This is a genomic window from Pseudomonas pisciculturae (assembly GCF_015461805.1).
Classification (GTDB): domain Bacteria; phylum Pseudomonadota; class Gammaproteobacteria; order Pseudomonadales; family Pseudomonadaceae; genus Aquipseudomonas; species Aquipseudomonas pisciculturae.
This window is the reverse complement of record NZ_JACVZE010000004.1, coordinates 341457-454742: the sequence shown is the minus strand read 5'-3', so window position 1 is coordinate 454742 and position 113286 is coordinate 341457. Positions and strand designations below refer to the sequence as shown.

General features: G+C 60.1%; 106 protein-coding genes and 1 riboswitch (1 of these 107 cut by a window edge). Of the genes, 53 read left to right on the top strand and 53 right to left on the bottom strand.

Annotated features, from left to right (window positions below):
• Positions 1–289, top strand: the end of a protein-coding gene (locus ICY20_RS14005) for an NADP-dependent oxidoreductase (RefSeq protein ID WP_194937742.1). 746 nt of this gene lie to the left of the window's left edge; the window shows 289 of its 1035 coding nt (coding positions 747–1035); the start codon falls outside the window, past its left edge; the stop codon is at positions 287–289.
• A gap of 66 nt (positions 290–355) precedes the next feature.
• A complete protein-coding gene (recR, locus tag ICY20_RS14000; protein ID WP_032887656.1) occupies positions 356–958 on the top strand; it encodes a recombination mediator RecR in 603 nt (200 codons plus the stop codon).
• 151 nt (positions 959–1109) lie between these two features.
• Here recR and ICY20_RS13995 read toward each other — a convergent pair whose 3' ends face one another.
• Entirely contained in the window at positions 1110–1658 is a 549-nt protein-coding gene (locus ICY20_RS13995; protein WP_194937741.1) for an adenine phosphoribosyltransferase, read from the bottom strand.
• 78 nt (positions 1659–1736) lie between these two features.
• Positions 1737–2471, bottom strand: a complete 735-nt coding sequence (fnr, locus tag ICY20_RS13990; RefSeq protein WP_159958398.1) for a fumarate/nitrate reduction transcriptional regulator Fnr — start codon at positions 2469–2471, stop codon at positions 1737–1739.
• 154 nt (positions 2472–2625) lie between these two features.
• Here fnr and ICY20_RS13985 point away from each other — a divergent pair, with 154 nt between their 5' ends.
• The gene (locus ICY20_RS13985; RefSeq protein WP_194937740.1) at positions 2626–3090 is read left to right on the top strand and encodes a hypothetical protein; all 465 of its coding nucleotides are present in this window, start codon (positions 2626–2628) and stop codon (positions 3088–3090) included.
• A gap of 6 nt (positions 3091–3096) precedes the next feature.
• On the opposite strand, the gene hemN is transcribed toward ICY20_RS13985, so the two are convergent.
• The 16 genes from hemN to ccoN (ICY20_RS13905) all read right to left on the bottom strand — a co-directional run bounded on the left by hemN (position 3097) and on the right by ccoN (ICY20_RS13905) (position 17892).
• Complete coding sequence (gene hemN, locus ICY20_RS13980) at positions 3097–4479, bottom strand: oxygen-independent coproporphyrinogen III oxidase (protein WP_159958394.1); 1383 nt, start codon at positions 4477–4479, stop codon at positions 3097–3099.
• A 103-nt stretch (positions 4480–4582) separates the two neighbouring features.
• Positions 4583–5266, bottom strand: a complete 684-nt coding sequence (locus ICY20_RS13975) for a sulfite exporter TauE/SafE family protein (protein ID WP_194937739.1) — start codon at positions 5264–5266, stop codon at positions 4583–4585.
• Positions 5259–5483 (bottom strand): cbb3-type cytochrome oxidase assembly protein CcoS, encoded by a 225-nt coding sequence (ccoS, locus tag ICY20_RS13970; RefSeq protein ID WP_159958390.1) that lies wholly within the window; start codon positions 5481–5483, stop codon positions 5259–5261. The genes ICY20_RS13975 and ccoS overlap by 8 nt, the downstream gene beginning before the upstream one ends.
• 22 nt (positions 5484–5505) lie before the next feature.
• On the bottom strand, positions 5506–7950 hold the full coding sequence (locus tag ICY20_RS13965; RefSeq protein ID WP_194937738.1) for a heavy metal translocating P-type ATPase: 2445 nt from the start codon (positions 7948–7950) through the stop codon (positions 5506–5508).
• A 130-nt stretch (positions 7951–8080) separates the two neighbouring features.
• Positions 8081–8620: a FixH family protein gene (locus ICY20_RS13960; RefSeq protein WP_159958386.1), complete on the bottom strand. Its 540-nt coding sequence runs from the start codon at positions 8618–8620 to the stop codon at positions 8081–8083.
• A gap of 16 nt (positions 8621–8636) precedes the next feature.
• Entirely contained in the window at positions 8637–10040 is a 1404-nt protein-coding gene (gene ccoG / locus ICY20_RS13955; RefSeq protein WP_159958384.1) for a cytochrome c oxidase accessory protein CcoG, read from the bottom strand.
• A 318-nt stretch (positions 10041–10358) separates the two neighbouring features.
• Complete coding sequence (ccoP, locus tag ICY20_RS13950; RefSeq protein WP_159958382.1) at positions 10359–11336, bottom strand: cytochrome-c oxidase, cbb3-type subunit III; 978 nt, start codon at positions 11334–11336, stop codon at positions 10359–10361.
• The gene (locus ICY20_RS13945) at positions 11333–11518 is read right to left on the bottom strand and encodes a CcoQ/FixQ family Cbb3-type cytochrome c oxidase assembly chaperone (protein ID WP_003193169.1); all 186 of its coding nucleotides are present in this window, start codon (positions 11516–11518) and stop codon (positions 11333–11335) included. Before ICY20_RS13945 ends, ccoP (ICY20_RS13950) begins: the two co-directional genes overlap by 4 nt.
• 5 nt (positions 11519–11523) lie before the next feature.
• Complete coding sequence (gene ccoO / locus ICY20_RS13940) at positions 11524–12132, bottom strand: cytochrome-c oxidase, cbb3-type subunit II (RefSeq protein ID WP_025854274.1); 609 nt, start codon at positions 12130–12132, stop codon at positions 11524–11526.
• Complete coding sequence (gene ccoN / locus ICY20_RS13935; protein ID WP_159958380.1) at positions 12132–13574, bottom strand: cytochrome-c oxidase, cbb3-type subunit I; 1443 nt, start codon at positions 13572–13574, stop codon at positions 12132–12134. The genes ccoO (ICY20_RS13940) and ccoN (ICY20_RS13935) overlap by 1 nt, the downstream gene beginning before the upstream one ends.
• Positions 13575–13924: 350 nt before the next feature.
• The gene (locus ICY20_RS13930; RefSeq protein ID WP_159958378.1) at positions 13925–14335 is read right to left on the bottom strand and encodes a type II toxin-antitoxin system VapC family toxin; all 411 of its coding nucleotides are present in this window, start codon (positions 14333–14335) and stop codon (positions 13925–13927) included.
• The gene (locus tag ICY20_RS13925) at positions 14335–14589 is read right to left on the bottom strand and encodes a type II toxin-antitoxin system Phd/YefM family antitoxin (RefSeq protein ID WP_122485769.1); all 255 of its coding nucleotides are present in this window, start codon (positions 14587–14589) and stop codon (positions 14335–14337) included. The genes ICY20_RS13930 and ICY20_RS13925 overlap by 1 nt, the downstream gene beginning before the upstream one ends.
• Positions 14590–14715: 126 nt before the next feature.
• Positions 14716–15648, bottom strand: a complete 933-nt coding sequence (ccoP, locus tag ICY20_RS13920) for a cytochrome-c oxidase, cbb3-type subunit III (RefSeq protein ID WP_194937737.1) — start codon at positions 15646–15648, stop codon at positions 14716–14718.
• On the bottom strand, positions 15645–15845 hold the full coding sequence (locus ICY20_RS13915; protein ID WP_122485771.1) for a cbb3-type cytochrome oxidase subunit 3: 201 nt from the start codon (positions 15843–15845) through the stop codon (positions 15645–15647). The genes ccoP (ICY20_RS13920) and ICY20_RS13915 overlap by 4 nt, the downstream gene beginning before the upstream one ends.
• Before the next feature lie 3 nt (positions 15846–15848).
• Complete coding sequence (gene ccoO / locus ICY20_RS13910) at positions 15849–16457, bottom strand: cytochrome-c oxidase, cbb3-type subunit II (RefSeq protein ID WP_034108140.1); 609 nt, start codon at positions 16455–16457, stop codon at positions 15849–15851.
• 10 nt (positions 16458–16467) lie between these two features.
• Positions 16468–17892: a cytochrome-c oxidase, cbb3-type subunit I gene (gene ccoN / locus ICY20_RS13905; protein ID WP_122485772.1), complete on the bottom strand. Its 1425-nt coding sequence runs from the start codon at positions 17890–17892 to the stop codon at positions 16468–16470.
• A gap of 79 nt (positions 17893–17971) precedes the next feature.
• Here ccoN (ICY20_RS13905) and ICY20_RS13900 point away from each other — a divergent pair, with 79 nt between their 5' ends.
• Entirely contained in the window at positions 17972–18664 is a 693-nt protein-coding gene (locus ICY20_RS13900; protein WP_159958374.1) for an alpha/beta family hydrolase, read from the top strand.
• Positions 18665–18773: 109 nt separating this feature from the next.
• Here ICY20_RS13900 and ICY20_RS13895 read toward each other — a convergent pair whose 3' ends face one another.
• The 4 genes from ICY20_RS13895 to ICY20_RS13880 all read right to left on the bottom strand — a co-directional run bounded on the left by ICY20_RS13895 (position 18774) and on the right by ICY20_RS13880 (position 23870).
• Complete coding sequence (locus tag ICY20_RS13895; protein WP_159958372.1) at positions 18774–20339, bottom strand: methyl-accepting chemotaxis protein; 1566 nt, start codon at positions 20337–20339, stop codon at positions 18774–18776.
• A 73-nt stretch (positions 20340–20412) separates the two neighbouring features.
• Positions 20413–21204, bottom strand: coding sequence for a CPBP family intramembrane glutamic endopeptidase (locus ICY20_RS13890; RefSeq protein WP_194937736.1), 792 nt, complete (start codon positions 21202–21204; stop codon positions 20413–20415).
• Between the two features lie 106 nt (positions 21205–21310).
• The gene (locus ICY20_RS13885) at positions 21311–22207 is read right to left on the bottom strand and encodes a DMT family transporter (protein ID WP_159958368.1); all 897 of its coding nucleotides are present in this window, start codon (positions 22205–22207) and stop codon (positions 21311–21313) included.
• Between the two features lie 52 nt (positions 22208–22259).
• Positions 22260–23870 (bottom strand): methyl-accepting chemotaxis protein, encoded by a 1611-nt coding sequence (locus tag ICY20_RS13880; protein ID WP_407692623.1) that lies wholly within the window; start codon positions 23868–23870, stop codon positions 22260–22262.
• A gap of 406 nt (positions 23871–24276) precedes the next feature.
• On the opposite strand from ICY20_RS13880, the gene aceK reads away from it, so the two are divergent.
• Positions 24277–25992, top strand: a complete 1716-nt coding sequence (aceK, locus tag ICY20_RS13875; RefSeq protein WP_194937735.1) for a bifunctional isocitrate dehydrogenase kinase/phosphatase — start codon at positions 24277–24279, stop codon at positions 25990–25992.
• Between the two features lie 18 nt (positions 25993–26010).
• Here the strand turns inward: aceK and ICY20_RS13870 are convergent, their stop codons facing one another.
• Together ICY20_RS13870 and ICY20_RS13865 are read right to left on the bottom strand one after the other, a co-directional pair.
• On the bottom strand, positions 26011–27252 hold the full coding sequence (locus ICY20_RS13870; protein ID WP_194937734.1) for a hypothetical protein: 1242 nt from the start codon (positions 27250–27252) through the stop codon (positions 26011–26013).
• A gap of 39 nt (positions 27253–27291) precedes the next feature.
• On the bottom strand, positions 27292–28119 hold the full coding sequence (locus ICY20_RS13865; RefSeq protein WP_194937733.1) for a hypothetical protein: 828 nt from the start codon (positions 28117–28119) through the stop codon (positions 27292–27294).
• 289 nt (positions 28120–28408) lie between these two features.
• Between ICY20_RS13865 and hrpA the strand changes: the two genes are divergently transcribed.
• From hrpA to ICY20_RS13845, 4 genes are all read left to right on the top strand, one after another.
• On the top strand, positions 28409–32320 hold the full coding sequence (gene hrpA, locus ICY20_RS13860) for an ATP-dependent RNA helicase HrpA (protein WP_194937732.1): 3912 nt from the start codon (positions 28409–28411) through the stop codon (positions 32318–32320).
• A 364-nt stretch (positions 32321–32684) separates the two neighbouring features.
• Positions 32685–33806, top strand: coding sequence for a beta-ketoacyl-ACP synthase III (locus tag ICY20_RS13855; RefSeq protein ID WP_159963428.1), 1122 nt, complete (start codon positions 32685–32687; stop codon positions 33804–33806).
• 87 nt (positions 33807–33893) lie between these two features.
• Positions 33894–34508, top strand: coding sequence for an RNA polymerase sigma factor (locus ICY20_RS13850; protein ID WP_159963427.1), 615 nt, complete (start codon positions 33894–33896; stop codon positions 34506–34508).
• Entirely contained in the window at positions 34502–34747 is a 246-nt protein-coding gene (locus ICY20_RS13845; protein ID WP_159963426.1) for an anti-sigma factor family protein, read from the top strand. Before ICY20_RS13850 ends, ICY20_RS13845 begins: the two co-directional genes overlap by 7 nt.
• A gap of 107 nt (positions 34748–34854) precedes the next feature.
• On the opposite strand, the gene ICY20_RS13840 is transcribed toward ICY20_RS13845, so the two are convergent.
• Positions 34855–36180 (bottom strand): putative porin, encoded by a 1326-nt coding sequence (locus ICY20_RS13840; RefSeq protein WP_159963425.1) that lies wholly within the window; start codon positions 36178–36180, stop codon positions 34855–34857.
• Between the two features lie 283 nt (positions 36181–36463).
• On the opposite strand from ICY20_RS13840, the gene ICY20_RS13835 reads away from it, so the two are divergent.
• The 3 genes from ICY20_RS13835 to ICY20_RS13825 all read left to right on the top strand — a co-directional run bounded on the left by ICY20_RS13835 (position 36464) and on the right by ICY20_RS13825 (position 38170).
• Entirely contained in the window at positions 36464–37588 is a 1125-nt protein-coding gene (locus ICY20_RS13835) for a GNAT family N-acetyltransferase (RefSeq protein WP_194937731.1), read from the top strand.
• Between the two features lie 77 nt (positions 37589–37665).
• Positions 37666–37944: a BrnT family toxin gene (locus tag ICY20_RS13830; protein WP_159963423.1), complete on the top strand. Its 279-nt coding sequence runs from the start codon at positions 37666–37668 to the stop codon at positions 37942–37944.
• Positions 37922–38170 (top strand): BrnA antitoxin family protein, encoded by a 249-nt coding sequence (locus tag ICY20_RS13825; RefSeq protein WP_065940629.1) that lies wholly within the window; start codon positions 37922–37924, stop codon positions 38168–38170. Before ICY20_RS13830 ends, ICY20_RS13825 begins: the two co-directional genes overlap by 23 nt.
• A 56-nt stretch (positions 38171–38226) precedes the next feature.
• Here ICY20_RS13825 and aqpZ read toward each other — a convergent pair whose 3' ends face one another.
• The 5 genes from aqpZ to ICY20_RS13800 all read right to left on the bottom strand — a co-directional run bounded on the left by aqpZ (position 38227) and on the right by ICY20_RS13800 (position 43434).
• Complete coding sequence (aqpZ, locus tag ICY20_RS13820) at positions 38227–38928, bottom strand: aquaporin Z (RefSeq protein ID WP_194937730.1); 702 nt, start codon at positions 38926–38928, stop codon at positions 38227–38229.
• Between the two features lie 282 nt (positions 38929–39210).
• The gene (locus tag ICY20_RS13815; RefSeq protein ID WP_159961827.1) at positions 39211–41043 is read right to left on the bottom strand and encodes an ABC transporter ATP-binding protein; all 1833 of its coding nucleotides are present in this window, start codon (positions 41041–41043) and stop codon (positions 39211–39213) included.
• An 82-nt stretch (positions 41044–41125) separates the two neighbouring features.
• Positions 41126–41689: a peptidylprolyl isomerase gene (locus ICY20_RS13810; protein ID WP_159961825.1), complete on the bottom strand. Its 564-nt coding sequence runs from the start codon at positions 41687–41689 to the stop codon at positions 41126–41128.
• Positions 41690–41692: 3 nt separating this feature from the next.
• Positions 41693–42496 carry an alpha/beta fold hydrolase gene (locus ICY20_RS13805; protein WP_159961823.1) on the bottom strand — a complete coding sequence of 268 codons (804 nt, stop codon included), beginning with the start codon at positions 42494–42496 and terminating at the stop codon, positions 41693–41695.
• Between the two features lie 14 nt (positions 42497–42510).
• Entirely contained in the window at positions 42511–43434 is a 924-nt protein-coding gene (locus ICY20_RS13800) for a LysR family transcriptional regulator (RefSeq protein WP_159961822.1), read from the bottom strand.
• A gap of 49 nt (positions 43435–43483) precedes the next feature.
• On the opposite strand from ICY20_RS13800, the gene ICY20_RS13795 reads away from it, so the two are divergent.
• From ICY20_RS13795 to ICY20_RS13785, 3 genes are all read left to right on the top strand, one after another.
• Positions 43484–43798, top strand: coding sequence for a 3-phosphoglycerate kinase (locus tag ICY20_RS13795; protein WP_159961820.1), 315 nt, complete (start codon positions 43484–43486; stop codon positions 43796–43798).
• A 138-nt stretch (positions 43799–43936) separates the two neighbouring features.
• Complete coding sequence (locus ICY20_RS13790; protein ID WP_159961818.1) at positions 43937–44536, top strand: FMN-dependent NADH-azoreductase; 600 nt, start codon at positions 43937–43939, stop codon at positions 44534–44536.
• 205 nt (positions 44537–44741) lie between these two features.
• On the top strand, positions 44742–45593 hold the full coding sequence (locus ICY20_RS13785) for a carboxylate/amino acid/amine transporter (protein ID WP_159961816.1): 852 nt from the start codon (positions 44742–44744) through the stop codon (positions 45591–45593).
• Between the two features lie 123 nt (positions 45594–45716).
• Here the strand turns inward: ICY20_RS13785 and ICY20_RS13780 are convergent, their stop codons facing one another.
• Positions 45717–46607: a LysR family transcriptional regulator gene (locus ICY20_RS13780; RefSeq protein ID WP_159961814.1), complete on the bottom strand. Its 891-nt coding sequence runs from the start codon at positions 46605–46607 to the stop codon at positions 45717–45719.
• Between the two features lie 136 nt (positions 46608–46743).
• Between ICY20_RS13780 and ICY20_RS13775 the strand changes: the two genes are divergently transcribed.
• Both ICY20_RS13775 and ICY20_RS13770 read left to right on the top strand, forming a co-directional pair.
• Complete coding sequence (locus ICY20_RS13775) at positions 46744–47388, top strand: hydrolase (RefSeq protein ID WP_159961813.1); 645 nt, start codon at positions 46744–46746, stop codon at positions 47386–47388.
• A 66-nt stretch (positions 47389–47454) separates the two neighbouring features.
• On the top strand, positions 47455–49035 hold the full coding sequence (locus ICY20_RS13770) for an MFS transporter (RefSeq protein ID WP_194937729.1): 1581 nt from the start codon (positions 47455–47457) through the stop codon (positions 49033–49035).
• Here the strand turns inward: ICY20_RS13770 and ICY20_RS13765 are convergent.
• Both ICY20_RS13765 and ICY20_RS13760 read right to left on the bottom strand, forming a co-directional pair.
• Positions 49032–50282 carry an OprD family porin gene (locus tag ICY20_RS13765; protein ID WP_194937728.1) on the bottom strand — a complete coding sequence of 417 codons (1251 nt, stop codon included), beginning with the start codon at positions 50280–50282 and terminating at the stop codon, positions 49032–49034. The two genes, ICY20_RS13770 and ICY20_RS13765, sit on opposite strands and share 4 nt — an antisense overlap.
• Before the next feature lie 82 nt (positions 50283–50364).
• Positions 50365–51663, bottom strand: coding sequence for a mechanosensitive ion channel family protein (locus ICY20_RS13760; RefSeq protein ID WP_159961807.1), 1299 nt, complete (start codon positions 51661–51663; stop codon positions 50365–50367).
• A gap of 193 nt (positions 51664–51856) precedes the next feature.
• Between ICY20_RS13760 and ICY20_RS13755 the strand changes: the two genes are divergently transcribed.
• The gene (locus tag ICY20_RS13755) at positions 51857–53203 is read left to right on the top strand and encodes a DEAD/DEAH box helicase (RefSeq protein ID WP_016979359.1); all 1347 of its coding nucleotides are present in this window, start codon (positions 51857–51859) and stop codon (positions 53201–53203) included.
• A gap of 47 nt (positions 53204–53250) precedes the next feature.
• On the opposite strand, the gene ICY20_RS13750 is transcribed toward ICY20_RS13755, so the two are convergent.
• Positions 53251–53526 carry a hypothetical protein gene (locus ICY20_RS13750; protein ID WP_159961805.1) on the bottom strand — a complete coding sequence of 92 codons (276 nt, stop codon included), beginning with the start codon at positions 53524–53526 and terminating at the stop codon, positions 53251–53253.
• A gap of 154 nt (positions 53527–53680) precedes the next feature.
• On the opposite strand from ICY20_RS13750, the gene ICY20_RS13745 reads away from it, so the two are divergent.
• The gene (locus tag ICY20_RS13745; RefSeq protein WP_122485799.1) at positions 53681–54070 is read left to right on the top strand and encodes a transcriptional regulator; all 390 of its coding nucleotides are present in this window, start codon (positions 53681–53683) and stop codon (positions 54068–54070) included.
• 128 nt (positions 54071–54198) lie between these two features.
• On the opposite strand, the gene ICY20_RS13740 is transcribed toward ICY20_RS13745, so the two are convergent.
• From ICY20_RS13740 to ICY20_RS13730, 3 genes are all read right to left on the bottom strand, one after another.
• A complete protein-coding gene (locus ICY20_RS13740) occupies positions 54199–55065 on the bottom strand; it encodes a DUF6279 family lipoprotein (protein WP_194937727.1) in 867 nt (288 codons plus the stop codon).
• Positions 55066–55131: 66 nt separating this feature from the next.
• Positions 55132–55854, bottom strand: a complete 723-nt coding sequence (locus ICY20_RS13735; RefSeq protein WP_159961802.1) for a TorF family putative porin — start codon at positions 55852–55854, stop codon at positions 55132–55134.
• A 206-nt stretch (positions 55855–56060) separates the two neighbouring features.
• Positions 56061–56240 carry a hypothetical protein gene (locus ICY20_RS13730; protein WP_003193095.1) on the bottom strand — a complete coding sequence of 60 codons (180 nt, stop codon included), beginning with the start codon at positions 56238–56240 and terminating at the stop codon, positions 56061–56063.
• A gap of 322 nt (positions 56241–56562) precedes the next feature.
• Between ICY20_RS13730 and ICY20_RS13725 the strand changes: the two genes are divergently transcribed.
• The 3 genes from ICY20_RS13725 to ICY20_RS13715 all read left to right on the top strand — a co-directional run bounded on the left by ICY20_RS13725 (position 56563) and on the right by ICY20_RS13715 (position 59527).
• Complete coding sequence (locus ICY20_RS13725; RefSeq protein ID WP_017845295.1) at positions 56563–57399, top strand: CvfB family protein; 837 nt, start codon at positions 56563–56565, stop codon at positions 57397–57399.
• Between the two features lie 87 nt (positions 57400–57486).
• On the top strand, positions 57487–57885 hold the full coding sequence (locus tag ICY20_RS13720; RefSeq protein ID WP_159961800.1) for a DUF2177 family protein: 399 nt from the start codon (positions 57487–57489) through the stop codon (positions 57883–57885).
• A gap of 199 nt (positions 57886–58084) precedes the next feature.
• Positions 58085–59527 (top strand): NCS1 family nucleobase:cation symporter-1, encoded by a 1443-nt coding sequence (locus ICY20_RS13715; RefSeq protein WP_194937726.1) that lies wholly within the window; start codon positions 58085–58087, stop codon positions 59525–59527.
• Here ICY20_RS13715 and ICY20_RS13710 read toward each other — a convergent pair.
• Positions 59439–60638, bottom strand: coding sequence for an MFS transporter (locus ICY20_RS13710; RefSeq protein ID WP_194937725.1), 1200 nt, complete (start codon positions 60636–60638; stop codon positions 59439–59441). The two genes, ICY20_RS13715 and ICY20_RS13710, sit on opposite strands and share 89 nt — an antisense overlap.
• A 103-nt stretch (positions 60639–60741) precedes the next feature.
• Here ICY20_RS13710 and ptrR point away from each other — a divergent pair, with 103 nt between their 5' ends.
• The 3 genes from ptrR to ICY20_RS13700 all read left to right on the top strand — a co-directional run bounded on the left by ptrR (position 60742) and on the right by ICY20_RS13700 (position 64360).
• On the top strand, positions 60742–61635 hold the full coding sequence (ptrR, locus tag ICY20_RS13705; protein WP_159961794.1) for a putrescine utilization regulator PtrR: 894 nt from the start codon (positions 60742–60744) through the stop codon (positions 61633–61635).
• A gap of 143 nt (positions 61636–61778) precedes the next feature.
• Positions 61779–61901 (top strand): PA1414 family protein, encoded by a 123-nt coding sequence (locus tag ICY20_RS28260; RefSeq protein ID WP_267464003.1) that lies wholly within the window; start codon positions 61779–61781, stop codon positions 61899–61901.
• Between the two features lie 404 nt (positions 61902–62305).
• Entirely contained in the window at positions 62306–64360 is a 2055-nt protein-coding gene (locus tag ICY20_RS13700; protein ID WP_194937724.1) for an FAD-dependent oxidoreductase, read from the top strand.
• A gap of 80 nt (positions 64361–64440) precedes the next feature.
• Here the strand turns inward: ICY20_RS13700 and ICY20_RS13695 are convergent, their stop codons facing one another.
• The 4 genes from ICY20_RS13695 to speB are packed head-to-tail and all read right to left on the bottom strand — an operon-like array spanning position 64441 to position 68757.
• Positions 64441–65823 carry a sodium:solute symporter gene (locus ICY20_RS13695; protein WP_194937723.1) on the bottom strand — a complete coding sequence of 461 codons (1383 nt, stop codon included), beginning with the start codon at positions 65821–65823 and terminating at the stop codon, positions 64441–64443.
• 25 nt (positions 65824–65848) lie between these two features.
• Complete coding sequence (locus ICY20_RS13690) at positions 65849–67363, bottom strand: purine-cytosine permease family protein (protein ID WP_194937722.1); 1515 nt, start codon at positions 67361–67363, stop codon at positions 65849–65851.
• Between the two features lie 21 nt (positions 67364–67384).
• On the bottom strand, positions 67385–67807 hold the full coding sequence (locus ICY20_RS13685; protein ID WP_159961777.1) for a YybH family protein: 423 nt from the start codon (positions 67805–67807) through the stop codon (positions 67385–67387).
• Complete coding sequence (speB, locus tag ICY20_RS13680) at positions 67807–68757, bottom strand: agmatinase (RefSeq protein WP_017134866.1); 951 nt, start codon at positions 68755–68757, stop codon at positions 67807–67809. The genes ICY20_RS13685 and speB overlap by 1 nt, the downstream gene beginning before the upstream one ends.
• 246 nt (positions 68758–69003) lie before the next feature.
• Here speB and ICY20_RS13675 point away from each other — a divergent pair, with 246 nt between their 5' ends.
• The 8 genes from ICY20_RS13675 to ICY20_RS13640 all read left to right on the top strand — a co-directional run bounded on the left by ICY20_RS13675 (position 69004) and on the right by ICY20_RS13640 (position 82754).
• Positions 69004–69897, top strand: coding sequence for a LysR family transcriptional regulator (locus tag ICY20_RS13675; RefSeq protein ID WP_194937721.1), 894 nt, complete (start codon positions 69004–69006; stop codon positions 69895–69897).
• 5 nt (positions 69898–69902) lie between these two features.
• Entirely contained in the window at positions 69903–70493 is a 591-nt protein-coding gene (locus tag ICY20_RS13670) for a tRNA-uridine aminocarboxypropyltransferase (RefSeq protein WP_159961775.1), read from the top strand.
• 73 nt (positions 70494–70566) lie between these two features.
• Positions 70567–76467, top strand: a complete 5901-nt coding sequence (locus tag ICY20_RS13665) for an NEL-type E3 ubiquitin ligase domain-containing protein (protein WP_194937720.1) — start codon at positions 70567–70569, stop codon at positions 76465–76467.
• 106 nt (positions 76468–76573) lie between these two features.
• Positions 76574–77476, top strand: a complete 903-nt coding sequence (gene cysM / locus ICY20_RS13660; protein WP_122485811.1) for a cysteine synthase CysM — start codon at positions 76574–76576, stop codon at positions 77474–77476.
• On the top strand, positions 77476–78828 hold the full coding sequence (gene rlmD, locus ICY20_RS13655) for a 23S rRNA (uracil(1939)-C(5))-methyltransferase RlmD (RefSeq protein ID WP_194937719.1): 1353 nt from the start codon (positions 77476–77478) through the stop codon (positions 78826–78828). Before cysM ends, rlmD begins: the two co-directional genes overlap by 1 nt.
• A gap of 137 nt (positions 78829–78965) precedes the next feature.
• Positions 78966–81209 (top strand): GTP diphosphokinase, encoded by a 2244-nt coding sequence (gene relA / locus ICY20_RS13650; protein WP_122513452.1) that lies wholly within the window; start codon positions 78966–78968, stop codon positions 81207–81209.
• A gap of 140 nt (positions 81210–81349) precedes the next feature.
• Entirely contained in the window at positions 81350–82183 is an 834-nt protein-coding gene (gene mazG, locus ICY20_RS13645) for a nucleoside triphosphate pyrophosphohydrolase (RefSeq protein ID WP_159961769.1), read from the top strand.
• Between the two features lie 25 nt (positions 82184–82208).
• Entirely contained in the window at positions 82209–82754 is a 546-nt protein-coding gene (locus ICY20_RS13640; protein ID WP_159961767.1) for a DUF2058 domain-containing protein, read from the top strand.
• 97 nt (positions 82755–82851) lie between these two features.
• On the opposite strand, the gene ICY20_RS13635 is transcribed toward ICY20_RS13640, so the two are convergent.
• The 4 genes from ICY20_RS13635 to purM all read right to left on the bottom strand — a co-directional run bounded on the left by ICY20_RS13635 (position 82852) and on the right by purM (position 85847).
• Positions 82852–83040 (bottom strand): hypothetical protein, encoded by a 189-nt coding sequence (locus ICY20_RS13635; protein WP_003175379.1) that lies wholly within the window; start codon positions 83038–83040, stop codon positions 82852–82854.
• Positions 83041–83416: 376 nt separating this feature from the next.
• The gene (locus tag ICY20_RS13630) at positions 83417–84130 is read right to left on the bottom strand and encodes a DUF3108 domain-containing protein (RefSeq protein ID WP_194937718.1); all 714 of its coding nucleotides are present in this window, start codon (positions 84128–84130) and stop codon (positions 83417–83419) included.
• 8 nt (positions 84131–84138) lie between these two features.
• Positions 84139–84789, bottom strand: a complete 651-nt coding sequence (purN, locus tag ICY20_RS13625) for a phosphoribosylglycinamide formyltransferase (protein WP_159961763.1) — start codon at positions 84787–84789, stop codon at positions 84139–84141.
• Positions 84789–85847 (bottom strand): phosphoribosylformylglycinamidine cyclo-ligase, encoded by a 1059-nt coding sequence (gene purM / locus ICY20_RS13620; protein ID WP_014719398.1) that lies wholly within the window; start codon positions 85845–85847, stop codon positions 84789–84791. The genes purN and purM overlap by 1 nt, the downstream gene beginning before the upstream one ends.
• Before the next feature lie 344 nt (positions 85848–86191).
• Between purM and ICY20_RS13615 the strand changes: the two genes are divergently transcribed.
• The 18 genes from ICY20_RS13615 to ICY20_RS13530 all read left to right on the top strand — a co-directional run bounded on the left by ICY20_RS13615 (position 86192) and on the right by ICY20_RS13530 (position 102562).
• Complete coding sequence (locus tag ICY20_RS13615) at positions 86192–87223, top strand: DUF2066 domain-containing protein (protein WP_194937717.1); 1032 nt, start codon at positions 86192–86194, stop codon at positions 87221–87223.
• Positions 87224–87257: 34 nt separating this feature from the next.
• Positions 87258–88331 (top strand): AI-2E family transporter, encoded by a 1074-nt coding sequence (locus ICY20_RS13610; protein ID WP_159961759.1) that lies wholly within the window; start codon positions 87258–87260, stop codon positions 88329–88331.
• A gap of 195 nt (positions 88332–88526) precedes the next feature.
• Positions 88527–89231 carry a DnaA regulatory inactivator Hda gene (gene hda, locus ICY20_RS13605; RefSeq protein WP_126570612.1) on the top strand — a complete coding sequence of 235 codons (705 nt, stop codon included), beginning with the start codon at positions 88527–88529 and terminating at the stop codon, positions 89229–89231.
• A gap of 213 nt (positions 89232–89444) precedes the next feature.
• Positions 89445–90074, top strand: coding sequence for an NlpC/P60 family protein (locus tag ICY20_RS13600; RefSeq protein ID WP_159961757.1), 630 nt, complete (start codon positions 89445–89447; stop codon positions 90072–90074).
• A gap of 144 nt (positions 90075–90218) precedes the next feature.
• The gene (locus ICY20_RS13595) at positions 90219–90755 is read left to right on the top strand and encodes a C40 family peptidase (RefSeq protein ID WP_194937716.1); all 537 of its coding nucleotides are present in this window, start codon (positions 90219–90221) and stop codon (positions 90753–90755) included.
• A gap of 137 nt (positions 90756–90892) precedes the next feature.
• Positions 90893–91142: riboswitch (cobalamin riboswitch) on the top strand.
• 80 nt (positions 91143–91222) lie between these two features.
• On the top strand, positions 91223–91834 hold the full coding sequence (cobO, locus tag ICY20_RS13590; protein ID WP_194937715.1) for a cob(I)yrinic acid a,c-diamide adenosyltransferase: 612 nt from the start codon (positions 91223–91225) through the stop codon (positions 91832–91834).
• Positions 91831–93219, top strand: coding sequence for a cobyrinate a,c-diamide synthase (locus ICY20_RS13585; RefSeq protein WP_194937714.1), 1389 nt, complete (start codon positions 91831–91833; stop codon positions 93217–93219). Before cobO ends, ICY20_RS13585 begins: the two co-directional genes overlap by 4 nt.
• Positions 93216–93866 carry a 5,6-dimethylbenzimidazole synthase gene (bluB, locus tag ICY20_RS13580; RefSeq protein WP_159961751.1) on the top strand — a complete coding sequence of 217 codons (651 nt, stop codon included), beginning with the start codon at positions 93216–93218 and terminating at the stop codon, positions 93864–93866. Before ICY20_RS13585 ends, bluB begins: the two co-directional genes overlap by 4 nt.
• Positions 93863–94771, top strand: coding sequence for an adenosylcobinamide-phosphate synthase CbiB (gene cbiB, locus ICY20_RS13575; RefSeq protein WP_194937713.1), 909 nt, complete (start codon positions 93863–93865; stop codon positions 94769–94771). Before bluB ends, cbiB begins: the two co-directional genes overlap by 4 nt.
• Positions 94764–95753: a threonine-phosphate decarboxylase CobD gene (cobD, locus tag ICY20_RS13570; RefSeq protein ID WP_194937712.1), complete on the top strand. Its 990-nt coding sequence runs from the start codon at positions 94764–94766 to the stop codon at positions 95751–95753. The genes cbiB and cobD overlap by 8 nt, the downstream gene beginning before the upstream one ends.
• Positions 95750–97201 (top strand): cobyric acid synthase, encoded by a 1452-nt coding sequence (locus ICY20_RS13565; protein ID WP_159961745.1) that lies wholly within the window; start codon positions 95750–95752, stop codon positions 97199–97201. The genes cobD and ICY20_RS13565 overlap by 4 nt, the downstream gene beginning before the upstream one ends.
• Before the next feature lie 62 nt (positions 97202–97263).
• On the top strand, positions 97264–97785 hold the full coding sequence (cobU, locus tag ICY20_RS13560; RefSeq protein ID WP_194937711.1) for a bifunctional adenosylcobinamide kinase/adenosylcobinamide-phosphate guanylyltransferase: 522 nt from the start codon (positions 97264–97266) through the stop codon (positions 97783–97785).
• Complete coding sequence (gene cobT / locus ICY20_RS13555; protein ID WP_194937710.1) at positions 97782–98837, top strand: nicotinate-nucleotide--dimethylbenzimidazole phosphoribosyltransferase; 1056 nt, start codon at positions 97782–97784, stop codon at positions 98835–98837. The genes cobU and cobT overlap by 4 nt, the downstream gene beginning before the upstream one ends.
• Positions 98834–99409: an alpha-ribazole phosphatase family protein gene (cobC, locus tag ICY20_RS13550; RefSeq protein ID WP_159961740.1), complete on the top strand. Its 576-nt coding sequence runs from the start codon at positions 98834–98836 to the stop codon at positions 99407–99409. Before cobT ends, cobC begins: the two co-directional genes overlap by 4 nt.
• A 2-nt stretch (positions 99410–99411) precedes the next feature.
• Positions 99412–100140, top strand: a complete 729-nt coding sequence (locus ICY20_RS13545) for an adenosylcobinamide-GDP ribazoletransferase (protein ID WP_159961737.1) — start codon at positions 99412–99414, stop codon at positions 100138–100140.
• 42 nt (positions 100141–100182) lie between these two features.
• Positions 100183–100587: a MarR family winged helix-turn-helix transcriptional regulator gene (locus ICY20_RS13540; protein WP_122485833.1), complete on the top strand. Its 405-nt coding sequence runs from the start codon at positions 100183–100185 to the stop codon at positions 100585–100587.
• Between the two features lie 63 nt (positions 100588–100650).
• A complete protein-coding gene (locus tag ICY20_RS13535; RefSeq protein WP_194937808.1) occupies positions 100651–101850 on the top strand; it encodes an MFS transporter in 1200 nt (399 codons plus the stop codon).
• A gap of 163 nt (positions 101851–102013) precedes the next feature.
• Complete coding sequence (locus ICY20_RS13530; RefSeq protein ID WP_159961731.1) at positions 102014–102562, top strand: glutathione peroxidase; 549 nt, start codon at positions 102014–102016, stop codon at positions 102560–102562.
• Positions 102563–102627: 65 nt separating this feature from the next.
• Here ICY20_RS13530 and ICY20_RS13525 read toward each other — a convergent pair whose 3' ends face one another.
• The 4 genes from ICY20_RS13525 to ICY20_RS13510 form a co-directional block, all read right to left on the bottom strand.
• A complete protein-coding gene (locus ICY20_RS13525; RefSeq protein ID WP_159961729.1) occupies positions 102628–103887 on the bottom strand; it encodes an OmpP1/FadL family transporter in 1260 nt (419 codons plus the stop codon).
• A gap of 146 nt (positions 103888–104033) precedes the next feature.
• Complete coding sequence (locus ICY20_RS13520) at positions 104034–104516, bottom strand: hypothetical protein (RefSeq protein ID WP_159961727.1); 483 nt, start codon at positions 104514–104516, stop codon at positions 104034–104036.
• 280 nt (positions 104517–104796) lie between these two features.
• Entirely contained in the window at positions 104797–105021 is a 225-nt protein-coding gene (locus tag ICY20_RS13515; protein ID WP_005790139.1) for a hypothetical protein, read from the bottom strand.
• 444 nt (positions 105022–105465) lie between these two features.
• Positions 105466–105771, bottom strand: a complete 306-nt coding sequence (locus ICY20_RS13510) for a hypothetical protein (protein WP_159961725.1) — start codon at positions 105769–105771, stop codon at positions 105466–105468.
• Positions 105772–106228: 457 nt separating this feature from the next.
• Here ICY20_RS13510 and ICY20_RS13505 point away from each other — a divergent pair, with 457 nt between their 5' ends.
• Entirely contained in the window at positions 106229–106552 is a 324-nt protein-coding gene (locus ICY20_RS13505) for an SEL1-like repeat protein (RefSeq protein ID WP_122485839.1), read from the top strand.
• A 175-nt stretch (positions 106553–106727) separates the two neighbouring features.
• Entirely contained in the window at positions 106728–108092 is a 1365-nt protein-coding gene (gene rmuC, locus ICY20_RS13500) for a DNA recombination protein RmuC (RefSeq protein ID WP_194937807.1), read from the top strand.
• 534 nt (positions 108093–108626) lie between these two features.
• Here the strand turns inward: rmuC and ICY20_RS13495 are convergent.
• From ICY20_RS13495 to ICY20_RS13485, 3 genes are all read right to left on the bottom strand, one after another.
• Positions 108627–112097, bottom strand: a complete 3471-nt coding sequence (locus ICY20_RS13495) for a hybrid sensor histidine kinase/response regulator (protein ID WP_159961723.1) — start codon at positions 112095–112097, stop codon at positions 108627–108629.
• Between the two features lie 120 nt (positions 112098–112217).
• On the bottom strand, positions 112218–112601 hold the full coding sequence (locus tag ICY20_RS13490; RefSeq protein WP_159961721.1) for a YbaN family protein: 384 nt from the start codon (positions 112599–112601) through the stop codon (positions 112218–112220).
• Positions 112602–112621: 20 nt separating this feature from the next.
• Positions 112622–113209 (bottom strand): UPF0149 family protein, encoded by a 588-nt coding sequence (locus ICY20_RS13485; RefSeq protein ID WP_159961719.1) that lies wholly within the window; start codon positions 113207–113209, stop codon positions 112622–112624.
• Positions 113210–113286 lie beyond the last annotated feature (77 nt).

Here is a 113286-nt window from a genome sequence, read left to right as displayed (position 1 = left end):
GATCGCCGGCTACAACGCCCACCAGCCGCCCAGCGGTCCGGACCGCTTGCCGGCACTGCAACGCACCTTGTTGACCAAACGCGTGCGCATCCAGGGCTTTATCGTGTTTGACGACTACGGCGACCGTCAGCCGGAGTTCATCAGTGCCATGGCGCCGTGGGTGCGTGAAGGCAAGGTGAAATTCCGTGAAGACGTGGTGGACGGCCTTGAACAGGCGCCCGAAGCCTTTATCGGTTTGCTTGAGGGGCGCAACTTCGGCAAGTTAGTGGTGCGGGTCGCGCAGGATTGAGCATTTGACGCTAATCCGAGGCGCGGGTATAAACCGCGTCTCGTTGTTTTGTCGGACCCTTCGCCCATGAGCTTCAGCCCCCTGATTCGCCAACTGATCGACGCCCTGCGCACCTTGCCGGGCGTGGGCCAGAAAACCGCCCAGCGCATGGCGCTGCAACTGCTGGAGCGTGACCGCAGCGGTGGCACCCGGTTGGCCCAGGCCCTGAGCCAGGCCATGACCGGCGTTGGCCACTGCCGCCAGTGCCGCACCCTCACCGAGGAAGACCTCTGCCCGCAATGCGCCGACCCGCGCCGCGACGACACCTTGCTGTGCGTGGTGGAAGGCCCTATGGACGTGTACGCGGTGGAGCAGACCGGCTACCGCGGGCGCTATTTTGTGCTCAAGGGCCACCTGTCACCGCTGGACGGCCTGGGCCCGGAAGCTATCGGTATTCCGCAGTTGGTGGCGCGTATTGAAGAGCAGGGCACCTTTACCGAAGTGATCCTGGCCACCAACCCCACGGTGGAAGGTGAGGCCACGGCCCATTACATCGCCCAACTGTTGAGCAACAAAGGCCTGATCACTTCGCGTATCGCCCACGGCGTGCCGTTGGGTGGGGAGCTGGAGTTGGTGGATGGCGGCACGCTGGCGCATTCCTTCGCGGGTCGCAAACCCATCGCGCTGTAAAGTCAAAAGATTCAGTGGCTGACCCACCGCCATCGGGGGCAAGCTCCCTCCCACATTCGACCTCATTCCAAAAGATGTATGCGGTCAAGTGTGGGAGGGGCGGTGCGACGATTCGACTTGCCCCCGATGAGGCCAGCAAAGGCAAAAAAAATTATTGCTCAGTCAAACCAAACTGCGTCAGGCAAAACGTCGGAATCCCCATATCTTCCAAGCGCTGCGATCCACCCAGCTCCGGCAAATCAATAATCGCCGCCGCTTCAAAAATCCTCGCCCCCATGCGCCTCACCAGGTTCGCCGCCGCAATCAACGTTCCGCCGGTGGCGATCAGGTCATCAAACATCAGCACCGAATCACCTTCGCACAGGCTGTCGGCGTGCACTTCCAGGAAGGCCTCGCCGTACTCGGTCTGGTAGCCCTCGGCCAGCACGTCAGCCGGCAACTTGCCCTGTTTGCGGAACAGGATCAGCGGCTTATTGAGTTGGTAGGCGATGATCGAGCCGATCAAAAAGCCTCGCGCATCCATCGCGCCGATATGGCTGAAATCGGCCTCGACATAACGTTGGGCAAAGCTGTCTGCCACCAGTCGCAGGGCGCGGGGCGATTGGAACAGGGGCGTGATGTCACGAAAAATCACCCCAGGCTTGGGGAAGTCGATGACGGGGCGAATCAGGGATTTGATGTCGAACGAATCGAAGGTCATCGTCGAAGAGTCCTGGGCTGGAAACGGACTCGAAGTATACCTGCGGCCTCGCCGATTGGCGCGGCCGCAGTGTCTGTATCAGCCCTCCAGCGAGCCACCGGCCAGCGCACACAGCTGGATCGGGTCGAGAATATGCACTTCTTTGCCCTCGGCGGCGATCAGCTCGTTCTGCTGAAAACGGGTGAAGACGCGGGACACGGTTTCTACCGCCAGGCCCAGGTAATTGCCGATTTCATTGCGCGACATGCTCAGGCGGAACTGGTTGGCCGAGAAACCTCGTGCACGAAAACGTGCCGACAGGTTGACCAGAAACGTGGCGATGCGCTCGTCGGCGGTCTTTTTCGACAGCAGTAGCATCATCTGCTGGTCGTCACGGATCTCGCGGCTCATCACCCGCATCAGTTGGCGGCGCAGTTGTGGCAGTTGCAGGGCCAGTTCATCCAGGCGTTCGAAGGGGATTTCGCACACAGACGTGGTCTCCAGCGCCTGGGCCGACACCGGGTGCATCTCGGTGTCCATGCCCGACAGCCCGACCAGCTCGCTGGGCAGGTGAAAACCGGTGATCTGCTCTTCGCCGCTGTCGCTCAGGCTGAAGGTCTTCAATGCGCCCGAACGCACTGCATAGACGGCGTCGAACTTGTCGCCCTGACGGAACAGGAATTCACCTTTTTTCAGCGGGCGGCCACGTTTAACGATGTCGTCCAGCGCATCCATGTCTTCCAAATTCAACGAAAGTGGCAAGCAGAGGGGGGCCAGGCTGCAATCCTTGCAATGAGCCTGGCTGTGAGCGCGCAGTTTAACTGGCTCGGACATTTCTTAAATCCTTGTGGGAAAACACACATAAGACGTAAGGGTAACGCACTGGGGGAGGCTGAGGCCAGCCTGTACAAAAAACCGGCAGGGGTATAAAGAATTTTCACGCTGTGCCGATGGCCTGTTGTCAATCCATAACCCGCAGGTTTGCAAAATGGCTTCCTTAACGCTCGACTTGGCGTTACGCACCCAGGTCGCGACAACGCCAGAAACCAAAAAGACGACTGCCCAAGGCGCGACCGCCGACGCGCCCTCGGTCGATGAAACCAAACCCGGTGTCTCAGTGGTTATTTCCGGTGCGGCGATGAAAGCGTCTGCGGCCGAGAAAGCCTCCAGCAGTGATATCGATGACAGTGGCCTGGCCGAAAACGTCCAGCAACTGCTGAAAATGATCCGCGAGATCAAGAAGCAGATCGCCGAGAAACAGGCCGAAATGATGGCGGTGATGGCTGACAAAACCCTCAGCCCCGAGCAGGCGCAAGCCAAGGTCTCGGCCCTGCAATCGGCGTTAGGCGCGTTGCAGGCCAGTTTGACCAGCGCCCAGGCCTCCCTCACCAAGGCCATGAAAGACATGACCGCTGAGCAAGCGATAAAGGCTGCCAGCCTGGCCATGAAGTAATCGCACTTAGATCACCTTCGAAAACCGCTGCCGGTTCTGATGTTCCAAGTGGGCGTCGAACACCATGCACACCGACCTCACCAGCAACCGCCCGGCCGGTAGTACCTGAATGCCATCGGCGTCGAGGTCGATCAGACCGTCGGCGGCCATGGCTTCAAGCTGTGGCCAGACGTCGTCAAAGTACCCGCGAAAATCAATGTTGAATGCCTGTTCGACCTTCTCGAATTCCAGGCTGAAATTACAGATCAACTGCTGGATTACTTCCCGGCGCAACCGGTCGTCCGAGGTGCACACCAGGCCACGGCTGGTGGCCAATTGCGCACCGGCCAGGGTGTTCTGATAGCCGTTGAGGTCGCTGTTGTTCTGGCAGTACAGGTCACCGATCTGGCTGATGGCCGACACGCCCAGGCCGATCAGGTCGCAATGGCCGTGGGTGGTATAGCCCTGGAAATTGCGTTGCAGGGTGCCTTCCTCCTGGGCGATGGCCAGTTCGTCATCCGGCAGGGCAAAGTGGTCCATGCCGATGTAGCGGTAGCCGGCCTGGGTCAGTTGCTCGATGGTGGTTTGCAGCATCAGCAGTTTTTCGGCCGGGGAGGGCAGGTCGTCGGTGTTGATGCGCCGCTGGGGCATGAATCGCTCCGGCAGGTGCGCATAGTTGAACACCGACAGGCGGTCCGGTTGCAGGCGAATCACCTCTTCAACGGTGCGCGCAAAATTCAACGGGGTCTGCTTGGGCAGGCCGTAGATCAGGTCGATATTGATCGAGCGAAATTGCAGGGTGCGTGCGGCGTCGATCACGGCGCGGGTTTCTTCCAGGCTTTGCAGGCGATTGACCGCCCGTTGCACGTCGGGGTCGAGGTCTTGCAGGCCGATGCTCACGCGGTTGAAGCCCAGCTCGCGCAGCAGGCCCATGGTGGCCCAGTCGGCTTCGCGGGGGTCGATCTCGATGCCGTAGTCGCCGGAGTCGTCGTCCAGCAAGTTGAAGTGCTGGCGCAGGCGGCCCATGACCTGGCGCAGTTCGTCGTGGCTGAGGAATGTCGGGGTGCCACCGCCGAAGTGCAGTTGCTCCACCGGCTGTTTGGGGTCGAGATGGCAGGCCACCAACTGGATTTCTTGCTCCAGGCGTTGCAGGTAGGCATGGGCGCGGCCACGGTCTTTGGTAATGACTTTGTTACACGCGCAGTAGTAGCAAATGTTGGCGCAAAACGGCACGTGCACATACAGCGACAATGGCCGCACGGCCTTGCGGCTCTCGCGCAGGGCGTGGAGCAGGTCGAAGGTGCCGACCTGGCTGGCGAATTGGACGGCGGTGGGGTAGGACGTGTAGCGCGGTCCCGCCAGGTCGTAGCGATGAATCAGATCGGTGTCCCAACGAATGGCGTCGAGCATGCGGGCGGTCCCCCGGATTGGCTAGTGGGCCGAGTCTAGGGGCCTGGCAGGGGTGGCATCTTGATTTGCATCAACGGGGAGCGGCGCTATGCCACATGGCCTTTTAATGGCCCATTAGCCAATGCTGGTGTGGCCCCGGCAACGTCCAGATCCCGAACAGAATAACCAGCAAGCCGCCGGCCATACGCACGCTGCGTTTGCACAGTAGCGCCGTGACCCGTTCTGCCGCCAAACCGGTCGCCAGCAGCACCGGCCAGGTACCCAGGCCGAACGCCAGCATCAACAAGCCGCTGTCGATCGCATTGCCCTGGCTCGCAGCCCACAGCAGGGTGCTGTAGACCAAACCGCACGGCAGCCAGCCCCACAACGCGCCCAGCAGCAACGCGCGAGGCAGGCTGGACACCGGCAGCAAACGGCTGGCAACCGGCTGTATATGCCGCCACAGGCCGCGCCCGAGGGCTTCGATACGGGTTAGGCCGCTCCACCAACCGGCCAGGTACAAGCCCATGCTGATCAGCAACAACCCGGCGAGCACGCGCATGAACATCGCCGCAGGGCTGTTTGCCACGGCCCAGCCCGCCAGGCCGATCAATACGCCGGCGGTGCTGTAGCTGAGGATGCGCCCCACGTTGTACGCCAACAGCAGGCGAAAGCGGCGGCTGCGTTGTTCTTTGGGGATGGCCAGCGTCAGCGCGCCCATCAGCCCGCCGCACATGCCCAGGCAGTGACCGCCCCCTAGCAGGCCGAGGATCAATGCCGAAACCAACAGCGGCGCCAGCTCAAGCATGGGGCGGGTCTTTGGGCGGTTGGTCGGGCGATTGTCCGGAGTGGTTGGCTTCTTCGACGCCGGCCAGGTGGTTAGGGTCCTGGTCGTCGAACAACACGCTGTGGGCCGGGCCGTCGAGGTCGTCGTACTGGCCGCTGTCCACCGCCCAGAAGAAGATGTAGATCGCAACGCCGACTAACAGCAGCGCCGCCGGAATCATCACGTATAGAGCTGGCATCTGCACTCCATGCCCACGCGGCTCAAGCCGGCAGCGGGCGGGTTAATGTGGGGGCGCTGGCGGCCGGCGCGTTCGGCTGGCGAGTCAGGCGCAGGGCGTTGAGCACCACGATCAATGAGCTGAGGGACATGCCCACCGCGGCCCAAATTGGCGTGATCCAACCCAGGGCGGCAAACGGCAGCATAAGGCCATTGTACAGCCCGGCCCACAGCAGGTTTTCAAGGATGACCCGGCGGGTGCGTCGCGCCAGGCTGAAGGCTTGCACCAGGGCGTCGAGGCGGTTAGACAGCAACACCGCATCGGCACTGGTCTTGGCCAGGTCGGTGGCCGAACCCATGGCGACGCTGATATCCGCAGCGGCGAGCACGGGCACATCGTTCACGCCATCGCCGAGCATCAGCACTGTGCGGCCTTCGCGGTGCAGCTGTTGCAGCACGTGCAGCTTGTCGTCGGGGCGCAGCCCGCCATGGGCTTCGTCGATGCCCAGTTCGGCAGCGACACTGGCCACCATCGGCGAGGTGTCCCCCGACAGCAGCAGCGTGCGCCAGCCACGGGCCTTGCAGGCGGCCAGCAGGGCGGGGGCATCGCTGCGCAGGCGGTCGTCGAGTACGAACCAGGCGAGGGCGCCGTGGGTATCGCCCAATAGCAGCCACTGCCCGGCTTCGTCCGGCGAGGGTGGGATCTGGCAGCCGCTCAATGCGCAGACAAAGCCCGGTTGGCCAATGCGCAACTGGCGCTCGCCCACGCAACCTTCCAGGCCGAGGCCAGGTGCACTGAGCACTTCTTCAGCGGCCAGTGGCGCGCGGCCAAAGGCACGGGCAATTGGGTGTTCGGAGCGGTTTTCGAGGGCGGCGGCCAGGCTCAGGCAGTCGTCGCTGCCCAGCGCGCCCAAGGGGCGGATTGCCCGCAGTGCCAGGCGGCCTTCGGTGAGGGTGCCGGTCTTGTCGAAAATCACCGTGTCTATCTGGTTCAGGCCTTCGAGCACATGGCCGCGGGTCAGCAGTAGCCCAAGTTTGTGCAAGGTGCCGGTGGCGGCGGTGAGTGCTGTGGGGGTGGCCAGCGACAGTGCGCACGGGCAGGTCGCAACCAGCATCGCCAGTACAATCCAGAAGGCCCGCGCTGAATCCAGTTGCCACCACACCAGGCCGATCACCGCAGCGGTGATTAACGAGCACAGCAGGAACCACTGCGCGGCGCGGTCGGCGATCTGCGCCAGGCGCGGTTTCTCGGCCTGGGCCCGCTCCAGCAAGCGCACGATGGCGGACAGTCGGGTGTCATGCCCGAGGGCGCGCACTTGGACCGTCAGCGCGCCTTCGACGTTGAGGGTGCCGGCGGTGACTACATCCCCGACCTGACGTGGCTGTGGCAGATATTCACCGGTGAGCAGGGATTCGTCGACGCTCGACTGGCCCTCCAGAATCACCCCGTCCGCTGGCAGCACGGCGCCGGGATGCACCAGCACGCGGTCGCCCAGGGCCAGCTCGCTGAGCAGAATACGTTCGCTCTGACCGTCAGCCTTCAAGCGCAGGCACGAGGCGGGCAGCAAATTGACCAACTGCGCGGTGGCGGCGGCGGTGCGCTCGCGGGCGCGACGTTCCAGGTAGCGACCGGCCAGCAGGAACAGCGCAAACATGCCCACCGCATCGAAATACAACTCGCCGACGCCGGTGATCGCGGTCCAGATGCCGGCCAGGTAGGCACCGCCGATGGCCAGGGACACCGACACATCCATGGTCAGGTGGCGGGTACGCAGATCACGCATCGCGCCTTTGAAAAACGGCGCGCAGCTGTAGAACACGATGGGCGTGGTCAGAAACATCGCCACCCAACGCAGGATTACGTGCAGCTCCGGGCTCAGGTCGATATTGAATTCCGGCCAGGTGGCCATGGTTGCCATCATTGCCTGGAACCACAACAGCCCGGCCACACCCAATTGGCGCAAGGCGCGGCGGTTTTCGCTGGCCAGTTGTTCGGCAGCGCGGTCGGCCTGATAGGGGTGGGCGGCGTAGCCGATATGGCGCAGCTCGCTGAGCAGTTGGCTCAACGGCAATTGCTCGTCGGCCCAGCTTACGTGCAGGCGATGGTTGGACAGGTTCAGCCGTGCCTCGGCCACGGCGGGCAGGCTGCGCAGGTGTTTTTCGATCAGCCAGCCACAGGCGGCGCAGCTGATGCCTTCCATCAACAGGGTGGTTTCGGCGAGTTCGCCTGCGTGGCGTACGAAGGTTTTTTGCACGTCGGCGCGGTCGTACAGGGCCAGTTCGTCCACCAACTGCACCGGCAGCGCCTCGGGGTTGGCCGAGGCTTCGCTGCGGTGTTGGTAGTAGCTTTCCAGCCCGCCGGCCACGATTGCTTCGGCCACGGCCTGGCAGCCGGGGCAGCAGAGTTCGCGGCGCTCACCGAAGATGACCGTGGTGAAACGGCTGCCGGAGGGGACGGGGAGGGCGCAGTGGTAGCAGGGGGTGGTCATGAGCTGGAATCTTTGGTGGCTGGGAGGGCCTCATCGGGGGCAAGTCGAACCGTCGCACCGCCCCTCCCACATGGACACCGCGATCCCCTGTGGGAGGGGGCTTGCCCCCGATGCGCGAAGCGCAGGCTGTTTACTTTTTCAGGTCTTCAGCACCCTGTAGAGGCTCATCCCCCAACAGCAAATCCTTGTCATGGCTGACCTCTTCTTCTTCGAACAGGCGCCAGGTCTTGTCACCTTCTACTCCGAGCAACTCGACAAAACGCCGCCCTTCGACCTTGTCGGTGACTTGGCCGATATAGCGGCCAGGCTCGCTGTCGCTGCGGGCCAGGTTGATCTTGCGGTCTTTGTCTGGCTGGGTCGGGGAAATCAGATTGAGTTCCAGGGTGTTGGGGTTGCTGTAGCCCGTGAGGTTCAACTCGACTTCACCGGTCAATTCGTCCAGGTGCAGCTTGGCGCGCAATTGCAGGGTCTGGGCCAGCCGTTCGCGGTCCAGGGAGCGGTTGATGCCTTTGCCGGCCTCGTAGTAGTTGTCGTTGACCAGGTTGTCCGGGTTGTTCACCGCGATGGTCACCATGGACAGGGTCAACGTCACCGAACAGGCCAGGATGGCAATGATGATCCAGGGCCAGAGATGCTTGTACCAAGGGCTTGCGGCAGTTGCTACGGGCATTGTTCAGCTCTCTTCTTTAGCGGACTTGTGGGCCGATGAATCGGCTCTTGGCTTCAATACGCACGCTGGCGTCATCGGCGTCGGTGAGGATGAATTTGACCTCGTTGGTGCTCGACGGCAATTGCTCCGGCGCACTCGACAACTCAACCGGCATGCTGACGATATCGCCGGCGGCCACTTTGATTTCACGGCGGCCTTGCAGCTTGAGGTCGGGCAGGCCACCGGCATCGAGCACGTAGGTGTGGTCGCGTTGGTCTTTGTTCATGATCTTGAGGCTGTAGACGTTTTCGATGCGGCCTTCGGCGTTTTCGCGGTAGAGCACGCGGTCTTTGCTCACGTCGAAACCCACCAGTGAGCGCATGAAGAAGGCGGCCACCAACAGGCTGATCATCGCCAGCAACACCAGCGCATAACCGATCAGGCGTGGGCGCAGCTTATGGGTTTTCTGCCCGGACAGGTTGTGCTCGGTGGTGTAGCTGATCAGGCCGCGTGGGTACTCCATCTTGTCCATAATGTTGTCGCAGGCATCGATACACGCGGCGCAGCCGATGCACTCGATTTGCAGGCCGTCGCGGATGTCGATACCGGTAGGGCACACCTGCACGCACATCGTGCAATCGATGCAGTCCCCCAGGCCTTCGGCTTTGTAGTCGCTGCCTTTTTTACGTGGGCCACGCAGTTCGCCACGGCGTGGGTCGTAGGAAACGATCAGGGTGTCCTTGTCGAACATCACGCTCTGGAAGCGTGCATACGGGCACATGTAGATGCACACCTGTTCGCGCAGCCAGCCGGCGTTGCCGTAGGTGGCGAGGGTGAAGAAACCCACCCAGAAATACGACCAACCATCGGCCTGGCCGGTGAAGAAGTCGACCACCAGTTCGCGGATCGGCGAGAAGTAGCCGACAAACGTCAGGCCGGTGACCAGGCCGATCAGCAGCCACAAGGTGTGCTTGCTGAATTTGCGCAGGAATTTGTTGGCGCTCATTGGCGCCTTGTCGAGTTTGATGCGTTGGTTGCGGTCGCCTTCGGTGACTTTTTCGCACCACATGAAGATCCACGTCCACACGCTTTGCGGGCAGGTATAACCGCACCACACGCGGCCGGCGTAGACGGTAATGAAGAACAGGCCAAAAGCCGCAACGATGAGAATGCCCGACAGCAGGATGAAGTCCTGGGGCCAGAAGGTCGCGCCAAAAATGAAGAATTTACGCTCCGGCAGGTTCCACCACACCGCCTGATGACCGCCCCAGTTCAGCCACACCGTGCCGAAGTACAGCAGGAACAGCCCGGCACCGCCGAGCATGCGCAAATTGCGGAACAGGCCGGTGAAGGCGCGGGTGTAGATTTTCTCGCGCGAGGCGTAGAGGTCGACGGTTTTGGCTGGGGGGGTAACGTCGTGTACCGGTATTTGGTTGCTCATCATTGCATCCCACGGCGGTGGAGATTTGCCTCGGCCAGTACGTGCCGGCCGGGGTCAAATTAAAGGTCTTGCAGTGGCGTCATGATACGCCCCCGATGAGGTTGAACGGGTGCGACCTCTATGATCTGGATCAATTGAATTGGCAAGTATGGTCGGTTTTGGCTGACCCGGTCGTCAAAACACCGAGTATCCAATGTGGGAGGGGGCTTGCTCCCGATAGCAGTGTGTCAGTCAGTGCAGCTGTAACTGACCCGCCGCCATCGGGGGCAAGCCCCCTCCCACATTGATTTGTTGTGGTTTTAGTCATCCACAACAGCCTTACTGCTCCTGCGCCTTCTTATCCCCATGGGACAAGCTGTAAACATAAGCCGCCAACAAGTGCACCTTGTCATTACCCTGCAATTGCTCCTGCGCCGGCATCTGGCCCTGGCGACCGAAGCGGATGGTCTGTTGCAGTTGGGCAAAGCTCGAACCGTAGATGAACGCGCCAGGGTGAGTCAGGTCAGGCGCGCCCAGGGCCGGGGTGCCTTTGCCTTGTGGGCCGTGGCAGGCGACGCAGTAGGTGCCGAAGATTTTCTCGCCGTTGGCCACGTCGGCCTTGGCGCCTTCCGGCAGCTTGCGGCCGTCGAGGTTGGTGACTACATACGCAGCCACGTCGCTGACACCTTGTTCTTTCAAGCTATCAAGCCAGCCCGGCATGGCGGCGTGACGGCCCTTCATGATGGTTTCCTTGATGGTCTCGGGCGCGCCGCCCCAGCGCCAATCAGCGTCGGTCAGGTTGGGAAAACCATAGGCACCCTTGGCGTCGGAACCGTGGCACACCGAGCAGTTGGAGGCGAACAAACGGCCGCCCATCTTCAAGGCTTGCGGGTCTTTGGCGACTTCTTCAATCGGCATCGAGGCGAATTTGGCGAAGATCGGGCCGAACTTGGCGTCCGACTTGGCCATTTCCTTTTCCCATTCGTGCACGCCGGTCCAGCCGGTCTGGCCATTGGCGAAGGGGGTTTGCTTGTCGGTGTCGAGGTAGTTGTAGCCCGGCAGCAGGCCCTTCCAGTTGCCCAGGCCGGGGTACAGCACCAGGTAACCCAGGGCGAAGATGATGGTGCCGACGAACAGCATGAACCACCACTTGGGCAGCGGGTTGTCGTACTCCTCGATGCCATCGAACGAGTGGCCGACGGTCTCGTCGGTTTGCTCGGCGCGCTGGCCCTTGCGGGTCGACAGCAGCAGCCAGGTCAGGGCGAAGATGGTACCCAGACTGAGGACTGTGACGTACAGACTCCAGAACGTAGTCATTCTTTGTTACTCCTAGAAGCTTGCTCGACGTGCTTGATGGCTTCGGGGTCATCCGCGAAGGGCAGCATGGTTGCGTCGTCAAACTCCGACTTGCGCCGCGGGCTGAACACCCACAGCGCCAGGCCGATAAAGGCCACCATCACCACAACGGTGCCCAGGCCACGAATCATCCCGATATCCATGAAGGTCACCGTTTGCTTTTGATGAGGGTGCCAAGGCCTTGCAGGTAGGCCACCAATGCGTCCATTTCGGTCTTGCCCTTCACGGCTGCGGCTGCACCGGCGATGTCTTCATCGGTGTAGGGCACGCCCAGGGTGCGCAAGACTTCCATCTTCTTGGCGGTGTCCTTGCCGTCGAGCTTGTTTTCCACGAGGAACGGGTACGCCGGCATTTTCGACTCAGGCACCACGTTGCGCGGGTTGTACAAGTGCGCACGTTGCCAGTCATCGGAGTAACGCCCACCCACACGGGCCAGGTCTGGCCCGGTACGTTTGGAACCCCACAGGAACGGGTGGTCCCACACGCTTTCACCGGCCACCGAATAGTGGCCGTAGCGTTCGGTTTCGGCGCGGAACGGGCGGATCATCTGCGAGTGGCAGCCCACGCACCCGTTGGCGATGTAAACGTCGCGGCCTTCCAGCTCAAGGGCGGTGCGTGGCTTCATGCCTTCGACCGGCTTGTTGGTCACGTCCTGGAAAAACAGCGGAACGATCTGGGTCAGGCCGCCGATGCTCACGGCGATGACCATGAAGAAGGCCAGCAGGCCGATATTCTTCTCGACTACTTCATGCTTCATCAGTGGGCTCCCACAACGGCAATCTTGGCGGCGGCTTCGGCTTCTGCAGGGTCAGAGGCACGCACGGTGCGCCAGACGTTGTAGGCCATCAGGAACATACCGGAGGCAAAGAATGCGCCGCCCAAGGCGCGCACGATAAAGCCCGGGTGGCTGGCTTGCAGCGCTTCGACGAACGAGTAGGTGAGGGTGCCGTCATCGTTGATTGCACGCCACATCAGGCCCTGGGTGATGCCGTTGACCCACATCGAGGCGATGTAGAGCACGGTGCCGATGGTGGCCAGCCAGAAGTGCGCATTGATCAGCCCGACGCTGTGCATCTGCACGCGGCCGAACAGTCTTGGGATCATGTGGTAGATCGCGCCGATAGAGATCATCGCTACCCAACCGAGGGCGCCGGCGTGTACGTGGCCGATGGTCCAGTCGGTGTAGTGGGACAGCGAGTTGACGGTCTTGATCGCCATCATCGGCCCTTCGAAGGTCGACATGCCGTAGAACGCCAGGGAGACCACGAGGAAGCGCAGGATCGGGTCGGTGCGCAATTTATGCCAGGCGCCCGAGAGGGTCATCATGCCGTTGATCATGCCGCCCCAACTCGGGGCCAGCAGGATAATCGACATCGCCATGCCCAACGACTGCGCCCAATCCGGCAGCGCGGTGTAGTGCAAGTGGTGGGGGCCTGCCCAGATGTACAGGGTGATCAGCGCCCAGAAGTGCACGATGGACAAACGGTACGAGTAAATAGGACGTTCGGCCTGTTTAGGCACGAAGTAGTACATCATCCCCAGAAAACCGGTAGTCAGGAAAAAACCCACCGCGTTGTGGCCGTACCACCACTGGATCATCGCGTCCGTCGCCCCGGCGTAGGCCGAGTAGGACTTGAACAGGTTCACCGGCAAGGAGGCGTGGTTGACGATGTGCAGCATCGCCGTCACCAGGATAAACGCCCCGTAGAACCAGTTGCCCACATAGATGTGCTTGGTCTTGCGCTTGACGATGGTGCCGAAGAACACCACGGCGTAGGTGACCCACACAATCGCCAGCAAAATGGCGATGGGCCATTCCAGCTCGGCGTATTCCTTGGTGGTGGTGTAGCCCAGGGGCAGGGTGACGATGGCGCTCACGATGACCGCTTGCCAACCCCAGAAGGTGAAGGCGGCGAGGCCGTCTGAGATCAGTCGCGTCTGGCAGGTTCGCTGCACGACATAGTAGGAGGTGGCAAACAATGCACAGCCGCCGAAGGCGAAGATCACCAGGTTGGTGTGCAGCGGGCGCAGGCGACCGAAGGTCGTCCAGGGCAAGCCGAAGTTCAATTCCGGCCAGACCAATTGCGAGGCGATGAACACCCCGAGCCCCATGCCAAGGATCCCCCAGACCACCGTCATGATGGCGAACTGGCGGACTACCTTATAGTTATAAGCAGTCGGACTGATTGCTGTGCTCATTCTAAGGTTCCACGGTTTAAGTATTTTTATAGGTAGAAATCGGCCGCAAGTATGTAGAAAGCGAGAGGCCAATGCAACGCAACGCTGACCTGTGTCAAGGCGTCCCACGCCAGATTCTGCGCCCTTTCCCTGTTTGGTGTAAGGACAAAATCCAAATTCGAAAGCTGATCAAGTGGACAGGAATTTTTCGGGGGTGCAACGAACGCCGTTGCGCACGCCAGAATCGACCCGCTGTGGAGCAAGCGTAGACCCGAATGGCAGGGGGGGAAAGTTGTGCTTTGGAGGGGGGTGACAAAGGGTCGCAGGGTCTTTGTCAGCAGCAGTTGAGGTCTTTTTGCCAGTGGGACCGGTCATTCATCCCAAGGATTGATCAATGCAACGCCACTCGGCCTGAAGTCATTGACGTTACGCGTGACAACCGTAAACCCGTGTACCAACGCGGTTGCCGCGATCAGTGCGTCGCTTTCGTTAGCCTGATCAGGCACATGCAGGTGCGCGCAGCGCAATGCGACGGCAGCATCCACTGGCAGGATTCGCGCATCAAATGCGGGCATCACGTGGCGCTTGAGCCAGGTGCGCAAAATCTTACCCTGCGCCGGATCTCGCCGCTCCATGCGCAACACCCCCGTTTCCAGCTCCTTGAGCGTAATCGCCGATATGAACATGCGTGATGCAAGGATGCTCTTGGCCCAGGCGACGACATTTGCATCGGCCTGGGGTTTGCGCAGTTCAGAAATAACGTTGGTGTCGAGTAGATACATCAAGAAAGGTCCACGGGTCGATGAGTGATCACGCCGCGTTCGGTTTCGAATTCGATATCAGCGGCTTGCGGCATTACCAGCAGGTCGACGATGTCGGCGTTCAGGCCGGTCAATTTCTGGTAGTCCTCAATGCTTAGCAGTACATGGGCTGGCTTGCCGCGATCGGTGATGAAAACCGGCCCTTGGCGGGTGGCTTTTTTGGCACCGCTTGTGTCGTGATTGAATTCGCGACTGGAAATCGTGGTGATCGTCATGGGGTGACTCCCCGGATGAGAGTGAATGTAGCAACGTTACTACTTCGCTGCGGCGGGTAGCAAGGCCGTGCCCATAAAAAAGCCCCGCCAGTGTTACCTGGCAGGGCTTTGGGTTAAACAGGCTGACTATTGTTCAGTCTTGGCATCCCCATGGGACAAGCTATACACATACGCCGCCAACAAGTGCACCTTGTCATTCCCTTGCAGCACATCCTGTGCGGGCATCTGGCCCTGGCGGCCGTGGCGGATGGTCTGCTGCAACTGCGCCAGGCCGGTGCCGTAGATGTAGCCGGCGGGCTTGGTCAGGTCGGGCGCGCCCATGATTTCCATGCCGTGGCCCTCTGGCCCGTGGCAGGCCACGCACGTGGAGGCGTACGAAGCTTGGCCCTTTGCCAGGTCGGCAGTGCTGTCGGCTGGCAATGGCAGCTTGGCCAGTTCGTGACGCACATAGGCCGCGACGTTTTTCACCCCTTCATCGCCCAACAGGCCACCCCAGGCCGGCATCGCCGCGTGGCGACCATTGAGGATCGTGGTCTTGATGGCCTCGGCTGAGCCGCCCCAGCGCCAGATGTTGTCCGCCAGGTTCGGGAAGCCAAACGCGCCCTTGGCATCCGAGCCGTGGCATACAGAGCAGTTGGAGGCAAACAGGCGTCCGCCCATTTTCAACGCCTGCGGGTCTTTGGCCACTTCTTCCACAGGCATGGCAGCGAATTTGGCGAAGATCGGCCCGAACTTGGCGTTGGCCTTGGCCATTTCCTTGTCCCACTCCTTGGTCTGGGTCCAGCCGTCTTCATAGCCCGGCAGCACGCCTTTCCAATTGCCCAGGCCCGGGTAGAGGATCAGGTAGCCGACCGCAAACACCAGGGTGCCGGCGAACAGCATGAACCACCACTGGGGCAGCGGGTTGTCGTATTCCTCGATCCCGTCAAAGGCGTGGCCCATGGTCTGGTCCACACTGCCCTTGGTTTCGCCCTTGCGGGTGCCGATCAACAGCCAGGTCAGGCCGATCAGGCTGCCCAGGGTCAGTACGCAGATCCATGTACTCCAAAATAGGGTCATGGCCGATTGCTCCTTGTTGCAGGCTCTTCTTGAGCGTCGGATGGAAGAGGTTCATCGGCGAACGGCAGCAGGCGCGCCTGCTCGAATTCCGCGTTGCGCCGGTTGTTGAACACCCACAGCGACAGGCCGATAAAGGCGATAGCCACTACCAGCGTGCCAAGGCCGCGGATGGTGCCCGCATCGAATTCAAATCCCATGGCTCACCTCTTGCTCTTGATGGCAGTGCCGAGCACTTGCAGGTATGAAACCAGCGCGTCCATCTCGGTCTTGCCCTTGAGGCTGGCGACGGCGCCACTGATGTCGTCGTCGGTGTAGGGCACGCCGAGGGTGCGCATCACTTTCAACTTGGTCTCGGTGTGGCTGCTGTCGACCTGGGCGGTGACCAGCCACGGGTAGGCCGGCATTTTCGACTCGGGCACCACGTTGCGCGGGTTGTACAGGTGGGCGCGGTGCCAGTCGTCCGAGTAGCGTGCGCCAACGCGGGCCAGGTCCGGGCCGGTGCGCTTGGAGCCCCACAGGAACGGGTGGTCCCATACGCTTTCGCCGGCTACCGAGTAGTGGCCGTAGCGCTCGGTCTCGGCGCGGAACGGGCGGATCATCTGCGAGTGGCACTGCACACAGCCTTCGCGGATGTAGATGTCGCGGCCTTCCAGTTGCAGCGCAGTGTAGGGCTTCATGCCTTCCACCGGCTTGTTGGTCACGTCCTGGAAGAACAGCGGGACGATCTGGGTCAGGCCGCCGATACTCACGGCCAGCACCATCAGCAGCATCAGCAGGCCGACGTTTTTTTCAATCGTTTCGTGTTTCATCACTGACTCCTCAGGCCAACTGCGTGGCGGTGGCGGCTTCGACAGGCTGCGCCGAACGCACGGTGCGCCAAGTGTTGTAAGCCATCAGGAACATGCCGCTGAGGAACACCGCGCCGCCCACCAATCGCACGATGAAGCCTGGGTGGCTGGCCACCAGGGTTTCGACGAAGGAGTAGGTCAAGGTGCCGTCTTCGTTGACCGCACGCCACATCAGGCCCTGGGCGATGCCGTTGACCCACATCGAGGCGATGTAGAGCACGGTGCCGATGGTGGCCAGCCAGAAGTGCGCGTTGATCAGGCCGAGGCTGTACATCTGCTCGCGACCGAAGATTTTCGGGATCATGTGGTACAGCGCGCCGATGGAGATCATCGCTACCCAACCCAAGGCACCGGCGTGTACGTGGCCGATGGTCCAGTCGGTGTAGTGGGAGAGGGCGTTGACGGTCTTGATCGCCATCATCGGGCCTTCGAAGGTCGACATGCCGTAGAACGCCAGCGACACCACGAGGAAGCGCAGGATCGGGTCGCTGCGCAACTTATGCCAGGCGCCCGACAGGGTCATCATGCCGTTGATCATGCCGCCCCAGCTCGGGGCCAGCAGTACCAGCGACATCACCATGCCCAGTGACTGTGCCCAGTCCGGCAGCGCGGTGTAGTGCAAGTGGTGGGGGCCGGCCCAGATGTACAGGGTGATCAGCGCCCAGAAGTGCACGATGGACAAGCGGTACGAATACACCGGACGCTCGGCCTGCTTGGGCACGAAGTAGTACATCATCCCCAAAAAGCCCGCAGTGAGGAAAAAGCCTACCGCGTTATGCCCATACCACCACTGCACCATGGCATCCGTCGCACCGCCGTAAAGGGAGTAGGACTTGGTCAGGCTGACCGGGATTTCCAGGTTGTTAACGATATGCAGGATGGCCACGGTGATGATGAACGCACCGAAAAACCAGTTACCCACGTAGATGTGTTTGGTGTTGCGCTTCATCACCGTGCCGAAGAACACGATGGCGTAGGCCACCCAGACGATGGTGATGAGAATGTCGATCGGCCATTCCAGCTCGGCGTATTCCTTGGAACTGGTGTAGCCCAGCGGCAAGGAAATCGCGGCCAACAGGATGACCAACTGCCAGCCCCAGAAGCAGAACGCGGCGATTTTCGGCGCAAACAGCTGGGTTTGGCAGGTGCGTTGCACCGAGTAGAAGGAGCTGGCAAACAGCGCGCAGCCACCGAAAGCGAAGATCACCGCGTTGGTGTGCAACGGGCGCAGGCGGCCGAAGCTGGTCCAGGGCAAATCGAAGTTCAGAGCGGGCCAGACCAATTGGGCGGCGAGAAAAACCCCGAGCCCCATGCCGACGATGCCCCACACCACCGTCATAATGGCGAATTGGCGGACCACCTTGTAGTTATAGGCGGTACTTAATGTAGTGTTCATGGTTCCCCATCCACGGTTCAACCCAAGCAAGTGCGGCACTTGGGCTGGAGTTATAGGCAGACTAAATAGCGAGGCAAGCATGGGCAAAGAGCACAAGGCCAGTATTGACGGGGATCAATGGGCGCAGTGTGTGCAGGCACATGGGTGGTTATGGGATGCGGCAACCGGCGCGGCTTCAACCGAACCCGTCACGTTGATCCTGGCCCACGGCGCTGGCGCACCGATGGACTCCGGGTTTATGAACGACATGGCTGCACGCCTTGCCGGGCACGGCGTCAACGTGTTGCGCTTTGAGTTTCCCTACATGGCGCAGCGCCGTGTGGACGGCGGCAAACGCCCACCGAATCCAGCGCCCAAACTGCTGGAGGCGTGGCGTGAGGTGTATGCCGAGGTGCGACGTCATGTCGCTGGGAAACTGGCGATTGGCGGCAAGTCCATGGGCGGGCGCATGGCCAGTCTTTTGGCCGATGAGTTAGGCGCGGATGGGCTGGTGTGCCTGGGGTATCCGTTCTATGCGGTGGGCAAACCGGAAAAACCACGGGTCGAGCATTTGGCCGAGTTGAAGACGCCGACGTTGATCGTGCAGGGCGAGCGCGATGCCTTGGGCAATCGGGCGGCGGTGGAGGGGTATGTGTTGTCGCCGAGCATCGAGGTGATGTGGCTGGTGGCGGGGGATCATGACTTGAAGCCGTTGAAGGCTTCGGGGTTTAGTCATGAGCAGCATTTGGAGGCTGCGGCGGTGCAGGTGGCCAAGTTTTTGGTGGGCTATTAGGGCCCCATCGGGGGCAAGCCCGCTCCCACAGTTAACCGTGTACATCCCTTGGAATGCGGTCGAATGTGGGAGGGGCGGTTCGACGATTCGACTTGCCCCCGATAGTGGTTTACCGGTTGAAACGCTCCACCAGCGAATACTGGGAATTGGCCGTATGCGTCAACTCCTCGCTCAACTGCGCTGAGTTCAACGCTTGCTCCGAGGTCTGATCCGCCAACAGCGCAATGGTGCTGATATTGCGGCTGATCTCTTCAGCCACCGAGCTCTGCTCTTCAGTCGCCGCCGCAATCTGCGTGGTCATGTCGGTGATATGCGCCACCGCTTCACTGATCCCCACCAACGCTTTGTCCGCTTCCATTACGCGTGCCACACCTTCTTCAGCCTGGCGATGCCCGGCGTCCATGGTTTGCACCGCAGCAGCAGCGGTTTGCTGCAACTTGGCGATCAGGGCGTGGATCTGCCCGGTGGACTCGGCCGTGCGCTGCGCCAGTTGGCGAACTTCGTCGGCCACTACCGCAAAACCACGGCCCATCTCGCCGGCACGGGCCGCTTCGATGGCGGCGTTGAGTGCCAGCAGGTTGGTCTGGTCGGCGATGCCTTTGATCACGTCGACCACGCCGCCGATTTCATCGCTGTCTTTGGCCAATTGGGTAACGGTCACACCGGTCTCCCCCACGGCAACCGACAGGCGTTGAATGGCCTCGCGGGTTTCCCCGGCAATGTCGCGGCCGCGACCGGTCAGGCGGTTGGCCTCTTGGGTCGCGTCGGCGGTGCGCTGCACGTGGCTGGCAACTTCCTGGGTAGTCGCCGCCATCTGGTTGACCGCAGTGGCGACCTGTTCGGTTTCCACGCGCTGGCGTTCCAGGCCGCTGGAGCTGTTGTGCGCCAGGGTGTTGGACTGTGCAGCCTGGTCGTTGAGGTGTTCGGCGGTGTCTTGCAGGCGTGTCAGGCAAGTCTTCAGACGCGCCTCCTGGCTGAGGATCGACATCTCCAACCGCGCCTGAGCGCCACGGCTGTCGGTGTACATCTGCGCGATCAACGGGTCGGAGGTGGTCTGCTCGGCCAAACGCAGCAGGCGCTTGAGGCCGCGCTGTTGCCAGCTCAGGCCCAACAGGCCCAACGGCACCGACAACCCTGCTGCCAGGGCAAAGCCCCATTGGGAGGTGAGGGTGGCGCCGATCATAAAGCTCAGCTGGCTCACCAGGATAAACGGCAGCCAGTCCTGCAACACCGGCAGCCATTTGTCGCGCTGGGGAACGGCCGACTTGCCCTGGTTGATGCGTTGGTAGAGCGCTTCGGCGCGGCGGATCTGCTCGGCGGTGGGCTTGATGCGCACCGATTCGTAGCCGACCACCTGGTTGCCTTCGAAGACCGGCGTCACATAGGCGTTAACCCAGTAGTGATCACCGCTCTTGCAGCGATTCTTGACAATGCCCATCCATGGCAAGCCTTGTTTGAGCGTCGACCACATATGCCCGAACACCGCCGGCGGCACATCCGGGTGACGGACCAGGTTGTGCGGTGCACGGACCAATTCGTCGCGTGTGTACCCACTGATCTCGACAAACGCGTCGTTACAGTAAGTGATCACACCCTTGGCATCTGTGGTGGAGATCAACCGTTGCTGAGCGGGGAAGGTACGTTCGCGCTGGGTAACGGGTTGGTTATTACGCATGATTGTTCAATCCGCAAGGCTTTCAGGGGTTATCGGCACCGGCGGACGTTTATTTAACTTATTTTTGCAACAATCAACCGGCCAACATCGGGTAGGTGAACAAGCCAAAATGCAGCAGGTTCAAGCCAAAGTGCGTAGCAATCGCAGCACCCAGGCCCCCAAAGCGATAGGCCAGGCCATAACCGACCCCGGCGATGCTTGCCAGCAGCACCCAATGCCAGCCGGCCCCGATATGCACCAGACCGAACAACAGTGAAGCCAACAGCAGTGCGAGGTTTTCGCCATAAGGCAGGTGCTTGAAGCGCCGACTCAGGCCGCCCTGGATGTAGCCACGGAACAGCGCTTCCTCCACTAACGTCACCAGCAGCAGGTTATTGAGCACCCACAGCCAGGCCTGTTCCGGCCATTTCGGTGCCCAACTGATCATGCCCAGCAAGGCGGCGCCACCCAAGGCGGCAATGGCGGTAAGGGTCAAGGCCAGAGCGGTGACGCAGATCGACAGGCGCAACGAACGCCGCGCGACGATCCACGGGCAGGCCAGCAGCAGCCAGAAGCCGATCAGCGGTTTGTCCTGATTCAGGAACATCGAGAAGGGCACGGCGTCAGGCGTGAAGCGCTGCGAAGCAATGCCGCGCCCGTTGTAGAAGCCCGGCAACCAATGCATCGCCAGGCTCAGGGCCAGCACGATGAACAAGCCGTGGCCGAGGTAGCGTGCCCACGGGGTACGCTGTTGACGTACGGCATAGCCGGCGATCAGCAGCAGCGCTACCGAGACCAGCGCCAGCACGCCCAGTTGCCCGTAGGTCAGGGCCAGCACATAGCCCAGGGAAAGAAGTGCCAGGTACAGCCAGGGCAGTGCGATCATGGGGGAATCCTTGTAAACATCCGGGCGGCATTATAACGACCGCCCAGATGGGCTCGCATGAAACCTCGTCCATCCCCATGGAGCGAATGAGCGTTAGCGAGCCGTCCTACAGCGCCTGGGGGTTTTTCTTAGGGCGCAGTACCAACCACAACGCCCCCGCAATCAACACCCCGCCATACAGATGGGCCATCGACAACGGCTCATCCAGCAGCAACGCGCCCCACAACACGCCAAACGGTGGGATCAGAAACGTGGTGGTCATCGACCGAACCGGCCCGATGGCGGACAGCAAGCGGAAGTACAACACGTAGGCCAGCGCGGTACACACCAGCCCCAGCCCCAACAACGACGCCCATACTTGCCAGCCACCCCAACTCGCAGGCGGCTGGCTAATGGCGCTGTAGGCAAAGAGCGGCAGCAGAAACAGCGTGGCGCCAAGCATGCTGCCCAGTGCCGATAGGCGGCTGTCGAGGCCGCCCTGTTGGTCCAGCCAGCGCCGTGCGAGAAAACCGGCAAAGCCGTAACAGGTGGTCGCCACCAGGCAGGCCAGTGCGCCCATCAGCAATTGCACGTCAAACGCCACCGGCCCGGCACGGGTCAGTACGCCCACACCCAGCAGGCCCAGGAACACCCCGGCGAGTTTCGAGGCGGTGAGCCGCTCGCTGAAAAACAGCCCGCCAATCAACACGCCCATCAGCGGCGTGGTGGCATTGAAGATCGCCGAGTAGCCCGCTGGCAGCACCTGGGCGGCCACCGAATACATGGTCGCCGGGATGCCGGAGTTGATCACGCCCAAGAGCAGCACCGTCCTGAACTTGCCCTGGAAGTCCCAGCTCACGCGCATCATTGCCAGGATCACCAATAACCCGGCGGCGGCAATCGACACACGAAAAAACGCGGTCGGCACAGCGCCGATCTCGGGCGCGATGATGCGCATAAACAGGAAACTCGCGCCCCAGATGGCGGCCAGCCCGAGCAGGTAAAGGGTGTCGACAGGTCTCACGTAACGCTCCTACCTCAATAAGGCGGCGAGTGTTACACGCCGCCTTGACTGATTACAGGACAAACCGCGTCACCAGCCCATTGAGGTCCACCGCAAGACGCGACAGTTCCTGGCTGGCAGCCGAAGTCTGGGTGGCGCCGGCGGCCGTCTGGGTGGACAGGTCGCGAATACTCACCAGGCTGCGGTCCACTTCGCGAGCGACCAGGGCCTGCTGTTCGGCGGCACTGGCGATCACCAGGTTGCGCTGGCTGATCTGCGAGATGGCCGCGGTGATTTTCTCCAGGGCGCTGCCGGCGCTGTTGGCCCGCTGCAAGGTCTGGCCGGCATGCTCGGCGCTGCTGTTCAACGCCTCTACGGTGCCTTGGGTGCCTTGTTGGATGCCGGTAATCATCTGCTCGATTTCTTCGGTGGAATCCTGGGTGCGTTGCGCCAGCGAACGCACCTCGTCGGCCACCACCGCAAACCCGCGCCCGGCCTCGCCTGCGCGCGCCGCTTCAATCGCCGCGTTGAGAGCCAGCAGGTTGGTTTGCCCGGCAATCCCGCGGATCACTTCCAGCACCTTGCTGATGTCCTGGGCCTGTACCGCCAGGCCCTCAGCCTTGTTTGAGGCGCCAAGCACTTCGTCCACCAGGTTTTGGATCGAGCTGATGGTTTCGCTGATCTGGTAATGCCCGTGCTTGCTGTCTTCGTCAGACGCCTTGGAGGCTTCGGCGCTGGACACCGCATTGCCCGCTACTTCATCCACTGCGGCGCTCATCTGGTTGACGGCGGTGGCAGCCTGTTCGATTTCATCGTTCTGCGCCTGCAAGCCACGGGTGCTTTGCTCCATCACCGAGCTCATCTCTTCGGCGGCAGACGCCAACTGCTGCGCCGATTCGCTGATGCCACGGATGGTGGACTGCAATTGCGTCTGCATGGTGGCCAGGGCGGTGAGTAACTGGGCCGGTTCGTCCTTGCCGCTGACGGCGATGGGCTGGCTCAAGTCGCCGTTGGCGATGGTGCGTGCCACCGTCAACGCTTGGTGGAGGGGGGCGGTGATGCTGCGTGTCAGCAGCCAGGCCAGCAGCAGCGTGGCCAACAAGGCAGCCGCGATGATCAGGCCGACCACCCATTGCGCGCTGGAATAGGCCTGGGCGGCGGATTCGGCGGCGGCTTCCACGCCGTTCTGGTTAAAGACGATCAAGTCTTCCAAGCTCTTGTTGAGGACCACGCCTTGAGGGGCCAGGCGGGTGTTGAGCAGGTCGATGGCGTCTTGTTGCTGGTCCTTGTCCACCAGCTCGACCAACTGCCCGACGATGGTGAGGTAGGCGTTCACATTGACCTTGAGCTGCTTGAGCAGCTCGCCCTCGGTGTCGTTGCTCAGCAGGGCTTCGTGATGGTCGAGCAGGGTTTGCAGCTCGGTGCGTTGGCGGGCAATCAGGTTTTTACTGTTGTCGCGGATGCGTGATTCATCGGTGGTCGCCATGCGTAGCGATTCCAGGCGAATGCTGGCCGCATACGCTGCGCTGTCGTGGATATTCTCGATGCTCGGCATCCACGATTGTTCGATGATCAGCGCACTTTCCCGCAGTTGGGCCATCTGGCCCAGGCCAAACAGGCCGACGATGACCAACAGGCTGGCCAATACCCCAAAACTCAGACTGGCACGTAAGCCGATCCGCATATTCCTCAATGACATCTCAATGCTCCTTGGGCGATTAAAACCTGTTCCCGGGTCGGTCTTCAGACCTTGTTAGGGTGGGAAAGGGCGCGCTATATATCAAAGTGCCATCAAGGTAGTAATCAGGGTTTCCCTTACGTTGTATCGAATCTGTTACGCCGTCGTGCAGCCCAATGACAGGCGCGTCATTTCACCGGCAAAGCGCCAAGCCACGGCTTTGCAGGCGCCGCGATGAAATCGTGTGCGACTTTTTGGTGCGTTATCTGACCGGTTGGTCGAATTATGAAAATTGAAAATAAATGTACGAAGTGAGCAAAGTTGTACAACACGGCGCAAAAAATGACCCTTCTCCTGCCCTCGTACACTGGCTAAGCTCAGGGCATTCCAGATACCCGTAGAGGTTTCCCGCATGTCGCAGCCCGCCCTCGCAATCGCCCAGATGATCCTCGATGGCTTCGACGATTACCGTGAGCACTTTCGCCAGATCACCGACGGTGCCCGCGAGCGCTTTGAAAAGGCCCAGTGGCAACAGGGACAGGCGGCTTCGGCGGCGCGGATCAACCTGTATGAAGAGAAGGTGGGCGAAGTCAACGCACGCCTGCGTGCTCACTTCGATGACGCCACGTTGCTGGAAATCGACGTCTGGCCCCTGGTGAAAAACGCCTATATAGGCCTGATCGACCTGCGTTTCGACGATGAGCTGTCCGAGACCTGGTACAACTCGATTTTCTGCGGCCTGTTCAGCCATGACCTGATCAGCGACGGCTGCATGTTTATCCATACCACCCGGCCCAGCCTGCGCCGGGCGCGAGCCGCGCAGACGCGCACCTACACTCCCGCTGGCAAAATCTCGGAAATGCTCGCGCAGATCTTCTCGGACTACAGCTTCAGCGAACCCTATGCCGACCTTGCCGCCGACCTGAACCGCCTTGAAGCCCAGTTGCGCGAGAACCTGCCGGACTGGGTCTGCAAAGACCCAGGCCTTAAGGTCGAGTTGTTTTCCTCGGTGCTCTACCGCAACAAAGGCGCCTACCTCGTAGGGCGCCTCTACACCCACGACGAGCAATGGCCGCTGGTGATTCCGTTGTTGCACCGCGAAGGCCAGGGCATCCAGATCGATGCGCTGATCACCGACGAAGCCGACGTGTCGATCATCTTCTCGTTCACCCGTTCCTACTTCATGGTGGATGTACCGGTGCCGGCGGAATTCATCGGCTTTCTCAAACGCATCCTGCCGGGCAAGCACATCGCTGAGCTGTACACCTCCATCGGTTTCTACAAGCACGGCAAGTCAGAGTTCTACCGCGCGCTGATCAACCACCTGGCCACCACCGACGATCAGTTCATCATGGCCCCCGGCGTGCGCGGCATGGTCATGAGCGTGTTTACCCTGCCGGGTTTCAACACCGTGTTCAAGATCATCAAGGACCGCTTTTCGCCGTCGAAAAACGTCAACCGCGCCACGGTGATCGAAAAGTACCGCCTGGTAAAAAGCGTCGACCGGGTAGGGCGCATGGCCGATACTCAGGAGTTCGCCGACTTCCGTTTCCCCCTAAGCAAGTTCGAGCCCGAATGCCTGGCCGAGCTGTTGGAGGTCGCCGCCGGCACCGTCGAAGTGGAGGGCGACACCGTACTGATCCGCCACTGCTGGACCGAACGGCGCATGACCCCGCTGAACCTCTACCTGGAAAACGCCAACGACGCCCAAGTGCGCGAAGCCCTGGAAGACTACGGCCTGGCCATCAAGCAATTGGCGGCGGCGAATATCTTTCCCGGCGACATGCTGCTGAAAAACTTCGGCGTCACCCGCCACGGCCGCGTGGTGTTCTACGACTATGACGAAATCTGCTACCTCACCGAGGCCAACTTCCGCCACATCCCCGCGCCGCGCACCCCCGAGGATGAAATGGCCTCTGAGCCCTGGTACTCCATCGGCCCCTTGGATGTGTTCCCGGAAGAATTTCCACCGTTTTTGTTTGCCGACGCCGGCCAGCGCAAGTTGTTCGATCAACTGCATGGCGAGTTGTACAACGCCGACTATTGGAAAGGCCTGCAGGATGCGATTCGTGCCGGTAAGGTTATCGATGTGTTTCCTTACCGGCGCCAGCGTGAGGACAGTGAATAGCCCGCTATGTCTGCTGCGTTATTTAAGGGGGCTCGGGGTGGGGTTGTACCCCAGGTTGTTTCTGAGCTCGGTGTAGAGATTGCGCAAATCGGTATTCAGCTCTGAGACCAACGCCCGCTGTTTATTGTCGGCTTGTTCGCGAATGATAGCGGCTTGCTTGACCTGCGGTTTGGCGGTGCGAGCATGGGTCAGTTTATTGAAATCACGACGTTCTTGAGCACTGTTTGCTTGCTCCGTACGGGGAATGGCCTGGAGTTGTATAAAAGCCTTGTCGATAACGCCCAGCTCAAGTTTCAGTCGCCGCCCGTTGGACGAGGTTAAAACCAGCAGGGGGTCCATGCCTTTTGACGAGCTCCCATCAAGACTGCCCGCGCGCCAGGCATCACGCAGTTGGATAAGGGCCTCGCGCGCGGCATTGACTGCACCTGGCTGGAGTTTTTCTCCCAGGCCATTGCTGTGTACCGCTTCTAACGTGCGCTCCAGCCGATGGAGGGTCAGTTCCAACGTGGCCAGTTGCTTGCTCCGCTCCAGGTTCTGCTCCAGGCGTTTACGCTCCGGCGTGAGGCCGATTGAGGATTTGAATTGGCTGGTACCCTTTAAGCGCCCCGTCGCCCACGCATTGCGATATTCGGTCAGGGCGTTACGTTGCGCGATAAAGATGTCTTCTTCTTCCCGAGATATCGGCTGTGGCTGTTGCTTGATGTAACCGTCCAACGAGGCAACCTCCCTATCCAAGGCGTTGACATGTTTGACGGCCTGTTCCAGATCTTGCTTGGCCAACGTCGGGTTGAGCGATGCAACGGGCAGGACGGCAAGGGTGATCGGGTCCAATCCGCTGGACTGCGGCGCAGTGGCGGCGGCCCACGCTTCGCGCCTGTCCTGCAGGGCTTCACGTGCTTCAACGCGACTCGCCAGTAGTTCATTGCGTTGTGTGATTTTTTGCAGGCTGGTAGAGGCATCCGGTTGTGAGTTGACGAGCGAGCGGCTCTCCTGGTCGAAGGCCTCTAGCGTATTTTCGATTCTCGATAGATGCATCCAGGCTTGAAGTTGATGGCCCTTTTCCTGTGCCGTATTTTCGGGCAACCGACTTGGAGGGTGAAGCAACGTTTGCTCAAGGTTTCGGGTGTTTTCGAGCATGTGCTGGTGGCCTTGCTTCACCAGGCTTCTAGCCACGGTTGCGTGGATAGAGTGGGTCTGCTGTAGCAGGCGAGTCAGTGCTTCATGGGGGGCAGGTGCGAAAAACTGTTTCAATCTGATCATACGGCGTCCTCTGCGCAAATGTGACGGCTTGAGCCGGTTTCAAATGGGCGCTCTTCGCAGACCTTTAACCATGAGATAGACCTTGGCCAGGGTGGGGTCTGCGTTAAGCGGGTCGGTCAGGTAACGGGTTTGATATTCCGTCTTGGCCGTATCCCAAAGGCTGTTCAACTCGGCTTTCAAGGCGTTTTCCTTCAGTGTGCGTGCCGAGGGAGTGCAAGCGAGTGCCCATGCCAGTGGGCTGCCCATCCGTGAGGACGCTGCAAATGCGCCTTCGGCCCAGGAAGATCTGAGTCGATCTATCTTGGCGCACAGCGCCGCCACTGTTTCTGCATCGATGGAGGTTCCCCCTTCTGGGATCGAGCCGTCTGGGTGCTCTCGCTCCACCAACAATGCTCCCAATTGTTCAGCCTGTTCGAGCAGGTCATTGAGGCGGTTCACATGCTTGTAGGCCTGCACCAGTGCTGTGGCTGATAGATGAGGAGAAAAACGCACTGGGTTGTCATCGTGGTCGGCACTGCCGATGGCCTCTCGATAAGTAGGTGGCGCCTCTTCGGTTTCGACATGCTCAGGCAATGGGCTGGCGTTATCCGTCGTCTGCCAGTAGGTGGGCGGCAACGCCTTGGGCCTTAGCAGTTCGAGCTGCCTGACGGAGTCTGGGTGCGTATCTTCCGAATACATCCCCAGTTGGTCGAAGTAGCCCTGGGCAACGCGGGCGCGCTGTTTAAGCTCAGGGTCCAGTTCTGTGTAGGAGGGCAACGGGGCGGATGCAGGCGTGGCATTGCGGGGTGAGCCGGTGTTGGCTACGGGAACGGAAAACGCAGCCCAGTTCGCGTGCGCAAAGGGCAAAGGGTTAGCAGGGGTCGGCATGGCGTGGCTCCAGGGTGAGCATGAATGCTGCGTGCCGCAGTAAACCTCGCCTTGCCCCGTGCGGGCGATCTGGAAGACGCTGAAAATTCCGTGTGAAAAGTTGAGTGCAGTTGTGGTCTGAGAAGCTCCTGGCACCTTGGATACGGCCGCAGTAACCCGGTAATACCCAGGTTTTTCGGCGATGAGAGGGGTTCCCGCGTTCACCTGGACCGAAATCTGCGACAATCGCCGCCTACGATCACGTCACCCCAGGCTCACCTGCCTCACTAAAAAGACTTTTGCGTACCAGATGACCGACCAAGCGCCCACCATCGACCAACTGCTCAAAACCCTCGACCACGCCATGCTCGCTGACCGCCACCGCTTGCGCCGGCAGTTGCTTGAGCTGCGCAAGAAGCCCGACGAGGACAAGTTGGCGCAGTGGGTGGTGCGCATGCAGGCGTCCTGCGCCCAGGTCACGGCGCGGCGCGCGAGCCTGCCGGTGATTTGTTACGACGACAGCCTGCCGATTGCCGCCAAGCGCGATGAAATCAAGGCGGCGCTGAACAAGCATCAGGTGCTGATCATTGCTGGTGAGACGGGGTCGGGTAAGACCACCCAGTTGCCGAAGATCTGCCTGGAGATCGGTCGCGGCCAGTTCGGCCTGATCGGTCACACCCAGCCGCGTCGTATTGCGGCGCGCAGTGTGGCCAGCCGGGTAGCCGAAGAGCTCGCCACGCCGCTGGGCGCGCTGGTCGGCTATCAGGTGCGTTTCGAAGACCAGAGCGATTCCAACACGCTGATCAAGTTGATGACCGACGGCATCCTGCTGGCCGAAACCCAGAACGACCGCTACCTGGAACGCTACGACACGATCATCGTCGACGAAGCCCACGAACGCAGCCTCAACATCGACTTCCTGCTGGGTTACCTGAAAACCTTGCTGCCACGCCGCCCCGACCTGAAAGTCATCATCACCTCGGCGACCATCGACCTGGAGCGCTTCTCTAAGCACTTCGACGATGCGCCGATTGTCGAGGTCTCGGGCCGTACTTTCCCGGTGGACACCTGGTACCGCCCGCTGACGCTTGAGCAGGACGAAGAGGGCAACCGCGTCGAGGACGACCTCACCGTCGACCAGGCGATTCTCGCCACCCTCGATGAAATCGCCGCCTACGAGCGCAGCGAACGCCGCAGCCCGGGTGACGTGCTGGTGTTCTTGCCCGGCGAGCGCGAGATTCGCGACGCCGCCGACATGCTGCGCAAGGCCCAGCTCAAGCACACCGAGATTTTGCCGCTGTATGCGCGCCTGTCGCCAGCCGAGCAGCAGCGGATCTTCCAATCCCACCCAGGCCGTCGCGTGGTGCTGGCGACCAACGTCGCGGAAACGTCGCTGACCGTGCCGGGCATTCGCTACGTGATCGACAGCGGCACTGCGCGCATCAGCCGCTACAGTTACCGCGCCAAGGTGCAGCGCCTGCCGATCGAGGCGATATCCCAGGCCAGCGCCAACCAGCGTAAGGGCCGTTGCGGTCGGGTGGAGCCGGGCATTTGCATTCGCTTGTACAGCGAAGAAGATTTTATCGGTCGCCCGGAATTTACTGACCCGGAAATCCTGCGTACCAACCTTGCCGCCGTGATCTTGCAGATGCTGCACCTGCGCCTGGGCGAGATCACCGACTTCCCGTTTATCGAGCCGCCGGATGGCAAGGCCATCAGCGACGGTTTCAACCTGCTGCAAGAACTCTCGGCGGTAGACCGCAACAGCCAGCTCACCCCGCTGGGTCGCCAATTGGCGCGCCTGCCGGTAGACCCGCGCATGGGCCGCATGCTGCTCGAAGCGGCCAAGCTGGGCAGCTTGCAGGAAGTGCTGATCGTGGCCAGCGCCATGTCGATCCAGGACCCGCGCGAGCGCCCGCCGGAGCGTCAACAGGCCGCCGACCAGGCCCACGCCCAGTGGAAAGACCCGGATTCGGACTTCGCCGGGCTGGTTAATTTGTGGCGTGGTTTTGAAGAACAGCGCCAGGAACTCACCGCCAGCCCGCTGCGCAACTGGTGCCGCAAAAACTTCCTCAACTATTTGCGCTTGCGCGAATGGCGCGATTCCCATCGCCAGCTGAGCCTGATCTGTCGCGACATGCAGCTGACGGTCAACAAAGAGCCGGCGGATTTCCCGAAACTGCACAAAGCCGTGCTCTCCGGGCTGCTGAGCCAGATCGGCCAGAAAACCGAAGACGGCGATTACCTCGGTGCACGTCAACGGCGTTTCTGGATTCACCCCTCGTCGGGCATCGGCAAGAAGCGCCCGCAATGGCTGATGACCGCTGAGCTGGTGGAAACGACCAAGCTGTATGCGCGCATGGTCGCCAAGATCGACGCCGATTGGATCGAACCGCTGGCCGGGCACCTGATCAAGAAAAACCACTTCGAGCCCCATTGGGAGAAGAAGCGCGGGCAAGTCGTGGCGTTTGAACAGATCACCCTGTTCGGGCTGATCGTGGTCGGTCGCCGCCCGGTGCATTACGGGCCGGTTGACCCGGTGGTGTCCCGCGAGTTGTTTATCCGCGAAGGCCTGGTGCGCGGTGAGATTCAGTCGCGGGCCAAGTGCCTGACGGCCAACCAGCAACTGCTGGAGCAGTTGGACGAGTTGGAAGCCAAGGCACGCCGGCGCGACATTCTGGCCGATGAAGAAACCCTGTACGCCTTCTACGATGCGCGGTTGCCGGCAGAGATCCACCAGACCGCGACCTTTGACAGCTGGTACAAGATCAGCAGCCAGAAAGACCCGCAACTGCTGATCATGCGCGAAGAAGACGTGCTGGCCCGCGAGGCCAGTGAAGTCACGGCGCTGCATTACCCGGACACCCTGCACCTGGGCGACCTGGAACTGGCGCTGAGCTATCACTTTGAACCCAATCACCCCCGCGACGGCGTGACCCTGCGCGTGCCGGCGCCGCTGTTGCCGGCGCTGCCGCCGGAGCGCCTGGAGTGGTTGGTGCCGGGGGTGATCGAAGCCAAGTGCATTGCCTTGGTACGCAACCTGCCCAAGGCGCTGCGCAAGAACTTCGTGCCGGTGCCGGATTTCGTCAAGGCAGCGCTGCAACGGATGGAGTTCGGCCAGGGCTCGTTGCCCCAGGCATTGGGCCGCGAGTTGCTGCGCATGACCGGCGCACGCGTCAGCGACGAAGCCTGGGCCGAAGCGGCGCAGCAGGTGGAAAATCATCTGAAGATGAACCTCGAAGTGGTCGACGGCCAGGGCAAGTTTCTGGGCGAGGGCCGCGACCTGGCCGAGCTGACCGCACGTTTTGCCGAAGCCAGCCAGGCTGCGTTGGCGGTGCCACAGACCGCGAAAAGCCAGCAGCCGGTGGAGGCCAAGGTGTTCGCGGCGGTGGCCGAAAAGACCCAACAGAAGATCGCCGGGCTGTCGATGACAGTGTATCCAGCGCTGGTGGAAGAAAACGGTACGGTCAAGGAAGGGCGTTTCTCGACGGCCGCCGAAGCCGAGTTCCAGCACCGTCGCGCCTTGCAGCGGCTGCTGATGCAGCAATTGGCGGAACCGGCGAAATTCCTGCGGGGCAAATTACCGGGGTTGACCGAACTGGGCCTGATGTACCGCGAGTTGGGCCGCATCGACGCGCTGGTGGAGGACATCCTGTTGGCCAGCCTCGATACCTGCGTGCTCGAAGGCGAAGCCAGCCTGCCGCGTGATGGCGCCGGTTTGGCCGCCTTGGCAGAGCGCAAGCGCGGCAGTTGGACCGAACACGCTGAGCGCCTGGCGCGCCTGACCCTGGAAGTGCTGAAGCTTTGGCATGGCCTGCAAAAGCGCTTCAAGGGCAAGATTGACCTGGCCCAGGCCGTGGCCTTGAACGATATCAAGCAGCAACTGAGTCACCTGGTTTACCCAGGTTTTGTACGGGAAACCCCGTCGCAGTGGTTCAAGGAACTGCCGCGTTACCTCAAGGCCATCGAACTGCGCCTGGAGAAATTGCCAAGTCAGGTGCAAAAGGATCGGGTGTGGAGCGGCGAACTCAGCGGGCTGTGGGCGCAATACGAAAACCGCCTGAAAAAACACGCCCAGGAAGGCAAGCGCGACCCTCAGTTGGAGCTTTACCGCTGGTGGCTGGAGGAATACCGCGTGTCGTTGTTTGCCCAGCAGTTGGGCACTAAGGTGCCGATTTCTGACAAGCGCCTGAGCAAGCAGTGGAGCCAGGTCGAGGCTTGACCCTGTTCGGGATTTCCAGGTTGCAGTAGATCAAATGTGGGAGGGGGCTTGCCCCCGATTGCGGTGGGTCAGTCAGTAAGTTTGTAACTGATATACCGCAATCGGGGGCAAGCCCCCTCCCACAGTTGTCCCTAGGTGTACGTGAGAACAAGGCACTTATCTGGGATATAGCGCCAAATTGCGAGGTTTGTGGCAAACTTCGCGCCTATAAATGCCGGGATCGTCGTTACAGGCCTGCGGTTGCAGCCACGGCGCGATGGAATAAAGCGATGCCAGTTTGATGTCCGCCGGGCGGAATCGGACTACTTACAGTTTGGTACGAAGGTACCAATACTCCCTGCCTGACAGATTTAGAGGAACGACCGTGCATAACGTCGTGATCAGCGGCACCGGCCTGTACACCCCGGCCAACAGCATTTCCAACGAAGAGCTGGTGCAATCTTTCAATGCCTACGTCCAGCAATTCAACACTGACAACGCCGCTGCCATCGAGCGCGGCGATGTACAGGCGCTGACCGAATCCAGCGCAGCCTTCATCGAAAAAGCCTCGGGCATCAAGAGCCGTTTCGTGATGGACAAGGACGGCATCCTCGACCCGCAGCGCATGGCCCCGCGCCTGCCTGAGCGCAGCAACGACGAGTGGTCGGTGCTTTGTCAAATGGCCATCGGTGCCGCCGAGCAAGCCCTGCAACGCGCCGGCAAGACCGCCGCCGACATCGACGGCGTGATCGTTGCCTGCTCCAACCTGCAACGCGCTTACCCGGCCATCGCCATCGAAGTCCAGGAAGCCCTGGGCATCGAAGGGTTTGGCTTTGACATGAACGTGGCCTGCTCTTCTGCCACCTTCGGCATCCAGAACGCCGCCAACAGCATCCAACTGGGCCAGGCCCGGGCGATCCTGATGGTCAACCCGGAAGTCTGCACCGGCCACCTGAACTTTCGTGACCGCGACAGCCACTTTATCTTTGGCGATGCGGCCACGGCTGTGATCCTGGAACGCGCTGATCTTGCGACCTCCGAGCATCAGTTCGACGTGGTGAGCACCAAGCTGCTGACCAAGTTCTCCAACAACATCCGTAACAACTTCGGCTTCCTTAACCGCACGGCAGAAGAAGGCATCGGCGCCCCCGACAAACTGTTTGTGCAGGAAGGCCGCAAAGTCTTCCGCGACGTGTGCCCGATGGTGGCCGAGCTGATCGGCGTGCACCTGGCGGAAAACCAGCTGAATGTGGCCGATGTGAAACGCTTCTGGCTGCACCAGGCCAACCTGAGCATGAACCACCTTATCGTGAAGAAACTGCTGGGCCGCGAGGCGACAGTGGAAGAAGCGCCGGTGATCCTCGATACCTACGCCAACACCAGCTCGGCGGGTTCGGTGATTGCGTTTCACAAATACCAGGATGATCTGCCCAAGGGCTCCGTGGCCGTACTCAGTTCGTTCGGCGCGGGTTATTCGATCGGCAGCGTGATCCTGCGCAAGCGCTGATCGTTAGGTCTTGCGCGGTCAAATGTGGGAGCTGGCTTGTCAGGTCGCCGCATTGATTGGGTTTGCACTTTGACATTGAGGTAGACAATGGCAGCAGCTGACGACGCGCACTTGCTTGAACGCCTGCTCAAGGGTGAACAGCGCGCTTACAAGGAGCTAGTCACCACCTACCAAAGCGCCATGCGCGCCGTGGCCTATGCCATCGTCGGCCAGCGTCACGCCGATGAAATCGTGCAAGACGCCTGGCTGTCGGTGGTACGTAACCTTGCCAAGTTCGAAGGGCGATCGAGCCTCAAGACCTGGCTGCTGACCATCACCGCCAACGCCGCCAAAGGCCGCTACAAACAGAACCGTCGCGAAGTGCTGCTCGATGATCTGCCTTCACCCCACGGCACCATCGGCGATGATCGCTTTACCCCCGATGATGGCCATTGGGCCGTCGCCCCGTATGCCTGGCATCAAGACACCCCTGAAGCCCTGCTGACCGAGGATGAGCTGCGTAACTGCCTGGAACACACGTTGTTGAGCCTGTCGCAGTTGCAAAGCAGCGTGCTGGTACTGCGTGAACGCCAGGGGCTGGAGTTGGAGGAGATCTGTAATCTGCTGACACTTTCACTCTCCAATGTCCGTGTGCTGTTGCATCGAGCACGGCTTAAAGTCTTCGCCACGGTGGAGCATTTTGAGGAAACGGGCGAATGTTGACCTGTAAAGAACAAGTCGCGCGGTCCAGTGACTTTCTCGATGGGCAACTGACCTTTCGCGAACGTCTGCTGGTGCGTCATCACTTGATGTTTTGCCCGAACTGCCGACGGTTTATTCGCCAGATGCGCCTGATGCAGGCCACGCTGAAATTACTGCCGGACGAGCCGGTGGAGGGGGCGGATGCCTTGGCCCAGCGGTTGGCTGATGAGCGGCTCAAGGATCAGAAAGGCGGGGAGTAAGCAGGCCTGCGTGGCGGGATCGAACGGATGATGGGGACCGATCCAGCCACGCAAGACTGTTGCAACCACCTTGGGCCGTCCTGGCCCAAGGCTTATCACATTTACAATCAGAACTTCGCTTCGGCATCCAGCTGGAAGGTGTTGGCCTTGGCGCTGTCGTTCAGGCGGGTACGGCTGTAGGTGTCGGTCTTGGCCAGGAAGTAGGTGGCACCGACCGAGAAGTTCTTGTCGATGTCATAGCCAACCTTGAACTTGTGACCACGGGAGCCGGTGTAGCCGCCGCCGAAGTCAGAGTCGGTAAAGGCACCCACCACGGCGTTTTTCTCAACTTCGCGGTAGTTGTAGTCCAGGTTGAAGCCAAACACTTTGGACTTGGCACCCAGCAACCAGGCGGTGTCCGCATCGGTGATGGCGTCGTTGTTTTTCACGTACTGGCCGTAGAACGACAGCGGTACTGCCAGGCCACCGATATCGGCTTGACCGAAGCCTTCATACAGACGGAACTGGCCGTTGGGGGTGTTGCCGTTGATTGCCAGCGGAGTCGCGACGTCGGTGGCGCGCTTTTCGTCATCGTTCTGGAAGGCGTAGACGCTGCCGCCCAGGGTCAGTTTCAGGTTGTCGGTCAGCGTGAAGCGGGTACCCAACTGGCCGGCGGTCATGCGCAGGTCATGGCGATATTGCACGCCGTCGCCGTCCACGTTGTCCTTGAGGTTGTAGTTACCCAGGCTGCCGAACAGTTCGGCGCTGCTACCCAGTGGGTATTTGTAGGTAACGGCCAGGCCTTCTGGGTTGATGTCGCTATCCCAGATCACGTCGCCCATGCTGACCCACGGTTGCAGCATCTTGCCGCCGATGATGTGCAGGTTCTTGATCTGGTCCGGGTGGTAGTCGATGTAGCCGAGGTCCAGCCAGATCGATTTCTTCTCGAAGGCACCGTCCAGGTCCTGGTTGGTAGAGCGGGCATCGGCACTGCTACCGGTGGCGATACGGATACCGGTGTCCACCTGTGGGTTGATCTCGGTGTAGGCGCCGAGGCGGGCACGGATACGTTCGCGATCCTTGTCACGGCCGGTGACCAGGCCGTTTTCGCCTCCGATCTTGATCGTCTCATGACGCATGCGCACGTCACCCTTGAACTGAGTCTTGGCCGCCCAGGCCAGCTTCTGGTCGAAGACGCTCAGGTCGTTGGTTTTCTTCGCGGTGGCCGCGATCTGCTCGTTGGTCTCTTGTTGAGCTTGCCGTGCGATCTGCTTTTCTTTCTGATCATTGGCCAATTCGGTTTGCAGTTCAGTGTACTGCGCCGCGGTGATCTGGCCGTTGGCCTTGAGCATGTCGAGCAATTTAGCGTCGACTGCAGCGCTGGCCGGAACACTCAGGGCCAGTAACAGGCCGCCGCACAGGACCGCCGCAGTTTTGGTGGAAGCAAGACGCATATCAATCTCCGAAAGTGAGGAGGGATGGCAAACCATCCAGGACACAACCGACCAATGACGGACGGAAAAATAGTCGCCTGGTAGAACCAGACGCTCTAAAAACAGGCGTCAGTATCACGATCGTTTATGACGGAGCAGTGGCTAAGTGATGTCATCTAGATGACAATTTATTTAAGGTTGGAACTATCGGTTTAGAGCCTTGTCCTCGATTCGGGGGGTGTGTCTGGGTCGTCGATAGGCGATACTCGCGAGGCTGTCACGCCATGATTCAGTGAGGATGCCGATGCCGTTGCAACGCCTGGACAGCCTGTCCGAAATCGATGCCCAGACCTGGGATGCACTGGTGCCGGACGCTCAGCCATTTGTGCGGCATGCCTTTCTCAGCGCACTGGAAGACAGCGCCAGCCTGGGCCCGCAATCGGGTTGGCAGCCGGAGCATTTGTTGCACTGGGAGGGCGAGCGGCTGGTGGCGGCGTTACCCAGTTATCGCAAGTGGCATTCCTATGGCGAGTACGTGTTCGACCATGGTTGGGCCGACGCCTGTGAGCGGGCGGGTATCGAGTACTTCCCCAAGCTGCTGACGGCCGTGCCGTTTAGCCCTGTGAGCGGGCCACGGTTGCTGGCGGCGAATGCCGAAGACGGTTTTGAACTGCTCAAAAGCCTACCGGGCTATTTGGAAATAGAAGGGCTCTCCAGCGCTCATATCAACTTCACCGATGGCCTGGCCGATGATGCCATCGCGCAACAACCGGGCTGGCTGCAACGTCTGGGCTGTCAGTTTCACTGGCAGAACCGGGGCTATCGCGACTTCCAGGATTTTCTCGACGCTCTCAGCTCACGCAAGCGTAAGCAGATGCGCAAGGAGCGCGAGCAAGTGGCGGGGCAGGGCATCGACTTTGAGTGGCTGTACGGTCATGAACTGAGCGAGGCGCAGTGGGATTTTGTCTATGCCTGCTACGCCAACACCTATGCGGTGCGCCGCCAAACGCCTTATCTGACCCGCACGTTTTTCAGCTTGCTGGCCGAACGCATGCCCGAGGCCATTCGTGTGGTGCTGGCCAAGCAAGGCACACGGCCGGTGGCCATGGCCTTCAGCCTGATCGGCGGCGACAGCTTCTACGGTCGTTACTGGGGCTGCCTGGCCGAGTTCGATCGCCTGCATTTCGAAACATGTTTCTACCAGGGCATGGACTACGCCATTGCACACGGCTTGCAACGTTTCGACGCCGGTGCCCAGGGTGAGCACAAGCTGATTCGTGGGTTCGAGCCGGTGATTACGCGGTCATGGCACTACCTGCGTCATCCGGGGTTGAAGAGTGCCGTGGAGGACTTTTTGGAGCGTGAACGGGTGGGGATTGTGGCGTATGCCGAAGAGGCGCGGGCGGCGTTGCCTTATCGGCAAGGCTGAACCGCTGGTCTGGCGACGCTTTCAAGAAAGGATCAAATCACTATCCTGTATGTACAAAAGTACATACAGGATGTGCCATGGTTTTTGAGTGGGATGAATCCAAAAATAAAGCCAACATTGCCAAGCACGGCATCGATTTTAGCGACGTGCCGGATATTTTTCGGCATCCAATGCTGGCCTTACGCGATGATCGAGCAGAATATGGAGAAGAGCGTTGGATCGGTATTGGCTGGATAAAATTGTTAATGGGTGTGGTCGTGTACACCGAACGCAGGGGTGATGTGATTCGTATCATTTCTGCCCGAAAAGCAACCAAGAAGGAGGCCAAATACTATGACGCAAACATCGAAAACTGATTGGGAGCGCTTGGCCAAAATGAATGACGAAGAAGTCGATACCAGCGATATTCCCGAGCTGGATGCCGAATTTTTTCGACGAGCCGAGTTACGTGTTCCGGTAAAACAAGCAGTCACGATTCGACTCGATGCTGATGTGCTGGAATGGTTCAAAGGTCAAGGCACTGGCTATCAGACGCGGATTAATCAGCTACTGCGTCAGTACATGCAGGCGCATCAAGGCTGAGTAAAAAATCAAAGGGATCGGCCCTGTTTTTTCGGCAGGGCTGATCCCACATTGCCTCAGCCCGGCGGCTCCTTGCCCAGCCATCGATAGATGACACCGCCGATCACCGCACCCAGGATCGGCGCGAGCCAGAACATCCACAACTGCTGGATCGCCCACCCGCCGACGATCAAGGCCGGGCCTGTACTGCGGGCCGGGTTGACCGAGGTATTGGTGACGGGGATGGAGATCAGGTGGATCAACGTCAGCGCCAGGCCAATGGCGATGGGCGCAAGCCCCTTCGGGGCGCGGTGGTCGGTGGCGCCGAGGATGATCACCACAAACATCGCGGTCATCACCAGCTCACATACAAAACCCGCTGCCAACGAATAACCGCCCGGCGAATGCTCGCCGTAACCATTTGACGCCAGGCCTGACGCCAGTTCGAACCCCGGTTTGCCGCTGGCTATGAAGTACAACAGCGTCGCGGCGACGGTGGCGCCGATGACTTGGGAGACGATGTAGGCCGGCAACTCCCTGGCCGGAAACCTTCCGCCCACGACCAGCCCCACCGATACCGCCGGGTTGAGGTGACAACCGCTGATAGGCCCGATGGCAACCGCCATGGTCAGCACCGTGAGCCCGAATGCCAGGGCCACACCCAACAACCCGATCCCGACTGCGGGGAACGCTGCGGCCAACACCGCACTCCCGCAACCGCCCAACACCAGCCAAAACGTACCTAACCCCTCTGTGACTGAACGCTTGAACAAAGACATGAAGCCCGTCCTTGATAGATCGCTCTACCGACTCAGTAAATCAGTGATGCTCCCTGCAGATTTACTACAGCGCCCGTCTGGGCACTGCACTGAGTACAGCACGGTTGTGGTACAAATCCAGGCCCGCAGGGTGTTGCAATACGCTGTGTTGAAATGCGACCAAATGTGGGAGGGGGCTTGCCCCCGATGGCGGAGTGTCAGTCGCTGTATCTATTGACTGACCCACCGCTATCGGGGGCAAGCCCCCTCCCACATTTTGAACCGTGTACGAACTGAAAATTATTAGTCGATACCGACAAAGCCCCCTGTCTGATGCTGCCACAACCGCGCATACAACCCACCATGAGCCAGCAACTCGGCATGGCTGCCACTCTCGGCAATCTGACCTTTCTCCAGCACCACCAGGCGGTCCATCCGCGCAATCGTCGACAAGCGGTGGGCAATCGCAATCACCGTCTTGCCCTGCATCAGGGTTTCGAGGCTTTCTTGAATCGCCGCTTCCACTTCCGAATCCAACGCCGACGTGGCTTCGTCCATGATCAAAATCGGTGCGTCTTTTAGCAGTACGCGGGCGATGGCGATACGTTGACGCTGCCCACCGGAAAGTTTCACTCCGCGCTCGCCGACATGGGCGTCCAGCCCGGTGCGACCTTCGGCGTCTGACAGCAGTGGGATGAACTCATCGGCGCGGGCCTTGTGCACGGCGGCCCAGAGCTCTTCGTCGGTGGCGTCCGGTTTGCCGTACAGCAGGTTGTCGCGTATCGAGCGGTGCAGCAAGGAAGTGTCCTGGGTGATCATGCCGATCTGTTCGCGCAGGGTTTCCTGGGCGACGTCGGCGATGTTCTGGCCGTCAATCAGGATGCGCCCGCCTTGCAGGTCGTACAGGCGCAGCAGCAGGTTGACCAGAGTGGACTTGCCCGCGCCGGACGGGCCGATCAGGCCGATTTTCTCGCCGGCCTTGATCTCAAGGTTGAGCCCGCCAATGATCCCGCTCTTTTTGCCGTAGTGAAAATCCACCTGTTCAAAGCGCACTTCGCCATGGGGTACGTTCAGGCGCGGGGCGTTTTCACGGTCGATCACGGCCAAGGGCTGGGCGATGGTTTTCAGGCCGTCCTGCACCATGCCGATGTTTTCGAAAATACCGTTGACCACCCACATGATCCAACCGGACATATTCACGATGCGGATCACCAAACCCGTAGCCAGCGCGATCGCGCCCACGGAAATCATCGACTGCGTCCACAACCACAACGCCAGGCCGGTGGTGGTGACGATCAGCAGGCCGTTCATGGAGGTGATCACGATGTCCATGCTGGTAACCACGCGGCTGGCCAGCTGGGTTTTTTCGGTCTGCTCGATGATCGCCTCCTTGGCGTACTGCTGCTCAGACTGGGTATGGGCGAACAGCTTCAAGGTGGTGATGTTGGTGTAGCCATCGACGATGCGACCCATCAACTTGGAGCGTGCTTCGGAGGAGATCACCGAGCGCTCTTTGACCCGAGGCACGAAGTAGCGCAGGGCCAGGCTGTAGCAGATGATCCACGTCACCAGCGGGATCATCAGGCGCCAGTCGGCCTCGGCAAACAACACCAGGGAACTGATGGCGTAGATCGCCACGTGCCAGATCGCATCCACTGCCGACACGGCGGAGTCGCGCAGGGAGTTGCCAGTTTGCATGATGCGCTGGGCGATACGCCCGGCGAAGTCGTTCTGGAAGAAATTCAGGCTCTGCTTGAGCACGTAGCTGTGGTTCTGCCAGCGGATCAGGCTGGTCATGCCGGGGCTGATGGTTTGGTGCACCAGCAGGTCATGCAGGGCGCCGAAGATCGGGCGCAGCAGCAAAGCGACCACGGCCATCCAGATCAACTCGGCGCTGTGTACTTGAAAGAAATTGGCCGGCGGCGTGCCCTGGGCCAGGTCGATGATGCGGCTCAGGTAGCTGAACAGCGCCACTTCGATCAGCGCGCCGATCAGGCCCACCACCAGCAAGGCGGCAAAATGCGGCCACACCTGGCGCAGGTAGTAGAGGTAGAAGGGCAGGACTTTATCGGGTGGGGCTTCGCTTGGCGCGTCGCGGAAGATATCGATCAGTTGTTCAAAACGACGATAGAGCATTAGGGTTGACGCCCGCCGGGCGGGCTCTCCTTTCAAATGTGTGCGCAACCTTGTGAGTTACGCACAGAACTGCCTGCTGACCTCAGTCGATGCGCTTGGCCGACTTGATCATGACAGGATCGATTGGCACGTTCTGCATGCCCTGCTTGGTGGTGGTCTGGGAGTTGACGATGATGTCGACCACGTCCATGCCCTTGACCACTTTGGCGAACACCGCGTAACCGGCATCGCGGCCTGGGTCGAGGAAGGCGTTGTCGGCCACGTTGATAAAGAACTGGCTGGTGGCCGAGTTCGGGTTCGACGTGCGGGCCATCGACAAGGTGCCGCGCACGTTATGCAGGCCGTTGCTGGCTTCGTTCTTGATCGGCGCCTCGGTCGGTTTTTGCGACATCTGCGCATTGAACCCACCGCCCTGGACCATGAAGCCCGGGATCACGCGGTGGAAAATCGTGTTGGTGTAGAAACCCTTGTCCACATAGGCCAGGAAGTTCTTGGTACTGATGGGTGCCTTGACCGGGTCCAACTCGATTTCAATATCGCCGTTGGTGGTGGTGATCAGCACGTGGGGCGCCTTGGCAGGCTCAGCGGCCATCAGGTTGGCAGCGAACAGAACAGAACCGGCAAAGAAGGCGATTTTTTTCAGCATGGGTCAGTGATCCTGGGTAGTGGTTTCGACTGTCTCTAGAAAATCGAGCAGGGTTGCGTTAAAGACTTCGGGTTGGTCCAAGGGCGTGGCATGGCGGGAATCTTCGATCACCACCAGGCGCGCATCGGGCAGCAGTTTTACATAGTTTTCTTTTTGCGCCACGGGGGTGTAGTCGTGGTCGGCGCTGATGACCAAGGTTGGACAGGTAATCCGTGAAAGTCGTTCCTGCACGCCCCAGCCCACAATCGCATCGAAGCTGGCGAGATAAGCACGTTTGTCGTTTTTTGCCCAGCGCTCGGCCATCTTGCGGCGCAGGTCGGCTTGCTCAGGTTTGGGGAACAATCGGTCGCCCAGCGCCTTGCCGATGGTGGCAAGGCTCAGCACCCGCGCCAGGCTCCAGCGCTTGGCCCACTGCCAATAGTCATCGGCACTGCGTACCTTGACTTCGGGCGCGCTGTTGACGATGCACAGGCTCTTGACCAGGGCCGGCTCGTCCACCGCCAACTGAAAGGCGATCATGCCGCCCATGGACAGCCCAACCACATGGGCCGGCGGCAGGTTGAGATGCTCGATCAGGGCGACCAGATCAAAGGTGAAACCTTGAATGCTATAGCGCTCATGAGGTTTGTCGGAGCGACCATGACCACGCACGTCCACCACGATCAGGCGGTAATGCGCTGCCAACACTGGAATTTGCAACTCCCAATCCTGGCTGCTGGAGCCCAGGCCGTGGATCAAAATCAGCGGCGTGCCGTGGCCGTATTCCTCGTAGTGCAGGCTGCATCCTTCATGGTCGAACCAGGCCATGGGTGAACTCCATTTCAGGCTTGCTGGGGGGCAGCGAAAGGCGCGTCCAACGGGGCGGTATCGAAGGTGCGCAGCAGCTCCACGAGGATCTGCGTTGCGGGCCCCAAAGGTTTGTCCTTGTTTGAGTACAGGTAAAACGTGGGGTGGCGGCTGCCGCCCTGTTCCAAGGGTAGCTGCTTGAGCACGCCCTCGGCGAGTTCGCGTTCGATCATGTGCCGGGGCAACCAGGCAAAGCCCAGGCCACTGCCTACGAACGAGGCGGCGGTCGCCAGGCTGCCGACGGTCCAGCGCTGTTCGGCGCCGAGCCAGCCCACATCGCGAGGCTGTTGGCGGCCGGAGTCGCGGATCACCACCTGCATCTGGCTTTCCAGGTCCTGGAAGCTCAGCTCGCGGTTCATGCGGTGCAGGGCATGCTCGGGGTGGGCCACGGCGACAAATTCCACGTTGCTCATTTCCGTACCCAGGTAGCCGGGGATGCTGAAACCGCAGATGGCCAGGTCGGCCACGCCTTCGATCAGCAACTCTTCAACGCCGGACAGCACCTCTTCGCGCAGGCGCACGCGGCAACCACGGCTTTGCGGCATAAAGGCGGAGAGGGCGCGGACCAGTCGCGCATTCGGGTAGGCGGCGTCGACCACCAGCCGTACTTCGGCTTCCCAGCCCTGTTCCATATGGTGGGCGAGGTCTTCCAGTTGGCTGGCGTTTTTCACCAGTTGCCGCGAGCGACGCAACAGCACTTCACCGGCATCGGTAAGCACCGCTTTACGCCCGTCGATACGCAACAGCGGTACGCCAAGCTGGTCTTGCATGCGGGCCACGGTATAGCTCACCGAGGACTGCGAACGGTGCAGCGCTTCGGCCGCCTGGGCGAAGCCGCCGTGGTCGACCACGGCTTGCAGCGTGCGCCATTGATCGAGGGTAACGCGGGGCGCTTTCAAGATGGGTTCCTCTTGTCCTAAGCTGACAGTCCTTATTGGAGACTGCCGAATGAGAAAATTCTGTTATGTACTGCTGGCGCTGCTGCCAATGAGCGCGTTTGCCTACCCCATCGACGTGACTAAAAAAATCGACGGCGTCAGCATTGATTACACCCCTTCGGATGTGGACGGCGATATCAGCTCGATCCAGCTCAATAACTACGGCACCAATGACGCCGTATGCTCGGTAACCTTCACCAACGGCCCAGAGGCGCCGCGTCGGCGCACCCTGACGGTGCCGGCGGGCAAAAGCACCAACACGACGGTCAAGTTCAACCGCGCCATCATCAAGATGCGTATCGCCCTGGCTTGCGCGCCGAAGTGATCAGCAGCGGAGCATGCTCCGCTTATAAACAAATTTATAGATGGGTTATAGCAGTTTTTTGCGCTTTTTAATCGAATTGGCTCTGTTTAATCTTCACTCCATCGACTTACAGCAGTTTCAGATGGAGCCTACGAAGCCATGTCCAATGTTCTGATCATCGAAAGCAGCGCCCGCCAGCAGGATTCGATTTCCCGCCAACTGACTCAACAATTCATCAGCCAATGGCAGGCCGCCCACCCGGCAGACCAGATCACTGTGCGTGACGTGGCGCTCAACCCGGTGCCGCACCTGGACGCCAACCTGCTCGGCGGCTGGATGAAACCAGCGGACCAACGCAACGTTGCTGAACAGGCCTCCCTGGCACGCTCCAACGAGTTGACTGACGAACTGCTGGCCGCTGACGTGCTGGTAATGGCCGCACCGATGTACAACTTCGCCATCCCCAGTACCCTCAAAGCCTGGCTGGACCACGTGTTGCGGGCCGGTGTGACCTTCAAGTACACCGCTACGGGCCCACAGGGGCTGCTGACCGGTAAACGCGCCATCGTGCTCACCGCTCGCGGCGGTATCCACACCGGTGCCAGCTCGGATCATCAGGAACCGTACCTGCGCCAAGTCATGGGCTTTATCGGGATTCATGACGTCACATTCATTCACGCCGAGGGCGTGAACCTGAGCGGTGACTTCCAGGAAAAAGGCATCAACCACGCCAAGGCGCTGATTGCGCAGGTTGCGTGATGATCCTTTAATCGTCAGATAATCCCGCGCTGTTTATATCGCTCCACGCAAACCCTTCAAGTACGCGTAACGAACCTCCCTTTGCACTTCTGCTCCTGAGTGCTCCTGCCCGACTGACGCTATAGCGAGGTCGGGTTTTTTTTGCCCCGAGTTTCTTCAACCGCCGAAAACCTTTAATGTCCCGCCCATTCGAAACGAGGCGCGCATGGGCTATCTACTGGTTGTCACCCTGATTCAGGCATTTTCCTTCAGCTTGATCGGCGAGTACCTCGCCGGTCATGTCGACAGTTACTTTGCGGTGCTGATACGCGTGTTGCTGGCGGGCCTGGTCTTTATCCCGCTGACTCGCTGGCGCTCGGTGGAGCCAGCCTTCATGCGCGGCATGCTGGTGATCGGTGCATTGCAATTCGGCGTGACCTACGTATGCCTGTACCTGAGCTTTCGGGTGCTCACGGTGCCGGAGGTGCTGCTGTTTACCATCCTCACGCCGTTGCACGTGACGTTGATCGAAGACGCCCTTAACCGTCGCTTCAATCCTTGGGCATTGGTCGCCGCCCTGGTGGCGGTGGCGGGCGCGGCGGTGATTCGCTTCGACCAGATCACGGCGCACTTCCTCGGTGGCTTCCTGCTGCTGCAACTGGCCAACTTCACCTATGCCGCCGGGCAGGTGATGTACAAGCACTTGGTGGCGCGTTATCCGAGTGACCAGCCGCATTACCGACGCTTCGGCTTTTTCTACGTCGGCGCGCTGCTGGTGGTGCTGCCAGCGTTTCTGCTGTTCGGCAAGGCCAACTACCTGCCCGACGCCCCGCTGCAATGGGGCGTGCTGGTGTTCCTCGGGTTGGTCAGCACGGCGCTGGGCATGTACTGGTGGAACAAAGGCGCCTGCCTGGTACAGGGCGGCACGCTGGCGGTGATGAACAACCTGCATGTGCCGGTGGGGTTGCTGCTGAACCTGCTGATCTGGAACCAGCACGAGCCACTGGGGCGGCTGGCGTTGGGTGGGTTGGTGATTTTGGGGGCGGTGTGGATTAGTCGGTTGGGGGCTGTGAAGTAACGCTCGAAGGCACCGCAAAACCAATGTGGGAGGGGGCTTGCTCCCGATAGCAGTGTGTCAGTCAAGGATGTTCTAACTGATCCACCGCTATCGGGAGCAAGCCCCCTCCCACATTAGATTCGGTTATGCCGTGACGGCCAACTGTGTTACCAGAAAATCCACAAACGCCCGCGTCTTCTGCGGCACCCGCCTTGCCGACGAGTAAACCGCATTCACCGTGATCGCCGGCGCCTGCCATTCACAGAGCACCGGCACCAAGCGGCCGGCTGCCAGGGCTTGTTCGACGATAAAGTCTGGCAGCAGCGCAATGCCCATGCCGGCCTCAGCGGCTTGGGCCAGCAGGTCGCCGTTGTTGGCGTGCAAGGGGCCGGTGACGTTGACGCGCTGGGTGTCTTTGCCGTTGCTCAGTTGCAGGCTGACGCCGCTTTGCAGGTAGCCGTAGTTCAGGCATTGATGCTGGCGCAGGTCTTGTGGCGATTGGGGTGTGCCGGCACGTTCCAGGTAGGCCGGCGATGCCACCATGATGCGCGGGGCCGGTGCCAGTTGGCGGGCGATCATGGTGGAGTCGGGCAGGCTGGCAATGCGGATGGTGACATCGAAGCCGCCGCGCACCGGGTCCACCTGTTGATCGCTGAGCACCAACTGCAATTCGATATTGGGGTGCTGTTCATGGAACAACGGAATCAGCCGCCCCAGCCGATGCAAGCCGAACGACATCGGCGCGTTCACCCGCAACACGCCGCGTAACTCACCGATTCCATCGCGAGCGCGCTGTTCGGCTTCGTCCAGGGCCGCGATCACTTCACGTGCGGCCTCAAAGTATTCGGCGCCGGCCTCGGTCAAATGCAGGCTGCGGGTGGTGCGCTGCAACAGCTGCACGCCGATGGCTTCTTCCAACGCCTGGATCTGTTTACTGACTTTTGAACGCGGCACATCCATCGCTCGGGCCGCAGCGGCAAAGCCGTTTTCGCCGACGGTGACGACGAACGCACGCATGCACTCGATGCGGTCCATGATTGTCCCTTTTATAGAATCAATGAATCCATATTTTAGGTAATTGTTTCGATATTGGCTAGCCCGTAAAGTTACTTCCAAGCCGCCAGCAACGCTGGAAGCAACTAAAAAACCAAGTCATTAGAGGGAAGTCACCATGTCTATTCGCGAATTGCTCAACCCATCCAACTCCACCCTGATCCTGATCGACCACCAGCCACAGATGGCCTTCGGCGTGCAGTCCATCGACCGCCAGACCCTGAAGAACAACACCGTGGCCCTGGCCAAGGCGGCCAAGATTTTCAACGTGCCGACCATCTTCACGTCGGTGGAAACCAAAAGCTTCAGCGGTTACATCTGGCCGGAACTGCTCAGCGTGTTTCCTGACCAACAGCCGATCGAGCGCACCTCGATGAACTCCTGGGAAGACAAGGCGCTGGTCGCTGCCGTGAAGGCCACCGGCCGCAAAAAACTGATCATGGCCGCGCTGTGGACCGAGGTTTGCCTGAACTTCCCGGCCCTGGAAGCCCTGGCCGAAGGCTACGAGGTGTACATCGTCACCGACGCTTCCGGCGGCACCACCAAGGAAGCCCATGACATGTCGATCCAGCGCATGATCCAAGCCGGCGCGGTGCCGGTGACCTGGCAGCAAGTGCTGCTCGAATACCAGCGCGACTGGGCGCACAAAGAAACCTACGACGAAGTGATGGAACTGGTACGCGACCATAGCGGCGCCTACGGCATGGGCGTGGACTACGCCTACACCATGGTGCACGGCGCGCCGCAGCGTCAGGTCAAGTAACAATATTGGAGGCCACAGCCCTTGGGCTGTGGCTTTTTTTTGCGCTTTTTTCGATAGGTTTGCGCCATGACAACCGCCACCGCCCGCTCCCCATGGAGCCCATTGAAACACTCGATCTTCCGTGGGCTCTGGCTTGCCAGCATCGCTTCAAACATCGGCACCTGGATGCACGAAGTCGGCGCCGGTTGGTTGATGACTTCGCTGTCGGCAAACCCGATGACCGTCGCCCTGGTGCAAGTGGCCAGCGCGGCGCCGATGTTCCTGCTGGCGCTGCCAGCGGGCGCGCTGGCGGATATTGTCGACAAGCGTCGCTACCTGTTGATGGTGCAGGCGTGGATGGCCACCGTGGCGTTGCTGCTGGCGGTGTTGACCTTGAGCGGGATGATGACGGTGCCGTTGTTGCTGCTATTGACCCTGGGCATGGGCGTGGGCACGGCCTTGATGATGCCGGCGTGGTCTTCGCTGACCCCGGAACTGGTGCCGGCCGACGAGGTACCGTCGGCCATCGCCCTGAGCAGCGTAGGCACTAACCTGGCCCGCGCTGTGGGCCCGGCAATCGCCGGGGTGTTGGTGAGCCTGGTGGGGCCATGGGCCACGTTTGCGGTGAACGCACTGTCGTTCTTTGCGGTGATTTCGGTGTTGTGCCTATGGCGGCGTGAGGCGCAAGTGGCGGTGCTGCCGGCCGAACGGCTGTTCAGTGCGGTACGGGTGGGCTGGCGTTATGCGCGCAGTTCGCGGCCGTTGCAGCGGGTGCTGGTGCGCACGCTGGCGTTCTTCTTTGGCGCGAGCGCCGGGATGTCGTTGTTGCCGCTGATTGTGCGTGGAGAGTTACACGGCAGTGCGGCGCAGTTTGGCGTGTTGCTGGGCAGTGTGGGCATCGGTGCGGTGCTCGGCGCGATGGTGCTGCCGCGCTTGCGCCAGGTGCTGCCCGTGGACAAGTTGGTGGCCATTGCCAGTTTGGTCTACGCGCTGGTGCTATTTGCCTTGGCTTGGGTACGGGATTTCTATCTGTTGATCCCGGTGATGCTGATCAGCGGTGCTGCATGGATCGCGGTGTTGTCCAGCTTTCAGGTGGCGGCACAGACGTCGGTGCCAGCCTGGGTGCGGGCACGGGCGTTGGCGGTGTATATCCTGATGTTTTTCGGCTCCATGGCCGTGGGCGGTTTGCTCTGGGGCTGGGTCGCCAGTCACAGCTCCATGAGCCAGGCGTTGAGTGCTGCCGGTTCGGTGCTGGTATTGGGCGTATTGCTGACTTGGCGCGTGGCCTTGCCGCAACGCAAGGCCGACGACTTGGCGCCCTCATTGCACTGGCCGCAACCGCTGCTGGCAGAAGGGCAGCACCAGGAGCGTGGCCCAGTAATGGTGACGCTCGAATACGACATCGACCCGCAGCACATCCAGGCCTTCACCCGGGCAATGAGCCCGGTACGTCGTATGCGCCAACGCAACGGCTCGTTTTCCTGGAGCCTGGTGCAAGACAGCCAAAACCCGCGCCGCTGGTGCGAAGTGTTCTACGACGAATCCTGGCTCGGCCATTTGCGCCACCACCAGCGCGTGACCCGTGCCGAATTGAAGATTGAAGCGGCGGCGCGGCGGTATCAGACCGAGGGGGTGGCGATTGCTATTCGTCACTTTCTTCAGGCTTAACGCAACTTCAATGGGTACTCAACCACCACGTACACCCGATCTATATCGTCCCCCGCCTGGGCACTGTTGGCCCGATGGCTGACATGAGACAACTGCACCGACAGGTCCTTGGCCGGGCCGGATTGCACCACGTAGTGCAGGTCGATATCGCGCTCCCAATGTCGGCCGCCGCGACCTTGTTGGAATTGGTATGCGCCGCCTTGTGGCGCATGGGTGCCATCGATGCCATTGCCTGTGACGTAGCGGGTCATGAACTTCAGGCCGGGAATGCCGAAGGTGGCGAAGTTGAAGTCATAACGAACCTGCCAGGAGCCTTCGCCGGGGCCGTTGAAGTCGGCGTATTTGATCGAGTTGGCGAGGTAGATGGAGTCGCCACCCACGAAGTCGAACGGCGTGTTGCCGTTGATCTTCTGATAGGCCAGGGTCACTGATTGCGCGGCGAAGCTGTATTTACCCGCCAGGCTGTAGGCGGTGTTGGCGATGGCCCCGGCTTCGGCGTTGCCTTGATCTTCGGTGCGGTAGATATTGCCGTCGAGCATCCAGTTGGCCGGCGACCAATGCAGGTTGGCGTAGTACTGGCGCCAAGTGTCACTTAATTGCGAGGTGTACAGCGCGCCGCCCACGGGCTGGCCTTCGAAGAATTGCCCACCGATAAAGTCGATGGCGCCGCCACGAGTGCTGGCGCCGTAACCGTTGAAATCACCACGTGCCGTGGAGGCGTCCTGATTTTTAAAGGCGGTGAAATGCCCGGCCTGCCAGTGCAGGGCGTCGATCTCGCGGCTGTCCAGCAACAGGCCGGTGGCATACTCCGGTTGCAGGCGTTTGTCGGAGGTGTCGAATACCGGGGTTTCGACGGTCATTTCGCCCACCGACAGTACGGTCTTGGAGGCACGCAACTTGAGAGCACCACCGGCGCTTGAATAGTTGCCTTCACTGCGGCCGTTGCTGTCCACGGGCAGCAGGCCGGTGCCCGAATGACCTCTGCCGCCGTCGAGTTTCAGGCCGACGAAGGCATGGGCGTCGACACCTATGCCAAGGGTGCCGGGGGTGAAGCCAGAGGCGAAGTTGGCGATAAAGCCTTGGGCCCATTCCTCTTTGTGCGGTTTGCTTGAGGGGGAGCGCTCTTTGTTGTCGAGGTAGAAGTTGCGGCTGAGCACATCGAGGGTCGAGTCCTCGATCAGGCCTGCCGCCAGCACGCTGTTGCAGGTACCGGTCAGCAGAAGTGAAAGCAGGGTTGGAGCGCGCATCGGCGTTGCCTCAAAGGATTTCCAATGAGGCAAGCGTCGCGATTTTTTTAGCAGAGCGATTGAACGGCTGTGCTCAATCGCTCTAGATCAAGGCTCTTTTCGGCTCAGGCAGGTGGCTGGCGCCCATCACGGCAGGCAACACACCGGCGCGTAGGTCATTGCCGCTAGGCTGTTGATAGAGGCTAAGGCCAAATTCCGGCAGCACCGCCAGCAGGTAATCGAAGATATCCCCCTGGATACGCTCGTAATCGGCCCACGCAGTGGTGCGGGTAAAGCAGTAGATCTCCAGCGGCACACCCTGTGCGGTGGTTTGCATCTGGCGCACCATGCAGGTCATGTTTGGCTGGATGTCCGGGTGGCTTTTCAGATAGGCCAGGGCGTAGGCGCGGAACGTGCCGAGGTTGGTCATGCGGCGGCGGTTGGCCGACAGTTGCGCGCTGTGGCCCTGGGCTTCGTTCCAGGCCTTGAGCTCGGCCTGCTTGCGCCCGATGTAGTCGGTGAGCAGGTGCACCTGGGTCATGCGCACTTCTTCATCGTCGCGCAGAAAGCGCACGCCGCTGGCGTCGATAAACAGGCTGCGCTTGATGCGTCGCCCACCCGAGGCCTGCATGCCGCGCCAGTTCTTGAACGATTCGGACATCAGGCGCCAGGTGGGGATGGAGACGATGGTCTTGTCAAAGTTCTGCACCTTGACCGTGTGCAGGGTGATGTCCACCACGTCGCCATCGGCACCGACCTGGGGCATTTCGATCCAGTCGCCGACCCGCAGCATGTCGTTGCTGGTGAGTTGCACGCTGGCGACGAACGACAGCAAGGTGTCCTTGTACACCAACAGGATCACTGCCGACATGGCACCCAGACCCGACAGCAGCAACAGCGGTGAACGGTCGATCAAGGTGGCGACGATGATGATCGCGCCAAACACGAACAGCACCATTTTCGCCAACTGCACATAGCCCTTGATCGAGCGGGTGCGTGCGTGTTCGGTACGGGCGTAGATGTCCAGCAGGGCGTTGAGCAGGGCGCTGATGGCCAGCACCAGGAACAGGATGGTGATTGCCAGGGCCACGTTGCCGATAAACAGAATGGCGGTTTTGCTCAGGTCTGGCACCAGGTACAGGCCGAACTGGATCACCAGCGATGGCGTCATCTGGGCCAGACGATGGAAGACTTTGTTGTGTCGCAGGTCGTTAAGCCAATGCAGGGCCGGTTGCCGGCCGAGCAGCTTGACCGTGTGGAGGATGAGGTAGCGTGCCACTCGTCCGAGCAGCAGGGCCACCACCAGTAACACCAGCAAGCCGAGGCCGGCATGCAAGATCGGGTGTTCATCGAGGGCGCCCCAGAGGTCCTGGGCGTTGAGCCAGAGCTGTTTGATATCCATGGGTGAAACCGATTCTTCTGTGGGACAAGACGGGGCGATTAGAGCATTGAAGTGCTACAAAGTTGGCCTCACGGACAAAAGAGCTCACAAAAAAGCAGCTGATTAGCACCGTTCGCGTAAAGAAACTCGGTTTGGACGCCCGAAACCGTTACCCTATGCAGCTGATATTTTGTATTTCTTCGAGGTAGCACCCGTGTTTTCCCAATTCGCCCTGCACGAACGCCTGCTCAAAGCCGTGGCCGAGCTTAAATTTGTCGAGCCTACGCCTGTGCAAGCAGCGGCCATCCCGCTCGCGCTCGAAGGGCGTGACCTGCGGGTGACGGCTCAAACCGGTAGCGGCAAGACCGCTGCTTTCGTCTTGCCAGTTTTGAATCGTCTGATCGGCCCGGCCAAAGTTCGTGTGAGCATCAAGACCCTGATCCTGCTGCCAACCCGTGAGCTGGCCCAGCAGACTCTGAAGGAAGTCGAGCGCTTCTCGCAGTTCACCTTCATCAAGTCCGGCATTATTACCGGTGGGGAAGACTTCAAGGTCCAGGCTGCCATGCTGCGCAAGGTGCCGGACATTCTGATCGGCACGCCAGGCCGCATGATCGAGCAACTCAACGCCGGCAACCTCGACCTCAAGGAAGTCGAAGTGCTGGTGCTGGACGAAGCCGACCGCATGCTCGACATGGGCTTTGCCGACGACGTACAGCGCCTGGTGGGCGAATGCGTCAACCGCCAGCAGACCATGTTGTTCTCCGCCACCACCGGCGGTTCGACCCTGCGCGACATGGTTGCCAAAGTGCTGAACAACCCTGAGCACTTGCAGGTCAACAACGTCAGCGATCTGAACGCCACCACGCGCCAGCAGATCGTCACCGCCGACCACAACGTGCACAAAGAGCAGATCCTCAACTGGCTGTTGGCCAACGAGACCTATCAGAAGGCCATCGTGTTCACCAACACCCGTGCTGCCGCCGACCGTATCTACGGCCGCTTGGTGGCCCAGGAATACAAAGCGTTCGTGTTGCACGGCGAGAAAGACCAGAAGGACCGCAAGCTGGCCATTGACCGCCTCAAAGCCGGCGGCGTGAAGATCCTGGTAGCTACCGACGTCGCCGCTCGCGGCCTGGACGTAGACGGCCTGGACCTGGTGATCAACTTCGACATGCCTCGCAGCGGTGACGAATACGTGCACCGTATCGGCCGTACCGGGCGTGCTGGCAACGATGGCCTGGCCATCTCGCTGATCTGCCACGGCGACTGGAACCTGATGTCGAGCATCGAGCGCTACCTCAAGCAGTCGTTCGAGCGCCGTACCATCAAGGAAGTCAAAGGCACGTACACCGGGCCGAAGAAGGTCAAGGCGTCGGGCAAGGCCGTTGGCGTGAAGAAGAAAAAGACCGACGCCAAGGGCGACAAGAAGAAAACCGGCGCCAAGTCGCCGACCAAGCGCAAGATCGCCAACCGTCCGAAGACCGACAACCTGTCGCTCGTCAGCAAGGATGGCATGGCCCCGCTCAAGCGTCGCAAGCCAGAAGCACCGGCCGCCGAGTAAATCGCGGGCACAAAAAAACCGGACCTGTGTCCGGTTTTTTTTTGCCTTTAACTTTTGGCTTTCGCGGCTGCTTCGTCCAGGTCTTTAAGGCGCTGCTCGATCAACTGGCACTTGTCGGGCAAGTCGGCAGAGGCGGTATCGACATCCATCTTGCGCAGCTCTTCATTGATCTCTTTGGCCTTGTCCGGATTGTGCTCGGTCACACTCTTGACCTTCTCGGCCAGCTGTTCACGTTTTTGTGCGGCCTCTTCCGGCGTGCAGGCCCAAGCGGGTAGGGCGCTCAACAATGTGGCGGCGATAGCCAGGTTCAACAGGGTTTTCATGGTAGGACCTCCTTGGCGGTTATACGCAGTTGAGGGTGCGAACGTCTGGAAAGTTCAGAGAACTCACGCCCGTCAGTCAGGCTGAACGGCGACTGACGTGGCGTGTCCCATTTTCAGACGGGCTACTTTCCTTTGGCCTGCAGGAGGAATCAGGATGACGACTTACAACTGGGATCTGATCGAGCGTTTGCTGCACGAAGTGCAGAACGGTGAGGGCAGTTTCGCACCGCGCAAATACGCCGAGCAGGAAGCGGCCGAGAAGGCCACGGCGGGCGAGTCCACTGGGAATCTCGATACGCTGAAGAAGACGGCTGCGGATTATGAGGCGCTGTTGTTTAAACGCGGGTTTATCGAATCGCGGCCTGAAGAGGAGGGTGGCAATGGTGAGAATTTCATCTTGACGCCGCTGGGTGCGCAATTGCTGGCGCTGATCGACAGTTCGATCCCGGGCAATGATCATCCGCGGCAGGTGTTGGATGAGCAGGCAGATGCGCTGGACCCAGCGACGTTTGCCGAGGTGGCCTCCAAAGCTCAAATTGCCTGACCTGACAGAGAGAAGATCCAGTGTGGGAGGGGCGGTGCGACGATTCGACTTGCTCCCGATAGCGTAGTGTCAGTCAACTCAGTAGGTGGCTGACCCACCGCTATCGGGAGCAAGCCCCCTCCCACACGTTACGGTCCAGCGTTCTTGAGGCATTTGAGTGCTTTGAAATCGCTGCGTACGCCGTCAATTTTCCGGGTAAGTTTCAAGCGTTGTTGCGGGGTGCTTTCGGCCATCAGGTCCACGAGCAGGCTGCGCGCCGCGGCTTCTGTCTGGGCGTAGGCGGTCCGATATTCCGGTGTCCAGAGGCTTTCCCGATCCACCAGCAATTGCTGGATTTTCTGCGGGAAATCGGCATTTTTGCGCTGCTGTACTGCGTCAATGAATTGCGCCTGCCAGTGGGCACGGTTGCCGATCCAGGCCTCGTTCTGATTGCCCAGTGCAGTGGACCAGTCCGTGACGCGCTGCTGTTGAGTGGCGCTGAGCGGGCCGATCCAGGCATCCAGGCGCTTGCGCATGCGATCGGCGCGATCCTTGATCTGTTGCGCAATAGCCGGCTTGAGGTATTCGTCCTGGCGTTTGCGCAGGTCTTTGGCCAAGGCGTCGTTCATTTCCTTGACCTGTTGGTCGTTCAGGCCTTGCAGCAGCTCAATGGCCGACGGGGTGATGGTGCGCGCGGTCTCGGCGATGGCCGCCTTGGCTTCAGCGGTACGGGCTTGGAGTGCGGCATCAGTCACCTGATTGTCGTCGACCATTTGTTGAAGGCGGTCGAGCCAGTCAAGATAACCGGGCAGCTGGGTGGTGCAGTGCCAGGCCAGGTGTTCCTTGAGTTTGTCGTTGAACCAGTCCTTCTGCCCGGCGTTCATGCCCAGGTAGTCGTTGAGGGTCCAGGGAATGATTACATCCAAATTGCGATAGGCCAGGCCCACGCGATTGCAACCGCTGAGCGCCAGGCTCAGGGTCAGCAATACCACCAATAGTTTGAGCCGACGCAGCATGGGCGGGTCCTTGCATTGAGGGAGTTAATGCATGTGAACCCACGCCAGGCGCGACAGTTCAGCCCATCAATAAAACGTCCGCGCAGCCTTCAAGGTCAACAGCCCATCGCATTGCGAGTTGTGTCCGGAGTAGGCCGAGCAATCGCCGCCGCTTAGGCTGGAGTCGCTGTAGATCAGGTTGAGGTCCACGCCCATCCATTGCCGGGAAAATTGTACCGACCAGTCACTGAAGGTGCTGATGGAACCGCCCGCTACCGAAACCGGGCTACCCAGCTGATGCGTGGTGTACTTCATGCTGACGCCGATGCCAAAGGGTTGGGTGCCGCCGAGGTCGGCGAAGAGTGTGCTGTCCTGGCGGTCGGGGTCGTTGCTGAAGGATGCGCCGAAGCGGTTGCCCAGCAGATTGAGGCCGCCGTAGAACTCCTGGCTGTCGAGGGGGCTGAGCTTGGGGTAGCTGTAGTGGATCAGGCCGACTTCATAGCCCAGGGTCTGGTCGAAGGGGTGTTTGAAACCCATGTAGGAATCGACTTCAAGGGTGCTGGCCGAGGACAGCCCCATATTCGGAGAGAACTGGCCGAAATACAGGCCGCTGTCGTGGCTCAGGTCCAGCCCGCCGTGGAACGAGTCGCTGCCGGGCGAGGTAGGCTTGACCAAGCCCTGGGCCATGCTGCGGCTGGGGGTGGTGCCCAATTTCAGGTCGAAATCGCCCAATTCACGCTGAAAAATCTGCGCTTCGGCGAGGGGGCTGGCTGCGAGGGCAGTGACCAGGAATATGCTGGGTTTAAACATGCGTCACTCCATGAAAAGCGAGGAGCAGTAACGGAAAAAATAGGGCAGATGCCCGTGCTAGACGTGTGCAAGCATACCGGCGAATGCCAGGCGGTGAGCCCCGTTCGTCGATTGGCACAAAGATGGATAGGTTGGAGAGGTGTTTCGGGCTCTAGTCCTAGCGCCTTGATGGCAAGGCGCTTAGGGACCAGGTGTACTGCGCGGTGTTACTTTTTACCCAGGCTGATCTGCTTGGACGGGCCGAAAGTCTGGCCGCTCACGCCTTTGGCAATTTGCTGGATTTCGCCGCCCGACTTGAGGAACGCAGCAATCTGGCTGTTGATCGATTCGCTGGTTTCAACGGCGGGAGCTGGCTTTGCTTTGCTGTTGGATGCTTTTACGCGCATGGCGGCCACTAACCTGTAGAAAATTAACTTGGCCAGGCATCGTACAGGAAATACTTGACAATTGCTTGGCAAATATCTTCTGAGAATTATTGCGACGCCGCAAAACGGGCAAAGTGTATTTTTGAAAAGCCTCTCTAACTTACTGTTTTAAATAGAAACCACAGGGCTGGAGGTGGCTTCCAGCACCGCTAGATTCATCCGGCTCATCAGACGAGCGGGGCAGGGCCACTGGAACGCCACGCCAGCCCTTGATTTTTCAGGCGCGCGCGCGTGGAGGGCGCAACTCGGGTAGAATGCCGCCCACGTAACGAGGGTATTTGAAATGGCTTTAGTCGGGCGCTACAACAGCTTGCAAGTAGTTAAACATACTAACTTTGGTTTATACCTGGACGGTGCGCAAGACGGTGAAATCCTCTTGCCCAATCGGTATATCCCCAAAGATATTCCCAGTGAAGATGAAGACTGGCTTAACGTTTTCATTTATCTGGACAGCGATGACAAACTTATCGCCACGACTGAAAAACCGAAAGTTCAAGTAGGCGAGTTTGCCAGTTTGAAAGTCGTGGAAGTCAACAGTATTGGCGTATTCCTCGATTGGGGTTTGCCTAAAGACCTGTTGCTGCCGTATTCGGAAGAAAAACGCCAGATGACCGCCGGTGAATACTGCGTGGTGCATGTCTACCTCGACAAGCACACCAAGCGCATCACTGCCACTGCGCGCCTAGACCGTTACCTGGACAAGACGCCGGCCAACTACCAGGTAGGCCAGGAAGTCGACCTGCTGGTAGCCGAAGCCACCGACATGGGGTTCAAGGCGATCATCAACAATAAGCACTGGGGCTTGATTCACAAAAACGAAGTGTTCAAGTTCCTGCGCCCGGGCAAGGAAGAAAAAGGCTTTATCAAAGAGATCCGCGCCGATGGCAACATCAGCCTGAGCCTGCAACCGGTCGGCCAGGAAGCGGCTTCCAGCCTTAACTCGAAGATTCTTGCCAAGTTGCGTGAAAACAACGGCAGCCTGCCGGTCAGCGACAAGAGCGACCCGGCGGTGATCAGCAATTTGTTCGGCGTGAGCAAAGGCAACTTTAAGAAGGCCATCGGTGCCCTCTATAAGCAGGGCCAGATTGTGATTCATGCGGATCGCATTGAACTAAGCTGAGTGACGTTCCTCTTTGTATGAACGGGCTTGATGTGGCGAGGGAGCAAGCTCCCTCGCCACGACAGCCTTCTTCTACAGAGGTGTGTCATGTCCAAAAAAATGTTGTTCGCCTACCTCGGCACCCTGTTCGCGTTCCTGGTACTTGACGGCCTCTGGCTCGGCGTCCTCATGGGCCCGACCTACAAATCTCTGCTGGGCTCGCTGATGCTGGATCAGCCACGGCTATTGCCGGCAGTGCTCTTCTATCTCCTGTATGTCCTCGGTTGCGTGGTGTTTGTCGTTTTGCCCAGTGTCAGTTGGCAGCGCGCGGCACGTTTGGGCGCCTTACTCGGCTTGGTGGCCTACGGCACCTATGACCTGAGTAATTGGGCCACCTTGCAAGGCTGGTCCGCAGGGTTGGCGATAATGGACATGGCCTGGGGCACCTGCCTGACGGCAGCGTGCTGCACAGTTGGGTATTTGTGTGCACATCGGGTGCGGCAATGATTGTGTACAGGATTTTTATGCACCGTTGCTGAGCGATAGCCAAGCTTATAAGGTTTCTATGATTCCTTTGGAGCGCCGCTTCAGAGGGATTGTGTGCCATTGGCACGTATTCTGCTGACTGTCTCGTATACAAACCACGCCGCCTTCCGTGTGCACACCCGCAACGGCAGCGCAGGCCGGTACTACGAGGAGCCCAGCGATGACCGAACAATTGCCCAAAGGCTACAGCCCGCGCCTGTACAACCAGGACCTGGGCCCACTGCCGCAAAAATGGACCTGGTACAACATCTTCGCCTTCTGGATGAGCGACGTGCACAGCGTCGGTGGTTATGTATTTGCCGCCAGCCTGTTTGCGTTGGGCTTGGCCAGTTGGCAGGTATTGATCGCGTTGCTGGCCGGCATCTGTATCGTGCAACTGATCGCCAACCTGGTGGCCAAGCCGAGCCAGCAGGCGGCGGTGCCTTACCCGGTGATCTGTCGGTTGGCCTTCGGTGTGTTTGGCGCGAATATTCCCGCAGTGATCCGCGGCCTGATCGCTGTGGCGTGGTATGGCATTCAGACGTACCTGGCGTCGAGCGCCTTGATCATTGTGGTGCTGCGCTTTTTCCCACAGATGGCGGTGTATGCAGAGCCGCATTTTGCGGGCCTGTCCTACCTGGGATGGTTTGGGTTTCTCAGCCTTTGGGTACTGCAAGCAGCAGTGTTCTGGGCCGGCATGGAGTCCATCCGCCGCTTTATTGATTGGGCCGGGCCGGTGGTGTACGCGGTGATGTTTGCTTTGGCGGGCTGGATCGTATGGAAAGCAGGCTGGGCGAATATCAGCTTCACCCTGGCAGAAAAATCCTTGTCGGGTTGGCAGGCGTTTGGCCAGGTGATCGTGGCAACGGCGCTGGTGGTGTCTTACTTCTCCGGGCCTACCTTGAATTTCGGTGATTTCAGCCGCTACTGCCGCAGCATGCAGGATGTGCGACGCGGCAATTTCTGGGGGCTGCCGGTAAATTTCCTGGCGTTCTCATTGGTGACGGTAGTGATTGTTTCGGGCACCTTGCCGGTGTTTGGCGAGATGCTCCACGACCCGATTGCCACCGTGGCGCGCATCGACAACAACATGGCGGTATTGCTCGGCGCCTTTGCCTTTGTGACCGCCACCATTGGCATCAATATCGTCGCCAACTTTGTCTCCCCTGCGTTTGATTTTGCCAACATCGCGCCGAGCAAGATCAGCTGGCGTGCTGGCGGCATGATCGCAGCCGTGGCGTCAATCTTTATCACGCCGTGGAACCTGTTCAACAACCCGCTGATGATCCACTACACCCTGGATATCCTTGCCGCGTTCATTGGGCCGTTATTCGGCATCCTGTTGGTGGATTTCTACCTGATCAAAAAGCAAAAGATCGACGTGGACGCGCTGTTCGATGACAGCCCGAGCGGTCGCTATTACTTCGATGGCGGCGTGAACTGGACGGCGGTAAAGGCACTGGTGCCAGCGACGCTGGTGGGCGTCGCGATCACCTTTACCCCGGCGTTGCAGGGTATGGCCAACTTTGCCTGGTTTACCGGGTGCTTCCTGGGTGGGCTGTTTTTCCTGGTGTTGGCACGACGGGAACAGCTGCGCGTACCCGCACCGATGGTTGCCGGCTGACCAATATCGAACCCGCCACTAACAAACCGGCACCGGCGATCACCAGCGCCGGTTGCAGGCCGCCACTGAGGTGACTGCTCACCGCTGCCAGCAAAGGCCCGCTCAGTTGGCCGATGGCGAAGCTGGCGGTGAGCAGGCCGGTGCTGCGCTGGTAGCCGTGGGGCGCGATATCGCGAAGACGTGCCATCACTAGTTGCATGCACGCCAGGAACGGCGCGCCGCACAGCAACACCCCCAGCGCCAGCCCCCAACCATTGCCCAGCAGGCAGATGAATACCCCGGCAGATTGCAGCCACAGCGTAGTCATCAACCAACGGCGGGTTGTTTGCGTGTCTTTGCGGCGCAGGCTCGCCACCCCCACGCCAATCGCGGCCGCCAGGCCAAAGCATGGCCAGAACAGATCGGCCTGCCAGGCGCCGTTGAACTGTGCGCTGGCCATCTGCGATAGAAAAGTCGCCGGGATGATGTAACCCAGGCCGAACAGGAAATAGATCCAGCACAGGTGCGCGATGCTTTCATTGTTGCAGGCCTGAGCCTCAGCGGCGGCCGTCGGGCTTGGTTGTGGCAGGAATGGGAGGATCGCCAACAGCATCAGCAGCGCGACCACGCCATACACCAACCACAGTGTCGCCGAGTCTTGCCCCAGTAGGTTGGAACCCAGCGCCAGCAACCCCGTCAGTAAAATCCCCAATCCGGGCCCGCCAAATACCAACGCACCCAAGTGTGGACGCCCGGCGGCAATCGCCAGCGGTTGGCTCAGGCTGGTGATCATCACCAGCGCCCAGGCACTGGCCACCCCCGTACCAAAGCGCAACAGCAGGTGCGGCCAGAAGCCATGGGCCCAATAAGAGGCCAGGGTCAGCAGCACACACAGCCACAACCCGCCATACAGGCGGCCGCGCACGTGGTGGTGGCTGCGGGCAAAAATCGAGTCCACCGCCCCCACGAAATACCCCAGGTAGTTGGCCGCCGCGATCAAGCCTGCGCCGGTCAGGTCGATCTGGCCTTCGCTGAGCAGATGCGGCATTTGCGGGGTGAGGGCGAAGCGGCCAATGCCCATGGCCATCATCAAGGCGATAAAACTGGCGACTAAACGAATCAGGGGGGACATGTTCAGGTTTCCTGCGAGTAAGCGAATACCCTCAGGCTAAAGCCGATTGACTTTCTGTAAAATTGAATAATAGTGAGTAACTTGTTCAGTTTTGGAGAAAGGTATGGAGTTCAGTCAATTGCGCATTTTCCAGGCCGTGGCAGAGGAGGGCTCCATCACCCGAGCTGCCGAGCGCCTGCATCGTGTGCCGTCTAACCTGTCTACCCGACTCAAGCAGATGGAAGAGCAGCTGGGTGTTGAGCTGTTTGTACGTGAGCGCCAGCGCCTGCAGCTTTCACCCGCCGGCAAGGTATTGCTGGACTACAGCACCCGTCTGCTGGCCCTGCACGACGAAGCCCACGGCGCCGTGCAAGGTGGGCAGCCGGCCGGCGAATTTGTACTGGGCAGCATGTACAGCACCGCCGCCGTTCATTTGCCAAAGCTGTTGGCCCGCTATCACAAGGCCTATCCGATGGTGAACCTGCAGGTGCAATCGGCGCCCAGTGGTGAATTACTGGAAGGTCTGCTTACCGGGCGCTTGGATGCTGCATTCGTGGACGGCCCGATTACCATCGCCTCCCTCGACGGTATAGCCCTGTGCGAGGAACGTCTGGTGCTGATCTGCGAAGCCGATCACCCGCCGGTGCGCGGGCCGCAGGATGTAGAAGGGCGCTCGGTGTTCACGTTCCGACGCAGCTGCGCTTATCGAACACGCCTGGAAACGTGGTTTTCCCACGAGCACGTCGCCATGGGCCGGGCCATCGAGATCGAGTCCTATCAAGGCATGCTGGCCTGCGTGATTGCCGGTTCTGGCGTGGCCTTGATGGCCGAATCCATGCTCGACAGCCTGCCTGGCAAAGATAGTGTGTCCGTTCATCCGCTCACAGGGCCTTTTGCCACTGCGACCACCTGGCTGATGTGGCGAAAGGGTATGCTCGGCGCTAACCTCAATGCATGGATTGATTTGCAGCAAGCGGGCAAGACCGAAGCCCCGCAATACACACGCGCCATTGCTTGAACGATCCGTCAGGATTTGAATCAATTCAGTAATAGTTCGTTGTGGTTTCGTCCAAGCATTACGTAGGACTTAGGGCTACTATCGATGTAGGAAGCGGCGACAAAGCTTGCGCCAACCAGCATTACCCTCAAAGGGGGCAAACCATGAAAGAGAAAATTCAAAACTGGCTCCACGACCTCGGTGTTGCATTGGGCTTGATCGAGCCGCCGATGCAACCGGTGCCGATTCGCACGGATGACGAGCAGCGTCGGCCACGTCGCAGGTAACCACCGGTCAAAGTCGAATTATAAATGTGGGAGCGGGCTTGCTCGCGAAGGCGGTGTGTCAGTCGATGAATAATTGGCCGAGACACTGCCTTCGCGAGCAAGCCCGCTCCCACAGTCGGTTGTGTGCCAGGCACAACTGGCGGGTGAAACATCCGGTGTCGCACCCGCTGAAGTAACCATTTCCTATCCAGCTATTCGCCACATCCTCCCCCCAGTACGCCAGTGACATTCAAGCGTAGGAATCGAGCTACCTGCTTATCAGAACCAGCTGGCTTATTTAGTTTTTCAGATGCGCGTAGGTTCAGTGCCGACAGCCAGTACGGCCACTGTAATCGGACAACGCGCACACGTATTTCGACAGTGGCCTAACTCATCGATAAGTCTGTATTGATGGAGACCCAGCCATGTCGCTCTCAAGCGCTCCGCCAGTCACCGCGTCACTGATAGCCACGACCGAAACGATCTTGCATATCGCACCTGTGTCGAAACGCTGGAGGACCGATGCACCCAGCAACGTGGTGTTTCTTCCCCCCACATTGACCAAGCAAGCCCTGCTGATACAGATCGCACTCCTGCGTCCATCAGTGATCATTGTTGGGGATCAAGTCATCGATGCAGACATCATTGGTCAATGGCGTATATCTCATCCATTCGCAGAGCTGCGCTTGATCCGCAGAGGTACGAGCCTGGATAAGGTGCGGGTGGATCTGTGCCAGTGCAACGACATTCGAGTAATCAATACGCCTGGGGTCAACGCGCCGCACGTCGCTGCCTATATCGCACATTGGCTGACACAAGCCGAGGGCTCCATACCCCGTGATGTGTGTGTCCTGGGCTATGGCAATGTGGGTAAAGAGCTGGTCAAGTTGTTGCTTGATCGAGATCCGGGTGTTCGGATCAAGGTGTTTGTGCGGCAGGGTCGAGCACCGGGTTCTGACAAAAGAGTGCAGTTCGTTACGGATTGGCATGAGGCGATGGTGGGGGCACGAGCTGTCGCCATCTGCTTATCCTTGAATGAAGACACCACCCATTGCATGGGTCCGGCCCTTATTCAATGCCTGCACAGGCAGGCTCGCCTGGTGTGTGTCGCCAAGCCGGATGTATTCAGCGATGACGCATTGCAGGTGCTGGCGGCGTCGGAAGGTATTCAGCTTGTAATGGATTATGGGCCTGCGACATTGGATGGTTTTCGAATGCGCACACAAACACTTGGCTGCTGTGTCTCCAGATGGTGCAACCCGGCAACGTTGACTACCCACGCGGCAACCACCGAAGCCTGTCATTGCGACCTTGACTATGCGGTTGCGATCCAACTGAGCGTAATGGCCTTGCACGGTCTTGTCAGGCGCAAGCTCGCGCAGTCACTGACGATTCCTCTTCAGCCAGTAGATGGCGGTGTTGGGCATGTATCGATCATTGGTAGAGGTATCAACGGCTTGCTCCAGGCGGCAATGCTCCGTCTGGCGAATTATCAAGTCACGGTGTACGGAGGAAACCAGGAGAGCGATGGAGCCAGTCACAAATATGTGAACATCCGCCACATGTCGGCAACGGAGACGACTGCAAAGCCACTGCACAATGACTATTTATTTCCCGCAAATCAGCATCTAGCTGTTGAGTGCAATCGTGCAGGCATTGAACTGTTTGAAAAGCTTCTGGCCGACAACCCAACGTTGGCACGTTATGCGCGTGCTGGAGTTGTGCGAGCTTATATGGAAGGTGCCTGCGGTGTAGATGCCGCGATCCTTGAGCAACGCGATATCGAGAAAAGGCCTTGGCCGAGTCTCAAACCAGGCGGTGAAATCTTTGAGATGAGTCCACTGCAATTCCAGGACCGTTTCGGTGTGCCGGGGATCGGTCGGGCTATTGCAGTCTCGGGATATGATTTGGAATTTATTCATTTTAAGGCAGAGCTTGAGGTGCTTTTGCAGCGATCCGGAATTCAGTTTCTGCCTCACCACCTGAGCCCGTTAGAAATTGCTGAGCTGAGCAGAGAGCATTTCGTCGTCACGGCCATGGGAGTGGAGGAGTCAGAGGTAGTAGCGATTACTGGCTGGTTCTTCAAAATGCGCGCTATCGGTAATGAAGGTGCCGAAATGCGCGGGCTCAAGTTGCAGTACGATCTGCCCATCGGTGTCATGAATTGCCGCTTGGACGGGAGCTGCATTCTTGTTTCCGGCGGGCAGGTTCCGCCCGGCTCGACGTCAGAGCACAAGGAACAGGTATTAGCAGCATGTTTGGCCGCTATTTCTCGGCACTTTCCAATGACCTACAGTTGGGCGATTGAAAATGGCGAATTGCAAATTATCGAATGTTCCAGGCCCGGGACCCCTGACGGTATTTCGATAGTGCATCGGTCTGCGTCCAATCGCATTGCGGCCGGGGGGACTTATGCCGCGGGCACAACACAGGGCTTGGTTTGGGCATCATTAGTCCAAGAGCTCATCCGGGCAAACTAAAACTTGTCCGTTGAAAAAAAAACGGGCGCGACATCCGACGTCGCGCCCGCTGAAGAAACCGCTCTAAATCCCCTTACGCATCACACCGCCCGAGCCGCCACCGCCTGCGGCTTGCGCGACAACAAACTCACCGCTACAAAACTCACCAACCCCACCGCCAGGCTGTAGTAGATCGGCGTATTTGCATCCAACCCATCCTTGAACATAAACACCAGCGCGGTCACAAAGCCCAGGGTCATGGACGCAATCGCCCCGGAGGTCGTAGCACGCTTCCAGAAGATCGCGCCCATCAGCGGGATCAACATACCGCCCACCAATAGGTTGTACGCGAGGGTCAGGGCACTGATCACATCGTTCACCACCAGCGCGATACCGAGCACGGCAATACCCGTCAGCATCGTAAACAGGCGGTTGATCGCCAGGCTCGACTGTTTACCCCCACGCAAACGCGGCAGCAGGTCTTCGGTGAGTACGGTGGAGGCAGCCAGCAAACCGGCACTGGCGGTGGACATCATCGCGGCCAGCGCCGCTGCAATCACCAGCCCACGAATACCGTCCGGCAGCGAAACCTTAACGATGGCGGCAAACGCGTTGTTGACGTTGTCCAGGTCCGGAATCAGCACATGGGCCGCCATGCCGATCAACGCACAGGCCAAGCCGTAGAGGATGCAGTAAAAACCTGCGAACGTGCCTGCGTACTTGGCGACCTTTTCATCACGGGCGGTGAACACCCGTTGCCAGATGTCCTGGCCGATCAGGATGCCGAAGAAGTAGATCATGAAGTAGGTGATGATCGTGTCCCAGCCAATCGCGGTGAAGCTGAAGCTCGATGCGGGCAGCTTGGCCACCAGTTCATCCCAACCGCCGACGCGGTACAGGCAGATCGGCAGCAGGATAAACATCAGGCCGACGGTCTTGATCACGAACTGCACGATATCGGTGAGGGTCAGCGACCACATGCCACCGATGGTCGAGTACACCACCACCACGCCACCGCCCAGCAGTACCGAGATCCAGAACGGCAGGCCGAACAGCACTTGCAACACGGTGCCGATGGCCAGGATCGAGGTCACGCCGATCATAAGTGCGTAGGCCAGCATGATCACCGCACTGGCTTGGCGGGCCATGGGGTTGTAGCGTTTTTCCAGCACCTGGGTAACGGTGAAGATCTTCAGCTTGAGCAGCGGCTTGGCCAGGAACAGGTTCAGCGCGATGATCCCCATGCCCAGCGCGGCGCACAGCCAGAAGCCGGAGATACCATGTACATAACCCAGGCGCACGGTGCCGACGGTAGACGCACCGCCCAATACCGTGGCGGCCATGGTGCCCATGTACAGCGACGGGCCCAGGTTGCGACCGGCCACCAAATAGTCTTCGTGGGTCTTGGCGCGACGCATGCCGTAGTAGCCGAGCACGAGCATGCCAGCGGCGTAGATGAGTACGACGAATAAATCCAAAGCCATGACGGCGTTTCTCCGATTGTCTTTCTTATGTTGTAGGCGCAGTTTTTGTGGCGAGGGAGCTTGCTCCCGCTGGGCTGCGAAGCGGCCCCTTAGGCCCATACACCTCTGCCGGTTCCGGGAACACGCGCAGCAAGCTCAGATACACCACCGACGCCAGCCCCAACGTCACCGGCAAGCTGATATCAATGCCATCGGCCAAATTGCCCAGCGGCCCGACGAACTGCCCCGGCAAGTTAACGAAGCACAGCCCCACCAACGCGCTGGGTATCCACGCCCCCAGCCCGCGCCAGTTCCAGCCATGGCTGAACCAGTAGCGGCCGCCGGTTTCACCCCGAGTGAACACCTGCAAGTCATCCGGGCAGTAGAAGCCGCGGCGCACGATCAGGCCGATGATCATCATCACCATCCACGGCGTGGTGCAGGTGATGATCAGCACCGCGAAGGTCGACACGCTCTGCACCAGGTTGGCGGCGAAGCGTCCGATAAAGATGAAGGCAATCGACATCACCCCAATCAGCAACGTCGCCTTGACCCGTGACAGCAGGCGCGGGAACACGCTGGACATGTCCAGCCCCGTGCCATACAGCGACGTAGTGCCCGTAGACATGCCGCCGATCACCGCGATCAGGCACACCGGCAGGAAGAACCAGCTCGGTGCTACCGCCAGCAAACCGCCGACATAGTTGTTGGCCGCGATGTAGTCCGGTGCCTTGATCGCCACGATGGTTGCAGTGGCTAGGCCGAACAGGAACGGGATCAACGTGGCGATTTGCGCCAGCACCACCGCCAGCATGATGCGCATTTTCGGCGTCTCACGCGGGATGTAGCGCGACCAGTCGCCCAAGAACGCGCCGAAGGAAATCGGGTTGCTCATGGCCACCAGTGCTGCGCCAATGAACGCTGCCCAAAAACCGGTCTGGCCCATGGCGATGCTGCCGGCGAAGTGGCTGTCAAAGGCTGGCGCAAAGGCGAAGATACCCAGCAGGAACAGCAGGCTCGCCGCCCATACCGCAATGCGGTTGACCCACAGCATGAAACGAAAGCCGTAGATGCACACGGTCAGTACCAGAATCGCGAACACGCCGTAGGCCAAGCCCAGGGTCAGGTCGGTTTCCGGTAGGCCGATCAGACGTTTCGCACCGCCTACCAGCGCATCGCCTGAACTCCACACCGACAGTGAGAAGAAGGCAATTGCCGTCAGCAACGACAAAAACGAGCCGACGATCCGCCCGTGCACACCAAAGTGCGCACCGGAAGACACGGCGTTGTTGGTGCCATTGATCGGCCCGAACAGGCCCATGGGCGCCAGAATCAGCGCGCCCACCAATACACCCAGCACAATCGCCCAGACACCGGCCTGAAACGACAAGCCGAACAGCACCGGGAAGGAACCCAGCACGGCGGTGGCAAAGGTATTGGCACCGCCGAAGATCAGGCGGAACAGATCCTTGGGGCCGGCGGTACGTTCGTGGTCCGGGATCTGTTCGACCCCGTTGGTTTCTATCTTGCGAATACTTTTATCGTTGTTTTTATTATTCATGATCAGCTCCGATCACATTGGCTAAGGGGGCGGCAGCCCTTCCGGCATTGCGGACAAATGTTCGTGACAGGCCAGCCACAGGCCTTGTTTTTGTTGTGTGCCAGACCCTTGTCGTTTGAAGACAATGGTCTCGCGTTCCTGGCTAAAAAATTGCTCCCCGTTCATGCGCAGCTCGGTGGCCACGTCATGCATAAAAATCGCCACGTCGCCTTGCAGGCTGACAAAGGCGTTGCTCGATGTGCACGAGAGCACTTCGAACCCCTCATCCGCACGCCAGCTGTCCCACAACGCCTGGTAGGCATCGCGACTGAGCAACGGCTGGGGGAGGGTGTAGAACACAAAGCTGGCATCGGCCGTGAACGCGCCGAAGTAGGCTGCGCGGTCATTACGGGCGAAGGCCGAGACCAGCTCGGCCGCGGCGTGCAAGACTGCTTGCGCGCTCATCAGCGGTGCGCCACGCCAGGCAATACGCAGAGCATTTCGTACAGCAGGTTGGCGCCCAGCAACGAGGTGTTACCGGTGGTGTCGTAGGGCGGCGAAACTTCTACCAGGTCACACCCCACCAGGTCGAGGCCTTGGCAGCCACGGATGATTTCGATCGCCTGGATGGTGGTGAGCCCGCCGATTTCCGGGGTGCCGGTGCCGGGTGCCCAGGCCGGGTCGATGCCGTCGATATCAAAGCTCAGGTATACCGGCCCGCCGCCGACTTTTTCCCGCACTTCGGCCATCAGCGGGGCGAGGGAGTGGTGCCAGCATTCTTCGGCCTGGACCACACGGAAGCCTTGTTTGCGGCTCCAGTTAAAGTCTTCAGCGGTATAGCCTTGGGCACGCAGGCCGATCTGCACCACACGGTCACAGTCCAGCAGGCCTTCTTCCACCGCGCGGCGGAACGTGGTGCCGTGGGCGATTTTCTCGCCGAACATATGGTCGTTCACATCGGCGTGAGCGTCGATGTGCACCAGCCCGACCTTGCCGTGTTTTTTGTGGATAGCGCGCAATATAGGCAAGGTAATGGTGTGGTCGCCGCCCAGGGTCATCGGGATCACGTCGTGCTCAAGGATCTCGTCGTAGGCTTCTTCGATGATGCGCACGGCGTCGAGCAGGTTGAAGGTGTTGATTGCCACGTCGCCGATATCGGCCACCGACAGCGAATCGAACGGGGCGGCACCGGTGGCCATGTTGTACGGGCGGATCATCACCGATTCGGCACGGATTTCACGCGGCCCGAAGCGGGTGCCGGCGCGCAGCGAGGTGCCGATGTCCAGGGGCACGCCGATAAAAGCGGCGTCCAGGCCCTTGGCGGTTTGCAGGTGGGGGAGTCGCATCATGGTGGCGATGCCGGCAAAGCGCGGCATTTCGTTGCCGCCCAGTGGTTGGTGGAAAATCTTGTCCACGGGAGTGCCTCATCGTTGTTTTGTTTATTAGAGGCCGATTCTGCGAAATCCCCCCGCATGAAAGAATCGGCAGGGGCAAATACTTAGTTCAGATTTTTCTAAACTAATGCCTGAGGTAAACTCCGTTCAAATGTGGGAGCTGGCTTGCCTGCGATAGCGGTGGTTCATGCAATATCTCTGTCACTGATACAACGCCATCGCAGGCAAGCCAGCTCCCACAGGTTTTTGTATGCATCCGGAGATCCGATGGCCAACGCCTTGCCCGACCTGAAACTGCTGCGCATCTTCGTCAGCGTTGTGCGCCACCAGGGGTTCGCCAATGCCCAGCACGAACTCAACCTGTCCACCTCGGCCATCAGCACTTATATGAGTCAGCTGGAATCGGCGCTGGGCCTGGTGTTGTGCCATCGCGGGCGGGGCGGATTCAGCCTGACCAGCAAGGGTGAGTTGTTCCATCAGGAAACCCTGCGCCTATTGGGCGAGCTCGAAGGTTTCGAACAGTACGCCGCCGCGTTAAAAGGCGAGCTGCGCGGCACGTTGAAGCTCGGCGTACTCGACTCCACCGTCAGCGACAAGGCCTTGCCGTTCGCCGAGGTCATTGGTGCCTACAGCCTGGAACACCCGGCGGTGCACCTGCACTTATCGGTGATGAGTCCGTATGAACTGCAACTGGGCGTGCAGGACAACCGGCTCGACCTGGCCATCGGCGCCTTCTCCAATCGCATGAGCGGGCTGATCTATATGCCGCTGTATCGCGAACAGCACTGGTTGTATTGCAGTGCGCGGCATCCGTTGTTCAACGAACGGCGCATTCCCGAGCAAGTGATCACCCAGCAACGCATGGTCGGCCGCGGTTACTGGAGCCAGGCGGAGTTGGCGCGCCATGGCTTCAAGCACAGCGCGGCTACGGTGGAAAGTATGGAGGCACAGCTGATTTTGGTGCTGTCCGGCGCCTACATTGGTTATCTGCCAGAACACTACGCTCAGGCCTGGGCCGATAAGGGCGACCTGCGCGTATTGCTGCCAGCCACCTTCGGCTACCAGGCGCCGTTCTCGATGATCATGCGCCGTGGCCGCAGCCGCGAACCCTTGATCCAGACCTTTCGCGATTTGCTCAAAACCCAGCTCAACCAGGCCTGAAAATCATGTCCAGACCCCAGTGTTCCCGTTGCCTCAGGCCGCTCACCCACTGTTTGTGCGCGCTGATCCCCAGCCTCGACAGCCGCACTCGCGTGTTGCTGTTGCAGCATCCGAGTGAGGTCAATCATGCGCTCAACACGGCGCGTTTGGCGGCGTTGGGGTTGAACAATGCGCAGTTGCTGGTGGGGGAGGTGTTTGAGGACTTACCCGCGTTATTGAGCGTGCCCGGTTATCAGGCACGGCTGTTGTTTCCGGCGGACGACGCCCAGCCGCTGCACGCTTATGCGCCGGACGATCAACCGCTATTACTGGTGGTCCCTGATGGCACTTGGCGCAAGGCGCGCAAGTTGCTGCACCTCAACCCATTATTGGCCGCACTCCCACGCGTCGCGCTGGCCGAAGGGGCCGTGTCGCGCTACCGGTTGCGCAAGGCTCCCGGCCCTGGTGCGTTGTCGACAGTGGAAGCGATTGTGCAGGCGTTGCAGGTGTTGGAAGCGCCGGTGACGTTCGACCTGTTGCTCAACCCCTTCGAGGCACTGATCGAAGGCCAAATCGCGGCGATGGGGCCCGCAGTTTTCAAAAAAAACCACGGCTGACAGGTCGCGCTACATAGCTACCGCTGAGACAGGAGGGCGAGGGCGCAGGCTGATCTTTTTCAGGAATAGGAAAATGGTCGAGCCGATTATCAGTACCGCGCCACAGGACTCACTGTCCGTGTTCATGGCTCAGCAACGAGGGCCGTTGATGGCGGGCCAGGAGTGGGCGGCCCTGCAGGCCCTGGACAGCCTGCGCCCGGGGTTCGACAGCTTGCTTGAAGGGCTCAATGAGCAGGAAAAGCGCGACTACCTGGACTTGCAGAGAGCCTGGATCGACAACCAGAAGACTCTGGAGCAGGCCATTCGCCAGTTCACAACTGAGTTTGAACAACGCGCCAAGGCGTCGCTGCGTACTGAGTTGAGAGCCTTGACCGGTCAGGATATCGATCCCGAGGTGGCGAAGATCAATACTCGCTATCTCAAACCGTCAGGTCGCGTACGTCGCGAGTACAAAGGCGATGAGGAAGTGATCGAGCGTGCCACCCTATGGGATGCCGCTTGCATGAACTATGACGGCCTGACGGGTTGGAGTGTGCTGGGTACCTCCAGCTTCGTTGACGCCAGTTACCTCGATAGCGACATCAACGCGACTGCAAGCCAATTCATCGCGCTGGTACGCAGGCTCAATATTGGCGGGCAACTCAAAACACGTCTTAGCGAGGCGTTATTGGCCAACGGCTCGCTGGGTAGCGGCATCATGGGGTTGGCGAAGGCCGAGTTTGAGTTCGCCCTCATCGAAGCCTTGAGAGACACTACGGCTAGCCGAGTCGATCGAGACAAGTACCAGTGTGTGAGGCGCGCATTGGTGGGGGAGATGAGTTGGAATGTGGTGGAAGAAATGCAGTTGTTTATTCCTCACGGCGTCGATAACGTTAGTTGGATACCTGAAACGATCGGCTTGACTGGGCAATACATTGGCCAGCCCCCCGGCGACAAGCTGGTCATCGCGCATATCGTTTTTTCCGTCAAGGGCTGCAAAGGTGCCTTTAGCTTTCTGCCGAATCGGCCAGGCGGCGCTCTGCGCCATCATTCCAGCCACCGTGAGGCGTGCGAGTCGTTCTACGTTTCATTCCGCAACCTCTACAGCAACGGGCAGATAGAGTGGCTGTACCAGGTCATGTTGCTGCGTGACAGCGCGCGGTTGAAGCAAATCGTCAAAACCACACCGCTGCGTCACGATGCTCATTGGTTGGAAAAGCTGGTCCACTCGCTGGCCCAAGCTCTTCCGAAAACCATTGCCAGCAACAGCATTGGCTATGTACGCAACTCGGTGCAGAAGACGCCTGTCTCTAGCTTGAGTGACTTTTACGTCAAGCGCAGTCAAGCCAACTTGCAGGAACTGGCCAATCAAACACCCGGTTTCATGGCAACGCTGATTGAACTGTTCAAGAGTTTGATCAATGAAATCCTCAACGTTTTGTTGATCCCGGTGCCGGGGGCGTTGAAGGGGTTGGGTCGAATACGGGCTTTCGCGATGTTCTACGCGATGGAGCAAGCACTGGTTGAGGGCGGCCAACAGGCAATGCTCGGTGAGCCAGGCGAGTTGCTCCAGGGGTTTGCCGACCTGGCTGATTTATTGATCAGTGGTCGAATTCATACCCGCTTGGCCTATAGCGTGCAGCGCCGCCATCAACGCTTGTATCGGCAACTCTCCCTGCGGCACGGTGCGACACCTACCCCTCAGCAACTGTCCAGCCCTCAGATACTCGAAAGAATGCTGGCTGCTCAGGATGTGCCGGCTCGCAAATTGGAGGCACTACTCGACGCAAGTTCCACATCACGACAAACCTTGAACCAGATTTGGGACGGTGCCCCGGCGTCGGCCTCCCTGATCGAGGCCGTGGATCGGTACCGGGTCGACAGGCTTATCGACTGGGTGGCCGACGGTGCCGATCCTGGTCGTCCGGTGCCCGTCGGTGCGGTTGACGTCATTGCGCCGCTGCTCGTACGGATGGATAACTGGCCAGCGAGCACTTCCCTGAGCATCGAAAACCACCAGGGCCAGGAAATACGCCGCTACAGCAAGAACGCACTTCGCCCGGCGACATCGACGGTTACCGTGGCCGTGCAGGAAAACCATCAGTTTGCCTACGCCGCGCCGCGCCGCTACACCGCCCATCTGCCGCAGGCCATCGTGGAGCTGTTGCCGACGTTTTTCACGGGTGGGCAGCCGCTGCTGCGTCAGCAATTGGCGACGCAAGCCAAGGCCTTGAGGCTCGAACTGTTTGTTGCGTTGACGCGTTTTGCTGGGGCCAGTCGTGCCGTGGTGAAGGACGTCAGCGCGTCAGTGCACAACCTGTTGCCCGACAGCGTTGGCAGTGAACATCAGGTACCCGCTGTGGTTACGCAATTGCAAGCCTTGCATCCTGAGCTGAGTAGGGTGCGGCTCTTGGAGGTGCTGCGTGAACATCCCCTGTCGGAACACCAACAAACGCAGTTGCTGGACTCGAAATTGCAACCCGAAGCGCTTTACAACGCGTTACGCGGCGCCCGTCAGGTGGCACGCTGGGACGCCATCATTGATGGGATCTTCCACCCCCGCAGGTTCAGTCAAAAAACCCAGAGTTGGGCCGCAGAGTTTGCCCACGGCGTGCTGAATGACGGCATCGGTCGACCGCTGGTCGTCAGTCCTGCAGGGCAGCTCGCCTCCTACGTTTCTGGTGGTGCTGCGGACCGGACTATCGTGGTGATTGATCAGCTTCGGGGGGACTTTTCGTCGTTTGATCATCGTGACTCTCGCACTGGCCCGACGCTGAGCGGCGCTGACAGTTTCTATGAAGCGATCGTGAGCCAGCTGTCTGATGCGGATCGGCTCGGCCTTGGGTTGAATGCGTTGCGGGCGATCGACGACTTGCGTCATCTGGTTGCTCGCGCCATGTTGCTCAGCCGTGCACCTGATGGCTCGTTCTATCCCTGCCGGCGTGAGATCGAGCGGTACGCCAGCCCCGTCGAAAAGTCGCTTATCAACCCTGAACCCCATGCCCAAGGCCTGTATCGCCTGGGGGCGGATCGCTACCTGCTTATCGAGGGGGAATGCTTCAAGGTTGCCGAACAGCCCTGGCGTATTCAGCATCCGTCATTGCACGATGCGTATGCGCCGCTGTTGACCCACAACGGCGCAGGCGCGTGGCGTCATGAATGGGAAAACCCCCTGACCTGGGACGGGCAGAAGCTGTTTTATCGCCTGGAGCCTTTGGCTCAATCGTTTTCGTTGGATGTCATCGAACAGATTCAGCATGTCAGCGGTGTGACACCTGGAATCCTGCGGCGCGTGCATATGCGTAACGAGCGCCCGCCGGCGGTGCTGAGGGAGACCATTGAGCGTTTCACTGTCCACCAGCGCATCAAGGCCGGCGTAGAAGTGGGGCGGGACTTTTTTGATGAACTGCTCGGTGAGGTGGGGCCCGAGCGCGCGGATGTGCTGGTGGGGCATCCGGGTATGGGGCGTGTCGAGCAGATCGATGTACTAGAGAGCAGGGTGGCAGCCGATCAGCCGCACATGGAGCGGCTTTTTTTCAAGGTGTTGTGTCATAAAAGCGAACTGTCGACGGACCCATTGGCGCAAGTACTGCAACGCCACTTTCCCAGTTTGACGGCGGCAATTGCCGAAGATCTGCTGCGCGATATCACGGCAAGTGAACGCCTGAAACTGCAAGCGGGCCACTTTCCTCCGACGTTGATGCCTGATGTGCGCTGGTGGATAGATTATTTACGCAAAACCAAGGCTCTGGAGGGGGTCTATCTGCCCGCTGCTGAGAGTGAAGGCAGCTCAAGATTGATACTGCATGCTTTGCCGGATATAGAGGGATGGTCGAGCCACCTTCGGGTCGAAGTGTGGGAAAGAGGTCACCTGATTGACAGCGTGGGGCCCGCTGACGCGACGTTGCAGCGTGTGCTCGTCTCTGTCAGCGGACACTACGAGGCATACATTCCCCAGGCGAATGGAGCGCGGCAATCGACGGGAAGGCCGGGGGCTTTTCTTGCCGTGTTGCTGGACGCGCTGCCGACGCAGGAGCGTCAGGCACTGCGCTATACCCATGATGAGCTGAAACTGGAAATCGATCATCGTTTGCGCCGTAACATGGGGTTCGCAGCCTTCTCCCAGAAAGGGCGCCTTCCCATGTTCAAGCCACCTCGGCGCCAGGCTGATGATCGTATCGGTTACCCCCTGAGCGGTGGTGATGACTTGGGGCCTGCGGACCGCGAGCAGGTGGCGCGGGTACGTGAATTGTTTCCAGCCAAGACTGACGAACAGGCCAGAAGCCTATTACTGGATGTTGGCGACTCCGTCAGCGAGCGCGAAGGGGTCATCAACTACCTGATCAACGAACGTAACGTGATGAACAATGCGTTGCAGCAGTGGCGCGATGAGGCTTCGGCGAGCGATGCGGGTATCGCCTCGGCCCGCTCTCGGGCTTTGGCGGTTGCACGGATTCAGCGCTGCTGGGCGAAGGAGGGCTTTACTCCGGGCGTTGTTCAAGAACTCAATCTGGATGACCTGGATCTGGCGAGTTTACCGACACTGCACGCGCATTTCGGCCATGTAACGATGTTGAGCGTGAACAGCAATCGGTTGACCGACCTACCGCCCAATTTCATCAGATGTTTCCCCGGCCTTCGCGTGATCAACTTCAATGGCAACCAGTTCAGCCATCTGCCGGATTTCGAGGGCGCCCCGCAACTTGCGGTGCTCAACCTGTCAAACAACCGCCTCAAGTTCACTTTGCGCGACGAATTACGACTGGCCGCACTGACCAATTTGAGGACGCTTGATTTATCGGCAAACCCACTCGGGCAGGGGCGGCAGCTATCGCTCTATCGTTTAAAGCAGCTGCGAGACCTGAATCTGCGCAATTGCGGGCTGGATCGAATGCCGCGCGGTGCCGTGACACTGGCGACACTGCGCAATTTTGATCTTCGCGACAACCAAATCAGAGTGCTGTCCGAATCGGATCTGTTCATTTTGCCCAAGGTTCATCAAGGCATGAATTTGCGGGGCAACCCGTTGTACCCCGAAACGCAGCTGCTGTTGCGTCGAGTAGGTGCGCGTTATGGGCGACCTAGTGCTGATTTCGGGTTATGGCAACCGCCAGAATCGCTTGATCAAAGCGCGACCCGCTGGTTGGCGTTACTTCCCGGTACAGAAGTACGCATGCGTCAGCATGATTGGGCCACGCTGCAGGAGCATGCGATGACGGATTACTTTTTCGAGCTGCTTGGATGCATCGCGAGTGATCCCGGCTTTATTGATCGCCAATTTCAAGCCCTGCGAGAGAATGTCACGCAACGTGTCTGGACACTTATCGACGAAGCGCTGTTTCATGGTCGTATGGAGCTGATTGCAATCTCATCGGCCTATCGTTATTTAAACAACGATAATTTAGACAGCTGGCTGCTGTGCCTGCATGAACTTGAACTGAACATGTTGCCGCAGCGGATGCTCGCAGGTGACGTACAAAGTGCCGGGCCGGGCTTTCTGCGTTACTACCGTGCACTGCGTCGGCTTGACTCCCTCAGTCAGCAGATTTCCCGCTATTTCGATCCGCAGGAGTCATGGCAGGCCTGCACGCGAATTTTGAGCTATCGCATTGCTTTGGCTCCCAGCCTTGAATTGCCACTGGTACTACCTGGGCGTTTCGATGAGCCCACCGAGGTACCTGATGCCCATTCGGTGTATACCCTAAGGCAGAACATTCTGCGTCAGGAGGATGGTTGGAGTTGGCCTGCACATGTCCAGCATGAGCCCGATTGGGTGGAGTTTCTGGAGCGCAAGTACGCGCAGAGGTTTACGTCCGAGCTCAAAGAACATGATCGGAGCTTGCAGAGGGCGACCGATAAAGTGGAGAAGGGCTTGATGACGGAGGGCGCCTACCTGAATCACGTTCGCACCCTGCAAGCCGCGAGGCAAACGGCCAAAGACGAACTGATCCGGCAACTGACCCTTGAGGAGTGGAATGAGTTCGTGATCGGCTGATCCTTTGCTTATGCCTTTAAGCCATAAGCACCGCACTTTGCGTGATATGGCCCGTCGGCCTTTCCCGGTATGATGTGCGCCCCGCAGTCTGGATTGCGAATACGCCATGACCTTGCAGTACCCTACAATCGCCGATTGCGTCGGCAACACGCCCCTGGTCCGCTTGCAACGCATGGCGGGTGAAACCAGCAATACCCTGTTGCTCAAGCTCGAAGGCAACAACCCGGCCGGTTCCGTCAAGGACCGCCCGGCGTTGTCGATGATCACCCGTGCCGAGCTGCGCGGGCAGATCAAGCCCGGCGACACCTTGATCGAAGCCACCTCGGGTAACACCGGCATCGCCCTGGCCATGGCCGCGGCGATCAAGGGTTACAAGATGGTGCTGATCATGCCCGACAACGGCAGCGCCGAGCGCAAGGCGGCGATGACCGCCTATGGCGCCGAGCTGGTGCTGGTGACGCAGGAAGAGGGCATGGAAGGTGCCCGCGACCTCGCCGAGCGCATGGCCGCTGAAGGCCGTGGCCAGGTGCTGGACCAGTTCGCCAACGGTGACAACCCCGAGGCGCACTACACCTCCACCGGCCCGGAAATCTGGCGCCAGACCGGGGGTACCATCACCCATTTCGTCAGTTCCATGGGCACCACCGGCACCATCATGGGCAACTCGCGCTACCTCAAGGAGCAGAACCCGGCGATCCAGATCGTTGGCCTGCAACCGATGGAAGGCGCGGCCATCCCCGGTATCCGCCGCTGGCCCGAAGAGTACTTGCCGAAGATCTACAATTCGACCCGTGTGGACCGCATCATCGATATGGCTCAACGTGAAGCCGAAGACACCACGCGCCGCCTGGCCCGTGAAGAAGGCATCTTCTGCGGCGTGTCCTCCGGTGGCGCCGTGGCCGGCATGCTGCGTTTGTCTAAAGAAGTGGAAAACGCGGTGATCGTCGCGATCATTTGTGACCGAGGCGACCGTTACCTGTCGACCGGCATTTTCGACGAACCCAACTGATGGCCAAGCACGAGAGAGGCCTGCGCTTCCAACCGACAGGCGGCAGCCGCGCCCCGCAGATTCCGGTGGGCAAGAAGCAACGCCTGACCATTGAGCGCCTGGCCAACGATGGCCGAGGCATCGTGTTCTTTGAAGGCCGCACCTGGTTTGTGAACGGTGCACTCGCTGGCGAAGAAGTCGAAGCGCGGGTGTTGGGCGCCCACGGCAAGATCGTTGAGGCCCGCACTGAGCGTGTGTTCACGGCCAGCGAATTGCGCCGCCCGGCACCTTGTGCCCACGTTGGCCGCTGCGGCGGTTGCAGCGTGCAACACTTGCCCCATGCCGAACAGCTTGCCCTGAAACAGCGCATGCTCGCTGAGCAACTGTCCCGCGTGGCCGGTGTCGAACCGCAAGAGTGGGCTGCGCCGTTGAGCGGGCCGGAATTTGGCTACCGCCGCCGCGCCCGCGTGGCCGTGCGCTGGGATGCCAAGGCGAAAAAACTCGACGTGGGTTTCCGTGCCGTGGCCAGCCAGGACATCGTTGCCATCGATGATTGCCCGGTACTGGTACAGGCCTTGCAACCGATCATGCAGCGCTTGCCAAACATGTTGCGCCGCTTGAGCAAACCTCAGGCGTTGGGGCATGTGGAATTGTTCAGCGGTACGTCCATCGCCGTGTTGCTGCGGCATATGGCACCGTTGTCTGATGCAGACCTGCAAGTATTGAAAGAATTCTGCGCCTTCCATGAAGCCCAATTGTGGCTGCATGGCGAGGGCCAGCCGGAGCCGGTGCAAGCCGATGCCGTGTTGGGTTTTCGCCTGGAACAGTGGGGCTTGGAATTGGCCTATCGCCCAGGCGACTTCGTGCAAGTCAATGCCGGGGTCAATGAAGCAATGGTCGCCCAAGCCTTGGATTGGCTGGCGCCACAACCCGATGAGCGGGTGCTGGACCTGTTTTGCGGCCTGGGCAACTTCGCCCTGCCACTGGCACGCCAGGTGCGTGAAGTGGTGGCGGTGGAAGGTGTGCAGACCATGGTAGACCGGGCGGCGCTCAATGCCGTCAGCAACGATTTGCATAATGTGCAGTTTTTTCAGGCCGATTTGTCCCAGCCTTTGACCGACGCAGAATGGGCCAAACAAGGCTTTTGTGCGGTACTCTTGGACCCACCTCGCGATGGTGCCCTGGAGGTTGTGCGCAAGCTCGCAACCCTCAAGGCCAAGCGTCTGGTGTATGTGTCCTGCAACCCGGCCACGCTGGCGCGGGACACGGTTGAGTTGGTCAAGCAAGGCTACCGGCTAAAACGTGCCGGGATCCTCGACATGTTTCCGCAGACAGCGCATGTCGAGGCCATGGCGTTATTTGAAGCGGGCTAGGATGCCCGTTTAATCCGACTGGCCTGTATTCTCCACGGCCGTGACCTGCCAGGGAGCGTGCGTAAGCTTTAATAGGTAAAGCAGGTCAGCGATGATTTCTGGCGCATCGAAAGTGCGTCATAGGGAAGGTAAGCAAGATGGTACAGGTGAGAGCACACCAGCCGATCAACACCGACGGCAGTATCAATCTCGAGGCATGGCTCGATCATGCCATCAGTGTCGACCCGGCACTGGACCGTGAAGCCTTGAAGGCAGCCTGCGAGTTCGCTCGTGAGTCTGAGCAACAAGACAATGCGGCCAAGAACCTGTGGGCCGAGGGCACTTCCAGCTTTCGCACGGGGCTTGAGATCGCCGAGATCCTTGCCGATCTAAAACTGGATCAGGATTCGCTGATCGCCGCCGTGCTCTATCGCGGCGTGCGTGAAGGGCATATCCAGTTGCCCACTGTCAGCCAGCGCTTCGGTGCGGTGGTGGCCAAGCTGATCGACGGCGTGCTGCGCATGGCGGCGATCAGTGCCAGCCTCAGCCCGCGCCAGTCGATGGTGCTGGGCACCCAGGGCCAGGTTGAAAACCTGCGCAAGATGCTGGTGGCAATGGTCGACGACGTGCGCGTCGCCCTGATCAAGCTGGCCGAGCGCACCTGCGCGATCCGTGCGGTAAAAACCGCCGACGACGAGAAGCGCAACCGCGTCGCTCGCGAGGTCTTCGACATCTATGCGCCGCTGGCTCATCGCCTGGGCATTGGCCATATCAAGTGGGAGCTGGAGGACTTGTCCTTTCGCTACCTCGAACCCGACCAATACAAACAGATCGCCACGCTGCTCCATGAGCGTCGGCTCGACCGTGAGCGCTTTATCAGCGACGTGATGGGCCAGTTGCGGTCCGAGTTGCAGGCCACCGGCGTCGATGCCGACATCAGCGGCCGGGCCAAACACATCTATTCGATCTGGCGCAAAATGCAGCGCAAGGGCCTGGCCTTCAGCCAGATCTACGACGTGCGTGCGGTGCGTGTGCTGGTGCCGGAAATGCGCGACTGCTACACCGCGCTGGGTATCGTGCACACGCTGTGGCGTCACATCCCGAAAGAGTTCGACGACTACATCGCCAACCCCAAGGAGAACGGCTATCGCTCGCTGCACACGGCGGTGATCGGCCCCGAGGGCAAGGTGTTGGAAGTGCAGATTCGCACCCACGCCATGCACGAAGAAGCGGAGCTTGGGGTTTGCGCGCACTGGCGTTACAAGGGCACCGACGTCAAGGCCGGGTCCAACCAGTACGAAGAGAAAATCTCCTGGCTGCGCCAAGTGCTGGAATGGCACGAAGAACTCGGCGACATCGGCGGCCTGGCTGAACAACTGCGCGTGGATATTGAGCCGGACCGGGTCTATATCTTCACCCCCGACGGCCACGCTATCGACCTGCCGAAAGGCGCCACCCCGCTGGACTTTGCCTACCGCGTTCACACCGAAATCGGCCACAACTGCCGGGGCGCCAAGATCAACGGGCGCATCGTGCCGCTCAACTACAGCCTGCAAACCGGTGAACAGGTCGAGATCATTACCAGCAAGCACGGCACGCCGAGCCGCGACTGGCTGAACCCGAACCTGGGCTACATCACCACGTCGCGGGCGCGGGCCAAGATCGTCCACTGGTTCAAGTTGCAGGCGCGCGACCAGAACGTCGCCGCCGGCAAGACCCTGCTCGAACGCGAACTGGCACGCCTGGGCCTGCCTCAGGTGGACTTCGACAAGTTGGCCGAAAAAGCCAACATGAAGATCGCCGAAGACATGTTTGCCGCCCTCGGTGCCGGCGACCTGCGCCTGGCGCAACTGGTCAACCTGGCTCAGCAATTGGTCGAGCCAGAGCGCGGAAGCGAACAACTGGAGCTGATCCCCCGCAAGGCCACCGGCTACAAGCCTGGCAAGCGCGGTGATATCCAGATCCAGGGCGTGGGCAACCTGATGACGCAAATGGCCGGCTGCTGCCAGCCATTGCCGGGCGACGCCATTGTTGGCTACATCACCCAGGGCCGTGGCGTGAGCATTCACCGTCAGGACTGCGCTTCGGTGCTGCAACTGGGCGGGCGCGAGCCGGAGCGGATTATCCAGGTCAGCTGGGGCCCGGTGCCGGTGCTCACCTACCCGGTGGACATCATCATTCGTGCGTACGACCGTTCCGGTTTGCTGCGTGACGTGTCGCAAGTGCTGCTCAATGAGCGCATCAACGTGCTGGCGGTCAACACCCGCTCGAACAAAGAGGACAACACTGCGCTGATGTCCCTGACCATCGAGATTCCGGGGCTGGACGCGTTGGGGCGGTTGCTGGGGCGGATTTCCCAGCTGCCGAACATTATCGAGACACGGCGTAATCGCACGCCATGACTGGCTGGATAAATGGGGTCTGAAAGGTGGGAGGGGGCTTGCCCCCGATAGCGGAGTGTCATGCACCAGATTCTTGGCTGACCCACCGCGATCGGGAGCAAGCCCCCTCCCACATTTGGATCTTCAGCGGATAGAGATCAATGTATTCACTAGACGACCTGCTACACCTGATGAACCGCCTGCGCGACCCGCAGTACGGCTGCCCGTGGGACATCAAGCAAACCTACGCCACCATCGTGCCGCACACTCTGGAAGAAGCCTACGAAGTTGCCGACGCCATCGAGCGCGGCGATTTTGATCACCTGCAAGGCGAGCTCGGCGACCTGTTGTTCCAGGTGGTGTATTACAGCCAGTTGGCGCGCGAAGAAGGACGGTTCGAATTCGCCGGGGTGATCGACAGCATCACCCGCAAGTTGCTTCGTCGCCATCCCCACGTGTTCCCCACGGGTGATCTGTATGCGCCGCTGGATATCCCGCAGTTGAGCGAAGAGCAGGTCAAGCAGCGCTGGGAGCAGATCAAGGCCGAGGAGCGTGCAGAAAAATCCGACGCGCCGGAGCAGCTTTCCCTGCTGGACGACGTACCGACTGCCTTGCCGTCCTTGTCCCGTGCCGCCAAATTACAAAAGCGCGCCAGCCAGGTCGGTTTTGACTGGCCGTCCGCCTTGCCGGTGGTGGACAACGTGCGTGAAGAGCTCGATGAAGTACTCGAAGCCATGGCGGATAACGATTCAGTCGCCATCGCCGATGAGGTCGGTGACCTGCTGTTTGCCGCGGTCAACCTGGCCCGCCACCTCAAGGTCGACCCCGAAACCGCGCTGCGGGGCGCCAATGCCAAGTTCGAACGACGCTTCCGATTTATCGAGCAGGCATTGCGCGACACGCACAAACCCATAGAAGATTGCACCCTCGAAGAGTTGGACGCCCTGTGGGGCGAAGCCAAACGTCAGGAAAAGAACATGTCCAGCTGCGGTTGAGCGGCTGCCTAAGTGAGTAAGCACCATGAGCATTTCCCTTCGCGATCAGTTGCTCAAAGCAGGTCTGGTCAACCAAAAGCAGGCCAAGCAGGTCGGCAAAGAGAAACAGAAGCAGCAGCGCCTGGTCCACAAGGGCCAGATCGAAGCCGATGACACCCAGGCGCGCCAGGCAGCCGAGGCCAAGGCCGAGAAGGTCAAGCGCGACCAGGAACTGAACCGTCAGCAGCAAGAGAAGGCTGAGGCCAAGGCTCGCACGGCCCAGGTCAAACAACTGATCGAGACCTCGCGCCTGCCCAAGCTGACCACCGAGGACTACTACAACTTCGTGGACGACAAGAAGGTCAAGCGCCTGTCGGTCAATACGTTGATGCGTAACAAGCTCAGCAACGGCTCCCTGGCCATCGTGCACCACGGCGGCAGCTATGAGGTGATCCCGCGCGAAGCCGCGCTGAAGATCCAGGAACGCGCACCAGAGCGCATCGTGCAGCTCAACATCCTCACCGAAAGCCAGGTGCCGGATGAGGATGATCCGTACGCTGCTTACCAGATCCCGGATGATCTGATGTGGTAAGGCTGTAGTCACGAAAAACCCCGCTCAAAAGGCGGGGTTTTTGTTTGCAGGCAGTCCAGCTGCTGTGTGGGGCTGGGGCCTGCGCGATTTCAGAGTATCAGGAGCTTTGTGCCTGGCGTTTCATCTCAAGCGACTCAAGCTCGTTTTTATAGTTGTGAGCGTCGCTCTCGTTGTGAAACATGCCGACCAGCAGGTCTTGTTGGTGGACATCCCAGATGTGAATGCCATGGCCCAGTGCTTCGTGGGACATATGTTCGTCGTCGCGCTCAGTTACTTTTACAGTCATCTGCTTGCTCCAATCTCTGGTGGGTCTGCGGCAAGTCGTCGCAGGTCTCTTTTATATATTTTGTTAGCTTGCTAAGTAAACCGACTTTTCGCGCAACAAGTCTTTGCGGGAAATGCAACAGTGCTGGAGGCCTTGTAAATAGTGATGTTCGCTCGCCGGGGCTGGAGTTTTATGACAGAAGTTTCATGTTGGAGTCAGGCTCCAGGCCTGTATTAACCGCGCCATCGCCATCGCAGGCAAGCCAGCTCCCACAGGGGAATGCATTCCAAATGTGGGAGCTGGCTTGCCTGCGATGGCGGCGCATGATTCAAGGAGAAATCTGCAGGCAAAAAAAAGCCCCGCATTCAGCGAGGCTCCTTTTTGACTCATCAGCCCATCAGCTACCTTTGACAGCCTTACCGTCAACAGTACCGTCCTGCAGCATGATGTTGTATTCCTTGCCATCGGTCTCAACCTGACGCAAGGCAACCAGAATGCCGCCCTGGTCTTTCGCAAACCACATCTGAGTGATGCGCTTGCTCTGAGTCGGGTCACGCACGCGCTCAACCTTGATCGCGTCGATGGAACCGACCTTGGTCTGGACCTTTTCCGGGCCGATCACGCGGAAGTCGTACGTGTCGACATCAGTGCCTTCGACCACGTTGTAGCTCATGCTTTTCTTGCCAGCGGCAACGTCGCGCTGCAGGGCCAACTGGTAGGTCGACTTGTCGAGCATGCCCGTTTGCAGGGCTACGTTGACCGGGTCTTTGTTTTCAAAGCCGGTGACTTTTTTGGCGGACTGATCGAAGTCCAGGTTGATCTTCTTGGCTTTACCCAGGCCGCCGCGTTCGAAGGTGTAGCTCTTGGGTTGCAGGGTGTCCTTGTCAAACAGGATCACGCTGGTTTCAGTGAGGCTGGCGATCATCATGGAAGCCTTGAAATTCAAGGTCCAGGTGCCATCGCCATTTTTGGCCAGGCTGCGCTCAGCCGAACCGCTCATGGGCAGCTGTTTCCAGTCGGCGGTGTAGCTTACGGAGAAAGGGTGAAGGTCTGCCGCTTGCACCGCAGGCAAGGCAAACAGAGCAAAAGCGAAGAGCAAGGCGCGACGCATAAAATCTCCTAGGTTCGAATCAAGTGGCCGCTGGCCGCAAGTAACTGACCGTCCAATAATGCACCCTGATCACCAAGAATCAACCGCCCCTCGGCAAACCAGCGTACTGCCAGCGGGTAAATCTTGTGTTCCTGGGTGTGAACCCTTTGTGCAAGGGTCTGCACCGAGTCGTCAGACTCTACCGGAACCACTGCCTGTACGACCAGAGGTCCGCCATCGAGTTCCTCGGTAACAAAGTGCACGCTGCAGCCGTGCTCGCTATCGCCGGCGTCGAGCGCCCGCTGATGGGTGTGCATGCCTTTGTACTTGGGGAGCAGGGAAGGGTGGATATTGAGCAGACGCCCTTCATAGTGGCGTACGAAATCAGCGCTGAGGATGCGCATGAAACCGGCCAGTACCACGAGTTTGGGGTTGAAGGCGTCGATCAGTTCGACCAAGGCCGCATCGAAGGCCTCGCGGCCCTCGAAAGCCTTGTGATCCAGGTCGCGGGTTTCGATACCCGCGTCCCTGGCACGTTGCAGGCCGTAGGCGTCGCTGCGGTTGGAGATCACCGCAGCGATACGCACCGGGCTGTCGCCGGTGCGCGTGCTGTCGATCAGGGCCTGCAAGTTACTGCCGGTGCCGGAGAGCAGCACCACGACATCACAGGTCTGAGACATTAATGAGCCTTGAGGTTCTTCAGTTCAACCTGGGCTGCGCCTTCGGCGGCAGTGGCGATCTGGCCGATGACCCAAGGCTGCTCGCCCGCTTCACGCAGTACGTTCAGTGCGGTTTCAACGTGCTCTTGAGCGACGCAGATGACCATGCCCACGCCGCAGTTCAGCACGCGGTGCATCTCGGTTTCGTTGACGTTGCCTTTCTCTTGCAGCCAGTCGAATACCGCAGGACGCTGCCAGCTGGCCACGTCGACGATCGCCTGGGCGCCTTTTGGCAGCACGCGTGGGATGTTGTCCAGCAGGCCGCCACCGGTGATGTGGGCCATGGCTTTGACGGCGCCAGTGTCCTTGATCAGCTTGAGCAGTGGCTTGACGTAGATGCGGGTCGGGGCCATCAGCAGGTCGGTCAGGGGCTTGCCGTCGAGTTGGATGTTCTCGATGTCGGCGCCGGATACTTCGATGATCTTGCGGATCAGCGAGTAGCCGTTGGAGTGCGGGCCGGAAGATGGCAGGGCCAGCAGGGCGTCACCGGCGGCAACCTTGGAGCCGTCGATGATTTCGGCTTTTTCTACAACGCCGACGCAGAAGCCAGCCAGGTCGTAGTCTTCGCCTTCGTACATGCCTGGCATTTCAGCGGTTTCGCCGCCGACCAGGGAGCAACCCGACAACTCGCAGCCAGCGCCAATGCCGGTCACTACCTGGGTAGCGGTTTCGACGTTGAGCTTGCCGGTGGCGTAGTAGTCCAGAAAGAACAACGGCTCTGCGCCGCATACCACCAGGTCGTTGACGCACATGGCCACCAGGTCGATGCCGATGCTGTCGTGCTTGTTCAGGTTCAGTGCCAGGCGCAGCTTGGTGCCCACGCCGTCGGTGCCGGAAACCAGCACAGGCTGTTTGTAGCCGGCCGGGATCTCGCAGAGGGCGCCAAAACCGCCCAGGCCGCCCATGACTTCGGGGCGCGCAGTGCGCTTGGCGACGCTCTTGATGCGTTCGACCAATGCTTCACCGGCGTCGATGTCTACACCGGCGTCCTTGTAGCTCAGGGAGGGTTGCTTGCTCATGATCCAGGCCTTTAGGGGGGATTCAGGGGTAACGACCGGGCGGGCGGGCGCTTTTGGTAAAAGCCCCAGCCGTTGACGGTCTGCGAAGGCGCGCGATTTTATCAGGCTTGAGGGGCAGCGGCCATCCTCGGGCCGACGGGCAGGGGCATATGGGGTAAAAAAATGCTAATCCGGTCTGCTTTGGTGCGTATTAAGGTATAGCCTTGGACCCGCTATCGTTATGACAGTACGAAAACTTACCGATACCCCGTGAATGTTTTACCGGTCGCTGTGGTCACAGCCTCAGTTAAGCCGAATTCACGCGGTCTGTTCCAGCCGCTAAATTTGTCGTTCGGGAATCTTCCATGCGTCTGTGTAAATTCTTCTTTGTGGGCTGTTTGTCGTTGGTCAGCCTGGCGAGTCATGCCGAAACCCTCAATGGCCTCTATCAAGTGCTTGAACCCGTCAGCAGCCAGTCGCCGCAAGAGCGCGATCAGGCCACCCAGCGAGCCGTGCAAACCCTGGTGATCCGCCTGACCGGCGACGCCAAGGCCGCCGATGGGTCGGGCCTGGCGGCGGTGCGCAAAGACCCGCAACAAATTATCAGCCAGTACGGCTACGACGCCGGCCCGCCCGAAAGCCTGCAAGTGGATTTTGACCCGGTCAGCACCGATCGTGCGTTGCGTGATGCAGGCCTGTCGATCTGGGGCAGCAATCGTCCGTCGATCCTCGGCTGGTGGCTGAACGATTCCACAGAAGGCAGCAGCTTGGTGGGCGATGGCCAGACCGTCGCCCAGGCGCTGCGCCGTGCGGCACAACACCGTGGCTTGCCGTTGCGCCTGCCATTGGGTGATCTGGATGAGCAAGTGGTGGCCACCGCACCGAACCTGGAAAGTGCTGACGCCACGCCGCTGCGCGCTGCTTCCGAGCGCTACGGCGCCGACGCCTTGCTGGCCGTGCATGCGCGCCAGGAAGGTAGCCAATGGCAGGCCAAGTGGCGCCTGTGGTTGGGCGACAAGAGTGATCAGGGCACGGCCCAAGGTGCAGACACCGCCGCGGTGGCCGATGCGGTCATGTTGGCGGTCAGCCAAAAACTGGCGCCACGTTTTGCGGTCAAGCCAGGCGTGAGCACCGAACAGCTGTTGGAAGTGCAGGGCATGACCCTTGAGCGTTATGCGGCCCTGGGTCATCTGCTTGAGCCCTTTGGTGGTCACCCCCTGTTGGTGGATGGCAGCCGCATCGTGTATCGCGTCAATGGCAGTGCCGATCAGTTGCGCACCCAGTTGAGCCTGGCCAAGTTGCAAGAAGTGCCAGCGGGTGAGGTGCCGGCCGCCGTGGATGGTGGTCAGCCGGCCACTGCGCCTGAACCCCAGGTGCAACTGCGTTTTCGTTGGTAGCAGTTTTCTTCTTTATATATAGGTGGGATGGTTTATGGCGGATACGCGTCGTTGGGTGTGGCTTGGCGGGATTGTCCTGCTGTGCGTCTTTGTGTTCTTGCTGCATTCGATCCTGACGCCGTTTCTGGTTGCGTTGCTGCTGGCCTATCTATTTGACCCGGTGGTGGACCGCCTGGAGAAACTCGGCCTGTCGCGCACGTGGGGCGTGGTGGCGGTGTTTGCCTTGTTCACCTTGATCATCACCGCGTTGGTGCTGGTGTTGGTGCCGATGCTGGCCAAGCAGTTGTTCCGGCTCTATGAGTTGGCGCCGCAAATGCTCGACTGGTTGCAGCACACGGCCATGCCGTGGGCTCAGGCCAAGCTGGGGCTGTCGGATGGCTTCTGGAAGTTCGACAAGGTCAAGGCGGCCATCAGCGAGCACATGGGCCAGACCACTGATATCGTCGGTGTGGTGCTCAGCCAGGCGACGGCGTCCAGCCTGGCGCTGATCGGGTGGCTGACCAATCTGGTGCTGATCCCGGTGGTGGCGTTCTACCTGCTGCGTGACTGGGACATCATGATCGCCAAGATCCGCAGCCTGCTGCCGCGCAATCGCGAGGAGCGCATTGTCGCCCTGGCGGGAGAGTGCCACGAGGTGCTGGGTGCGTTTGTGCGCGGTCAGTTGCTGGTGATGTTGGCGCTGGGGATCATCTACGCGGCGGGCTTGATGGCCATTGGCTTGGAGCTGGGTCTGTTGATTGGCCTGATTGCCGGCCTGGCGGCTATCGTGCCGTACATGGGCTTTGTGATTGGTATCGGCGCCGCGTTGGTAGCGGGTCTGTTCCAGTTTGGCGGCGACCTGTATCCGATGCTGGGGATTGTTGCCGTGTTCATGGTCGGTCAGGCCCTGGAAGGTATGGTGCTGACGCCATTGCTGGTGGGCGATCGGATCGGCCTGCACCCGGTGGCGGTGATCTTTGCGATCCTGGCGGGTGGTGAGCTGTTTGGCTTTACTGGCATCCTGCTGGCGCTGCCGGTGGCGGCGGTGATCATGGTGTTGGTGCGCCATGTGCACGATCTGTATAAAGATTCGGATGTGTACACCGGGGTCGAAGACCCGGATCTGTAAACCTGCTGTCACAAACCCGGCCTGCGCCGGGTTTGTCGTCTCTGGCGTCAAACAATTCGCATAAAACCAGCAAGTTAACGCAAACCTTTGATTTTGCTTGTGGTCTGCTGCATTGTGCGCCCGGCGTCACGGGTATAAACTTTGCAAACTTTACACAGAGGCCACTAACGGTTCGTTTGGAGCCGTTCAGTCAGCATGAAACCGATTCAGCTGCCCTTGGGTGTGCGTCTGCGTGACGACGCCACCTTTATCAATTACTACCCAGGCGCCAATGCCGCTGCGCTCGGCTATGTCGAGCGGCTCTGCGAAGCCGACGCCGGGTGGACCGAAAGCCTGATCTATCTGTGGGGCAAACACGGCGTAGGGCGTACTCACCTGTTGCAGGCCGCGTGCTTGCGTTTCGAGCAGATGGGCGAACCGGCGGTTTACCTGCCGCTGGCTGAGCTTATGGATCGTGGCATCGGCATCTTCGACCACCTTGAGCAATACGAGCTGGTCTGTCTCGACGACCTGCAGGCGATTGCCGGCAAGGCTGAGTGGGAGGAGGCGCTGTTTCACCTGTTCAACCGCTTGCGTGACAGCGGCCGGCGCTTGCTGATTGCTGCGTCCACCTCGCCGCGGGAATTGCCGATCAAGCTGGCTGACCTGAAATCGCGGATGACCTTGGCACTGATCTTCCAGATGCGCCCGCTGTCTGATGAAGACAAATTGCGAGCCCTGCAATTGCGTGCATCCCGTCGCGGCCTGCACCTTACCGACGAGGTCGGGCACTTTATCCTGACCCGTGGCACCCGCAGCATGAGCGCTTTGTTCGAGTTGCTCGAACAGCTCGATCAGGCCTCCTTGCAGGCCCAGCGCAAGCTGACCATTCCCTTCCTCAAAGAAACCCTAGGCTGGTAGCCAGCCCTTTGTTTTCGCGGCTTTCGGCAAATTACAGGCGTCAGAAAACCCGCGTTCTGGCCGGTAAGGCCGCGCAAAAGGCAGGTAAAGGGTGTTAAGGGCTTAGATGTCATAGTCCAAACAAGAAGTCACATAGATCGCGATTGAATTTGCAAATCGATCCGATAGTGGGCATAGTCTCGGCTTCTTTACATATCAGCCACGGTCGTGCCCATGCTAAATCGCTTCGCACCCCTCGTGCCTCTCGCACTCGTTACCCTGTTGTTTGGCTGCGCCTCCCACCCTCAACAAGTGGCAGAGCAGCAAAAGCCTCAGGTTCACAACCAGGCAAAATTCGTCGCTGCGCAGTCTGCTTCTGTTTATGAAGAAGAGCTGACGACTGAAAAAGAACTGGCCGAATTCTCCGACAGCAAGCCTTACCAGCTGCCGGTTCTCGCCGATAGCATTCTCGAGCGCGGCATGTCCCTGATCGGTACCCGTTACCGTTTCGGCGGCACCTCTGAAGCCGGTTTCGACTGCAGCGGTTTCATCGGCTATCTGTTTCGCGAAGAAGCGGGCATGAACCTGCCACGCTCCACTCGCGAAATGATCAACGTGAAAGCACCGTTGGTCGCGCGTAACAACCTCAAGCCCGGTGATCTGCTTTTCTTCAGTACAGCTGGCCGTGGCCGTGTAAGTCATGCCGGTATCTACTTGGGTGATAACCAGTTTATCCACTCCAGCAGCCGTCGCAGTGGTGGTGTTCGCGTCGACAACCTGGGTGACAGCTACTGGAGCAAAACCTTCATCGAAGCCAAGCGCGCACTCGCCATGGCCCCGACTACGGTTACCGCTAGCAAGTAAACTTAAAGTGTTACTTGAAGTTTGACATGTAAGCGCTAGAATCCCTGGATATTGTTGTAATCCGTTCGCGCGAGCTTTGCTTGCGCGTTCTGGTTTTCAGCGTTCGGCAGCGAAAGCCGCATCCAGACCAGGATTGTTCTGCACATGTCGACCACAGCCCGCCTGATCCTTATTCTTTGCGCCGCGCTGCTCAGCGCCTGCGCAAGTCGCCCACCTCCCGCGCCTGTGGCCGTCAAGCCAAAGCCGGTGTTCAACTATTCCACACAGAATTTTTCGCCTGCTGCCGAAGACGTGCTCTTCCGCGCGCTTGGCCTGGTTGGCACGCCTTATCGTTGGGGCGGCAACACGCCGGACTCAGGGTTTGATTGCAGTGGCTTGATCGGCTTTGTGTTTCGTGATGCCGCTGGTATCTCCTTGCCGCGCACCACCCGTGAGCTGATCGTGATGCGGGCGCAGGACGTGAGCGAGCAAAACCTGCAGACGGGCGACTTGCTGTTCTTCGCCACCGGTGGCGGTTCCCAGGTCAGCCATGCCGGCATCTATGTAGGTGAAGGGCGCTTTGTGCACGCGCCGCAGACGGGCGGTACGGTGAAGCTCGATACCTTGTCCAAGGCGTATTGGCAGAATGCCTACCTGAGTGCCAAGCGCGTACTGCCGGGGAATCTGGCGCGCAACCCCTGAATTAACAAATATCCAAACGTGGGAGCGGGCTTGCTCGCGAATGCACAGTGTCAGTCACCGAATATATTGACTGATCCACCGCATTCGCGAGCAAGCCCGCTCCCACATTGATTGACGCTCCACCCCCAACCCACTACCCTTCGCGACTTGTTCCAGGTGCTCTGTGACCCATGGGTCGACAGAGTGAAACAGGGAAGCCGGTGAGTGAGCGCACTTGTACACAGTGCTGCCGCAATTCCGGCGCTGCCCCCGCAACGGTAAATGAGTCAACACGCTGCTTTCTGCCACTGTATCGCCCCGCGATATGGGAAGGCGCAGCGTTGGTCTGCTTTTGACTGAAGCGCGCCACTCATGAGCCCGGAGACCGGCCCGGAGCATCCAACAGCATCACGGTGGGCGATGCTTGGCTGTCTGTGTTTTTCTTTTTTCTGCCCGCCGTTTTTGTCCAGCCCCAACGGAGATCTGCCATGACCGATTCCCCCGACCGCGACGAACGTCACCTGGCGCGCATGCTGCGCAAAAAAGCCGTGATCGACGAGCGCATCGCCAATTCTCCCAACGAGTGCGGCCTGCTGCTGGTACTCACCGGTAACGGCAAAGGCAAGAGCAGCTCGGCCTTCGGCATGCTCGCCCGCGCCATGGGCCACGGCATGCAGTGCGGTGTAGTGCAGTTCATCAAGGGGCGCAACAGCACCGGCGAAGAACTGTTCTTCCGCCGCTTCCCCGAGCAGGTGCGCTTTCATGTCATGGGCGAGGGCTTCACCTGGGAAACCCAGGACCGCCAACGCGACATCGCCGCCGCTGAAGCTGCGTGGGCAGTCTCCCGTCAATTGCTGCAAGACCCCGCCATCGGCATGGTCGTACTGGACGAGCTCAACATCGCCCTCAAGCACGGCTACCTCGACCTGGACCAGGTGCTCAGCGACCTGCAAGCCCGCCCGCCGATGCAGCACGTGGTGGTCACCGGCCGTGGCGCCAAGCCCGAGCTGATCGAAATGGGCGACACCGTCACCGAAATGGGCATGCTCAAGCACGCATTCCAGGCCGGTATCAAGGCACAGAAGGGCGTCGAACTTTGAATCAGCCCCGTCATTGCCCGGCCGTATTGATCGCCGCACCGGCGTCTGGCCAGGGCAAAACCACCGTCACCGCCGCACTCGCCCGTTTGCACCGCAACCTGGGGCGCAACGTGCGCGTGTTCAAATGCGGGCCGGACTTTCTCGACCCGATGATCCACGAGCGCGCCAGCGGGGCGCCGGTGTATCAATTGGATATGTGGATGGTGGGTGAGCAGGAAAGCCGTCGCCTACTGTGGGAAGCGGCGGGGGAAGCCGACCTGATCCTGATCGAAGGCGTGATGGGCCTGTTCGACGGCACCCCGTCCAGTGCTGACCTGGCACGCCACTTCGGCGTGCCGGTGCTGGGGGTGATCGACGGCACCGCCATGGCCCAAACCTTCGGTGCGCTGGCCTTGGGCCTGGCGCGCTACCAGCCGGACCTGCCGTTCGCCGGTGTGCTGGCGAACCGCGTCGGCACCTTGCGGCATGCGCAATTGCTCGAAGGCAGCCTGACCGAAGGCCTGCGTTGGTACGGCGCACTCTCCCGCGAAACCGGGATCGAGCTGCCCAGCCGTCATTTGGGCCTGGTGCAAGCCAGCGAACTGAACGACCTCGACGTGCGCCTCGACGCCGCCGCCCAAGCCTTGGGCAGCAGTTGCGAAGTCGCGCTGCCGCCGCCGGTCACCTTCGCCGCGCCCGAAGTGATCGTGGCCGAGCCGCTGCTCGCCGGCGTGCGCATCGCCGTCGCCCGTGACGAAGCGTTTGCGTTCACCTACGGCGCCAGCCTTGACCTGTTGCGGGCAATGGGCGCTGAGCTTGAGTTTTTCTCGCCGATCCATGATCAGCAACTACCCGACGCCGACAGCCTCTACCTGCCCGGTGGTTACCCCGAACTGCACCACAAGGCGCTGTCGGAAAATACCTCGATGCTCGACGCCATCCGCGCTCACCATACGGCTGGCAAACCCTTGCTCGCCGAATGCGGCGGCATGCTGTACCTGCTGGACTCGCTCACCGATGTCGACGGCACCCGCGCCGAACTGCTTGGCCTGTTGCAGGGCGATGCGGTGATGCAAAAGAAACTGGCGGCACTGGCCCTGCAAAATGTGGATTTGCCTGAAGGCACCTTGCGTGGCCACACCTATCACCATTCCTTGACCAGCACTGAATGCACGCCGATTGCCCGTGGCGTGAGCCCCAATGGTGGGCGTGGGGCCGAGGCGGTTTATCGGCAGGGGCGGATGACGGCGTCCTACGTACACTTTTACTTTCCATCGAACCCGAGCGCAGTAGCCGCACTGTTTGTGCCAGGCCGGGAGGCCGCCATCGCAGGCAAGCCAGCTCCCACATCGACGGCGTTTGCAGATCAAAATGTGGGAGGGGGCTTGCCCCCGATGAGGCCATGACTGACAACGCTTTCCCCGAGGCCGACCGCCAGGCCGTCTACCGCGCCATCGCCGAACGCCGTGACATGCGCCACTTCAGCGGTGGCACGGTCGCCCCTGAATTACTGCATCGCCTGCTCCAGGCCGCCCATCAGGCCCCCAGTGTCGGCCTGATGCAGCCCTGGCGCTTCATCCGCATCAGCGACCGCAACCTGCGTGGGCAAATTCAGCAGTTGGTGGAAGAAGAACGCATACGCACCGCCGAAGCCTTGGGCGAACGCTCTGACGCATTCATGAAGCTCAAGGTCGAAGGCATCCACGACTGCGCCGAAGTGCTGGTGGCAGCGCTGATGGATGATCGCGAACGGCACATTTTTGGCCGTCGTACCTTGCCGGAAATGGACATGGCCTCGCTGTCCTGTGCGATCCAGAACCTGTGGCTGGCCGCACGCGTCGAAGGCTTGGGCATGGGCTGGGTCTCGTTGTTCGACCCCCTGGCCCTGGCCGACCTGCTCGGCCTGCCGCCCGGCGCCAAACCCCTGGCTGTGCTGTGCCTGGGGCCCGTGGCCGAGTTCTACCCGGCACCGATGTTGCAGCTCGAAGGCTGGACCGAGCCACGACCTTTGAGTGACATGTTGTATGAGAATACGTGGGGAGTGAGTCAATGAGTGTGGCCTTGCTGTGTGTCGCTGCGGTCGCGCTGGATGCGTTGCTGGGTGAGCCCAGGCGCTGGCATCCGCTGGTGGCGTTCGGCAATTTTGCCGGGCGCATCGAGCAGCGTTTCAACAGCGGTGGCCGAGGCTGGCGCAGCCATGGCGTGACCGCGTGGTTTATCGCGGTAGTGCCCCTGACCTTGTTGGCCACCGCCCTGTCATGGGCGCCTTACATCGGCTGGGTGCTGGAGATTTTGGCGCTGTACTGCGCCCTCGGCATGCGCAGCCTTGGCGAACATGTAATACCGGTCGCCCAGGCCCTGCGCAGTGACGACCTGGATGAAGCACGCAAGCGTGTGAGCTACCTGGTCAGTCGCGAGACCCGCGAACTGGACAGCACCGAAGTCGCCCGCGCCGCCACCGAGTCGGTACTGGAAAACGGCAGCGACGCCGTGTTTGCTGCGCTGTTCTGGTTTGTCGTCGCGGGCGTGCCCGGCGTTGTGCTTTATCGCTTGAGCAATACCCTCGACGCCATGTGGGGCTATCGCAACGAACGCTTCGAACGCTTCGGTTGGGCTGCGGCAAAAATCGACGACGTCCTGAACTACATTCCGGCGCGCTTGGTGGCATTGACCTACGCGCTGCTCGGCAAAACCCGACTGGCTCTTAAGTGCTGGCGTACCCAGGGCCCGACGTGGGACAGCCCCAACGCTGGCCCGGTGATGGCTGCCGGTGCAGGTGCGTTGGGCGTCGAGTTGGGCGGTGCTGCGACTTACCACGGCGAAGTGCATCAGCGCCCACAACTGGGCGAAGGCCCGGCGGCGGATGCCGATTCCATCGACCGAGGCTGGCAACTGGTGCAGCGCGGCGTATGGTTGTGGCTGCTGATTCTGTGCGCGGGGGCGCAATTTTATGCTTGAACACGGTGGGCGGTTGCGCAAAGCAGCGATTCAGTACGGCATAGCCGAGGCTGACTGGTTGGACCTCTCCAGCGGGTTGGCGCCTTGGCCGTTTCCGATCCCCGAGATCCCTTCGCGGGCATGGGCGCGCCTGCCGGAAACCGACGACGGCCTGGAGCAGGCCGCCAGTGAATACTACGGTGCTGCGCACCTGTTGCCCGTGCCCGGTTCCCAGGCAGCGATCCAGTTGCTGCCGCGCCTGCGGCGCTCGGGCAAGGTCGGCGTACTGTCGCCGTGCTACGCCGAACACGCCGAAGCCTGGCGCCGTGCCGGTTACGTCGTGCGCGAAGTGCAAGAGCAGGAAGTCGACTTCTTCCTCGACAGCCTCGACGTGCTGGTGGTGGTCAACCCCAATAACCCCACAGGCCAGAGCCTCACCCCGCAACGCTTGCTGGACTGGCACTCGCGCCTGGCCCAGCGTGGCGGCTGGCTGGTGGTGGACGAAGCCTTCATGGACGTGACCCCGCAATTGAGTCTGGCGAGCCAGGCCCATCTAGTCGGGCTGATCGTGTTGCGCTCGTTCGGCAAGTTCTTTGGCTTGGCCGGTGTGCGACTTGGCTTTGTGCTGGCAGAGCGCCGTTTGCTCAAATTGCTCGCCGAGCAAGTTGGGCCCTGGGCTGTCGCCGGGCCCACCCGTGTAGTGGGGCAAGTGTGCCTGCGCGATGTCGATGGGCATGCCCGGCAACGTGCACGCTGTATCGAAGCCGGCCAGCGGTTGTTCACCTTGCTTGAGCGCCGAGGCTTTCAGCCTCACGGCGGCTGCGCGTTGTTCCAGTGGCTGATCACCCCGCATGCCGAACGCATGCACGAATTCATGGCCCAGCGCGGCATTTTGCTGCGCTTGTTTGCCCACGACAGCAGCTTACGTTTTGGCCTGCCCGACACCGAAGCCGATTGGCTACGCCTCGACGAAGCCCTGCTGGCCTACAAGGACGCTTCATGAGTACGCTGATGGTGCAAGGCACCACCTCCGATGCTGGCAAAAGTACCCTGGTCACTGCGCTGTGCCGCTGGCTGGTGCGCCAGGGCGTGGCGGTGGCGCCGTTCAAGCCGCAGAACATGGCGCTCAACAGTGCCGTGACGGCCGAAGGCGGCGAGATCGGCCGTGCCCAGGCCGTGCAGGCCCAGGCCGCCAACCTGGCGCCCCATACCGACATGAACCCGGTGCTGCTCAAGCCCAACAGCGACACTGGCTCCCAGGTCATCATCCACGGCCGCGCCGTCACCAGCATGAACGCCGTGGCCTATCACGACTACAAAGCCATCGCCATGCAAGCGGTACTCGCCTCCCATGCACGCTTGAGCGCGGCCTACCCGGTGGTGATGGTGGAAGGCGCGGGCTCGCCGGCAGAGATCAATCTGCGTGCCAACGATATCGCCAACATGGGCTTTGCCGAAGCGGTCGATTGCCCGGTGCTGTTGATTGCCGACATCAATCGCGGCGGTGTATTTGCCCATCTGGTCGGTACCCTGGAGCTGCTGTCGCCGAGCGAGCAGGCGCGGGTCAAAGGTTTCATCATCAACCGCTTTCGCGGCGATATCGCCCTGCTGCAACCAGGCCTGGATTGGCTGGAGGCGCGCACCGGCAAACCGGTGGTGGGCGTGCTGCCCTACGTGATGGACCTGCACCTGGAGGCCGAAGACGGTATCGACAGGCGCCAGACCGACAAAGCCGCCCAGGTACTCAAAGTGGTGGTGCCGGTGTTACCGCGCATCAGCAACCACACGGATTTCGACCCGCTGCGCCTGCACCCTCAAGTAGATTTGCAGTTTGTCGGCCCGGGCCAATCCATCCCGGCGGCTGACCTGATCATCCTGCCTGGCTCCAAAAGCGTACGCGCCGACCTTGCCTACCTGCGCGCCAACGGCTGGGACACCGCCGTGGCCCGGCACTTGCGCTATGGCGGCAAGGTACTCGGCATTTGCGGTGGCTTGCAAATGCTCGGCGAGCACGTGCATGACCCGCTAGGCCTGGAAGGGCCAGCCGGGTCGAGTGAAGGCCTGGGGTTGTTGGCGTTCAGCACCACGCTGGAAGAAGAGAAGCAACTGCGTAACGTGCGCGGGCGCTTGCTGATCGAAGAGGCCGAAGTCAGCGGTTATGAGATTCACGCGGGCGTGACGACTGGCGTTGCGCTGTCGACTGCCGCTGTGATGTTGGATGACGGCCGCAGCGACGGCGCCCAGAGTGCAGATGGGCAGATCCTAGGCACTTACCTGCACGGCCTGTTCGAAACTCCGGCCGCGTGCAGTGCCTTGCTGCGCTGGGCGGGGTTGCAGGACGTACAGGAAGTGGATTACCACGGGTTGCGCGAGCGCGATATCGAGCGCTTGGCGGATTTGGTGCAGAACCATTTGGACACCGCTCTCTTGCGCAATCTATGCGGAATTTGACGAGCTCCCACAGTTGACCGTGTGTGGCTTGAGTCTGCGGTCGTGAATAAAGGTACTACCCCATGCTCCAACTAATCCTCGGCGGCGCCCGCTCCGGCAAAAGCCGCCTCGCCGAAAAGCTTGCCAGCGACAGCGCCTTGCCGGTTATCTACATCGCCACCAGCCAACCCCTGGACGGCGAGATGAACGCGCGCGTCGTCCTGCATCGCCAGCGCCGCCCCGATCATTGGGGCCTGATCGAAGAGCCCCTCGAACTGGCGCGAGTGCTGCGCGAAAACGCCGCAGCCGGGCGTTGCCTACTGGTCGATTGCCTGACCCTGTGGCTGACCAATCTGCTAATGCTCGAAGACGCCAATCGCCTGGCCGTGGAGCGCGATCACCTGCTGGACACCCTGGCCACGCTGCCGGGTGAAATCATTTTTGTCAGCAACGAGACCGGTCTGGGTGTCGTGCCGCTGGGCGAATTGACTCGCCGCTATGTGGATGAAGCCGGTTGGCTGCATCAAGCCTTGGCCGAGCGTTGTCAGCGTGTTGTCCTGACCGTCGCCGGCCTGCCCCTGACTTTGAAAGGTACTGCGTTATGACTGACTCTTGGTGGCTCAACCCCTGTAAGGCCCTTGACGCTCAAGCGTACGAACAAGCCTTGGTGCGCCAGCAGCAACTGACCAAGCCGGCCGGCTCCCTGGGCCAATTGGAAGCGTTGGCGGTGCAATTGGCGGGCTTGCAGGGCCAGGTCAAACCGGCAATGGATCACCTGTGGATCGCGATTTTTGCCGGCGACCACGGTGTGGTTGCCGAAGGGGTGTCGGCCTATCCCCAGGAAGTCACTGGGCAGATGCTGCATAACTTTGTCGCCGGTGGTGCCGCCATCAGCGTGTTGGCGCGTCAACTGGATGCACAGTTGGAAGTGGTCGACTTGGGTACCGTCACGCCATCCCTGAGTTTGCCCGGTGTACGTCACCTGAATATCGGTGCGGGCACCGCCAATTTCGTCAACGGCCCGGCAATGACCGAAGCCCAAGGGCGCTTGGCCCTGCAAGCCGGTCGCGACAGTGCCCAGCGTGCATTGGCCGGCGGCGCTCAGTTGTTTATCGGTGGCGAAATGGGCATCGGCAACACCACCGCCGCCAGTGCGCTGGCGTGCGCGCTGCTCGATTGCCAGGTCAGTGACCTGACCGGCCCGGGCACCGGTTTGAACGCCCAGGGCGTCAGTCATAAGGTGGCCGTGATAGAGCGTGCGCTGGCAGTGCACGCCGGGCAACGCGGCGATGCGCTGCAAACCCTGTTCAACCTTGGCGGTTTTGAAATCGCGGCGTTGGTGGGCGCTTATCTGGCCTGTGCCCAGGAAGGCATCGTGGTGCTGGTGGACGGGTTTATCTGCACCGTCGCGGCACTGGTTGCCACGCGTCTGAACCCGGCTTGTCGCGAATGGCTGGTATTTGGCCATGGCGGCGCGGAGCCAGGCCATCGCCATGTGCTGCAAAGCCTCGACGCACAACCGCTGCTGGAACTGGGCCTGCGCCTGGGCGAGGGCAGCGGTGCGGCGCTGGCGGTGCCGCTGTTGCGCCTGGCCTGTGCGCTGCACGGGCAGATGGCGACGTTTGCCGAAGCCGCCGTGGCAGACCGCCCGGTATGACTTTGCACCTGGACCTGCTGCGCCACGGCGAAACCGAACTGGGCGGCGGCCTGCGTGGCAGCCTCGACGATGCGCTCACCGCCAAAGGTTGGGCACAGATGCGTGCTGCGGTGATAGAGCAGGGGCCGTGGGATCGTTTGGTCAGCTCGCCGTTGCAGCGTTGTGCGCGGTTTGCCGACGAGTTGGGCGCGCAGCTCAACGTGCCGGTGATCTTGGAAAAGGACCTGCAAGAGCTGCACTTTGGTGCCTGGGAAGGGCAAAGCGCAGCGGCGCTGATGCAAACAGATGCCGAGGCATTGGGGCTGTTCTGGGCCAATCCCTACAGCTTTACGCCACCGGAAGGCGAGCCTGTCAGCGACTTTTCCGACCGAGTTCTTGGCGCTGTCGCACGCCTGCATCAAGCATATGCCGGCGAGCGCGTGTTGTTGATCAGCCACGGCGGCGTGATGCGTCTTCTGTTGGCGCGTGCGCGGGGGCTGCCCCGTGAGCAACTGCTGAATGTTGAAGTCGGCCACGGCGGCCTGTTCACTGTGCAGGTCGAGGCCGATGGCACGTTGAAGGAAGGCGCCTGACGATGCTGCCATTCTGGATCGCCCTGCAATTTCTCAGCAGCCTGCCGATTCGGCTGCCGGGCATGCCACAGCCCCAAGAACTGGGGCGTTCGCTGCTGTTTTACCCGCTGGTGGGGCTGTTGTTCGGCGTACTGTTGTGGGGCCTGAACGCGCTGTTGATGGGGGCGCCGGTGCTACTGCATGCCGCGCTGTTGCTGACAGCTTGGGTGCTGCTCAGTGGTGGCTTGCACTTGGACGGTTTGGCGGACAGCGCCGACGCCTGGCTCGGCGGTTTTGGCGACCGCGAGCGCACCCTCACCATCATGAAAGACCCACGCAGCGGGCCGATTGCGGTGGTCACCCTGGGCTTGGTGTTGCTGCTCAAATTCACCGCGCTGGTGGCGTTGATCGAGCAACATAACGGTGCTGCGTTGATCCTTGCGCCGTTGATCGGCCGGGCTTCGATGCTGGCGTTGTTTCTGACGACACGCTATGTGCGTGCAGGGGGATTGGGTCAGGCGTTGTCGGATCATTTACCCAGAGTGGTTGGCCAACAGGTACTGATCCTCAGCGGCCTGGCGTGCATCCTGATCGGTGGTTTCAGCGGTGGGGTTGCCGTGTTGATCGCCGTGCTGTGTTTTATCGGCCTGCGCCAATTGATGGTCAGGCGCCTCGGCGGCACCACGGGCGACACCGCAGGCGCCTTGCTGGAACTGCTGGAAGTCGCGGTAGTGGTCGGTCTGGCTTTGTAACACTTTCTTGCATTCTCTTAATCGCGGGTATATACACGTTCCATGCTTGCCTCCCAATGTTTATGTACCAACCTGCGTCGCGCCGCTCGTGGCGTCAGCAGGCACTACGACGGCGCTCTCGACGGCTTCGGGATCAACGTTGCCCAGTATTCTTTGCTGTGTAATTTGCAGCGCCTGGACCAGCCGAGCATTTCCAGCCTTGCCGAAGCGATGGGCCTGGATCGCAGCACCCTGGGCCGCAACCTGCGGGTGCTGGAGGGCGAAGGCCTGGTGCAATTGGTGGAAGGCGGCGATTTGCGCAACCGCCTGGTGCTGTTGACGCAAGCCGGTGAAGAGCGACTCGCCGCTGCGTTACCGGCGTGGGAAGCTGCGCAGCAAAAATTGATCGATCAACTCGGCGCGGATAAACGCGAAACCTTGTTGGCCTTGCTGGACGAGCTCGCTTAAACGCGAGTTTTTCCGAACATAAGCGGGTATATACCCGCGAGCGGAGAATAAGAAATGACCTCGATGTGGCGCACCAGTGGTTGGATTCTTGTAGGGAGTGCGCTGATCCTGGCGTTGTCGTTGGGTGTGCGGCATGGTTTCGGCCTGTTCCTGGCGCCTATGAGCAGTGAATTCGGCTGGGGGCGCGGCACCTTCGCGCTCGCCATCGCCTTGCAAAACCTGGTGTGGGGCCTGGCTCAACCGTTTGCCGGCGCGCTGGCCGACCGTTTCGGCGCCACCAAGGTGGTGTTTGTCGGCGGCGTGCTGTACGCCGTGGGGCTGGCGTTGATGGGCTTGTCGGACTCGGCGTGGTCATTGTCCCTTAGCGCGGGGTTGCTGATTGGTATTGGCCTGTCCGGCACGTCGTTCTCAGTGATTCTTGGCGTTGTTGGCCGCGCCGTAGCGCCAGAAAAACGCAGCATGGCCATGGGCATCGCCAGTGCGGCTGGCTCGTTTGGCCAGTTCGCGATGGTGCCAGGCACCTTGGGCTTGATCAGTTGGCTGGGCTGGTCTGCTGCATTGCTGGCGTTGGGCTTAATGGTGGCGCTTATTTTGCCGTTGGTCGGCATGCTCAAAGACCGACCGCTGCCGGTGGTGGCTGGTCAGCAAACGCTACGTGAGGCGCTGCGAGAAGCCTGTAGCCACTCTGGGTTCTGGCTGCTGGCCTTTGGCTTTTTCGTCTGTGGTTTTCAGGTGGTGTTTATCGGCGTGCATCTGCCGGCCTACCTGGTGGATCAGCACTTGCCAGCCACTACCGGCACCACGGTATTGGCGTTGATTGGGCTGTTTAACATCATCGGCACCTACACCGCTGGTTGGCTCGGCGGGCGTATGTCCAAGCCGCGCTTGCTCACCGGCTTGTACCTGCTGCGTGCGGTGGTGATCGTGCTGTTTCTGTGGGCGCCGGTAACTCAAATCAGCGCCTACCTGTTCGGTATGGCGATGGGCTTGCTGTGGTTGTCTACCGTGCCACTCACCAACGGCACGGTTGCGACGCTTTTTGGTGTGCGAAATCTCTCAATGCTCGGCGGGATTGTATTTCTGTTCCATCAAATCGGTTCGTTCCTCGGCGGCTGGCTGGGTGGGATCGTCTATGATCGAACTGGCAACTACGATTTGATCTGGCAGGGGGCGATCGTGTTGAGCTTGCTCGCAGCGGCCCTTAACTGGCCGGTGCGTGAGCGGCCAGTGGCCCGATTGCAGGCGCAGATGGGGGCGGCATGAGCATAGCGGCGCGGGGTTTGGTGATCACTTCGGGGTTGATCCTGATCGTGCTGGCTTGGTGGGGCTGGCAGCGGGGTGGCTTGGCATTGATGCAACTGGGTATGTCGATCTGTTAAGTTCATGCCTTACTCATTTAGCCTGACTCTTCTGAAGGACACTCGACATGCAGATGCGCTGGCTCGCTGTACCCGTGCTGATGGCCATCGGCAGCGCCGCCATGGCGGCCGATTGCCCGCCGTTGCTGGAGGGCCAATTGCCCAAGCTGCGGGCCAAGGAATCCATCGACCTGTGCCAGCGCTTTGCTGGCAAGCCCCTGGTGATCGTCAATACCGCAAGCTTCTGTGGCTTTGCGCCGCAGTTCAAAGGCCTCGAAGCGTTGTATCAACGTTACAAGGGCGATGGTTTGGAAGTGATCGGTGTACCGTCCGATGACTTCAAGCAAGAAGCCAAGACCGGTGAGGAGACCGCCAAGGTCTGCTATGTGAATTACGGCGTGACCTTCACCATGACCGAGCCGCAGAAGGTCAAGGGGCCGGATGCGGTGCATTTGTTCAAGGTGCTGGCAGAGCAGACCAATGCGCCGAAGTGGAATTTCTACAAGTATGTGGTGGACCGCCAGGGCAAGGTGGTCGCCAGTTTTTCCAGCCTCACCAAACCAGACAGCCCGGACCTGATTGAAGCGGTAGAAAAGGCGTTGGCCTCCAAACCCTGAATCACAGGCACTAAAAAGCCCCGCCTCCTGTGCAGGAGAGCGGGGCTTTTTTACACCGATCTGATTTAGAAGGTGTAAGTCATGCCGAGGCCGAAGCCGTTGGCACTGTTTTCGTATTTAGCGTTGTAAGTCGGGCTGCGATTGACGTTGACCTTCTCTTCCTTGAGGTAGGAGTAGGCAACGTCGACGGTCATGTTATCCATGACTTTGTAGCCCAGGCCCAAGCTGAAGATCGTACGGTCACCCGTTGGGATGCGCGGCGAACGGTCGGTGTTGTTGGTCGGTGACTGGTCGAAAGTCAGGCCGGTACGCAGCACCACTTGCTTGGTCACTTGATACGAGGTACCTACGGCATAGGCCCAGGTGTCATGCCAGTTCTGCGGTTCGTTGATGGTTCTGATCAACCCGGCGGCCGCGCCTGAAGCCGCGGTGACACCTTCGTTGTTGACCGTGATTTCTTTCAGGCGGCTCCAGCGTGTCCAGGTTGCACCGCCGTACAGTTTCCACTCATCCGTCAGGTCTTGAGTGATCGACGCATCCCAGGACTCAGGGGTGTCGATTTTCAACGACGCGTCGTAGCGGTTGTTGCTCAAGACAGGCTGAGTGGTAGCCGGCCCGGATACCTCTGTGTGACCTTCAAGCTTGTACTTGACCTTGGAGTGATAGGTCAGGCCGACACGGGTGGTGTCAGTGGCTTGCACCAATACACCGACGTTGAAGCCCAGCGCAGTGTCATTGCCTTTGATCTTGATGTTGGTATCAGGCTGACCCGGGATGGTCGTTCTGTCCGACTCAAGCACGCCGGAAATCCGGTTGAAAGTCGGGCCAAAACCGATGGATACACGGTCGTTGAAGGCATAGCTGATAGTCGGCTGGAAGGTGATGACCTTCACTTCGCTCTTGCTGCCAAGGCTGCGGCCCTGATAGCCACTTTCATAGTCGGTCACCAGGCCGAAAGGTGCGTAGACACCAAAGCCGATGGCCCACTGATCGTTGAGTTTGTTGGTGTAGAAGCCGAAGGGAACGGCGGTAAACGGCACCATGTCGCCCTTGTTGGAACCCGTCGCGGTGCCGCTGGCCTTGATATCGGTGGACGCATCAATAGCCGCTACACCACCGGTGATTTGCTGGCCATTCAGGCGGGACATACCGGCAGGGTTACCATAAACAGTGCTTGCATCATCGGCAGAAGAAGAGCGACCTGCGAAGCCCGTACCCATCCCGCTGACGCTCTGTTCGTTCAGTGCGAAACCGCTTGCAAACAGTTGGGAGGATGCCATGGCAACGGCGAGGCTAAGTGTGGTCTTGAGCATTACTTTTTTCATTATTAGAACTCCGTGGTGATCACCGCTGCGGAAAGTAACAATAATTTTGAGATCGCGCTATAGGCTGTAATGTAGGAGATAGAGCGGTTTTGTAGGACAATCCGACCAAAATTGAGGTTTTTTGGCGAACCTTGAAAATTGCCCGGTCAGCAAACCACGTGATTCATGGGTGAAACACAGGTTTGCCAGGTTTGGGCGAAATCTTTGATGCGGCCGTGTGGGTGAAATATTTCTTTCCAGATACGTGCCATGGCTAAAACATCACCGGGCGGTGGGAGTGCGCGAGTGTGCTGTTCCACCAAAAGCCAGGCGATAGCCGTGGCATAACGCAGGTTTACAGTGAGTTCAAGTTGGGGGGCGCTAAGGAAGGCATGTTGGCTGGCCAGCCCACGTACCAAGCTGGCCCGTTCGGGATCGAGTGCCAGATAGTCATCCCACAGGGCGCGGTGACGCGGCTCGGTGATGCTGTACAAGCCATGGCCGCGCCGATCGTGCAGGGCGGAGCCCAGTTCCGACTGGCTGGCTGCAATGCCCAGTAACAAGGGCTCAGCCGTCGGGTTATGGCACCCCAAGTACAACAACGTGGGCTTGATCACGTAACGACACAATTCGCTGGCAGCGATGCCCATAAAAGCCTCAATCCGTGATGGAAATGGTCGGCGAGGCCTGAGTGAGGGCTTGGCAGCAGTGGATCGGATCTCAGGCTCGCCGGAAGCGGATCATGCCGCCTGAGTTGAAGTGTAGTGTCATATTTACGATGTAAAGGACTGTTTTTAAAACATCTTCGCCATTTAGTTATAGCGTTTATATCTATTTTGAATGAGTAAAAATAGTCAAGGTGGATACATCAGGCAATAAAAAACCCTGTGTTTTAAACAGGGTTTTTGACGTTTCAGCGACGCTGGTCGATCAGGCAGTAAGTGCCTGACGGGTACGCTCGATCACGGCCTGCAGCGGTTCTGCGCTGGAGTATTGATCGGGGTACAGGCGTTCGCTGTGACGAGCGATGCCGTGTTCGTTGACCAGGGTGAAGCTGAAGCAGCCTTTGCGAGCGGCCATGATCAGGCAGTTCATTGGGGCAAAAGCGTTGGTGAGGGTGCGAATGGCATCCTGAGTATGGATTTGAGCGTTCATAATTATTGGTGTTCCTACAAATGACACAGATAAGAGCCGTGCCGTATTAAAACGTTCCAGCGACGTTGACCACGATTGATCGAACGAAGAAACCGACTGGAACAAAGCAGCCAGTTTGAAGCGCTGATAAGTTAGGCGCGCTTGGGCTGGCAGGTAGGTACTTAGGAGGGCAGGCAACACAACAGGGGCAAAGGTTCTGGGCCCGGGGTGAAGATCCTGATCAATTTGCAGGTTGGTTCGGTCAGAGTATTGAAACTTCGCGACACCCTTTGCTTGTTCAAAGGCAGTGTCGTCGCAAGGAATACCTGGAAACCATCGAGGTGGTCGGTCCCGCGTTGTTCGGGGGAGTTGTTCGACCAGAATTGACTTTCAGCTTGGTACTAACGCCGCGGATAGTAACGGATTGAAACAGGTAAGGGAAGTGTGTTAGCAAAAAAACTTCAATCAGTTGCCCAACAAGCCGTGATAGACCAGCACCGTGGCAGCTGCCGCCAACGAGGATCCCAACCCGTAAGCTGCCAGGGTCAGGCGCAGGGACTGGCCGGTCTCGACAGCTTTCATCACATCGCCCATGTCATTGATGCGACCTTCGCCCAGTTCGATACACAGGCTCACGGCCGTAAAGGCCGCCGACAGCAAGATAGCGATGGCAAACAGAGCGCCATCGGGGGAGGGCAGCGCCGCGTTGATCCCCAGGGAAATGGCGCAGATGGCCAACAACAGCGTAGCGAACAACAGTATTCCCTTCATCGACTCACCCACCGTTGTGCTGTAGGTCGAGAAGTGTGGCGAGCGTTTCGAGATTTGAAAAGTCCCTGGTTTGGGCCAGCGGTAACATTTTCGAAGCGAGTCGCTCCGAAAAAAGCCGGCGATATAACCACCAGGTGGGTACTTGTGCACATTAGTTGCGGCGTGTGTAACCAAGCTGCAAACGGTACCGTGAGGCAGCCTTTAGCCTGCAATGGAAATTTAAGTCAATGAAAAATCTGGCTTTTTTTAATTGGTGAAAAAATCGTCAGTTTGACTGCGGGCCCCGTTCCATGGGCCTTTGCGCGAGTTAAAGGCGGGTTGTCCACTGAGTTATCCACAGCTTCTGTGGATTGTCCCGAGCGCTTGCTCTAGAACGGGCGTGCAGCGTTTTTTCAGCTTTACCTATACGAAAAAAAGAGTAGAGTGGCGCGCCTTCCGATCTGTCCCACAGTGCTTTATGAAGTTTCGCTCAGTATCACCTTCTGTTACCGACACCTCTCAAACTGTTACCGCACCCAAGCGCTTCTCGTTGAAGGTCGCTTTGTGGTTGCTCGACAGCCCGCGTCTGGGGCACAACACCAACGTGAAGCACTTCGCCGGGCGTTTGCTCAAGCAGCCTGCCCGGGAAGGCGTGGTGGCCGCGCAGAGCCGCCTGGGCCAGTTGATGTGCCGTGAATGCGGCAATGCCCGTGACCGGCGCATCGGCCACGACCTGCTACGCTCGGCCGCCCGCGCCGGCGACCGTCGCGCCCAGCGCGAACTGGGCCAGGTCGAAGACTGAACTGTCTTCCCGCCCTATGCTCCGTTAACCTTGCTCTTTTTCGGTAATGGCAGAAATGGCTATGGTGTTTGACTGGACCAGCATTGCCCTGGGCCTCGCTGGCGCGGCAGTGCCGTTATTGGCGGTGTGCTGGCAGCTTCAACGTCGGCTCACCGCGCGAACCACCGGCTGGGAGTTGCTCGAAGAGCGCCTGGCCACCGCGCAGCTGGCCCAGGAAGGCCTTGCCGCCCAACTGGACGCCAGTCGTGACGAGATCAGCGACCTGAGCCAGGCCAATGCTGCCAAGCAAGCCGACCTCGCCGCTGTGCGTCGCGAAGTCGAACTGTTGCAGATCGACCGCGACAACGCCCGCGACGCTGCCCATGCCTGGAACCTTGACCGCAGCGCCAAGGAAACCGAACTACGTCGCCTGGACGCATTATCGTCGGCCTTGCGCGCCGAACTGCGCGAACAACAGGACAGCCATCAGCAGCGTCTCGCCGACCTCCAAGGCTCGCGAGATGAGCTGCGTGCACAGTTCGCCGAGCTGGCCGGCAAGATCTTCGACGAGCGTGAACAACGTTTTGCCGAAACCAGCCAGGAACGTCTGGGTCAGTTGCTTGATCCCCTGAAAGAGCGCATCCAGTCCTTCGAAAAACGTGTCGAAGAAAGCTATCAAAACGAAGCGCGCGAGCGTTTTTCCTTGGCCAAGGAGCTCGAACGCCTACAGCAACTGAACCTGCGTCTGTCGGACGAAGCGACCAACCTGACCCGTGCTCTCAAGGGCCAGAAAACCCAGGGCAACTGGGGTGAGTTGATTCTGGAGCGGGTGCTGGAGCATGCAGGCCTGGAAAAGGGTCGCGAGTATCAGACTCAGGTCAGCCTTAAAGGGCCGGATGGCGAGCGTTTCCAGCCGGATGTATTGATCATGTTGCCCGGCGACAAACAGGTGGTGGTGGACTCCAAAGTCAGCCTCACCGCCTACCAGCAGTTCGTCGCGGCGGATGATGAAGTGATCGGCCAGGCGGCGTTGAAGCAGCATGTCTTGTCCCTGCGCAATCACGTCAAAGGCTTGGCGGGTAAGGATTACAAGCGCCTGGAAGGCCTGCACAGCCTGGATTTCGTCTTGCTGTTCGTGCCCATCGAAGCGGCGTTTTCCGCCGCCTTGCAGGCCGAGCCCAACCTGTTCCAGGAAGCCTTCGACCGCCATATCGTGATCGTCAGCCCGACCACATTGCTTGCCACCCTACGGGTGATCGACAGCCTGTGGAAGCAGGAGCGCCAGAGCCAGAACGCCCGCGAAATCGCCGAGCGTGCGGGCTGGCTGTACGACAAGTTCGTGCTGTTTATCCAAGACTTGGACGAAGTGGGTAATCGCTTGCAGCAGTTGGATAAAGCTTACAGCGCGGCGCGTAACAAGCTGACAGATGGACGTGGGAATTTGGTCAGTCGCACTGAGCAATTGAGGTTGCTTGGGGCGCGGGCCAGCAAGAGCTTGCCCGCCGACCTGCTGGAACGGGCGATGACGGATGCCGATGGCGTAGCCCATCTACCTGAATAAATGAAGATCAAAATGTGGGAGGGGGCTTGCTCCCGATGGCGTTGGGTCAGCTACAACTGTAGTGACTGACACACTGCCATCGGGGGCAAGCCCCTCCCACATTTGGCCGCCATACATCAGGTAGAGGGTGGTTTGCTCTGGCTCTGGCTCTGGCTCTGGCTTTTGATTTGGCTTTTGATCTTGATCTCAGGCGCCCCGTTAACCACGCTGGCCTAACGCAGGCTTGAATACGTGGGTAACCCGGCAGGACGCCGGGTTAGCCGTCCTGGGCCAAGGATGGCCCATGACGGCGGCCCACGGATTCAAGCCTGCGTTCGGGCATGCCGAGCCTAGGCGAGGCACCGAGTGGTGAGGCAAGAGCCCTTTTGGTTACTTTTGGGGCTCTTTTCCAAAAGTGACTCGCCGTAAGGGCGAAACCAATAGCAGCCCTCACCAAAATAATGGATATGTACCCCGCCCAAACCCCTCTATCGCCTGACACAAAGCCATCGGGAGCAAGCCCCCTCCCACATGTTTCACCGAGTACATCCGGTCTTACAGCGGCAAATGCCGGCTCAACAACGCCCGCAACGCCGCAGGCTTCACCGGCTTGGCCAGGTAATCCAACCCCGCCGCATGCACCTCGGCCACCATCTCCGGCCGCCCGTCAGCACTGATCACCACCCCTGGAATCGGCTCGGCCAACTGCGCCCGCAACCACCCCATCAATTCGGTCCCGGTTTCGCCATGGTCAAGGTGGTAATCCACCAAGGCCAACTGCGGGCGTACGCCATCGGCCAGCAATGCCGCGCATTGCGCCTGGTCGGTGGCGGTGTATACCTCGCAACCCCAGCGGCTCAACAGGCTGCGCATGCCGATCAGGATGCTTTCTTCGTTATCGACACACAGCACCTGTGCGCCACTCAGTGGCAGGCCATTTTCTTGCGGGGCCACCACGCGGGGGCTGGCCTGGTTGCGTGCCAAGGGCACGCTGACGCTGAAGACGCTGCCCTTGCCCGGCCATGAACGCACGCTCAAGCGATGGCCCAAGACGCGGCACAGCCCGTCGGCAATCGCCAAGCCCAGTCCCAGGCCTTTTTCGGCGCGCGTTTGATGGCTGTCCAGGCGTTTGAATTCTTCGAAGATCACCTTCTGCTTATCCGGCGGAATGCCGGGGCCTCGGTCCCAGACTTCCAGGCACAGTTCGCCCTGGCGTCGGCGTACGCCCAGCAGCACCGGGCCGTCGGCATAACGGAACGCGTTGGTAAGAAAATTCTGCAGAATGCGCCGCAGCAACTTGATGTCACTGTCGACCCGCACACGGCTGCCGCGCAGGCGGAAGCGCAGGCCTTGCTCCTGGGCTTGTGCCTTGAACTCAGCGCCCAGGGTGTCGAACAGTTCGTTAAGTACAAAGGGTTGGCGCTGCGGGTTGATCTTGCCGTTTTCCAGGCGCGAGATATCCAGCAAGTCGCTGATCAGGTCTTCGGCGGAACGCAGTGAGCTGTCCAAATGCTGCACCAACTGCCGCGCTTCGCCGGACAGCCCATCGTTCTGATGGGAGAGGGCGGCGGAGAACAGCCGCGCAGCGTTCAGCGGCTGCATCAGGTCATGGCTGACCGCCGCGAGGAAGCGGGTCTTTGACTGGCTGGCGGATTCGGCCACACCCTTGGCATCGGTCAGCGCCACGTTGAGTTGCGACAGCTCATGGGTGCGCTCGGTCACCCGTCGTTCCAGGCCTTCGTTGGCCTCGGTGAGTGCCTGCTCAGCCTCACGGAACGCGGTAATGTCGGTGAAACTCATCACGAAACCGCCGCCGGGCATGGGGTTGCCGATCAGTTCGATCACCCGCCCGTTGGGGAATAAACGCTCGGAGGTGTGCGCGCGGCCCTGGCGCATCCAGTGCAGGCGTCGCGCCACATGCACCTCGGCCTCGCCCGGCCCGCACAGGCCGCGCTCGGCGTTGTAGCGAATGATGTCGGCAATCGGGCGGCCCACGCTGATCAAGCCGTCCGGGTAGTTGAACAGCTCCAGATAGCGCCGGTTCCACGCCACTAACCTGAGGGACTGGTCAACCACGCTGATGCCCTGGGTGATGTTTTCAATCGCGCCTTGCAGCAGCGCACGGTTGAATTGCAGCACTTCGGAGGCTTCGTCGGCGATTCGTACGACATCCTCCAGTTGCATTTCCCTGCCTTCAATCGCCGCCTTTACCACCGCACGCGTCGATGATGCGCCGAGTACACCGGCCAGCAGGCGCTCGGTGTGGGCGATCCAGTCATTGTCGGCGTTCTGGTTGGGGTTGAAGCCTTTGCCCTGACGATAGGCGAAGCGAATAAAGCTCTGCTGGGCGCGCTCCTCGCCCACAAAGCGCGCAGCCAGGCTGAGCAGGTCGCTGATCTGCACCGACAACATCGAACGGGCGCTGGCCCGCTGGCTGATTTCCTGGCCGATAAAGCGCCCGGCTTGCCAGTGTTCAGACACCCGTGTACGCGACAGCATCGACACCCAAACAAACAGGGTGAAGTTACCCGCCAGTGAGAACACCGTGCCCAGGGTCAGCGAAGTGACGGACAGCCCTAACGGGTGGGAATGCATCCACGTCAGCCCAGGGAAAAGGCTAAGGGACCAGCCTAGGCTTTTCGCCGTAACCGGTAGGACCAAGGTGTAAAACCACAGGAATGTACCCGCCGCCAGCCCAGCAAATACACCACGCCGGTTCGCCTGCTTCCAATACAGCGCGCCAAGCATCGCCGGCGCCAGCTGCGTCACGGCGGCAAAGGCGATCTGGCCGATGGTCGCCAGGCTCGCCGTGGAGCCCAGTAATCGATAACTCACATAGGCCAGCAGCAGGATGATCACGATGCTGACCCGACGCACCGACAGCATCCAGTGGCGGAACACCTCGAACGGCCGCTCCGCGCTGGAGCGCCGCAGCAGCCAGGGCAGCAGCATGTCGTTGGAGACCATGGTCGACAACGCGATACTCGCCACGATCACCATGCCGGTCGCCGCCGAGGCGCCGCCGATAAACGCCAGCACCGCCAGGGCAGGGTGGGCTTCTGCCATGGGCAGGCTGATCACGTAGGAATCCGGCAATACCGATGCGGGCAACAGCATCTTGCCGCCGAGGGCGATCGGGATCACAAACAGTGCGGCGAGAATCAAGTAAGCCGGAAACACCCACTTGGCCAGGCGCAGATCCTGAGGGTCGATGTTCTCCACCACCGTGACATGGAACTGTCGCGGCAGGCAGATGATTGCCATCATGGCCACACCGGTCTGCACCACCATGGAGGGCCAGTTGACGGTCTCTTTCCAGTATTCATCCAGGCGTGGCGCGAGCATGGCCTGGCTGAACAGGTCGCCGAAACCGTCGTAAAGGCCGTAGGTTACAAACGCGCCAACCGCGAGAAACGCGAACAGCTTGACCAAAGATTCAAATGCAATCGCCAGCACCATGCCACGGTGGTGTTCGGTGGCATCGAGGTTGCGCGTACCAAACACAATGGTGAACAACGCCAGCACCAGCGACACGATCAATGCCGTGTCTTGGGCGCGGGTGCCAGTGGTGTCGGCGCCGGCGCCGATCAGCAGGTTAACCCCCAGCACAATGCCCTTAAGTTGCAGCGCGATATACGGCAGCACGCCCACCAGGCAGATCAGTGCCACCACTACCGCCAGGGATTGGGATTTGCCATAGCGCGCCGCGATAAAGTCGGCGATGGAGGTAATGTTTTCCTGCTTGCTGATCAGAATCATCTTCTGCAGCACCCAGGGTGCCAGCACCAGCAACAGTACCGGCCCCAGGTAAATCGGTAAAAACGCCCACAACTGTTCGGCAGCCTGGCCTACAGCGCCGAAGAAGGTCCAACTGGTGCAGTAGACGGCCAGCGACAGGCTGTACACCCAGGCACGCATACGTGGCGGCAGCGGCGCATGGCGACGGTCACCGTAGAAAGCGATGGCAAACATAATGGCCATATAGGCCAGGGCAACGGCGGCGATAAGCCCGCTGGACAGCGTCATGGTAACTCCGAGCATAAGAACACCCAGGCATTCCAGGCCCGGTTGGACAGTCTCGCATGATGCTTGGGGTTAGTCAGTGTCGACCAAGGTCGTGTGAGGGGGAATGTCGCAGGTACGTGCTCAGCGTGGTGGCAGGGTTTTCTGGCGCAGGATGTAAACGGTCACCAGTACGGCGCTGGTCAGCATGAAACCGCGTGCCCAGGGGAGGGGGACGAGGTAGCAGGAAAAACCGATGCTCAACCACATCAGGCCGATGGCGTAGACCTTGCCTTTGAGGGGGATGCCATTACCTTCCAAATAGTCGCGTATCCACGGGCCCAGGCGCGGGTGCTCCACCAGCCAGTGGTAGAAACGCGGAGAGCTACGGGCGAAGCAGGCAGCAGCGAGGAGCAGGAAGGGCGTGGTCGGCAATACCGGCAGGAATATACCGACTACCCCCAGCGCTACGCTCAGCCAGCCGATGGCCAGCAGTGCGTAACGCAGGAGCAGCGAGCGATTGCCCATGGATGTCACGGGCAACTGACTCAGTGGTGACGTGGCTTGAGGATCGCCGGTTTTTCGTCAGGGGCGTTGCACAGCAGGTACAGGGCGGTGAGGGCTTCCGGGATCTGTACGATCATGTCGTCCATCAGGTTGGCGTCGGAGGCGATATCGGCGAACTCCGGCTGGTCGTCGAACAGGCCCGAACCGACCATGATCGGCAGCAGCATTTCGCTGACTTCTTCTTCGGCGGTTTCGAACCAGGCGGCTTCGCGCAGGAACACGCCTTCCATGAAACCGATGCACCAGCCGCGCAGGTCGGAGTCGTCTGGCTCTTCGCCCAGGTCCAGCTCGCATGGCAGCTCGAATTCCTCGTCGGAGGCCAGTTGGCGACCGATGTGGGCTTTCAGAGCGATCAGGGTCGACTCGATTTCTTCACGCTGGGCAGCGTCGGCGTAGTGAGGTTCTTCGGCGAACAGGGCGTCGATCCACTCACGGTCAGGTACGGGCTCGGCACAGATGGACAGGGCGGTCAGGTAGCCGTGGGCGGCCACGTAGTCCAGCGCCTCGTCATGCAGCTCATCGGCGTCGAGGAAGGCTTGCAGGCGGGTTAGTTGCTCAGCGAAGGACATTGAAGGGCTACCTTGGGAATATACGATGCTGAATTCTAGGCGTTCTTGCGCGCCCAGGCCAGCCGCACTGCATATTT

Bases quoted from the DNA above. Each gene is read 5' to 3' on its own strand.
- ICY20_RS13715 (WP_194937726.1), top strand. From the start codon at position 58,085: ATGACCGAACAATTGCCCAAAGGCTACAGCCCGCGCCTGTACAACCAG.
- recR (WP_032887656.1), top strand. From the start codon at position 356: ATGAGCTTCAGCCCCCTGATTCGCCAACTGATCGACGCCCTGCGCACC.
- ccoP (WP_194937737.1), bottom strand. From the start codon at position 15,648: ATGACCCTATTTTGGAGTACATGGATCTGCGTACTGACCCTGGGCAGC.
- ICY20_RS13870 (WP_194937734.1), bottom strand. From the start codon at position 27,252: ATGATCAGATTGAAACAGTTTTTCGCACCTGCCCCCCATGAAGCACTG.
- ICY20_RS13630 (WP_194937718.1), bottom strand. From the start codon at position 84,130: ATGCGTCGCGCCTTGCTCTTCGCTTTTGCTCTGTTTGCCTTGCCTGCG.
- ICY20_RS13730 (WP_003193095.1), bottom strand. From the start codon at position 56,240: ATGCGCGTAAAAGCATCCAACAGCAAAGCAAAGCCAGCTCCCGCCGTT.
- ICY20_RS13835 (WP_194937731.1), top strand. From the start codon at position 36,464: ATGCCGTTGCAACGCCTGGACAGCCTGTCCGAAATCGATGCCCAGACC.
- cobU (WP_194937711.1), top strand. From the start codon at position 97,264: ATGCTCCAACTAATCCTCGGCGGCGCCCGCTCCGGCAAAAGCCGCCTC.
- ICY20_RS13690 (WP_194937722.1), bottom strand. From the start codon at position 67,363: ATGAATAATAAAAACAACGATAAAAGTATTCGCAAGATAGAAACCAAC.
- ICY20_RS13745 (WP_122485799.1), top strand. From the start codon at position 53,681: ATGACGACTTACAACTGGGATCTGATCGAGCGTTTGCTGCACGAAGTG.
- ICY20_RS13960 (WP_159958386.1), bottom strand. From the start codon at position 8,620: ATGCCCGTAGCAACTGCCGCAAGCCCTTGGTACAAGCATCTCTGGCCC.
- ICY20_RS13665 (WP_194937720.1), top strand. From the start codon at position 70,567: ATGGTCGAGCCGATTATCAGTACCGCGCCACAGGACTCACTGTCCGTG.
- ICY20_RS13810 (WP_159961825.1), bottom strand. From the start codon at position 41,689: ATGCTGAAAAAAATCGCCTTCTTTGCCGGTTCTGTTCTGTTCGCTGCC.
- relA (WP_122513452.1), top strand. From the start codon at position 78,966: ATGGTACAGGTGAGAGCACACCAGCCGATCAACACCGACGGCAGTATC.
- ICY20_RS13780 (WP_159961814.1), bottom strand. From the start codon at position 46,607: ATGGACCGCATCGAGTGCATGCGTGCGTTCGTCGTCACCGTCGGCGAA.
- ICY20_RS13520 (WP_159961727.1), bottom strand. From the start codon at position 104,516: ATGGGCATCGCTGCCAGCGAATTGTGTCGTTACGTGATCAAGCCCACG.
- ICY20_RS13700 (WP_194937724.1), top strand. From the start codon at position 62,306: ATGTCGCTCTCAAGCGCTCCGCCAGTCACCGCGTCACTGATAGCCACG.
- ICY20_RS13845 (WP_159963426.1), top strand. From the start codon at position 34,502: ATGTTGACCTGTAAAGAACAAGTCGCGCGGTCCAGTGACTTTCTCGAT.
- ICY20_RS13900 (WP_159958374.1), top strand. From the start codon at position 17,972: ATGGGCAAAGAGCACAAGGCCAGTATTGACGGGGATCAATGGGCGCAG.
- ICY20_RS13735 (WP_159961802.1), bottom strand. From the start codon at position 55,854: ATGTTTAAACCCAGCATATTCCTGGTCACTGCCCTCGCAGCCAGCCCC.
- ICY20_RS13945 (WP_003193169.1), bottom strand. From the start codon at position 11,518: ATGGATATCGGGATGATTCGTGGCCTGGGCACCGTTGTGGTGATGGTG.
- cobD (WP_194937712.1), top strand. From the start codon at position 94,764: ATGCTTGAACACGGTGGGCGGTTGCGCAAAGCAGCGATTCAGTACGGC.
- ICY20_RS13830 (WP_159963423.1), top strand. From the start codon at position 37,666: ATGGTTTTTGAGTGGGATGAATCCAAAAATAAAGCCAACATTGCCAAG.
- cobO (WP_194937715.1), top strand. From the start codon at position 91,223: ATGACCGATTCCCCCGACCGCGACGAACGTCACCTGGCGCGCATGCTG.
- ICY20_RS13535 (WP_194937808.1), top strand. From the start codon at position 100,651: ATGTGGCGCACCAGTGGTTGGATTCTTGTAGGGAGTGCGCTGATCCTG.
- ICY20_RS13750 (WP_159961805.1), bottom strand. From the start codon at position 53,526: ATGAAAACCCTGTTGAACCTGGCTATCGCCGCCACATTGTTGAGCGCC.
- ICY20_RS13505 (WP_122485839.1), top strand. From the start codon at position 106,229: ATGAAGTTTCGCTCAGTATCACCTTCTGTTACCGACACCTCTCAAACT.
- ICY20_RS13495 (WP_159961723.1), bottom strand. From the start codon at position 112,097: ATGACGCTGTCCAGCGGGCTTATCGCCGCCGTTGCCCTGGCCTATATG.
- ICY20_RS13925 (WP_122485769.1), bottom strand. From the start codon at position 14,589: ATGACGATCACCACGATTTCCAGTCGCGAATTCAATCACGACACAAGC.
- ICY20_RS13760 (WP_159961807.1), bottom strand. From the start codon at position 51,663: ATGGATATCAAACAGCTCTGGCTCAACGCCCAGGACCTCTGGGGCGCC.
- ICY20_RS13825 (WP_065940629.1), top strand. From the start codon at position 37,922: ATGACGCAAACATCGAAAACTGATTGGGAGCGCTTGGCCAAAATGAAT.
- aceK (WP_194937735.1), top strand. From the start codon at position 24,277: ATGTCGCAGCCCGCCCTCGCAATCGCCCAGATGATCCTCGATGGCTTC.
- ICY20_RS13640 (WP_159961767.1), top strand. From the start codon at position 82,209: ATGAGCATTTCCCTTCGCGATCAGTTGCTCAAAGCAGGTCTGGTCAAC.
- fnr (WP_159958398.1), bottom strand. From the start codon at position 2,471: ATGTCCGAGCCAGTTAAACTGCGCGCTCACAGCCAGGCTCATTGCAAG.
- ccoN (WP_122485772.1), bottom strand. From the start codon at position 17,892: ATGAACACTACATTAAGTACCGCCTATAACTACAAGGTGGTCCGCCAA.
- purN (WP_159961763.1), bottom strand. From the start codon at position 84,789: ATGTCTCAGACCTGTGATGTCGTGGTGCTGCTCTCCGGCACCGGCAGT.
- ICY20_RS13930 (WP_159958378.1), bottom strand. From the start codon at position 14,335: ATGTATCTACTCGACACCAACGTTATTTCTGAACTGCGCAAACCCCAG.
- ICY20_RS13850 (WP_159963427.1), top strand. From the start codon at position 33,894: ATGGCAGCAGCTGACGACGCGCACTTGCTTGAACGCCTGCTCAAGGGT.
- ICY20_RS13740 (WP_194937727.1), bottom strand. From the start codon at position 55,065: ATGCTGCGTCGGCTCAAACTATTGGTGGTATTGCTGACCCTGAGCCTG.
- ccoO (WP_034108140.1), bottom strand. From the start codon at position 16,457: ATGAAACACGAAACGATTGAAAAAAACGTCGGCCTGCTGATGCTGCTG.
- mazG (WP_159961769.1), top strand. From the start codon at position 81,350: ATGTATTCACTAGACGACCTGCTACACCTGATGAACCGCCTGCGCGAC.
- ICY20_RS13695 (WP_194937723.1), bottom strand. From the start codon at position 65,823: ATGGCTTTGGATTTATTCGTCGTACTCATCTACGCCGCTGGCATGCTC.
- ICY20_RS13670 (WP_159961775.1), top strand. From the start codon at position 69,903: ATGTCCAGACCCCAGTGTTCCCGTTGCCTCAGGCCGCTCACCCACTGT.
- ccoN (WP_159958380.1), bottom strand. From the start codon at position 13,574: ATGAGCACAGCAATCAGTCCGACTGCTTATAACTATAAGGTAGTCCGC.
- ICY20_RS13675 (WP_194937721.1), top strand. From the start codon at position 69,004: ATGGCCAACGCCTTGCCCGACCTGAAACTGCTGCGCATCTTCGTCAGC.
- ICY20_RS13530 (WP_159961731.1), top strand. From the start codon at position 102,014: ATGCAGATGCGCTGGCTCGCTGTACCCGTGCTGATGGCCATCGGCAGC.
- purM (WP_014719398.1), bottom strand. From the start codon at position 85,847: ATGAGCAAGCAACCCTCCCTGAGCTACAAGGACGCCGGTGTAGACATC.
- ICY20_RS13840 (WP_159963425.1), bottom strand. From the start codon at position 36,180: ATGCGTCTTGCTTCCACCAAAACTGCGGCGGTCCTGTGCGGCGGCCTG.
- ccoG (WP_159958384.1), bottom strand. From the start codon at position 10,040: ATGAGCAACCAAATACCGGTACACGACGTTACCCCCCCAGCCAAAACC.
- ICY20_RS13615 (WP_194937717.1), top strand. From the start codon at position 86,192: ATGCGTCTGTGTAAATTCTTCTTTGTGGGCTGTTTGTCGTTGGTCAGC.
- ICY20_RS13865 (WP_194937733.1), bottom strand. From the start codon at position 28,119: ATGCCGACCCCTGCTAACCCTTTGCCCTTTGCGCACGCGAACTGGGCT.
- cysM (WP_122485811.1), top strand. From the start codon at position 76,574: ATGACCTTGCAGTACCCTACAATCGCCGATTGCGTCGGCAACACGCCC.
- ICY20_RS13890 (WP_194937736.1), bottom strand. From the start codon at position 21,204: ATGATCGCACTGCCCTGGCTGTACCTGGCACTTCTTTCCCTGGGCTAT.
- hrpA (WP_194937732.1), top strand. From the start codon at position 28,409: ATGACCGACCAAGCGCCCACCATCGACCAACTGCTCAAAACCCTCGAC.
- ICY20_RS13515 (WP_005790139.1), bottom strand. From the start codon at position 105,021: ATGAACGCTCAAATCCATACTCAGGATGCCATTCGCACCCTCACCAAC.
- ccoS (WP_159958390.1), bottom strand. From the start codon at position 5,483: ATGCCAGCTCTATACGTGATGATTCCGGCGGCGCTGCTGTTAGTCGGC.
- ICY20_RS13685 (WP_159961777.1), bottom strand. From the start codon at position 67,807: ATGAGCGCGCAAGCAGTCTTGCACGCCGCGGCCGAGCTGGTCTCGGCC.
- ccoO (WP_025854274.1), bottom strand. From the start codon at position 12,132: ATGAAGCATGAAGTAGTCGAGAAGAATATCGGCCTGCTGGCCTTCTTC.
- ICY20_RS13775 (WP_159961813.1), top strand. From the start codon at position 46,744: ATGTCTATTCGCGAATTGCTCAACCCATCCAACTCCACCCTGATCCTG.
- ICY20_RS13725 (WP_017845295.1), top strand. From the start codon at position 56,563: ATGGCTTTAGTCGGGCGCTACAACAGCTTGCAAGTAGTTAAACATACT.
- cobC (WP_159961740.1), top strand. From the start codon at position 98,834: ATGACTTTGCACCTGGACCTGCTGCGCCACGGCGAAACCGAACTGGGC.
- ICY20_RS13540 (WP_122485833.1), top strand. From the start codon at position 100,183: ATGCTTGCCTCCCAATGTTTATGTACCAACCTGCGTCGCGCCGCTCGT.
- ICY20_RS13600 (WP_159961757.1), top strand. From the start codon at position 89,445: ATGCTAAATCGCTTCGCACCCCTCGTGCCTCTCGCACTCGTTACCCTG.
- ICY20_RS13720 (WP_159961800.1), top strand. From the start codon at position 57,487: ATGTCCAAAAAAATGTTGTTCGCCTACCTCGGCACCCTGTTCGCGTTC.
- ICY20_RS13635 (WP_003175379.1), bottom strand. From the start codon at position 83,040: ATGACTGTAAAAGTAACTGAGCGCGACGACGAACATATGTCCCACGAA.
- ICY20_RS13985 (WP_194937740.1), top strand. From the start codon at position 2,626: ATGGCTTCCTTAACGCTCGACTTGGCGTTACGCACCCAGGTCGCGACA.
- ICY20_RS13765 (WP_194937728.1), bottom strand. From the start codon at position 50,282: ATGCGCGCTCCAACCCTGCTTTCACTTCTGCTGACCGGTACCTGCAAC.
- rlmD (WP_194937719.1), top strand. From the start codon at position 77,476: ATGGCCAAGCACGAGAGAGGCCTGCGCTTCCAACCGACAGGCGGCAGC.
- hda (WP_126570612.1), top strand. From the start codon at position 88,527: ATGAAACCGATTCAGCTGCCCTTGGGTGTGCGTCTGCGTGACGACGCC.
- ccoP (WP_159958382.1), bottom strand. From the start codon at position 11,336: ATGACTACGTTCTGGAGTCTGTACGTCACAGTCCTCAGTCTGGGTACC.
- ICY20_RS13770 (WP_194937729.1), top strand. From the start codon at position 47,455: ATGACAACCGCCACCGCCCGCTCCCCATGGAGCCCATTGAAACACTCG.
- ICY20_RS13785 (WP_159961816.1), top strand. From the start codon at position 44,742: ATGGGCTATCTACTGGTTGTCACCCTGATTCAGGCATTTTCCTTCAGC.
- hemN (WP_159958394.1), bottom strand. From the start codon at position 4,479: ATGCTCGACGCCATTCGTTGGGACACCGATCTGATTCATCGCTACGAC.
- ICY20_RS13965 (WP_194937738.1), bottom strand. From the start codon at position 7,950: ATGACCACCCCCTGCTACCACTGCGCCCTCCCCGTCCCCTCCGGCAGC.
- cbiB (WP_194937713.1), top strand. From the start codon at position 93,863: ATGAGTGTGGCCTTGCTGTGTGTCGCTGCGGTCGCGCTGGATGCGTTG.
- ICY20_RS13510 (WP_159961725.1), bottom strand. From the start codon at position 105,771: ATGAAGGGAATACTGTTGTTCGCTACGCTGTTGTTGGCCATCTGCGCC.
- ICY20_RS13805 (WP_159961823.1), bottom strand. From the start codon at position 42,496: ATGGCCTGGTTCGACCATGAAGGATGCAGCCTGCACTACGAGGAATAC.
- aqpZ (WP_194937730.1), bottom strand. From the start codon at position 38,928: ATGTCTTTGTTCAAGCGTTCAGTCACAGAGGGGTTAGGTACGTTTTGG.
- ICY20_RS13595 (WP_194937716.1), top strand. From the start codon at position 90,219: ATGTCGACCACAGCCCGCCTGATCCTTATTCTTTGCGCCGCGCTGCTC.
- ICY20_RS13710 (WP_194937725.1), bottom strand. From the start codon at position 60,638: ATGTCCCCCCTGATTCGTTTAGTCGCCAGTTTTATCGCCTTGATGATG.
- ICY20_RS28260 (WP_267464003.1), top strand. From the start codon at position 61,779: ATGAAAGAGAAAATTCAAAACTGGCTCCACGACCTCGGTGTTGCATTG.
- ptrR (WP_159961794.1), top strand. From the start codon at position 60,742: ATGGAGTTCAGTCAATTGCGCATTTTCCAGGCCGTGGCAGAGGAGGGC.
- ICY20_RS13490 (WP_159961721.1), bottom strand. From the start codon at position 112,601: ATGGGCAATCGCTCGCTGCTCCTGCGTTACGCACTGCTGGCCATCGGC.
- ICY20_RS13525 (WP_159961729.1), bottom strand. From the start codon at position 103,887: ATGAAAAAAGTAATGCTCAAGACCACACTTAGCCTCGCCGTTGCCATG.
- bluB (WP_159961751.1), top strand. From the start codon at position 93,216: ATGACTGACAACGCTTTCCCCGAGGCCGACCGCCAGGCCGTCTACCGC.
- ICY20_RS13795 (WP_159961820.1), top strand. From the start codon at position 43,484: ATGAGAAAATTCTGTTATGTACTGCTGGCGCTGCTGCCAATGAGCGCG.
- ICY20_RS13895 (WP_159958372.1), bottom strand. From the start codon at position 20,339: ATGCGTAATAACCAACCCGTTACCCAGCGCGAACGTACCTTCCCCGCT.
- ICY20_RS13815 (WP_159961827.1), bottom strand. From the start codon at position 41,043: ATGCTCTATCGTCGTTTTGAACAACTGATCGATATCTTCCGCGACGCG.
- ICY20_RS13995 (WP_194937741.1), bottom strand. From the start codon at position 1,658: ATGACCTTCGATTCGTTCGACATCAAATCCCTGATTCGCCCCGTCATC.
- ICY20_RS13485 (WP_159961719.1), bottom strand. From the start codon at position 113,209: ATGTCCTTCGCTGAGCAACTAACCCGCCTGCAAGCCTTCCTCGACGCC.
- cobT (WP_194937710.1), top strand. From the start codon at position 97,782: ATGACTGACTCTTGGTGGCTCAACCCCTGTAAGGCCCTTGACGCTCAA.
- ICY20_RS13975 (WP_194937739.1), bottom strand. From the start codon at position 5,266: ATGCTTGAGCTGGCGCCGCTGTTGGTTTCGGCATTGATCCTCGGCCTG.
- ICY20_RS13610 (WP_159961759.1), top strand. From the start codon at position 87,258: ATGGCGGATACGCGTCGTTGGGTGTGGCTTGGCGGGATTGTCCTGCTG.
- ICY20_RS13915 (WP_122485771.1), bottom strand. From the start codon at position 15,845: ATGGGATTTGAATTCGATGCGGGCACCATCCGCGGCCTTGGCACGCTG.
- ICY20_RS13545 (WP_159961737.1), top strand. From the start codon at position 99,412: ATGCTGCCATTCTGGATCGCCCTGCAATTTCTCAGCAGCCTGCCGATT.
- ICY20_RS13880 (WP_407692623.1), bottom strand. From the start codon at position 23,870: ATGCGGATCGGCTTACGTGCCAGTCTGAGTTTTGGGGTATTGGCCAGC.
- ICY20_RS13790 (WP_159961818.1), top strand. From the start codon at position 43,937: ATGTCCAATGTTCTGATCATCGAAAGCAGCGCCCGCCAGCAGGATTCG.
- ICY20_RS13565 (WP_159961745.1), top strand. From the start codon at position 95,750: ATGAGTACGCTGATGGTGCAAGGCACCACCTCCGATGCTGGCAAAAGT.